100 protein-coding genes, 1 tRNA gene and 1 pseudogene (2 of these 102 running past the window's edge) are annotated in these 113513 nt (G+C 66.0%); 47 read left to right on the top strand and 55 right to left on the bottom strand.

Annotated features, from left to right (window positions below; genetic code table 11):
* The 4 genes from HCU76_RS01265 to HCU76_RS01250 all read left to right on the top strand — a co-directional run.
* A protein-coding gene (locus HCU76_RS01265) for an L-threonylcarbamoyladenylate synthase (RefSeq protein ID WP_213955334.1) crosses the window boundary here: on the top strand, positions 1 to 124 show its end. 512 nt of this gene lie to the left of the window's left edge; 124 of the gene's 636 nt are visible here — the last part of the coding sequence; the start codon falls outside the window, past its left edge; it ends in the stop codon at positions 122 to 124.
* Positions 125 to 137: 13 nt separating this feature from the next.
* On the top strand, positions 138 to 809 hold the full coding sequence (locus tag HCU76_RS01260; protein ID WP_213955333.1) for a site-2 protease family protein: 672 nt from the start codon (positions 138 to 140) through the stop codon (positions 807 to 809).
* Positions 810 to 816: 7 nt separating this feature from the next.
* Positions 817 to 2151 carry a tryptophan--tRNA ligase gene (locus HCU76_RS01255; protein ID WP_213955332.1) on the top strand — a complete coding sequence of 445 codons (1335 nt, stop codon included), beginning with the start codon at positions 817 to 819 and terminating at the stop codon, positions 2149 to 2151.
* A gap of 74 nt (positions 2152 to 2225) precedes the next feature.
* Positions 2226 to 2837 (top strand): response regulator transcription factor, encoded by a 612-nt coding sequence (locus tag HCU76_RS01250; protein ID WP_213955331.1) that lies wholly within the window; start codon positions 2226 to 2228, stop codon positions 2835 to 2837.
* 219 nt (positions 2838 to 3056) lie between these two features.
* Here HCU76_RS01250 and HCU76_RS01245 read toward each other — a convergent pair whose 3' ends face one another.
* Positions 3057 to 4493: a HAMP domain-containing sensor histidine kinase gene (locus HCU76_RS01245; RefSeq protein WP_213955330.1), complete on the bottom strand. Its 1437-nt coding sequence runs from the start codon at positions 4491 to 4493 to the stop codon at positions 3057 to 3059.
* Between the two features lie 497 nt (positions 4494 to 4990).
* Here HCU76_RS01245 and HCU76_RS01240 point away from each other — a divergent pair, with 497 nt between their 5' ends.
* The 6 genes from HCU76_RS01240 to HCU76_RS01215 are packed head-to-tail and all read left to right on the top strand — an operon-like array spanning position 4991 to position 10186.
* A complete protein-coding gene (locus tag HCU76_RS01240) occupies positions 4991 to 5725 on the top strand; it encodes a c-type cytochrome (protein ID WP_213955329.1) in 735 nt (244 codons plus the stop codon).
* Complete coding sequence (locus HCU76_RS01235; protein ID WP_213955328.1) at positions 5722 to 7011, top strand: cytochrome c; 1290 nt, start codon at positions 5722 to 5724, stop codon at positions 7009 to 7011. Before HCU76_RS01240 ends, HCU76_RS01235 begins: the two co-directional genes overlap by 4 nt.
* A 14-nt stretch (positions 7012 to 7025) precedes the next feature.
* Positions 7026 to 7193, top strand: coding sequence for a hypothetical protein (locus HCU76_RS01230; RefSeq protein ID WP_213955327.1), 168 nt, complete (start codon positions 7026 to 7028; stop codon positions 7191 to 7193).
* 5 nt (positions 7194 to 7198) lie between these two features.
* Positions 7199 to 7762, top strand: coding sequence for a cytochrome C oxidase subunit II (locus tag HCU76_RS01225; protein ID WP_345944679.1), 564 nt, complete (start codon positions 7199 to 7201; stop codon positions 7760 to 7762).
* Positions 7763 to 7769: 7 nt separating this feature from the next.
* Positions 7770 to 9368, top strand: coding sequence for a cbb3-type cytochrome c oxidase subunit I (locus HCU76_RS01220; RefSeq protein WP_213955475.1), 1599 nt, complete (start codon positions 7770 to 7772; stop codon positions 9366 to 9368).
* The gene (locus tag HCU76_RS01215) at positions 9365 to 10186 is read left to right on the top strand and encodes a cytochrome c (RefSeq protein WP_256353904.1); all 822 of its coding nucleotides are present in this window, start codon (positions 9365 to 9367) and stop codon (positions 10184 to 10186) included. The genes HCU76_RS01220 and HCU76_RS01215 overlap by 4 nt, the downstream gene beginning before the upstream one ends.
* An 88-nt stretch (positions 10187 to 10274) precedes the next feature.
* Here the strand turns inward: HCU76_RS01215 and HCU76_RS01210 are convergent, their stop codons facing one another.
* The 10 genes from HCU76_RS01210 to HCU76_RS01165 all read right to left on the bottom strand — a co-directional run bounded on the left by HCU76_RS01210 (position 10275) and on the right by HCU76_RS01165 (position 20029).
* Complete coding sequence (locus HCU76_RS01210) at positions 10275 to 10865, bottom strand: NADPH-dependent FMN reductase (RefSeq protein WP_213955326.1); 591 nt, start codon at positions 10863 to 10865, stop codon at positions 10275 to 10277.
* Positions 10866 to 10870: 5 nt separating this feature from the next.
* On the bottom strand, positions 10871 to 12325 hold the full coding sequence (locus tag HCU76_RS01205; protein WP_256353903.1) for a coniferyl aldehyde dehydrogenase: 1455 nt from the start codon (positions 12323 to 12325) through the stop codon (positions 10871 to 10873).
* 185 nt (positions 12326 to 12510) lie between these two features.
* Positions 12511 to 13914, bottom strand: a complete 1404-nt coding sequence (locus HCU76_RS01200; protein WP_218508483.1) for an MATE family efflux transporter — start codon at positions 13912 to 13914, stop codon at positions 12511 to 12513.
* Entirely contained in the window at positions 13911 to 14489 is a 579-nt protein-coding gene (locus HCU76_RS01195; protein WP_218508208.1) for a 6,7-dimethyl-8-ribityllumazine synthase, read from the bottom strand. The genes HCU76_RS01200 and HCU76_RS01195 overlap by 4 nt, the downstream gene beginning before the upstream one ends.
* Positions 14490 to 14593: 104 nt before the next feature.
* The gene (locus tag HCU76_RS01190; RefSeq protein WP_213955323.1) at positions 14594 to 15064 is read right to left on the bottom strand and encodes a GFA family protein; all 471 of its coding nucleotides are present in this window, start codon (positions 15062 to 15064) and stop codon (positions 14594 to 14596) included.
* 5 nt (positions 15065 to 15069) lie between these two features.
* On the bottom strand, positions 15070 to 15414 hold the full coding sequence (locus HCU76_RS01185) for an AMP-binding protein (protein WP_213955322.1): 345 nt from the start codon (positions 15412 to 15414) through the stop codon (positions 15070 to 15072).
* A 26-nt stretch (positions 15415 to 15440) separates the two neighbouring features.
* Positions 15441 to 16421, bottom strand: a complete 981-nt coding sequence (locus tag HCU76_RS01180) for a tripartite tricarboxylate transporter substrate binding protein (protein ID WP_218508207.1) — start codon at positions 16419 to 16421, stop codon at positions 15441 to 15443.
* 39 nt (positions 16422 to 16460) lie between these two features.
* Positions 16461 to 17879 carry an MFS transporter gene (locus HCU76_RS01175; protein WP_213955320.1) on the bottom strand — a complete coding sequence of 473 codons (1419 nt, stop codon included), beginning with the start codon at positions 17877 to 17879 and terminating at the stop codon, positions 16461 to 16463.
* Positions 17880 to 17913: 34 nt separating this feature from the next.
* Positions 17914 to 18918: a flavin reductase gene (locus HCU76_RS01170; RefSeq protein WP_218508206.1), complete on the bottom strand. Its 1005-nt coding sequence runs from the start codon at positions 18916 to 18918 to the stop codon at positions 17914 to 17916.
* A gap of 37 nt (positions 18919 to 18955) precedes the next feature.
* The gene (locus HCU76_RS01165) at positions 18956 to 20029 is read right to left on the bottom strand and encodes an LLM class flavin-dependent oxidoreductase (protein ID WP_213955318.1); all 1074 of its coding nucleotides are present in this window, start codon (positions 20027 to 20029) and stop codon (positions 18956 to 18958) included.
* 85 nt (positions 20030 to 20114) lie between these two features.
* On the opposite strand from HCU76_RS01165, the gene HCU76_RS01160 reads away from it, so the two are divergent.
* The 3 genes from HCU76_RS01160 to HCU76_RS01150 all read left to right on the top strand — a co-directional run bounded on the left by HCU76_RS01160 (position 20115) and on the right by HCU76_RS01150 (position 23397).
* Positions 20115 to 21035, top strand: coding sequence for a LysR family transcriptional regulator (locus HCU76_RS01160; protein WP_213955317.1), 921 nt, complete (start codon positions 20115 to 20117; stop codon positions 21033 to 21035).
* A 238-nt stretch (positions 21036 to 21273) separates the two neighbouring features.
* The gene (locus tag HCU76_RS01155) at positions 21274 to 21627 is read left to right on the top strand and encodes a hypothetical protein (RefSeq protein WP_213955316.1); all 354 of its coding nucleotides are present in this window, start codon (positions 21274 to 21276) and stop codon (positions 21625 to 21627) included.
* A 174-nt stretch (positions 21628 to 21801) separates the two neighbouring features.
* Complete coding sequence (locus HCU76_RS01150; RefSeq protein ID WP_213955315.1) at positions 21802 to 23397, top strand: hypothetical protein; 1596 nt, start codon at positions 21802 to 21804, stop codon at positions 23395 to 23397.
* Positions 23398 to 23709: 312 nt separating this feature from the next.
* On the opposite strand, the gene HCU76_RS01145 is transcribed toward HCU76_RS01150, so the two are convergent.
* A tRNA-Ser gene (locus HCU76_RS01145) sits at positions 23710 to 23799 on the bottom strand.
* Positions 23800 to 23850: 51 nt separating this feature from the next.
* Complete coding sequence (serS, locus tag HCU76_RS01140) at positions 23851 to 25182, bottom strand: serine--tRNA ligase (protein WP_213955314.1); 1332 nt, start codon at positions 25180 to 25182, stop codon at positions 23851 to 23853.
* Between the two features lie 147 nt (positions 25183 to 25329).
* On the opposite strand from serS, the gene HCU76_RS01135 reads away from it, so the two are divergent.
* On the top strand, positions 25330 to 25746 hold the full coding sequence (locus tag HCU76_RS01135) for a VOC family protein (RefSeq protein WP_213955313.1): 417 nt from the start codon (positions 25330 to 25332) through the stop codon (positions 25744 to 25746).
* A gap of 145 nt (positions 25747 to 25891) precedes the next feature.
* Here the strand turns inward: HCU76_RS01135 and HCU76_RS01130 are convergent, their stop codons facing one another.
* The 3 genes from HCU76_RS01130 to HCU76_RS01120 are packed head-to-tail and all read right to left on the bottom strand — an operon-like array spanning position 25892 to position 28280.
* A complete protein-coding gene (locus tag HCU76_RS01130; RefSeq protein ID WP_256353943.1) occupies positions 25892 to 26806 on the bottom strand; it encodes a threonine/serine dehydratase in 915 nt (304 codons plus the stop codon).
* A gap of 53 nt (positions 26807 to 26859) precedes the next feature.
* Positions 26860 to 27840: a 4-hydroxy-3-methylbut-2-enyl diphosphate reductase gene (gene ispH / locus HCU76_RS01125; RefSeq protein WP_213955312.1), complete on the bottom strand. Its 981-nt coding sequence runs from the start codon at positions 27838 to 27840 to the stop codon at positions 26860 to 26862.
* Positions 27837 to 28280 carry an FKBP-type peptidyl-prolyl cis-trans isomerase gene (locus HCU76_RS01120; protein WP_213955472.1) on the bottom strand — a complete coding sequence of 148 codons (444 nt, stop codon included), beginning with the start codon at positions 28278 to 28280 and terminating at the stop codon, positions 27837 to 27839. The genes ispH and HCU76_RS01120 overlap by 4 nt, the downstream gene beginning before the upstream one ends.
* 79 nt (positions 28281 to 28359) lie before the next feature.
* On the opposite strand from HCU76_RS01120, the gene radC reads away from it, so the two are divergent.
* Together radC and HCU76_RS01110 are read left to right on the top strand one after the other, a co-directional pair.
* Entirely contained in the window at positions 28360 to 29037 is a 678-nt protein-coding gene (gene radC, locus HCU76_RS01115; protein WP_213955311.1) for a DNA repair protein RadC, read from the top strand.
* 54 nt (positions 29038 to 29091) lie between these two features.
* On the top strand, positions 29092 to 29751 hold the full coding sequence (locus HCU76_RS01110; protein WP_213955310.1) for a Smr/MutS family protein: 660 nt from the start codon (positions 29092 to 29094) through the stop codon (positions 29749 to 29751).
* A 108-nt stretch (positions 29752 to 29859) separates the two neighbouring features.
* Here the strand turns inward: HCU76_RS01110 and HCU76_RS01105 are convergent, their stop codons facing one another.
* Positions 29860 to 31104, bottom strand: a complete 1245-nt coding sequence (locus HCU76_RS01105; RefSeq protein WP_213955309.1) for an NAD(P)/FAD-dependent oxidoreductase — start codon at positions 31102 to 31104, stop codon at positions 29860 to 29862.
* A 22-nt stretch (positions 31105 to 31126) separates the two neighbouring features.
* Complete coding sequence (locus HCU76_RS01100; protein WP_213955308.1) at positions 31127 to 31540, bottom strand: group II truncated hemoglobin; 414 nt, start codon at positions 31538 to 31540, stop codon at positions 31127 to 31129.
* 182 nt (positions 31541 to 31722) lie between these two features.
* Between HCU76_RS01100 and HCU76_RS01095 the strand changes: the two genes are divergently transcribed.
* From HCU76_RS01095 to HCU76_RS01065, 7 genes are all read left to right on the top strand, one after another.
* A complete protein-coding gene (locus tag HCU76_RS01095; RefSeq protein WP_213955307.1) occupies positions 31723 to 32550 on the top strand; it encodes an ABC transporter substrate-binding protein in 828 nt (275 codons plus the stop codon).
* A gap of 149 nt (positions 32551 to 32699) precedes the next feature.
* On the top strand, positions 32700 to 33395 hold the full coding sequence (locus tag HCU76_RS01090; protein ID WP_213955306.1) for an amino acid ABC transporter permease: 696 nt from the start codon (positions 32700 to 32702) through the stop codon (positions 33393 to 33395).
* Between the two features lie 25 nt (positions 33396 to 33420).
* Positions 33421 to 34131, top strand: coding sequence for an amino acid ABC transporter permease (locus HCU76_RS01085; protein WP_213955305.1), 711 nt, complete (start codon positions 33421 to 33423; stop codon positions 34129 to 34131).
* Positions 34128 to 34871 (top strand): amino acid ABC transporter ATP-binding protein, encoded by a 744-nt coding sequence (locus HCU76_RS01080; protein ID WP_213955304.1) that lies wholly within the window; start codon positions 34128 to 34130, stop codon positions 34869 to 34871. The genes HCU76_RS01085 and HCU76_RS01080 overlap by 4 nt, the downstream gene beginning before the upstream one ends.
* A gap of 163 nt (positions 34872 to 35034) precedes the next feature.
* Positions 35035 to 35670, top strand: coding sequence for a hypothetical protein (locus HCU76_RS01075; protein ID WP_213955303.1), 636 nt, complete (start codon positions 35035 to 35037; stop codon positions 35668 to 35670).
* Between the two features lie 126 nt (positions 35671 to 35796).
* Positions 35797 to 36795, top strand: coding sequence for an isopenicillin N synthase family dioxygenase (locus tag HCU76_RS01070; protein ID WP_371319734.1), 999 nt, complete (start codon positions 35797 to 35799; stop codon positions 36793 to 36795).
* A 75-nt stretch (positions 36796 to 36870) separates the two neighbouring features.
* Positions 36871 to 37779 carry a hypothetical protein gene (locus HCU76_RS01065; protein ID WP_213955301.1) on the top strand — a complete coding sequence of 303 codons (909 nt, stop codon included), beginning with the start codon at positions 36871 to 36873 and terminating at the stop codon, positions 37777 to 37779.
* Positions 37780 to 37812: 33 nt separating this feature from the next.
* Here HCU76_RS01065 and HCU76_RS01060 read toward each other — a convergent pair whose 3' ends face one another.
* From HCU76_RS01060 to HCU76_RS01015, 9 genes and pseudogenes are all read right to left on the bottom strand, one after another.
* Complete coding sequence (locus tag HCU76_RS01060; protein ID WP_213955300.1) at positions 37813 to 40329, bottom strand: ABC transporter permease; 2517 nt, start codon at positions 40327 to 40329, stop codon at positions 37813 to 37815.
* A 57-nt stretch (positions 40330 to 40386) separates the two neighbouring features.
* Positions 40387 to 41307: a formate dehydrogenase accessory sulfurtransferase FdhD gene (locus tag HCU76_RS01055; protein ID WP_371319733.1), complete on the bottom strand. Its 921-nt coding sequence runs from the start codon at positions 41305 to 41307 to the stop codon at positions 40387 to 40389.
* Between the two features lie 40 nt (positions 41308 to 41347).
* Entirely contained in the window at positions 41348 to 41725 is a 378-nt protein-coding gene (locus HCU76_RS01050) for a hypothetical protein (protein ID WP_213955299.1), read from the bottom strand.
* A gap of 241 nt (positions 41726 to 41966) precedes the next feature.
* Positions 41967 to 43049 (bottom strand): ABC transporter substrate-binding protein, encoded by a 1083-nt coding sequence (locus HCU76_RS01045; RefSeq protein ID WP_218508204.1) that lies wholly within the window; start codon positions 43047 to 43049, stop codon positions 41967 to 41969.
* 138 nt (positions 43050 to 43187) lie between these two features.
* A complete protein-coding gene (locus HCU76_RS01040; RefSeq protein WP_213955297.1) occupies positions 43188 to 44594 on the bottom strand; it encodes an MFS transporter in 1407 nt (468 codons plus the stop codon).
* A gap of 24 nt (positions 44595 to 44618) precedes the next feature.
* The gene (locus HCU76_RS01035) at positions 44619 to 46520 is read right to left on the bottom strand and encodes a bifunctional sugar phosphate isomerase/epimerase/4-hydroxyphenylpyruvate dioxygenase family protein (RefSeq protein WP_218508203.1); all 1902 of its coding nucleotides are present in this window, start codon (positions 46518 to 46520) and stop codon (positions 44619 to 44621) included.
* 225 nt (positions 46521 to 46745) lie between these two features.
* A complete protein-coding gene (locus HCU76_RS01030) occupies positions 46746 to 47459 on the bottom strand; it encodes a YebC/PmpR family DNA-binding transcriptional regulator (protein ID WP_218508202.1) in 714 nt (237 codons plus the stop codon).
* Between the two features lie 46 nt (positions 47460 to 47505).
* A pseudogene (locus HCU76_RS36445) lies at positions 47506 to 48087 on the bottom strand (DUF2817 domain-containing protein).
* A 241-nt stretch (positions 48088 to 48328) separates the two neighbouring features.
* The gene (locus tag HCU76_RS01015) at positions 48329 to 49285 is read right to left on the bottom strand and encodes a helix-turn-helix domain-containing protein (RefSeq protein ID WP_218508199.1); all 957 of its coding nucleotides are present in this window, start codon (positions 49283 to 49285) and stop codon (positions 48329 to 48331) included.
* Positions 49286 to 49462: 177 nt separating this feature from the next.
* Between HCU76_RS01015 and HCU76_RS01010 the strand changes: the two genes are divergently transcribed.
* Positions 49463 to 50476, top strand: a complete 1014-nt coding sequence (locus HCU76_RS01010) for a carbon-nitrogen hydrolase family protein (protein WP_213955293.1) — start codon at positions 49463 to 49465, stop codon at positions 50474 to 50476.
* Here the strand turns inward: HCU76_RS01010 and HCU76_RS01005 are convergent.
* From HCU76_RS01005 to apbC, 6 genes are all read right to left on the bottom strand, one after another.
* Positions 50473 to 50868, bottom strand: a complete 396-nt coding sequence (locus HCU76_RS01005; protein WP_213955292.1) for a hypothetical protein — start codon at positions 50866 to 50868, stop codon at positions 50473 to 50475. The two genes, HCU76_RS01010 and HCU76_RS01005, sit on opposite strands and share 4 nt — an antisense overlap.
* Before the next feature lie 132 nt (positions 50869 to 51000).
* A complete protein-coding gene (locus tag HCU76_RS01000) occupies positions 51001 to 51312 on the bottom strand; it encodes a Dabb family protein (RefSeq protein ID WP_213955291.1) in 312 nt (103 codons plus the stop codon).
* Positions 51309 to 54329 (bottom strand): formate dehydrogenase subunit alpha, encoded by a 3021-nt coding sequence (gene fdhF, locus HCU76_RS00995; RefSeq protein ID WP_218508198.1) that lies wholly within the window; start codon positions 54327 to 54329, stop codon positions 51309 to 51311. Before fdhF ends, HCU76_RS01000 begins: the two co-directional genes overlap by 4 nt.
* 37 nt (positions 54330 to 54366) lie before the next feature.
* The gene (locus tag HCU76_RS00990) at positions 54367 to 56199 is read right to left on the bottom strand and encodes an NADH-ubiquinone oxidoreductase-F iron-sulfur binding region domain-containing protein (RefSeq protein WP_213955289.1); all 1833 of its coding nucleotides are present in this window, start codon (positions 56197 to 56199) and stop codon (positions 54367 to 54369) included.
* A gap of 388 nt (positions 56200 to 56587) precedes the next feature.
* Entirely contained in the window at positions 56588 to 58234 is a 1647-nt protein-coding gene (locus HCU76_RS00985) for an OFA family MFS transporter (protein WP_256353942.1), read from the bottom strand.
* A 366-nt stretch (positions 58235 to 58600) separates the two neighbouring features.
* Positions 58601 to 59692, bottom strand: coding sequence for an iron-sulfur cluster carrier protein ApbC (apbC, locus tag HCU76_RS00980; RefSeq protein ID WP_218508197.1), 1092 nt, complete (start codon positions 59690 to 59692; stop codon positions 58601 to 58603).
* A 41-nt stretch (positions 59693 to 59733) separates the two neighbouring features.
* Between apbC and HCU76_RS00975 the strand changes: the two genes are divergently transcribed.
* Positions 59734 to 60975 (top strand): patatin-like phospholipase family protein, encoded by a 1242-nt coding sequence (locus HCU76_RS00975; RefSeq protein ID WP_218508196.1) that lies wholly within the window; start codon positions 59734 to 59736, stop codon positions 60973 to 60975.
* On the opposite strand, the gene HCU76_RS00970 is transcribed toward HCU76_RS00975, so the two are convergent.
* From HCU76_RS00970 to HCU76_RS00950, 5 genes are all read right to left on the bottom strand, one after another.
* Positions 60969 to 62336, bottom strand: a complete 1368-nt coding sequence (locus tag HCU76_RS00970) for a UDP-glucose/GDP-mannose dehydrogenase family protein (RefSeq protein WP_218508195.1) — start codon at positions 62334 to 62336, stop codon at positions 60969 to 60971. The genes HCU76_RS00975 and HCU76_RS00970 overlap by 7 nt on opposite strands.
* Before the next feature lie 300 nt (positions 62337 to 62636).
* Positions 62637 to 63218 carry a putative colanic acid biosynthesis acetyltransferase gene (locus tag HCU76_RS00965; protein WP_345944671.1) on the bottom strand — a complete coding sequence of 194 codons (582 nt, stop codon included), beginning with the start codon at positions 63216 to 63218 and terminating at the stop codon, positions 62637 to 62639.
* A 106-nt stretch (positions 63219 to 63324) separates the two neighbouring features.
* Positions 63325 to 64551 carry an AI-2E family transporter gene (locus tag HCU76_RS00960; RefSeq protein WP_213955284.1) on the bottom strand — a complete coding sequence of 409 codons (1227 nt, stop codon included), beginning with the start codon at positions 64549 to 64551 and terminating at the stop codon, positions 63325 to 63327.
* Complete coding sequence (locus tag HCU76_RS00955; protein ID WP_218508194.1) at positions 64548 to 65297, bottom strand: LytTR family DNA-binding domain-containing protein; 750 nt, start codon at positions 65295 to 65297, stop codon at positions 64548 to 64550. The genes HCU76_RS00960 and HCU76_RS00955 overlap by 4 nt, the downstream gene beginning before the upstream one ends.
* Before the next feature lie 14 nt (positions 65298 to 65311).
* Positions 65312 to 66400 (bottom strand): sensor histidine kinase, encoded by a 1089-nt coding sequence (locus HCU76_RS00950; protein ID WP_218508193.1) that lies wholly within the window; start codon positions 66398 to 66400, stop codon positions 65312 to 65314.
* Between the two features lie 46 nt (positions 66401 to 66446).
* Here HCU76_RS00950 and argH point away from each other — a divergent pair, with 46 nt between their 5' ends.
* Entirely contained in the window at positions 66447 to 67844 is a 1398-nt protein-coding gene (gene argH, locus HCU76_RS00945; RefSeq protein WP_218508192.1) for an argininosuccinate lyase, read from the top strand.
* A 398-nt stretch (positions 67845 to 68242) separates the two neighbouring features.
* Here the strand turns inward: argH and HCU76_RS00940 are convergent, their stop codons facing one another.
* The 4 genes from HCU76_RS00940 to HCU76_RS00925 all read right to left on the bottom strand — a co-directional run bounded on the left by HCU76_RS00940 (position 68243) and on the right by HCU76_RS00925 (position 72835).
* Positions 68243 to 68752, bottom strand: coding sequence for a hypothetical protein (locus HCU76_RS00940; RefSeq protein WP_213955280.1), 510 nt, complete (start codon positions 68750 to 68752; stop codon positions 68243 to 68245).
* A complete protein-coding gene (locus HCU76_RS00935; RefSeq protein WP_213955279.1) occupies positions 68745 to 70034 on the bottom strand; it encodes an AAA family ATPase in 1290 nt (429 codons plus the stop codon). Before HCU76_RS00935 ends, HCU76_RS00940 begins: the two co-directional genes overlap by 8 nt.
* Before the next feature lie 733 nt (positions 70035 to 70767).
* On the bottom strand, positions 70768 to 71751 hold the full coding sequence (locus HCU76_RS00930; RefSeq protein WP_218508191.1) for a flavin reductase: 984 nt from the start codon (positions 71749 to 71751) through the stop codon (positions 70768 to 70770).
* A 67-nt stretch (positions 71752 to 71818) separates the two neighbouring features.
* Positions 71819 to 72835 (bottom strand): LysR substrate-binding domain-containing protein, encoded by a 1017-nt coding sequence (locus tag HCU76_RS00925; RefSeq protein WP_213955277.1) that lies wholly within the window; start codon positions 72833 to 72835, stop codon positions 71819 to 71821.
* A gap of 79 nt (positions 72836 to 72914) precedes the next feature.
* Between HCU76_RS00925 and HCU76_RS00920 the strand changes: the two genes are divergently transcribed.
* From HCU76_RS00920 to HCU76_RS00905, 4 genes are all read left to right on the top strand, one after another.
* Entirely contained in the window at positions 72915 to 74318 is a 1404-nt protein-coding gene (locus tag HCU76_RS00920) for an acyclic terpene utilization AtuA family protein (protein ID WP_213955276.1), read from the top strand.
* Positions 74315 to 74626, top strand: coding sequence for a DUF4387 domain-containing protein (locus tag HCU76_RS00915; protein ID WP_213955275.1), 312 nt, complete (start codon positions 74315 to 74317; stop codon positions 74624 to 74626). Before HCU76_RS00920 ends, HCU76_RS00915 begins: the two co-directional genes overlap by 4 nt.
* A gap of 34 nt (positions 74627 to 74660) precedes the next feature.
* A complete protein-coding gene (locus tag HCU76_RS00910) occupies positions 74661 to 76079 on the top strand; it encodes an LLM class flavin-dependent oxidoreductase (RefSeq protein ID WP_218508190.1) in 1419 nt (472 codons plus the stop codon).
* Between the two features lie 235 nt (positions 76080 to 76314).
* Positions 76315 to 77280, top strand: coding sequence for a 3-hydroxyacyl-CoA dehydrogenase (locus HCU76_RS00905; protein WP_218508189.1), 966 nt, complete (start codon positions 76315 to 76317; stop codon positions 77278 to 77280).
* A gap of 40 nt (positions 77281 to 77320) precedes the next feature.
* Here the strand turns inward: HCU76_RS00905 and HCU76_RS00900 are convergent, their stop codons facing one another.
* The 3 genes from HCU76_RS00900 to hisD form a co-directional block, all read right to left on the bottom strand.
* Positions 77321 to 78286, bottom strand: coding sequence for a tripartite tricarboxylate transporter substrate binding protein (locus HCU76_RS00900; RefSeq protein ID WP_218508188.1), 966 nt, complete (start codon positions 78284 to 78286; stop codon positions 77321 to 77323).
* Between the two features lie 103 nt (positions 78287 to 78389).
* A complete protein-coding gene (locus tag HCU76_RS00895; RefSeq protein ID WP_218508187.1) occupies positions 78390 to 79157 on the bottom strand; it encodes an SDR family NAD(P)-dependent oxidoreductase in 768 nt (255 codons plus the stop codon).
* A gap of 5 nt (positions 79158 to 79162) precedes the next feature.
* Positions 79163 to 80485: a histidinol dehydrogenase gene (gene hisD, locus HCU76_RS00890; RefSeq protein ID WP_218508186.1), complete on the bottom strand. Its 1323-nt coding sequence runs from the start codon at positions 80483 to 80485 to the stop codon at positions 79163 to 79165.
* 221 nt (positions 80486 to 80706) lie between these two features.
* Here hisD and HCU76_RS00885 point away from each other — a divergent pair, with 221 nt between their 5' ends.
* The 6 genes from HCU76_RS00885 to HCU76_RS00860 are packed head-to-tail and all read left to right on the top strand — an operon-like array spanning position 80707 to position 86431.
* A complete protein-coding gene (locus HCU76_RS00885; RefSeq protein WP_218508185.1) occupies positions 80707 to 81462 on the top strand; it encodes an ABC transporter ATP-binding protein in 756 nt (251 codons plus the stop codon).
* The gene (locus HCU76_RS00880) at positions 81455 to 82183 is read left to right on the top strand and encodes an ABC transporter ATP-binding protein (RefSeq protein ID WP_218508184.1); all 729 of its coding nucleotides are present in this window, start codon (positions 81455 to 81457) and stop codon (positions 82181 to 82183) included. The genes HCU76_RS00885 and HCU76_RS00880 overlap by 8 nt, the downstream gene beginning before the upstream one ends.
* Positions 82184 to 82233: 50 nt before the next feature.
* Positions 82234 to 83457, top strand: a complete 1224-nt coding sequence (locus tag HCU76_RS00875; RefSeq protein WP_218508183.1) for an ABC transporter substrate-binding protein — start codon at positions 82234 to 82236, stop codon at positions 83455 to 83457.
* A gap of 12 nt (positions 83458 to 83469) precedes the next feature.
* Positions 83470 to 84354, top strand: a complete 885-nt coding sequence (locus tag HCU76_RS00870) for a branched-chain amino acid ABC transporter permease (RefSeq protein ID WP_218508182.1) — start codon at positions 83470 to 83472, stop codon at positions 84352 to 84354.
* A 55-nt stretch (positions 84355 to 84409) separates the two neighbouring features.
* Positions 84410 to 85369, top strand: a complete 960-nt coding sequence (locus HCU76_RS00865; RefSeq protein WP_256353939.1) for a branched-chain amino acid ABC transporter permease — start codon at positions 84410 to 84412, stop codon at positions 85367 to 85369.
* A gap of 9 nt (positions 85370 to 85378) precedes the next feature.
* Positions 85379 to 86431 (top strand): amidohydrolase, encoded by a 1053-nt coding sequence (locus HCU76_RS00860; RefSeq protein WP_218508181.1) that lies wholly within the window; start codon positions 85379 to 85381, stop codon positions 86429 to 86431.
* Between the two features lie 87 nt (positions 86432 to 86518).
* On the opposite strand, the gene HCU76_RS00855 is transcribed toward HCU76_RS00860, so the two are convergent.
* Positions 86519 to 87064: a DUF3455 domain-containing protein gene (locus HCU76_RS00855; protein WP_218508180.1), complete on the bottom strand. Its 546-nt coding sequence runs from the start codon at positions 87062 to 87064 to the stop codon at positions 86519 to 86521.
* Between the two features lie 188 nt (positions 87065 to 87252).
* Between HCU76_RS00855 and HCU76_RS00850 the strand changes: the two genes are divergently transcribed.
* Genes HCU76_RS00850 through HCU76_RS00840 form a run of 3 tightly spaced genes read left to right on the top strand, consistent with a single transcriptional unit; the run spans position 87253 to position 89362 of the window.
* Positions 87253 to 87828: a sigma-70 family RNA polymerase sigma factor gene (locus HCU76_RS00850; RefSeq protein WP_213955265.1), complete on the top strand. Its 576-nt coding sequence runs from the start codon at positions 87253 to 87255 to the stop codon at positions 87826 to 87828.
* Between the two features lie 13 nt (positions 87829 to 87841).
* The gene (locus tag HCU76_RS00845) at positions 87842 to 88594 is read left to right on the top strand and encodes an anti-sigma factor domain-containing protein (RefSeq protein WP_218508179.1); all 753 of its coding nucleotides are present in this window, start codon (positions 87842 to 87844) and stop codon (positions 88592 to 88594) included.
* A gap of 6 nt (positions 88595 to 88600) precedes the next feature.
* Positions 88601 to 89362: an SGNH/GDSL hydrolase family protein gene (locus tag HCU76_RS00840; RefSeq protein WP_371319732.1), complete on the top strand. Its 762-nt coding sequence runs from the start codon at positions 88601 to 88603 to the stop codon at positions 89360 to 89362.
* Positions 89363 to 89430: 68 nt separating this feature from the next.
* Here HCU76_RS00840 and opgC read toward each other — a convergent pair whose 3' ends face one another.
* Positions 89431 to 90546, bottom strand: coding sequence for an OpgC domain-containing protein (gene opgC, locus HCU76_RS00835; RefSeq protein ID WP_213955263.1), 1116 nt, complete (start codon positions 90544 to 90546; stop codon positions 89431 to 89433).
* Between the two features lie 132 nt (positions 90547 to 90678).
* Between opgC and HCU76_RS00830 the strand changes: the two genes are divergently transcribed.
* Together HCU76_RS00830 and HCU76_RS00825 are read left to right on the top strand one after the other, a co-directional pair.
* Positions 90679 to 91338 carry a response regulator gene (locus HCU76_RS00830; RefSeq protein ID WP_218508178.1) on the top strand — a complete coding sequence of 220 codons (660 nt, stop codon included), beginning with the start codon at positions 90679 to 90681 and terminating at the stop codon, positions 91336 to 91338.
* The gene (locus tag HCU76_RS00825) at positions 91338 to 92681 is read left to right on the top strand and encodes an ATP-binding protein (RefSeq protein WP_371319749.1); all 1344 of its coding nucleotides are present in this window, start codon (positions 91338 to 91340) and stop codon (positions 92679 to 92681) included. Before HCU76_RS00830 ends, HCU76_RS00825 begins: the two co-directional genes overlap by 1 nt.
* Before the next feature lie 12 nt (positions 92682 to 92693).
* On the opposite strand, the gene HCU76_RS00820 is transcribed toward HCU76_RS00825, so the two are convergent.
* Positions 92694 to 93479, bottom strand: coding sequence for a hypothetical protein (locus HCU76_RS00820; protein ID WP_218508176.1), 786 nt, complete (start codon positions 93477 to 93479; stop codon positions 92694 to 92696).
* Positions 93480 to 93664: 185 nt separating this feature from the next.
* Between HCU76_RS00820 and HCU76_RS00815 the strand changes: the two genes are divergently transcribed.
* From HCU76_RS00815 to HCU76_RS00805, 3 genes are all read left to right on the top strand, one after another.
* Positions 93665 to 95173, top strand: a complete 1509-nt coding sequence (locus HCU76_RS00815) for a DegQ family serine endoprotease (RefSeq protein WP_218508175.1) — start codon at positions 93665 to 93667, stop codon at positions 95171 to 95173.
* A 268-nt stretch (positions 95174 to 95441) separates the two neighbouring features.
* On the top strand, positions 95442 to 96905 hold the full coding sequence (locus HCU76_RS00810; RefSeq protein WP_218508174.1) for a rhomboid family intramembrane serine protease: 1464 nt from the start codon (positions 95442 to 95444) through the stop codon (positions 96903 to 96905).
* 99 nt (positions 96906 to 97004) lie between these two features.
* A complete protein-coding gene (locus tag HCU76_RS00805; protein ID WP_218508173.1) occupies positions 97005 to 98735 on the top strand; it encodes a dipeptidase in 1731 nt (576 codons plus the stop codon).
* 13 nt (positions 98736 to 98748) lie between these two features.
* On the opposite strand, the gene HCU76_RS00800 is transcribed toward HCU76_RS00805, so the two are convergent.
* From HCU76_RS00800 to HCU76_RS00780, 5 genes are all read right to left on the bottom strand, one after another.
* The gene (locus HCU76_RS00800) at positions 98749 to 99300 is read right to left on the bottom strand and encodes a hypothetical protein (protein WP_218508172.1); all 552 of its coding nucleotides are present in this window, start codon (positions 99298 to 99300) and stop codon (positions 98749 to 98751) included.
* A 105-nt stretch (positions 99301 to 99405) separates the two neighbouring features.
* Positions 99406 to 100257, bottom strand: coding sequence for a CoA ester lyase (locus HCU76_RS00795; protein WP_256353900.1), 852 nt, complete (start codon positions 100255 to 100257; stop codon positions 99406 to 99408).
* 126 nt (positions 100258 to 100383) lie between these two features.
* The gene (locus tag HCU76_RS00790; RefSeq protein WP_218508170.1) at positions 100384 to 101574 is read right to left on the bottom strand and encodes a CaiB/BaiF CoA-transferase family protein; all 1191 of its coding nucleotides are present in this window, start codon (positions 101572 to 101574) and stop codon (positions 100384 to 100386) included.
* A gap of 11 nt (positions 101575 to 101585) precedes the next feature.
* Positions 101586 to 102746 carry an acyl-CoA dehydrogenase family protein gene (locus HCU76_RS00785; RefSeq protein ID WP_218508169.1) on the bottom strand — a complete coding sequence of 387 codons (1161 nt, stop codon included), beginning with the start codon at positions 102744 to 102746 and terminating at the stop codon, positions 101586 to 101588.
* Positions 102747 to 102778: 32 nt separating this feature from the next.
* Positions 102779 to 103633 carry a MaoC family dehydratase N-terminal domain-containing protein gene (locus HCU76_RS00780; RefSeq protein ID WP_218508168.1) on the bottom strand — a complete coding sequence of 285 codons (855 nt, stop codon included), beginning with the start codon at positions 103631 to 103633 and terminating at the stop codon, positions 102779 to 102781.
* A 103-nt stretch (positions 103634 to 103736) separates the two neighbouring features.
* Here HCU76_RS00780 and HCU76_RS00775 point away from each other — a divergent pair, with 103 nt between their 5' ends.
* Complete coding sequence (locus tag HCU76_RS00775) at positions 103737 to 104666, top strand: LysR substrate-binding domain-containing protein (RefSeq protein WP_218508167.1); 930 nt, start codon at positions 103737 to 103739, stop codon at positions 104664 to 104666.
* Between the two features lie 25 nt (positions 104667 to 104691).
* Here HCU76_RS00775 and HCU76_RS00770 read toward each other — a convergent pair whose 3' ends face one another.
* Positions 104692 to 105603, bottom strand: a complete 912-nt coding sequence (locus tag HCU76_RS00770; RefSeq protein ID WP_218508166.1) for a protein NO VEIN domain-containing protein — start codon at positions 105601 to 105603, stop codon at positions 104692 to 104694.
* Positions 105604 to 105887: 284 nt separating this feature from the next.
* Entirely contained in the window at positions 105888 to 107195 is a 1308-nt protein-coding gene (locus tag HCU76_RS00765) for a hypothetical protein (RefSeq protein ID WP_218508165.1), read from the bottom strand.
* Positions 107196 to 107287: 92 nt separating this feature from the next.
* Here HCU76_RS00765 and HCU76_RS00760 point away from each other — a divergent pair, with 92 nt between their 5' ends.
* Positions 107288 to 113266, top strand: coding sequence for an alpha-2-macroglobulin (locus HCU76_RS00760; RefSeq protein ID WP_371319748.1), 5979 nt, complete (start codon positions 107288 to 107290; stop codon positions 113264 to 113266).
* 3 nt (positions 113267 to 113269) lie between these two features.
* Positions 113270 to 113513, top strand: the beginning of a protein-coding gene (locus HCU76_RS00755; RefSeq protein WP_213955249.1) for a hypothetical protein. Its footprint extends 455 nt past the window's final position; the window shows 244 of its 699 coding nt (coding positions 1–244); its start codon is at positions 113270 to 113272; its stop codon lies beyond the right edge, outside the window.

The raw sequence follows: 113513 nt of genomic DNA, 5'->3' as shown, positions 1-113513 counted from the left end.
CATCGACGCAGGCGCCTGTCCGTCCGAGCCCACCACCGTGGTCGACCTCACGCCCATGGGCGCGGGCGACGAGCCGGTGCTGGTGCGGCGCGGTCGCGGCCCCTTGGGCGTGCTGGGCCTCTGAGACAATCCCTCGGGTGGATATACCAAACCTGATTCAAACCGTCCTGATCTACGCCCTTCCGGTGTTGTTCGCGATCACGGTGCACGAGGCCGCGCATGGTTATGCAGCGCGCTATTTCGGCGACAACACGGCATGGGCCATGGGCCGCGTCACGCTGAACCCGCTCAAGCACATCGACCCCGTCGGCACCATCCTGATGCCGCTGATGCTTTACTTCGCCACCTCCGGCACCTTCCTGTTCGGATATGCCAAGCCGGTGCCCGTCAACTTCGGCGCGCTGCGCCATCCCAAGCGCGACATGGTCTGGGTCGCGCTCGCCGGGCCAGCCTCGAACTTCGTGCAGGCGCTCTTGTGGGGCATCCTGCTGATCGCACTGGCCGCCAGCGGCGTCCGGGAAGAATTCTTCGTGCGGATGGCGCAGGGCGGCGTGCTGGTCAACCTCGTGATGTGGGCCTTCAACCTGTTCCCGTTGCCGCCGCTCGATGGCGGCCGTGTGCTGGCCGGATTGCTGCCGCGCGGCCGTGCACAGTACTGGCTCGCCCGCATCGAACCCTACGGCTTCTTCATCGTGATGGGGCTGGTGCTCGCGGGGGTTGTCAGCACGTATTGGCTGAGCCCGCTCATCGATGTCGGCTATGCCGTCATTCGCACCGTGCTCAGCCCCCTGGTCTCATTGCTCAGATAGTTCCCCCATGGCGACGACTGCCCCTCCCTCCCCCCTGCGCGTTCTCACCGGCATCACCACCTCGGGCACGCCGCACCTCGGCAACTACGTCGGCTCGATCCGCCATTCGGTGCGGCAAAGCGTGGCGCCCGGCGTCGAGACCTTCTTCTTCCTCGCCGACTATCACGCGCTCATCAAGGTCAACGACCCGCCCCTGATCCAGCGCTCCACGCTGGAGATCGCCGCAAGCTGGCTGGCCTGCGGCCTCGATCCCGAGCGCGTCACCTTCTACCGCCAGTCCGACATCCCCGAGATCCCCGAGCTGACATGGTTTCTCACTTGCGTCACCGGCAAGGGCCTGCTCAACCGCGCGCATGCCTACAAGGCCTCGGTCGACAAGAACACCGCCAAGGGCGACGACCCCGATGCCGACGTCAGCGCGGGCCTGTTCATGTACCCGGTGCTGATGGGCGCCGACATCCTGATGTTCAACGCGCACCAGGTGCCGGTGGGCCGCGACCAGATCCAGCACATCGAGATGGCGCGCGACATGGGCCAGCATTTCAACCACCTCTACGGCGAGCACTTCACGCTGCCCGAGGCGCTCATCGACGATGCCGTCGCCACGCTGCCCGGCCTCGATGGCCGCAAGATGAGCAAGAGCTACGGCAACACGATCCCGCTGTTCGCGCCCCGCGCACAGTTGCAGAAGCAGATCGCCAGCATCGTGACCGATTCGCGCGCGCCCGGTGAGCCCAAGGACACCGAAGGCTCCGCGCTGTTCCAGATCTACCAGGCCTTTGCCGACGAGCACGAAACCGAGGCCTTGCGCAAGGCCTTTGCGGAGGGCATCGGCTGGGGCGATGCCAAGCAGCTGTTGTTCGAGCGCATCGACCGCGAGATCACGCCGATGCGCGAGCGCTACGAAGCCTTGATGAAGGACCCCGCGCGCATCGAGGCCACGCTGCTCGCGGGTGCGGCCAAGGCACGCGCCCTGTCGCAACCCTTCATGGGCCGGCTGCGTCATGCAGTGGGCTTGCGCAACCTGGGCGCCGGGCAGCAGGCCGCCGGCAAGGCCAAGTCCGCGAAGACGGCTGCGCTGCCCAGCTTCAAGCAGTACCGCGAAAGCGACGGCCGGTTCTATTTCAAGCTGCTGGACGCACGCGGCGAGCTGCTGCTGCAGAGCCTTGCATTCGCCACGCCGCAGGAAGCCGGCCAGGCCATCGGCCTGCTGCAGCGCCAACGCAGCGCCGCGTTGGCAGCGCTGGCCGACCGCCTGCCACGACTACCTCCGGAGCGCGTCGACACCGTCGTCGAAGCACTCGATGCCCTCGCCGCAGCAAGCGAAGATAAGAAGAAATAGCTCGTTTTTACGCGCACTTAAACGCCGTAATTGAGGTAGTTCACCAAGCATTGCCCACGTACACTTGACGCATCATGAGCATTTACGTAATCGACGACCACCCCCTGATGCGTGACGCTATCGTCATGGTGCTGCGGCGCCTGCGTCCGGCCGAAAACATTGTCGAGCTCGACCGGCTCGACAAGCTGGCCAACGCCGTCAAGCAGCACGGCAAACCCGACCTCTTCTGCCTCGACCTGAAACTGCCGGACATCACCGGCGTGTCCGGCGTGGTGTCGGTCAAGCAGCTCTATCCCGATGTGCCGATCGCCGTGTACTCCGCCTCGCCCGCGGCCGACATGGAAGAGGCCTGCATCGAGGCCGGCGCCGACATCTACATCGAGAAGTCAGCCGGCTCCAGCGAACTGGCCGCCGCGCTGCGCGGCCTGCTGATGGCCGATTCGGAAAGCGAAGAAAGCGCCGCGGCCAGCGCGAGCACCGGCAAACTGTCCAAGCGCCAGACCCAGTTGATCGCCATGCTCGACAAGGGCATGAGCAACCGCGAGATCGCCACCGAACTCGACATCAGCGAGCACACGGTCAAGGTCCACCTGTGGCGCCTGTTCCGCCGGTTGGGCGTGAAGAGCCGCACGCAGGCGCTGCATCACGCCCGCAGCCATGGCCTTCTTTCCTCCGGCGCCATCTAGGCTCTCCCCCCGGCTCCGCGCCACTGCGTGGCGCTTCTCCCGCCCCGCATGGGGGGACGAGCCTGCGGCCGCAACAACGCTGGCGGTCCTCTCGAGTCGATGCGGCTTCGCCATCTCGACTCAATCCCTGCGCGGGGGGCCGGGCACCGCCCGGTCCTTGGGGCCTCTCAATCCACCGAATACGCACACTGGCCTGGGCGCCTCACGGCACCCGGGCCATCACCCCACCGATCCTGAAATCCGTGTCTGCGCTTGCGATTCGTCGGCGTCGTGAAGAGCGACGCGGAAGACGCTGCCGCGGCCCAGTCTTGATCGCACGCTGATCGGATGGCCCAAGGCGTGCGACAGGCGCGCGACGATGGCCAGCCCCAGGCCGAACCCATCGGAGGTGCCGGCGTGATCAGCCACCTTGTAGAACTCCAGGAACACGTCGCGCAGGTGCTCGCGCGCGATGCCGATGCCCGTGTCCCACACCTCGATACGCACCCCCTCGGGCGTGGCGCGCGAAGCCAGCAGCACGCCACCCTCGGCCGTGTACTTGATCGCGTTGGCCAGCAGGTTGCCGATCATGCGCCGCACGCGGATCGGGTCGGTCAGCACGGCGCCGCCAGTGGAATGCACCCGGAAACGCAGTCCCTTGGACTCGGCCACCGGGCGATACTGCAATTCGAGGTCGTGCAGCAGTTGCGTGACGTCGACGCGCTCGATGTGCAGCCGCACCTGCCCGGAGTCGATGCGGGCCAGGTCGAACAGCGAGTCGAACAGGGCATTCACCGCATGCGTCGCGCGCACGATCTTCGGCGCGATCTCCTCGACCAGGTCCGGCTCGTTGCGCAGCCAGTCCGCATAGAGCGAAAGGGCCAGCACCGGCTGGCGCATGTCGTGCGCGGCGCTGGCAAGGAAGCGGTTCTTCATCGCGACGGCCGACACCGCGGCCTGCCGTTGCTGCGTCAGCGAGTTGATGAGGATGTGGTTGTGGAACAGCAGTTCGAAGCTGTTGCGCGAGGTCTCGTGGATGCGGCGGCCGGCACGCAGCAGCAACCACCAATGCAGGATCGGCAACAGCAGGAAGCCATAGCTGAAGTGCAGTTCGACGAAGCGCAGTTGCACCACGCGGAACACCAGCGCGGTCATCATCGTGATGAACAGCGTGTTCACGTAGCGATGCAACAGCGGCGGATGCAGGGCGAGCCCGTTCAACGGGAAGGTCGCGACACCGGCCACCATGAGCCAGCACATGAATTGGCTGACCACCGGGACGCGCTCGAAAAAAATCAGTATCGAGAGCCCCCAGGCAAATGCGCTGGCGCTCCACAGAAACCGGTAGCGATGAACGAAGCGCTCCTGCGATGCAGCATCCGTCTCGGCAAAGCGCAGCGCATAGAGCCGCTCGCCCCAGACGCGGCAGCCGGTCGCGGTGACGCCGATCATCAGCCAGCCAAGGAGTTGCCAGGTCGGAACATAGCCCCAGCACAGGCTGACCATCGCCGGCATCAACGCCGCGCCGAACAGGTGCGAACCGCGCGCCGAACGCATCAGGCTGCGGATCAGTTCGCCACGAACCCACGGCTCGGCCTCATCCGCCGTGGCGGGCGCCGGCGTCAGGCTGGCAAACGAGGAATTGCCGAGCCCGGCGAAGGTTGATCCTCCTCTCATGACGAAACCCTGTTCAATTCGGCACCCACAAAAAAGCCCCGACGAGGGGGCCCTTGGTAACGGCGCAACGACCCATCAATGCGATGGTTCCCTTGTGCAAATCGCGGAGCATTTGAGCCAGTTTAACGCTGCGACATCGTCTGCAACAAAGGCAAACAACTAGATTGGCTGGCGGTGTGCGAATTGGCCAGAGCGTCGTAAGGGGAAAGAATTCACTCTGGGGAGTGGCTGCGGCAAGCGGCTCTTGCACAGCGCCCGGCATGGGGCCGAGTCTGCCGCCGTCGGCGCGCAACATCGGGCCCATTCCATGAACACATGAACACGCCCCTTCTTCAATAGTCGATGGCCTTTCGGGCGGCGGACCGCATCCCCGCCCCCTCGACTCCGCCTCCTCACGGCGACCCAGCCTGTTTCAGCCCTTGAAGGCAATTGACGCCAGCTCGAGCCGCGTATAAGGTGGATCGTTGGTCTCTTACTCGCCACGGAGGTAAGACCGGATGCCCCCTTCCCCAGTGCTGGTGCGAAGCGTCAAGCTGCTGGCTGCGGCGTGTGCTCTGACCAGCGCGGGCATTGCCAATGCACAGGATTCGGCCATACCGGCCTTCAAGACCGTGGACTCCATGGAAGCACGCGTGCAGGGCTGCGTCACCTGCCACGGACAAAGCGGACAAGGCACCAGCAACGAGTACTTCCCTCGCATCGCGGGCAAGCCGGCCGCTTACCTCTACAACCAGTTGGTGGCGTTTCGCGATGGCAAGCGCGAGTACCCGCCCATGAATTACCTCGTGGCCTACCTGCCCGATGCGTATCTCAAGGAAATTGCAGCGTACTTCGCGAAGCAGCGCCCGGCCTTCGAGGCGAAACAGCAAAGCGCCGCGGGGCCCGATGTGCTGGCGCGCGGGTCGACGCTGGCGCTGGGTGGCGACCCGAGCAAACAGCTGCCGGCATGCATGACCTGCCATGGCGCCGCCTTCACGGGCATGGAGCCGGGCATCCCGGGTCTCGCCGGCCTGCGCACTTCATACATCGTGGCGCAACTGACGCGTTGGCGAACCGGCAATCGCCAGGCCGCGCAGCCGGACTGCATGAAGCGCATATCGGATCGACTCACCGAGGCCGACGTGCATGCGGTCGCGACCTGGCTCGCGGCGCAAGATCCGCCACGTGATGCCGTGCCGGCGCCGGCCAACTTCCAGGGCATGCCTCTTTCCTGCGGCAGCCAGAAGCCATGAGACGCGGCACTCGCATCATCCTGATCGCGGTGGTCGCCGTGGTGGTGATCGTCGCGGGCGCCTTTGCGCTTTTCATGCCCGGCTACCTGCCTGTGGTTCCCGGTGCAGTGGCCGCCGATCCGACCACGCAGACGATCAGGAAGGGTGAATACCTCGCGCGTGCAGGCGACTGCGTGGCCTGCCATTCCGACCCGGGTGGCAAGCAGTTTGCGGGGGGCCGCCCCATGCCCACGCCCTTCGGCAATCTCTACGCGCCCAACATCACCAGCGACGACGAGACCGGAATCGGCAAATGGACGGCAGACGACTTCTACCGCATGCTGCACAACGGCCTCTCGCGCGACGGCACCCTGCTCTACCCTGCGATGCCGTTTGCCTCGTACACCAAGGTCACGCGCGAGGACTCCGACGCCATCTATGCCTACCTGATGTCTGTGCCACCGGTGAACCAGAAGAACCGCCCGCACGAGTTGCGCTTTCCGTTCAACCAGCGCGACTTGCTGATCGGCTGGCGCACCCTGTACTTCAAGGAAGGCGAGTACATGGCCGACAAGAGCAAGTCGGTGCAATGGAACCGCGGCGCCTATCTGGTGGAAGGGCTCGGGCATTGCGCGATGTGCCATACCGCGATCAACAGGCTCGGCGGCTCGAAGACCTCGCAGGAGTTCGAGGGCGGCATGATCCCCAACCAGAACTGGTATGCGCCATCGCTCACGTCGAACCGCGAAGCGGGCCTGGGCAACTGGAGCATCAAGGAGATCAGCGAGCTGCTCCAGGTCGGCATCTCGCCCAGGGCCACCGTTTATGGGCCCATGGCCGAGGTGGTCTACAACAGCCTGCAATACCTGAACGATGCAGATGTCGAAGCGATGGCGGTCTACCTGAAGGAACTGCCGCAGCACGACACGGGTGCGCCGCCGCCCAGCAGCGCGCGACTCGTAGCCCCGGAAGTGATGGAGCTCGGTCGCAAGATCTACGCAAAGCAATGCTTCATGTGCCACGGCGAGGAAGGCAAGGGCAACGCACCGTCGTACCCGCCGCTCGCTGCCAACCAGTCGATCACGATGTCGTCGCCGGTGAACTCGATTCGCATGGTGTTGAACGGCGGCTATGCGCCCGGTACGAAGAAGAACCCGCAGCCGCACGGCATGCCACCCTTCTCCCACATCCTCAACGATGACGAGGTGGCGGCCGTGGTGACCTACATCCGCGTGGCGTGGGAAAACAGCGGCACGCCCGTGACGCCTGCGCAGGTCAGCGAGTTGCGCCCGCTCATTCCGGAATAGACGAGGCCCGCACGATGGCAACTGAAGACGTCGACCCCAGCGAAGACGAACGCGTCGAGGAGATCCTGCGGCGCGGACCAGCGGGCGCGTTTGCCGTGGCCGGGCTCGCCACCTTCATCGTCGTCGCGTTGTTCTTCATCTTCTACTTCCTCGTCTACCTGCCGAGAGGAGCCATCCAGTGACCTCGGTGAATGCCGGCGCGCCACATGCATCGGAGGCTGTCGCTGTCGAGGCGGAACGCCGCTGGGCCATCGTCGTCGTACTCATCATCGCGCTGTTGCTCGTGATGATCATCTTCACCGGACTGCACTGGGCATCGATGCCGCCTTCGCGAGTGGAGACCATCGACCCGCGCAAGCTTCACATCGAAGGCGAGTTCGTGGAGAACAACCTGGGCACCACGGTGGCTGCGGACGGCAAGGTCACGGTGCGCCTGATCGCGCAGCAGTATTCGTTCGAGCCGCAATGCCTGGTGGTGCCCGCTGGCGTGCCGGTGACCTTCCGCGCGACGAGCACCGATGCCATTCACGGATTCGTCATCGACAGGAGCAATGCCAACGTGATGCTGGTGCCAGGCTTCATCGCGACTTTCACGGCCACCTTCGACAAGACAGGCGAGCGGCTGATGCCCTGCCACGAATATTGCGGCACGGGCCACGAGGCGATGTGGGGGCGCGTGCGGGTGATGGCGGCCGACGAGTTCCTGGCCCGCGCCAAGGGCGGAGAGAGGATGAGCTGTGTTCCTCGCTAGACGACTCGTGCTCGCGCATTTCTGGGTCGCCTTCGCGGCCTTCGCGGTCGCCATCCTGCTCGGCGAATGGCAGATGTACGTGCGCAGTCCGCTGAGCGCGTGGGTCAGCGACCCGGAGTACTACTACCGCTCGGTGACCGGGCACGGCACGGTGATGGGCTACGTGTTGCCGACACTCGTTGCGATGGGCTTCGGCTATGCCATCGTCGAGCTCGCGCTGAAGCAGCCGCTGGTCGGTTTGCGCTGGGCATGGGCCGGCTTCTGGCTCGCCATCGTCGGCACCGTGATGGCGGCGACGCCGGTGGCGCTGGGCCGCGCGTCGGTGCTCTTCACCTTCTATCCGCCGATGATCGGCAGCCCGTTCTACTACCTGGGCGTCGTGCTGGTGGTCGTGGGTTCGTGGATCTGGGTCGCCCTCATGGCCGTCAACCTGAAGGCGTGGAAGTCGAAGAACCCGGGCAAGGCGGTGCCGCTGGCGATGTTCGGCAATGTCGCCGGCGCCTACCTGTGGGCATGGACTTCGGTAGGAGCCGCGGTCGAGATCCTGCTGCTGATCCTGCCGGCGGCGCTGGGCCTGAAGGACACCATCGATGCCGGCCTCGCCCGGGTGTTCTTCTCCTGGACGCTGCATGCCATCGTCTACTTCTGGCTCATGCCGGCCTACATCGCCTTCTACACGATCGTTCCGCGCGCCATCGGCGGGCGGCTCTACAGCGACACGATGGGCCGCGTCGCCTTCGTGTTGTTCCTCGTGTTCTCGATGCCCATCGGCATCCATCACCTGTTCGCCGATCCGCAGGTGGGCGCCGGGTTCAAGTTCCTGCATGCGGTCTTCACCGCGATGGTGGCGGTGCCGACCTTCCTGACGGTGTTCACCATCGTCGCGTCGGTCGAGATCGCGGCACGGCTGCGCGGCGGCAAGGGGCTCTTCGGATGGGTCAAGGCGCTGCCGTGGGGCAATCCGATGATGCTGGCCGTCACCTTCTCCTTCATCATGCTGGGGTTTGGCGGTGCGGGCGGCCTCATCAACATGAGCTACCAGCTCAACGAGACGATCCACAACACGCAATGGGTGACGGGGCACTTCCACCTCATCTTTGCGGGTGCCATCGTCATCATGTACTTCATGGTGGCCTACGACCTGTGGCCGCAACTCACGGGCTGCAAGGCGCTTCCGGATTCGCTGGTGAAAGCACAACTCTGGCTGTGGTTCGTCGGCATGATCGTCATGACCTTCCCGTGGCACTGGGTCGGCCTGCTCGGCATGCCGCGGCGCATGGCGTACTTCGACTTCTCCAATCCAGCACTCGCCGGGCAGGGATGGACGCTGGTGGCAGGAACCATCGGCGGCCTGATGCTGGTGGTGTCCGCGCTGCTCTTCGTCTACATCCTGGCGCGCGCAGGCAAGGGTGAAGCCGCGCCGGCGCCCTTCACCTTCAGCACGGCCGTCCACATGCCTGCAGCCACGCCGATCGCCTTGAACGGCTTCGGCCTCTGGGTGTCGCTGATGATCGCGCTGACCGTCGTGAACTACGGCTTTCCGATCGCGCAGCTGGCGATGCTGAAGGACACCTCGGTCCCCGCCGTTCCCATCGGGGGACGATGATGCAGCAACCTGGCCTGTACGCGTGGAGCAACCCCTGGTTTCGCCGGAGCGTGCTGGGCCTGGGCGCGTTGGCCGTGGTCACGCTGCTGGTGGGCTTTGTCTGGCTGCCTTCGGTGCAGGCGGATTTCTCGGCCAAGGGCATCTGGGACAGCATCTGCCGCGCCGCGGGCGTGCCGAACCAATGGGGCACCACCGCGACCCCACCGAAGGCGAGCGCAGGAACGACCACTGTCGTGCTGACGCGCGACATGACGCGCTCAGGCGCGGGCGATTCGGTCGGTCGCGGTGCCACCATCGCCGTCCAGCAATGCAGCATGTGCCATGGCGCACAAGGCATGAGCGAAGCCAACGCGCCGAACCTCGCTGGGCAGTATCCGGAAGTCGTCATCAAGCAGTTGCATGACTACAAGCATGGCGCGCGGTCCAGCGCGTTCATGCAGACCGTCGCGCAGAAACTCAGCGACCGCGACATCCAGGACATCGCCGCCTACTACGACTCCCTGCCCAAGGCGCGAGCCGCTCCGGTGCGGGCTGACGAACCCGATGCCCCCCCTCTCGTTCGCGTGGGCGACCCGCTGCGCAACATCGCTCCCTGCGTGGCCTGCCATGGCGGCATCGACCACAAGATCGGTGCGCCGTGGCTGGAGGGCATGCCGAAGGAATACCTGTCGAGCCAGTTGAAGAACTTCGCCTCGGATGCGCGGCGCAATGACAGCTTCGGCCAGATGCGCAACGTGGTGCGTCCGATGACTGCCGACGAAGTCAACAGCGTCGCGGAGTTCTATGCCCGGCGCGAACCTGCAGTGGGTGTTCGCTGACGGCATACCGCGGGCACGCTGCACGGCCATTCGGTCAATGCACCGGGAAGGATGGCCCGCCGTTCGGCCGGTCGAAGTCCAGGCAGGGTCAGCATGTCAGTGACAGCGCAGTGCGGGCTTCGGATGCGCCCGCGCCGGTGCTTGCCGCGGCAGGCGCAACGCCTTCGGTCGGAGCGGCGCGCAGGGACGCGCAGGCGCGCACCATCGGGCCCCAGCGCTCGGCATAGGCCTGGATGGCCAGGCCGTCCTCGAAGGCCGACTCCAGCAGGAACAGTCCCGGCGCCGGGCTGGTGGCGCCGAGTTCGACCAGGACCGGCTTGAGCAAGCGCTCGGACGCCGTGCCATGGTTCGCCCGCGCACCCAGCATCAGTGGAACGGCGACCACGCCCTGCAAGCCGGAGCCGCCATCGAACTGGTCCAGGAACAGCTTGAGCAAGCCGCTGTACGTGCCCCTGAAGGTCGGGCTCGCGAAGATCACCAGTTGCGAACGCGCCACCGTGTCGACGGCTGCTTGAACCTTCGGGTCCTTCCAGCCCAGCAACGCCGGCCCGAGTTCGGCGAGTTCGATCACCATGTCGGCCGCGCGGCCGGTGAGCGCCGTTGCAAGCATCTGCGCGGCGCGTGCGGTGCGCGAGCGCAGCTTGGGATTGCCGACGACGATCGTTGTATTGAGGGACATGGTCGTCATTTGTGCTGCGGGGCGTCCAGCGCCGGATCCGGCCGGCCCAGGAAGAACTTCAATGCCATGCGCTGGATGAAGTTGCCGTAGGGCGGGTAGAACAGGTCGATCGGGAAGAATCGATGGCGCTTGAACACCGTCTTGGCATGCGACAGCTCGCGGAAGCCCTCTTCCCCGTGGTAGTTGCCCATGCCCGAGTTGCCGGTGCCGCCGAAGGGCGCATCGTGGTTCACCACATGCCAGCCCCAGTCGTTGATTGCAACGCCGCCCGAATGGGTGCGGCGCAGCAGGTTGTCGCGTTCGGCGCTGTCGTGGCTGAAGCAGTACAGCGCCAGTGGACGTTCGCGTGCATTGATGATGGCGATGGCCTCTTCCATCGTGTCGTAGGGAACGACCGGCAACAGCGGGCCGAAGAGTTCTTCCTTCATCACGAGCATGTCGGGCGTGACCTTGGTGATGATCTGCAGCGGCAGCGTGCGGTCATCGCCGACGGGCGCTGGCCCGCACGATTCGATGTGGGCACCCTTGGAATGGGCGTCGTTCAGCAGCCGCTTGATGCGCGTGAATTGGCGCCAGTCGACGATGGAGGTCAGATCGGGGTTGCCAACCGCCTTGCCCTTGTAGAAGCCCTTGAACGTGCGCGCCACGGCCTCGACGAATTCGTCCATGCGCTCGCGCGGCACCAGCGCGTAATCCGGCGCCACGCAGATCTGGCCCGCATTGGTCGCCTTGCCGTGCGTGATGCGCCTGGCTGCATCGGCCACGGGATAGTTGCGCGTGACGAGCGCCGGCGACTTGCCGCCGAGTTCCAGCGTCACGGGCGTGAGGTTCGCGGCCGCCGTGCGCATCACGATCTTGCCGATGGCCGGCGAGCCGGTGAACACGATGTGGTTGAACGGCAGCGAGGTGAATACGTTGGGGTCGAGCAGTTCCTCGCCGACCACGGCCACCAGGTCTTCCGCAAAGATCTCCGCCAGCAGGGTCTTGAAGACCGCATTGGTGGCCGGCGTCGCTTCCGGCATCTTGATCATCACGCGGTTGCCCGCGGCCAGTGCGGCGATGGCTGGCCCCAGCGCCAGGTAGATCGGGAAGTTCCACGGGGTGATCACGCCGACAACGCCCTTGGGCTGGTACATCACCTTGACGCTGTTGGACAGGAACAGCAGTTCGGTGCTGCGGCGGCTGGGCTTCATCCAGCGCTTCACATGGGAGATGGCGTGGTTCAACTCCAGCATCGAACCCAGCAGGTCGAGCATCTTCGATTCGGCGTGTGCGCGCTGGCCGAAGTCACGGCACATGGCGTCAGCCAGCACGTCCTGGTAGCGCGACAACTGTTGCTTGAGTGCCTTGAGCCGGTCGAGCCGCTCAACCGCCGTGGGAAAAGGGGCTGCCTGGAAGGCGGTTTGCTGCGCGCCAAATATCTGCGCAACGCGCTCGTTGGCCGCCAGAGTCGATGCCAATTGAAATGGTGAGTTGTTCATTCTGATCGTCTTTGTGAATGTGCCGCGGTCCGTGCCGTGTCTCTCGGCCCTGTATTGCAACGCTTGCAATGCCATAATTAAAATGAACACTCCAGATTGATAGTATTCACAGAAAGAATGTGTTTCTCTCGAAGCAAGGCACGCGCTTCGCCTGTCTGCAGAGTTCAGCCTGACTGGATGCGCCGCATCAACGCAGTCGGAGTGCGCGGCCAGCCCGGGCGCCCAAACCACGCACCACCAGCCACCACGGCAGCGATGCCGAGGCCGTACACCACGAGCGCGGCGCCCTGCGCTACGAAGACATGGACGAGCTCGCCCCCCCAGCGCAACGCGAGCCAGCCTCCCACACCGGCCACAGCCAGGCGAGCGAGGTTTGCCATCACGGGCCAGAACAGGCGCCCCGATCCTTGCGAGGCGAAATGCAACACCTGCCCGAGGCCGAAGAGGCCGTACAAGGGCCCCACGGTGCGCAGGTATTCGGTGCCGGCCTCCAGCATGGCGGGGTCGTTTCCGAACAGCATCAGCCAGGGGCGCGGAAAGGTCGCCGCTGCGAGGCCGATCGCTTCGGTAATGGCGAAGCACATCAGAGCCCCGATCCACGCGGCATTGAGGGCGCGTTCCCGTTGACCTGCACCGATGCAAGTGCCGACGATGGCCAACAGCGGTGCGCCAAAGCCGAACACCAGCGGCACCAGCAAATACTCGAGGCGCGCGGCCGTGCCGTAGCCTGCGATAGCGCCGGGGCCGAAATGCCCCGCCAGTGCCGTCGCGATGCCGATGGACAGGTTGGTGGCCACCGTCGCGATCGCGCCGACCAGGCCTACGCGCAGGATGTCGCGAAACAGCGGCCAGCGGAGCCGCACGCCGGCAAACCGTGGCATGAGCAGGCTGCGCGGCGAACGCAAGTAGATCCAGAGCGCGACTGTCCCGCCGAGGTAGTAGAGAAGCAGTGCTACCGCTCCTCCGGCAATGCCCATGCCGGGAATCGGCCCCCAGCCAAAGATCAGCAAGGGCGACAGTGGAACCAGCACGGCTACGCCGACGACGGTCACGTTGGCCGGCACTGCCATGTTGCCAGTGCCGCGCAACACAGCGGCCAGCGAGTTGAAAAGCCACACCAGCACCGCGCCGGCGAAGACCCAGTTCGAGTAGACCAGCGCAGCATCGAGTGATGCGTCGGTGCCGCCCATCTGCGCGTACAGCCAGCGCCCGCCCAGCAGCAACGCCAACGTGAACGCCAGCCCGAAGCCGAGCGCAATCACCATTGCGTGGAACACGAGCGCATCGGCATCGTCCCGGCGTTTGGCGCCGAGCGCTCGCGCAATCGAGGACGCAATGCCACCGCCTATGGCACCGGCCGAAGTCATCTGCATCAGCATGACGATCGGAAATACCAGCGCCATCGCCGCCAGGGCGTCGGTACCAAGCTTGCCGACGAAGTACGTTTCGATGAGACCGGAGCAGGCCTGCGCGACCATCACCAGCACGTTGGGGGCGGCGAGAAGCAGGACAGTCGGCACGATGGGCGCTTCCAGAAGGAGGCGCGTGCGCGGATCGACGGCACTCACCGGGCGACCTCGACCAAGGCCGATCGCTGCATCGGATCGGTCTCGCACACCGGCAGCTCTGCCGGCGCAGCGGATCCAGGGTGCCGGTGACGCCTCAGTAACTCGATCGTCCTCGCACATGCCTGTGCAGCTTCTGTGCCTTTGACTGAGAAGTGACGGTGGAAGTATTTGCGATGCTCCACGTGCTCATGGAAATGGTGCGGCGTGAGCACGGCTGAGAGTACCGGCACATTCGTTTCCAACTGCACCGCCATCAACGCGTTGACCACCGTGCCAGCAACGAACTCGTGACGATAGATCCCGCCATCCACGACCAATGCACATCCCACAATGGCGGCATACCGTCCAGAAAGTGCCAGGCGTTTCGCAACGAGCGGGATCTCGAACGCTCCTGGCACGCCGATCACATCGATGCGAGCGCGGGCAATTCCTTGGCGCTCCGCCTCATCGAGGAACGCGTCGCGTGCCTGATTCACGATGTCAGCGTGCCATTGGGCTTCGATAAACGCGACACGCTCTTCGTGGCTGGCCATGCGTGGTGCGGAATCTTCAGGAAGATGGTTGATTTGGTTCATGAGTAGCGAATTCGTGGAAACGGTAGATGTCCCGGTGACACCGAGCGAATGGGGCGTGAGCTGGTTTGGACTGCTTGCCAGCGCGCGGGCAAGCAGTGCCGGCGTCAGCCAGAAAAGAGGCCGCGCAGCATCAGCCCGATCACGGCCAGCTGACTGCGCAGGTAGCCGCTGTAACGAGGCAGGCCGTCCTGCGCGTCGCGCACGCGGCGGTGATAGAACATGTGCAGCGAAGCGGGTGGCAGCGCCTGGATGTCGGCGTAGTTGGCGGTGGGCACGAAGGCCAGCTTTGCCGGTCCGGCCAGGCCGAACTCCAGCACCGGCTTGCCGCACGATGCGCAGGTGCCCCGCTCGATGTTGGGCGGGAGCTTGTGCTTCTTGTAGACGACCTGCGCGCCCTCTTCCACCTCGACGTCGCGGGCACGCAGCACCGTCACATCCGAGAAAGGCTTGCCCGTGTAGGCCTGGCAGATCGTGCAGTGGCAGATGAAGCGCGCAAAGGGACGTGTGTTCACGCGGAAGCGGCTCGCGCCGCAGCCGCAGGACGCCGCCAAGGGCCTGAATTGCGTATCGGCCATGAGGATCACTCCGACACCAGCACGTTGGCGTACTTCTGGCGAAGGTCCACCTTCTGGACTTTGCCGGTCGCGCCCATCGGCACGGCGCCACTTCCGGAGACCGCGAAGTAAGCCTCCAGATGGCGGTGGTTGTTCCAGGCCACAGTGGCGACGCGGGTGCCGCGCGCCATGCCCAGCGCAGCCAGGGCCTTGGCCAGACGGCGCGAGCGCGCGCCGAGATCGCGGTAGGTGTAGCGAAACAGCGGTCCGTGCGTTTCGCGCGAAACGATCTCCACGTCCGGGAACTGCTGCTCCGCGTGCTCGAGCAGGCTCGACAGCAGCAGGGGACGATCCATCATCAAACCAAACATTTTTTGTCTCCAAAGAATCAGATTGCTTACTGCGGTTCCAGCTTGGTCGACTTGAACACGCGCCGGTAGCGCTCGATTTCGCTGGTGTAGAACTTGTCCAGCTCAGCCTGCGACATGGCGCGGGGCGACTGGGCGCCCGTGTCCTGTGTGCCCGTGCGCACGGCTGGCAGCTGGATGACTTCGTTCATCGCCGTGTTGATCGTGGCAACCGCGGCATCGGGCGTCGCCTTGGGCACCAGCACGCCGAGCCACAGGTCATAGGTGAAGTCCGGCAGGAGCTTGTGCTGGCTCATCAGCGTCAGTTCCGGGAACATCGGATGCGGCTCTCGCGAGGTGATGCCCAGAGCCTTGACCTTGCCTTCCTTCAAGAGACCCAGCGTGGGGCCGGCCAGGGTCCAGAAGGCGATGTCGATCTGCCCGCCGACGATGTCGGTGAAGAACTGGCTGCCGCCCTTGTAGGGCACGTGCACCATGTTCAGGCCCGTGCTCTGCGCGAACTTCTCACCCACCACGTGGAACAGCGAACCCGTGCCAGAGCTGCCGTAGGACACGCTGGGCCGCTTCTTCGCCCACGCGATGAACTCGTCGATGTTGCTGGCGGGGATGTCCTTGTTGACCAGCAGCACCAGCGAGCTCGAGGCGACCACCCCGGCCAGTCGCAGGTCTTCGGGCTTGTGCTTGACGGCTGCCAGGCCCATCGGCGCGAGCACCAGGTCCATTGGCGTGCCGAGCAGTTCGTAGTGACCGTCAGCGGGCGCGGAAAGCACCTTCTGGACGCCCAACGCGCCGCTGGCGCCGCCGACGTTCTCGACAATCATCGTCTGGCCCAGGCGCTTCTGGTATCCGGGCTGGATGAGGCGAGCGAAGTAGTCGCCCGAGCCACCCGCGGGATAGGGAACGACCAGCGCAACGTTCTTGGACGGAAAGGTTTGCGCCGTGGCGGCCAGGGCGATCACGCCGCCCGCCAGCGCGACCGCGGCCGCCTCCAGGAATTTCATGACTCGCATGGTTTGTCCCTTTCGATTCGGTTGATTGATTGCCTTGCTTCAGCCCGGCACCGCACTGGTGGCCGTTGCGGATGCGGTGTCTTGTGGCTCGCGCGCCAAGCGCCACTGGGCCGCCTGCAACATCGAGCCTTCAAAGGAGCGGATGCCACTGCGAATAAGAAGGAGCGCCACCGAACCGGCGATGAGGAACACGATGAGCATTGATGTGCCGATCGCGTTGCGATCACCCAGCACGTAGTCGGTGATCAGGCCGATCGTGACCGGGCCGAGGCCTGCGCCCAGGAGGTTGAGTCCGCCGGTGTACATGGCAGCGACCTGGCCACGCATCGGCGCAGGGGTGATCTGCGCGACGATGGACGGGCCGACGCCGAACATGGAGAACGAGAAGAAGCAGGTGAAGCCCAGGAAGATGCCCGCAGCCAGCAACGTTGGCGCCAGAACCATGGCGCAGCCCGAAGACGTGATGCCCACGGCGCTCACCATCGCAACCCGCATGTAGCCGTGGGCAACGCCGCGCCGGATCCAGCGCTCACCCAGCCAGGAGGCCAAGAGCGTGCCGGCAGGTCCGACGACGAGCATCAGCACGCCCAGCAGCTTGCCGATCTCCTGGTAAGTCAAGCCGAAATGGCGCACGAAGTAGGTCGGCGCCCAGCCACCGAAGCCATACACGCACATGTTGAAGAAGCCGGCGCCCAGGATGAACGTGCCGATGGTGCGGCCATTCCTGGCGATGTATTGCATGACCTGCGACAGCGGGACGTCGATGGCCTTTGACGCCGGCTCCTGGCCGCCAGAGGGCCCCTTCTTCGCGACGCGCGGCTCGGGCACTGCCAGCATGAAGATTGCCACCACGACCCCCGGCAAACCCACCGCGATGAACGTCGCCTGCCACGGCTCGATGGCGCCCAGAAAAGGCAGCACCGGCCGGGACAGCGTGTACGCGCCGAGGATCAGGCCGCCTGCAAACAGGCCCACGCCGGAACCCACCGGCCCGGCGGCGCCAAAGACGCCCATGGCACGGCCGCGCTTGTCCGGCGTGAACAGGTCGGCCACCAGCGAGACCGTGCCCGGGATCAGCACGGCCTCACCCACCGCCACCGCAATGCGCGCGGCCAGCAGGTGCCAGTAGTCGTTGGCCAGGCCACTGGCGGCTGTCGCCAGGCTCCACACGGCAATGCCGATGGCGATGATCACGCGGCGGTTGCCCCGATCGATGAGCCGCGCGATCGGCAGGCCCATCACGCCATAGAAGGCCGCGAAGGTGAAGCCGTGGAGCAGGCCGATCAGCGTGTCGTTGACGCCCAGCGTCTTCTGGATCGGACCGACCAACAGGGTGAGGATCTGCCGGTCCATGATCGAGAAGATATAGGCGGCCAGGAGCACGACGACGGCGTACCACGCGCGCCCCGTACTGACCGTGGGCAGGCCTTCGCCGCCCCGGGTGATTGCTGCATGCATGTGTGCCTCTGCTTTGTCTGTTCTTGCCTGCAGCTCAGGCGCGAGCGGCCTGGACGTCGTCGCGCCAGATGTTGTTCTCGCGCCAGAAGTGCTCCTTGCGCCAGTGAACCGGCAGGCCATCCGAGGTGGAGCGGATCACGCGCTTGAGCAGCAACTTGAGCACCTGCGCCTCGCGGTAGTCGAGTTCGCCTTCCGCATCGGATTCGGCGGATTTGCCGAGCGCGAGCAGCTCGATGGCGTAGCTACGGCCCTCTTGCGTGAAGTGGACCGTGCGATCCTGGCCCTGGCCCTCGACGCGGATCAGTCCCTGATCCACAAGCGCCTGGATGTGGTCATCGCTCACCTCGTAGCCTGCAATGGCCACGAGTTGGGCCAGGTCATGGGCCGTGCGTCCATCGCCCATGCTCAAGACACTCAGGATGTTGTAGTCGACGTCGCGCAGGCCCTTGTCCTTCAGGTCCGCCTTGATCGGCATCAGGAGCTGGTAGTACGCACGCCCCAGCAGGTTTCCGAGCCAGTCGCCACCAAAGGTCGCGCTGACATCCGTTTCATCGGCTTTCTTGAGCAGCAAACCGTAGTTCCCTCCGTGAAAAATCAATGGCGGCCGGGCGAAGTGGTCGAAGTTGAGCACCTCGCCCACGAAGATCACGTGATCGCCGCCGTCGTACTGGTAGGCAATGCGGCACTCGAAGCGTGCCGAGCAACCGTCGAGCAGCGGCACCTCGCCGTGCCCGCGCGCCACTTTCGAACCGGCGAACTTGTCGGTGCCGCTCTTGGCGAAGCGGTTCGACACGGCTTCCTGGTCCGCGGCCAGGATGTGCACCGCGAAGTATTCCGTGCCGGCGAAGGCGGCGATGCTGGATGAATTCTTGCCGAGGCTCCACAGCACCATCGGCGGGTCCATGGACACCGAGTTGAAGCTGTTGGCGGTCAGGCCGTAGTCCTTGCCGTCGGCACCGCGCGTGGTCACGATGGTGACGCCGGTGGTGAACGAGCCGAGCGCCTTGCGAAACTGGGCCTTGTCGATCGTTGCAGTCATGTCTTGTCTCCTGTGTTGATGTAGTGGACCGGCCGCGTTACTTCATGAGCAGCGGCATGACCAGGCGGCCGAAACGCTCGGCCTCTTCGTGGTGGGGATAGCCGGACAGGCAGAAGCCCGAGCAGCCGACGTCGATGAATTCCTGCAGTTGCGCCGCAACCTGTTGCGGGTTGCCGACCACGGCCACGCCAGCGCCGGGGCGCACTTCGGTGATGCCGGTCCAGAGGTGCGGGGTCATCTTGCGGCCGACGGTGTTCGACAGTTCCTTCTGGCGTGCGTTGGCCACGGAAGAGATGGAGCTCGCGAGTGACGCCACCATGGCCTTGGCACTGGCGGTTTCGTTGGCACCTTCGATCAGGCGGTCCGCGGCTTCCCATGCCTCGGCCTCGGTCTCGCGGCAGATGACCTGCAGGCGCATCGCGAACCTGATTTCGTTCTCGCGGCCGTACTTCGCGGCGCGCTGGCGCATCAGCTTGATTTCCTCGCGGATCTTCTCCGGGTAGTCGCCCCAGAAGAGATGCACCGCGGAGTGCTGCGCGGAGATTTCAGCCGCCTGTTCCGAGCCACCGCCCAGGAAGAAAGGCGGGTGCGGTTGCTGCAGGATCTTCGGCACGATCTTCGGACCGTCGACCTGGTAGTAGTCGCCCTTGAACTGGACCCCTTCCTCCGTCCACAGGCGCTTCATGAGGCGAACCTCTTCCTCGAGCTGCGCGTAGCGTTGTTCCTTCGAGCCGAACTGGCCTTCGGCCAACGCATCCTTTTCGCTGAGTCCCGCAATGAGGTTGAGGTAGACGCGACCGTTGGACAACCGGTCCATCGCCGACACCATCTTGGCGTGCGCCACCGGATGGAAATAACCAGGCTTGATGGCGACCAGCGCCTTGATCTTCTTCGTGCGGGCCAGCATGTAGGTGGCCGTGATCCAGGCGTCCCAGCAGAACGGCGTGACGGGCACGAGCATGTAGTCGAAGCCGGCAGTTTCTGCCGCCTGCGAGACGCGCTCGAAGTGCTCGAGCGATTGGGGAATGCTCTGCGACGGGTCGCCGAACGCGCTCGTGTCGCCGAGTGTGGGCAGGAACCAGCCCATCGAAAGTTTGGGTGTGTTGGCCATGTATGTCTCCGTGTGGATGTCTGTTGAGGCCTCTATTGCACCGCCGGCAGAGTCATAAGTAAAATGAACTCTTTGGATGGAATGCATGCACAAATTGAATGTCGATAACTTCGACCTCAACCTGCTTGCCGTCTTCCTGAAGCTGTGGGAGACGCGCAGCGTCACGCGCGCGAGCGACAAGCTGGCCCTGAGCCAGCCCGCCATCAGCCATGCGCTGCGGCGCTTGCGCGATGCCCTCGGCGACGAGTTGTTCGTGGCCGGCAAGGAAGGGCTGGTGCCGACCGCGCGCGGCGAAGCACTGATCGGGCCCGTACGGCAGGCATTGGTTCAGATCGGACTGGCCCTGCAGGCCGGCGAGAGCTTCGTGCCTTCGCTGGCGCAGCGCGAATTCCGCATCGCCGGCGGAGACCTGGTGGAATTCGCGATCGCACCGCAGCTCATCGAGGAGATCGGGCGCGATGCGCCCGGCATCCTCATCAAGCTGGTGCCGGTGCCCGAGGGCGAACTGGGCTACCAGATGCTGGAGGCCGGCGAGGTCGACGTGGTGCTGGACGGCACCGCCGTGAAGGGCTCCGGCGTGCGCAACGAGGTGGCGGCCAACATCGGCCTGGTCACGCTGATCTGGAAGCGCGAACAACTGACGAAGAAGCGCTTTCCGATGGATCTGTACCTCAAGCGCCCGCACATCGTCATTCGCCAGCCGGAGCGGCGCGGCAGCGTGGTCGACCAGACGCTGGCGGAACAGAACCTGCGCCGCCCCATCGGCGCGGTGGTGCAGCACTTCATCGCGATGCCGGTGATCGCGGCGCGCACCGGCTACATCTGCAATCTGCCAAGCGGCATGGCACCGATTTTCGCGAAGGCCTTCGACCTCAGCCTGCACCAGCCGCCAATCGACTTCCCGCTCGCCCCGCTCTACATCGCCTGGCACAAGCGCTTCGAGGCGGATCAGGCGCTCACCTGGCTCCTGCAGAAGATCCGGCAGGCGGTCGCAACCGTCGCGTGAACGCGCTCGCACGGCACACGGGCCAACAAAGCAAAAACGCCCCGAAAGGGGCGTTTTTACTGGCTACCTGGAGGAGAGGGAGGCAGTCAGATCATGCCTCGCAGGCCGCATGAATGCTAGGTTTTGCACGTGCCGCCCGGTGTCGATACCAACGGATATACCAACGGCGCAGCGCGACTGATCGAGGCCGCGTTGACCCCCGATCTGTGTAACATCCAGTGCGTCCAGCCGAGCAGCGATGACACTCAAAGATCACTACCGTGCCAACGGCACCCTCACTGCCGATCAAATCGAATACCTTCTTGCAGTAAACGAGGTGGTCAAGGCGATCGACGCCCGCAAGCTCATCTTCCAAATGATCCCCTTGAGCGAGACGCCGCTCTACAAGGCCATTGACGGCTTGCGGAACCGGCTGAGGCGTCTCCACCAACTGGCGGACATGGCAGCCCAGCCCGAGTACGCTCTTGCGAGTGAAATCGTTGGCGCCTATGGCGACCTTGAGGACATCGCCAGCTTGGTCGCTAAGGCGATTGGGCGAATAGACGCCGACATATTGGACTTCGTACAGGCGCTGCCTCGCACCATCGAGTGATAGCTTGCACCGCACAACTTCGTGCCGGCCCCTCCCAGGGGCTGGGGGGCTGACGGGCACCCTGCCACCCCCTCAAGGTTCCGCTCTTAGTGGAGGAGCAATTTTGAAGTCCTCAGAAAATCCGCGGCGCCCCAACCTTGTATTGCACTTGATAAGCAAATTTGAAAGCACAGCATGCCCAAGATGGACAAATACCCCCCACTTCTTTTACCAGTTTCCATCGCAATTTTTGTTTGCCTTTTCATAAATCTTGTCATCTTCGCAATATTTCGTGAAATTAGACAGACGGACGAATTTCACGCATTATTGCATGAAATCGGCCCCCTGGGCGTTGCCATTTTTCAATCATTCATAACTGCGATACCCGTCTGTCTACCCTTATATGTGTGGTATCGTCAAAAACAAAAACGTGCTGCATATCCCAGATCGCAAGACACGCAGATGGCGTCCCCAATGACCCAGTCAAAGGTCGTTCTACACGCAGGGGCCCCAACCGTTGCTAAGAAGCTGATTTCAATTGATGCTGCCGCATCCGTGATAGCTGCAAAACCTATAGCGATGAAAACCAAGGACCCGTTGCCGAACGCTCCGACCATCGCAACCGAAATAAATGAATCACATGAAATCCCTGAAGAGGATTCTTGGGCGCAAGCACTTTCTGAATTTGAGAGTTCTGGGCGCCGGCCCGGTGTCTATGCACGCGCATTTGCTGAAGCTAGCGGCGACGAGGCCGCTGCGAAGGCGAAATACTTGAACATAAGAGCGCACGAACTCCACGCCAACCATCTGCAGTTGGAGGCTGCGAGGCAAGTTGAGGAAAAGCAGCGCGCAGCGGAAGAGCGGCGCAAGGTAGAAGAGAGCGAAAGTGATTTCCAGAAGCAACAAAGAGCGCGCGCTGCGATAGTCTGGGGAAGGTGCCCAATGTGCGATTGGTTCTTGCCACTTGGCACCACGTCCTGCCCGCACTGCGATGCCACGCTCGGTGCTGGCGCAGCCTGGGATGTCATTCCCATAAAAGTGGATCAACGACTTGGACTGATTGAGCAGGCACTGACAAAACGGAAACAAATAACACCACGTCAACTATCAGACATGGTCGCCATGGCCGAGACCGATTTCTCGATCGTTTCGCTGCCAATCAAAGGCGATAGCCTGTTGCATAAAGCTGCAGAATTCGGACTCGAGTCTGAAGTTCAACACCTCCTTGCCATCGGCGCTGATTCAACGGCTTCCAACGCACAAGGAAAGCGACCAAGCGACGTGACAGCGTCCGAGGCCATTAAAGGGCTCCTTGCTGCGGCACAGGAACAGGCAGAGCCCAAGAATGCAATCAAGCCAAGACAAGAGGCACTTCCAAAAATCGCCTGGGCCCTGTGTCCTAAGTGCCACTGGTTCACGCCCTGCAATGCTGCATCGTGCACTGAATGCAATACCAAATTCGAGACAAAGGAAGGATGGAAAGTCATACCCATCCCAGATGCACAAATTCTTGATCAACTTGAGGTCAAGCTCGAAAGCAACTCTTATGTCTCAAAACATCAACTTGCCGACATAGTTCGCATGGCAGAAGGCGACCACTCGATAGTAGCCCTCACGATAGGCGGCGATAGCTTGCTGCACAAGGCTGCCGAGTTGGGCCTTGTCCCTGAGGTCGAGCGGCTGCTTGCGCTCGGCGCCGATCCCTCTGCATTAAACGTCCAAGGCAAGCGCCCGCGACAGTTGACCACCTCCGAGGCCGTCAAAAGGCTCCTTGCTGCGGCCGATGGTTAGCACCGGCCGGACGACACAGGCTCGATCTGCACTCGCAGACTTCTGTGAGCATGGGACAGTTGTGCGTGATGTTGGACAGGTGAACAAGGCGAGCGGTCTAGTTTTCTTGCGCCCATGCCAACCGGCCATAAGTCAACCCGCTGCCATACCAACACACGGTAGACGCCATACCAACATTCATACCAGCGCGAAACCGTGGATTGACAACCAGCCATGCGGACCGATACGGACGCAAAAAAGCCCGCTACAGAGGGAACTGTGCGGGCTTTTCACGTTTTCGCGAGCCGATGCGGACCGTCGAAAACTCACTTCTGGAGGAGAGGGAGGGATTCGAACCCTCGGTACTATCGCTAGTACGCCTGATTTCGAGTCAGGTACATTCGACCACTCTGCCACCTCTCCGGTGTCTGTCGAGCCTCAGATTATAGCAGCCACTTTCGACCACCTTGCACGTCAGGCGCGAAGAACCGCGAGACCGCCCAGGTAGGGCTGCAGCGCGGCTGGCACGTTGACCGAGCCGTCTTCGTTCTGATGGTTCTCCAGCACCGCGACCAGCGTGCGGCCGACGGCCAGGCCGGAACCGTTGAGCGTGTGCACCAACTCGTTCTTGCCCTGGGCGTTCTTGAAGCGGGCCTGAAGGCGCCGCGCCTGGAAGGCTTCGCAGTTGGAGACCGAGCTGATCTCCCGATAGGTATCCTGCGCGGGCAGCCACACTTCGAGGTCGTAGGTCTTGGTCGAGCCGAAGCCCATGTCGCCGGTGCACAGCAGCATCACGCGGTAAGGCAGTTCGAGCGCCTGCAGCACCGCCTCGGCGTGCGTGGTCATTTCCTCCAGCGCGTCATAGCTCTTTTCCGGGTGCACGATCTGCACCATCTCGACCTTGTCGAACTGGTGCTGGCGGATCATGCCGCGCGTGTCGCGACCGGCGCTGCCGGCCTCGGAGCGGAAGCACGGCGTGTGCGCCGTGAGCTTGATCGGCAATGCGGACTCGGCCACCACCTCGTCGCGCACGAAGTTGGTCAGGGGCACTTCGGCCGTCGGGATCAGGTAGAGCGCCGAATGGTCAGGCGCCGGTTCGCCGTCCTGGCCGCCCTTCTTCGCCGCGAAGAGGTCGCCCTCGAACTTGGGCAGCTGGCCGGTGCCACGCAGCGTGTCAGCGTTGACGATATAGGGCACGTAGCACTCGGTGTAGCCGTGCTGCTGCGTCTGCAGGTCGACCATGAATTGGGCCAGCGCACGGTGCAGCCGCGCGATCGGCCCCTTCATCGCGATGAAGCGCGAACCGGAAAGCTTGACACCCATCGCGAAGTCCAGGCCGAGCGGCTCGCCAAGGTCGACGTGGTCCTTCGGCGCGAATGAGAGCGGCGTGGCCGAGGCGCCGGCGCCACCCTTGGGCGCCCAGCGACGCATCTCGACGTTGCCATGTTCGTCTTCGCCGAGCGGCACGCTGGCATGCGGCAGGTTCGGAACGGCCAGCAGCAGGGCTTGCAGTTCGGGCTGGATCGCGTCGAGGCGCTTCGATCCGGACTCCTGTTCGGCCTTGAGCGCGTTGACCTCGGCCATCAGCGCATCGACCGATTCACCCTTGGCCTTGAGCGGTCCGATCTGCTTGTTCAGCGCGTTGCGGCGAGCCTGGATTTCCTCGGTGCGGGTCTGCAAGACCTTGCGCTCGGCTTCGAGCGCGGTGAACGCCTCGACGTTGAGGTAGGGCTGGTCCTTCTTGCGGGTCTCAAGGCGCGCGACGGCCGAAGCCAGGTCCTTGCGTAACAGTGTGATATCGAGCATGACTCGATTTTAGGGAGCAATGGGGGTGCGAATACGGGAACGGCGCTCGGCTGTCCGCATTCCATTTCATACGACGGCTCAGGCGTACACGCGACTGAAGCGCACGGCCTTACCATCGACCTGCTACCAACTCACAGGGGACACCGCATGGACGCCTATCTCTCTTTCGACGGCAACTGCGCCGAGGCCTTCGATTTCTACGGCAAGTGCCTGGGCGGCAAGACGCTGTACAGCATGACCTTCGGCGAGAGCCCGATGGGCGAGCAGACGCCGGCCGACTACAAGGGCAAGATCATGCATGCGACCTTCGAGGCGCAGGGCCGCAAGATCATGGGCTCGGACATGCCGCCGGGTATGCCCTTCGAGGGCTACAAGGGCTTCACGCTGTCGGTGCAGTCCGACGACGTGGAGGCCGGACGCAAGATGTTCGACGCGCTGGCCGAAGGCGGCAAGGTCACGATGCCCTACGAGCCGACCTTCTGGGCGGCCAGCTTCGGCATGCTGGTCGACAAGTTCGGCGTGCCGTGGATGGTCAACGTCGAGCGTCCGGCGCCGAAGGGCTGAAAGAAGCCCGACACCGAAGCGCCTTCGACGCCTCCCCATCCGTCAAGGGGGTGCGACCAGCGTCCCGGCAGAGCCGGCTCCGCGGGCACCCGCGAAGGAGCTTCGGATTCCCGACACCCCATGAGGCCGGCAAGCCCGCAGTCGCTCAAGCCAGGCTGGCCGGATCGACGTTGGCGCCACAAATGACCAGGCACACCTTCTCGCCGGCGCGCGGCACGTAGGCGCAAGTCTGCAGCGCAGCCAGCGGCAGCGCGGCGGCCGGCTCGACGGCCAGTTTCAATTCTTTCCAGAGCCACAGTTGCGCGGCGCGAATCGGCTCATCGGGCAGCAGCAAGGCAGTGCGCACCTGGCGCTGCGTGATCTGCCAGGCGATGGCTCCGATGCGCCGTGCGCCGAGCGAATCGGCCGCGACGCCGCCCACTTCCACATCGACCGGCTTGCCGGCTTCGCGTGCACGGAACAACGTCGGCGCGCGTTCGGGCTCCAGCGCGATGACGCGGCTGCGTTGTTCGAACCACGCGGCCAGGCCGCCAATGAGTCCGCCGCCGCCCACGCTGACGAGCACGGAGTCGGGCAGGCCGCCCTGCTGCTCGATCTCGCGGCCCAGCGTGCCGGCGCCGGCGACGACCTCGGGCTGGTCGTAGGCATGCGTCAGCAGCGCGCCGGTCTCGCGCTGGCGCGCGAGGCAGGCGGCGAGCGCGTCGGCATATTCCTCGCCCACGACGACCACATCGGCGCCCAGGGCGCGCAGTCTGGCGCGCTTGGCCTCGGGCGAGTTGCCCGGGAGGAAGACTTCGCATCGCACGCCGAGCGCGCGGGCCGCGGCTGCCGTCGCGATGCCGGCGTTGCCGCCCGAGGCGACCACCACGCCGCTGGCCGGAATGTCATGGGCCAGCAACCTGTTCATCATGCCGCGCGCCTTGAAGCTGCCGCTGACCTGCTGGTGCTCCAGCTTGAGCCAGAACTCGACGCCTTCCGCGGCCTCCAGGCCGAGCACAGGCGCTTGCAGCTTCCACAGCGGCGTCTCCCGCAGGAATCGCGCGGCGCGCGCATCGCGCAGGCGCTGCGCGGCGGCGTCGACTTCGTCGCGCCAGCGGATGTCGGCAAGCGCGCTCAACCGAGGTGTCCCGGCAGCGGTGGGTCGAGCCGAAGGCCCTTGGGCAGCGGGAACTTGGTGGTCTCCTCGATGCCGCCCATCTTGCGCACCGACACGGCGCCGAAGGCCCGGATCCGTTCGATCACCTCGGTCACCAGCACCTCGGGCGCCGAGGCGCCAGCGGTCAGGCCGATGCGGGACTTGCCTTCGAACCATTCGGCCCTGAGTTCGGTCGCGTCGTCGACCATGTAGCTCTCGGTGCCCAGGCGCTGCGCCAGCTCGCGCAGGCGGTTGCTGTTGGAACTGGTCGGGCTGCCGACGACGATCACCAGGTCGACCTGGGGGCTCATGATCTTGACCGCGTCCTGCCGGTTCTGCGTGGCGTAGCAGATGTCCTGCTGCTTGGGCTCGCGCACCGCCGGAAAGCGCTCGCGCACGGCGGCGGCGATCTCGGCGGCGTCGTCCACGCTCAGCGTGGTCTGCGTGACCACGGCGAGCTTTTCGGTCTGGCCCGGCTGCACGCGGGCCACGTCGGCAACGTCTTCGACCAGGTGGATGCCGCTCGACAGCTGGCCCATCGTGCCCTCGACCTCGGGATGCCCCTTGTGGCCGATCATGATGAATTCGTAGCCTTCCTTCGCGAGCTTGGCCACCTCGACGTGGACCTTGGTGACGAGCGGACAGGTTGCATCGAAGACGTCGAAGCCGCGCTCGCGCGCCTCCTGCTGCACCGCCTTGCTCACGCCGTGCGCGCTGAAGACGAGCGTGGCGCCCGGCGGCACTTCGGCCAGGTCCTCGATGAAGATCGCGCCCTTGTCCTTGAGCGTGTTCACCACGAAGGTGTTGTGCACGATTTCGTGGCGCACGTAGATCGGCGCGCCGAACTTGGCGAGTGCGCGCTCGACGATCTCGATGGCGCGGTCCACGCCCGCGCAGAAGCCGCGCGGCTCCGCCAGCAGGACTTCATCCAGGGTTCTGGTGCCGGTCTGATTGCTCACAGCACGCCGATCAATTGCACTTCGAAGGTCACGGGCTGGCCTGCGAGCGGATGGTTGAAGTCGAACTGCACGGCCGTGTCGTTCGAGTCGATCACGGCGCCGGCATAGCTGCCCATGCCGTCGGGGGTGGGGAACTGGACCACGTCGCCGATGGCGTAGCGCTCGTCGGGGTCGCCCATTTGCGCCAGCAGGGACTTGGCGACCCACTGCTGCATCTCGGCGTTGCGCTCGCCGAAGGCCTCGCCGGCAGCGAGTTCGAAGGTGGCGTGCGTGCCCTCTTCCAGCCCGATCAGGCGCTGCTCCATCGCGGGCGACAACTCGCCGGTGCCCAGCGACAGCGTGGCGGCCTTGTCGGCGAAGGTGTTGATGATGTCGCCCGCCGGCCCGGCCAGCCGGTAGTGCAGAGTGAGGAACGAGCCGGGCGTGACGACGGCATGGATGGTGGGGGCGGACAAGGTGGGCGTCTCTGTAAACTGGACCCGGTATTTTAGGGAGTGGGGTCAAAGACCCCTGGAGAACATGACATTCAAGGATCTGCCGGCCGAAATGCGCCCGCGGGAAAAACTGATCGCGCGTGGCGCAGGCGCGCTGGGCGACGCCGAACTGCTCGCCTTGCTGCTGCGCACCGGCATCGCCGGCAAGAACGTGCTGCAGTTGTCGCAGGAATTGCTGGATCGCTTCGACGGCATCGCCGGGCTGCTCAATGCCAGCCTGGACGACCTGAAGAGCATCAAGGGACTCGGCGGCAGCGCGAAACGGGCCGAGCTCAGTGCGGTGCTGGAACTGGCGCGCCGCGGCTTGGCCGAGCAACTCAAGAAGCGCGCGGTGTTCGACTCGCCGGATGCGGTCAAGCACTACCTCCAGCTGCATTTGGGGTCGCGCACGCACGAGGTCTTCGCGGTGCTCTTCCTCGATGCGCAGCATCGGCTGATCGCGATGGAGGAGTTGTTCCGCGGCACGCTGACGCAGACCAGCGTCTATCCCCGCGAAGTCGTCATGCGCGCGCTGCACCAGCATGCCGCCGCCGTCGTGCTGGCGCACAACCATCCGAGCGGCTGCGCGGAGCCGTCGCGCGCGGACGAATTGCTGACGCAGACCCTGAAAGCCGCGCTGGCTCTCGTCGACGTGCGGGTGCTGGACCATGTGATCGTCGGCAAGGGCGTGTCGCTGTCGATGGCCGAGCGGGGCCTGGTGTAGGGAAGGGCCTGCGCTATCGAGCGCGCCCCGCGCCCGTCTCGTAGGATGGAGGCAATGGCCTCCAAATCCTCCAGCAGTCTCAAGGCGCTCTCCGACCTGAAGACGATCCAGCGTTCGCTGGCCGAGCAGCGTGAACGCGAAGCCGCCGAAGCGGCGTTGCGTGCCGCCGCCGAAAAGAAACGGCTCGCCGAAAACGACTTGTTCTCGCGCGCCATCGGCGCCACGCAGCCCCTGCGGCGCAAGGCCGCGGTACCGCTCGCACCCGAGCCGCCGGCGCCAATTCCCGTGCAGCACCAGCTCGACGAGCAGCGCGTGCTGCGCGAATCGATCAGCGACGACTTCGACGTGACGACCCTGCTCGACGTCGACGACGCGATGAGCTTTCGGCGGCCGGGCATCGGCACCGACGTGACGCGCAAGCTGCGCGCGGGCGAATGGTCGATCCAGCGCCAGGTGGACCTGCACGGCCTGCGCAGCGACGAGGCGCGCGAGGCGCTCGGCGCCTTCATTCGCACGGCCCACAAGGCGGGCGTGCGCTGCGTGCGAGTGGTGCATGGCAAGGGGCTGGGCTCGCCGGGCAAGCAGCCGGTGCTGAAGACCAAGACGCAGCGCTGGCTGATCCAGAAGAACGAGGTGCTGGCGTTCGTGCAGGCGAAGCCCGCGGAAGGTGGGGCGGGGGCGCTGGTGGTGTTGCTGGCGCCTGTGGGGAAGTAAGCCTTACCTCCAGGCTCCGCAGCGTTGCGCGGCGCGCCTCGCGCCCCTGCAAGACGCCCCCCCGCGCGCGTGCCGCGGTGCTCTGCCAGAAGAGGCGGGGCCGCGCCTTTACAGCAAGGACTTAAGAGGCACCGCCGCATCCGCCACCACCGCTGCGTCCGGATTCTTTCCGGCTTCCAGCAGCTTGCGACTCATCATGTGATCGACCGGCGCGTTGACCGTTTCGACGCACACCAACCGCCCGTCGACGTAGTGGAAAAGCGAGAACGCATTCGGATTCGCGCCCGGTCCGGGCCGGCGCGCCGTGGTCATGCCCGGCGTGCCCTCGGCCGGCATCAGCCCAGCCATCTGCAGGCGCAGGCCGAGCTGGTCGGACCAGAACCAGGGCAAGGCGTCGTGCGGTTTCGGCGCGCCGGTGAGCGTGGCGACGGCGGTGCGAGCCTGGTCGTTGGCGTTCTGCACGGACTCCAGGCGCAACGCGCGGCCGGCGCGGCGATCGGGAAAGCGGGTGCAGTCGCCGACGGCGAGCACCTTCGCGTCGCTGGTCTGCATGTGCGCGTCGACCACGATGCCGTCCGCGCATTCGATGCCGGCGGCTTGCGCCAGCGTGGTTTCGGGGACGGCGCCGATGCCAAGCAGCATCAGGTCGACCGGCTGCTTCCGGCCATCGACCTCGACCGAGACGAGGCGATGGCCGTCGATCTCGAAGGCGCCCACTGTCGCGCCGAGCACGATGTCGATGCCGGCTGCACGGTGGGTGGCGAGCACATGCGCCGACAACTCGGGCGACACGGCGCGGCCGAGCAGACGCGGCGCCACCTCGATCACGCGCACCGTCTTGCCGAGGGCCTTTGCGGTGGAAGCGACCTCCAGTCCGATGAAGCCGCCGCCGAGCACCGTCACGTCCTGCGCCTCGAGCAGCCGGGTGCGCAGGCGCAGCGCCTCGTCGGCGGCGCGCAGCGAAACGACGTTGTCGATCAGGCTGGTCGACAGGCCCGCAAGCTGGCGCGCCCGGGTGCCGGTGGCCAGCACCATGCGTTCATACGGCAGCACTGCACCGGAACGCAGCGAGACGGTCTGCGCCGCGCGATCGATCGACGTCGCCGCATCGCCAAGATGCAGCGTGATGCCTGCATCGCGGTACCAGTCGGTGGCCTTGTGCGGCTGCATCGCTTCTTCGGCGCTCTTGAGGAAGGTCTTGGACAACGGCGGCCGATGGTACGGCTCGCACGGCTCTTCGCAGACGAGGTGCACCCGCGCGCCCTGCCCCGCTTCCACGAGGCCGGCGCACAGTTGTGCGGCGGCATGTCCGCCGCCGATGATGACGATGTTGTTGTGGGTGTCTTGGCTCATGAGATGGGTCTTCAAGGTGTTGTCAGCGGTTGCGCATCCAGTCGGCGGTCTGGAAGAACGAATTGCGCAGGCGCTCGCGCAGCGCTTCGGGCACGCCGGTCTCGCCCATCGCCTGGTCCATGCAGGCCAGCCATTGGTCGCGTTCCTTGATGCCGATGCTGTGGCCGCCGATGCTCTGCGGCAGGTGGCGCGCGCGCAGCATCGGATGGCCGAAGCGGTCGGTGTAGTGCTGCGGGCCACCGAGCCAGCCGCACAGGAACCAGAACAGCCGCTGGCGCGCGTTGTCGAGCGTGGTGCCGTGCACGGCGCGCAGCTGCGCGTAGGCGGGTTCGAGGTCCATCAGGTCATAAAAGCGCTCGACCAGCGCATGGACCTTGCCTTCCCCGCCGATCCATTCGAACGGCGTTGCGAACGGGGGTTTGTCTTCAATCTGCATGGGCGGGAGTATCCCCCGACGCGCGCGGCCCGGAGGGCGGTCGGGAACTCCTGGCGTTGCAATCGCCGATGCCGGGTATCCAGTCGCATATGGATATGCAGACAGGCGATTTAGCAATCGGCGGTTTTGTTGCTATGGTTTCGCCCCCGGCTTTCATTTCCCAGCGGAGAGAGAACAACACCATGCGTCACAGCTTCATCGCAGCGGCGATCGCCGCTTCCACCTTCCTGCTCGGCAACGTCGCCCATGCCGACCAACTGGCCGACATCAAGAAAAAGGGCGAACTCGTCGTCGGCGTGCTCGGCACCGACGAGCCCGCGACCTTCGTCGACCCCAAGACGCGCCAGATCGTCGGCTACGAAGTCGACCTGGTCGATGCCATCGCGAAGAAGATCGGCGTGAAGCCGGTGCTCAAGCAGATCGCCGTGGCGGCGCGCATTCCTGAACTGCAGCAGGGCCATGTGGACCTGGTGGCCGCCGGCCTCACGCACAACAAGGAGCGCGAGGCTCAGATCGACTTCTCGCTCACCACCTTCGTCACCGGCCAGAAGGCCATCGTGAAGAAGGACAGCGGGATCACCGACGTGCCGCAGCTTGCGGGCAAGAAGGTGCTGACGATTCGCGGCGGCACGCAGGAGCCGAACATCCGCAAGGCCGTGCCCAACGTCGAGGTGGTGACCTTCGATACGAGCCAGCAGGCCTTCCAGGCGCTGCAGCAGGGCAAGGGCGTGGGCTATGTCGACGACGAAGCGGCGCTCTTGCGCAGCTATGCCAAGCTCGGCCCGCAAAAGGCGCAGTACGTGGTGCTCAAGCAGAACCTGAGCACCGAGTCGCTTGCCATCGGCATCAAGAAGGGCGAGGCCGGGCTCAAGGCAGTGGTGGACGACACGCTGCGCGAACTCGAGAAGTCGGGCGAGGCCCAGAAGATCTTCGTCAAGTGGTATGGCCCGGATACCGCCTCGGGTTTCCAGTCGCGCGACTTCAAGTTCGATACCGACAAGATCGAGTAGGCCTGTAACACCGCGCTCAGGTCGATCCCGCTTTGAGCGCCGCGGGGGCGGGCCGCAACGCGACCCGCCCCTTGCCTTTCGGGCGAGGCCGCGCGCCTGCGTACCATCATGTCCGCGCACGCGCCCTTCGACACGCCGCCGATATCCCGATGCCCCTGTTCGACTACTCCCTTCTGCTGACAGGCAAGTACCACGACATGCTGGTCGCGGGACTGTGGCTGTCGCTGCAGCTGCTGGTGGTCGCGCTGGCGCTGGCGCTGCCGATTGCGCTGGTCGTGGCGCTGCTGCGGCTGTCGCCGCTGGCGCCGCTGCGCTGGCTCGGCTTTGCCTACGTCGAGTCGATCCGCAACATACCGCTGCTCGCGCACATGCTGTTCTGGTACTTCGGCGCGCCCGAGCTGCTGCCTGAAGGCATCAAGCAAACGCTCTACGCCGGCCACATCGAGGCCTACAGCGCGGTGATCGCGCTGGCGCTGTACACGGCGGCCTTCATGGCGGAGGACATGCGCAGCGGCATCCGCGCGATCCCCGCGGTGCAGTTCGAGGCCGGGCGCGCGATGGGCTTCAGCTACCTGGCCACCATGCGCCGCGTGGTGCTGCCGCAGGCGCTGCGCGTGACCGTGCCGCCGCTGATCTCGCAGACGCTGAGCCTGTGGAAGAACACCTCCATCGCCACCGTTATCGGCGTGGCCGAACTGATGTACCAGGCGGGCCAGGTCGAAAGCGCGAGCTTTCGCAGCGCCGAATCCTTCGCGTTCGCGAGCGCGGCCTACCTCACGGTGTCGCTGGCCATCACGGGGCTCGCGACCTGGTACCACCATCGCTTTCCGGTGAGGACCATATGAACGCCGCAACTGGAGGCCCTCGCTGATGCTGGACGTCATTCGCGACTATTGGGTGTACTTCCTCATCGGGCAGTACCCCAACGGGCCGCTCGGCGGGCTGGTGCTCACGCTGCTGCTGGCCTCCTGCGGCCTAGTGCTGGCGTTGCCGCTGGGCATCGTGCTCGGGCTGGCGCGCGTGAGCCCGTGGCGCTGGGTGCGTTGGCCGGTAACCGGCCTCGTGTTCGTGGTGCGCGGCCTGCCGTTGTTGATGGTGATCTTCTGGGCCTACTTCTTCCTGCCCAGCGTGACCGGCATCAAGACCGACCAGTTCACCACGATGCTGATCGCGCTGGTAGTGTTCGATGCGGCCTATCTTGCGGAGATCGTGCGCGCCGGCATCCAGGGCCTGCCGCGTGGACAGATGGAAACGGCCCGCGCGCTGGGCCTGGGCTACGGCCGCGCGATGCGCCTCGTCGTGCTGCCGCAGGCGCTGCGCAGCATGCTGCCCTCGCTGGTGAACCAGTTCGTCTCGACGATCAAGGAGACCTCGCTGGGCTACATCATCGGCCTGGCCGAGGTGTCGTTCATCGCGACGCAGATCAACACGCAGGTGTTCACCAAGCCGGCGCAGATCTACCTGATCCTGGGCGGCACCTACTTCATCCTCTGCTTCGGCCTGTCGCGCTTCGCCTACTGGCTGGAACGCCGGCTCGCACGCCGCGGCGTCCCTACTGTCATCCGCAAGGTGCCCGCATGATCGAGCTTGAAAAAGTCAACAAGTGGTATGGCAGCTACCACGCCCTCGTCGACGTGACGGAGACCATCCGCAAGGGCGAGGTGGTCGTCGTGTGCGGGCCTTCGGGCTCGGGCAAGTCGACGCTGATCCGCACCCTCAATCGGCTGGAGCCGATCCAGTCGGGCCGCATCGTGCTGGACGGCCAGGACATCCACGCACGCGGGCTCGACGTGAATGCGTTCCGCTCGCGCATCGGCTTCGTGTTCCAGCAGTTCAACCTGTTCCCGCACCTCACGGTGCTGCAGAACTGCACCATGGCGCCGATGCAGTTGCGCGGCCTCGGCCGCAAAGAGGCCGAGGAGCGCGCGATGGCCTTGCTGCAGCGCGTAGGCCTCGCGAACAAGGCCAACGCCTGGCCGAGCGAACTGTCGGGCGGCCAGCAGCAGCGTGTGGCCATTGCGCGCGCGCTCGCGATGCAGCCGCCGCTGATGCTGTTCGACGAGCCCACCAGCGCGCTCGACCCCGAGATGGTCGGCGAGGTGCTGCTGGTGATGCGCGACCTCACGCGCGACGGCATGACCATGGTCTGCGTGACGCACGAGATGGGCTTTGCGCGCGAGGTGGCCGACCGCGTGCTCTTCATGGACGAAGGCCGCGTGCTCGAACGCGCCACGCCCGACGACTTCTTCAACCGCCCGCAGCACCCGCGTGCGCAACAATTCCTCTCCGACATCCGCTCGCCCTTTGCGCGCGATGCATGACCAGCCCTGTATTCTTGTGAGTGCTTTCTCATCCGCTCGCACCGAAGCGGTGTCTTAAGCGGAGTGCGCATTTCGTGTGACGACGACCTCACTTTGTTCCGGTCGAATCCCTCAGTCCTCGATTCACTAAAATCCAGGCCACAAATAACCAGGGAGTTCTCGAATGAAGACAAGCGTCGCCGCAATAGCGGCAATCTCGGTTCTGTTCGTTACCGCATGCGGCGACAAGAAAGCAGCCAGTAAGGAAAACTTCAAAACGGCCATTCAAGCCTATTTCGACTCCAAGCCGGGCGCCTGCGTCGGCTTGCCGGACAAACAGATGCCGTTCAAGGTCGAGAGCGGCGGCTTCCGCGTCAGTCGAATTGATCAAGCTGACGCACTTGTCGAAGCGGGCTTGCTTAGTAAACGCGAAACCGAGGTTCCCTCCACGGGCTATTTCGGCCCCAACAAGATGGTTCCCGGCGTTGAATACAGCCTTACCGACGAAGGGGCGAAGCAAGTCGTCAAGAGCGCCGGCAGCGACTTCGACAAGCGGGATGGTTTCTGCGCAGGCAAGTACCAAGTGGTCGAAGTCATCAATTTCACCGATCCCGCAGAAGCTTACGGACAAAAGCTTTCGCAGGCCAACTATCGGTACAAAGTTGAAAGCCCGCCCGCTTGGGCAAAGCTGCCAAGGATGCAGGCGGTATTTCCCCAACTGGCGAAAGACATGAAAGACGATCCCGCCGACAAGGCCGTACTTGTCTCGACAAGCGAAGGCTGGCTGCACGAGCGAGTGTTTAAGGGCAAAGGCAACTGACATCGCTGCCTGCAGCAGGCGCCGAATCGCCGGGACGCAAGAGTCAGATCGCATTGGGTGGCGTCTTCCGTGGGATCGCAACTCCCCCATCGCCACACGCCTGCGACATCGAACGGAATGCACATCGTGACCTACGAATTACCCATCATCGACATCTCGGCCCTTTTAGAGCCCGGCGACGCCCGCCAAGCCGTCGCCGCACAGATCCGCCAGGCCTGCCGCGCGCACGGCTTCTTCTACGTGACGGGTCACGGCGTCGATGCGGCACTGGTGCAGCGGCTCGAAGACCTCAGCCACCGGTTCTTCGAACTGCCCGAGGACACCAAGATGCAATGGCGCATGGCGCTGGGCGGGCGCGCCTGGCGCGGCTTCTTCCCGCTCGGCGGCGAGCTGACATCCGGACGGCCTGACTGGAAGGAAGGCCTCTACCTGGGCACCGAGCTGGCCGTCACGCACCCGCTGGTGCAGGCGAAGACGCCAGTGCACGGACCCAACCTCTTCCCCGACGTGCCGGACTTCCGCGAGACCATCCTCGACTACCTGGCTGCAGTCACGCAGCTGGGCCACACGTTGATGGAAGGCATCGCGCTGAGCCTGGACTTGCCGGCCTCGTACTTCGCCGAACGCTACACCTCTGACCCGCTGATCCTGTTCCGCATCTTCAACTACCCGACGCAGGCCGTGCCACAAGGGATGGACGTGCAATGGGGCGTGGGCGAACACACGGACTACGGCCTGCTGACGATCCTGCACCAGGACCATATCGGTGGCCTCGCCGTGCACACGCCCGCCGGCTGGATCGATGCGCCGCCGATCAAGGGTTCCTTCGTCTGCAACATCGGCGACATGCTCGACCGCATGACCGGCGGGCTCTACAAGTCGACGCCGCACCGCGTGAAGCGCAACACCTCGGGCCATGACCGCCTGTCGTTTCCGCTGTTCTTCGACCCGAACTTCGAGGCGCGCGTGCAGCGCATCGAGGGACTCGCCGGTGCGGACGCGCGCGACGACAGCACCGAGCGCTGGGACCGCGCCAACGTGCATGCCTTCAACGGGCGCTACGGCGACTACCTGCTCGACAAGGTGTCGAAAGTGTTCCCGCAGTTGCGCGACGAAGTTCTTTGAATCGAACCGCAAGCCGCCGGCGAGGCGGCATCTCGGTTGGTATGCTGCCTTCGCCTCACGCACTTGGGAGCTACCTTGACGACAACTTGCGGGATCTTCGGATTCGAGTTCACCCAGCCGTTTACGGCCGCCGGCCTGACCTTCACGCCGTTGTACTCGCACCCTCCCGTCGCGACGCAGGTTGCCCGCGACCCGGACGCCCACCACTTGACTGGCACCGTGCACGGGCTGAACCTCGCGGCCGACCAAGTCATCTATCGGCTGGAAGCAGTGCTCTCGTTCATCGAGCATCTCGACGTGCGCCTGAGCGAGCCGACCGCCGACGAAGCAGCGCTCACCGATCCGCGATCGCATTTCGACCAGGTCCAGCGTCATGGTCGCCGCCACAACGGCGGTGGCGCGGTGATCAACCCCGACTGGTTCGCGCCCCATCAGAGGGCCCGACACGACTTCATCCAGCGCGCGATGGACCGGCTCGCCGACGACGCGTTCTGCGAGGCAACCAAATTCCGGCTGCTCTTCATCAAGGCATCGGAGACCTTCCGCCAGCGCCAGCCGTTCATGGAGGTGACGTACTTCCTGCTGTACTCGGGTCTTGAGGCGTACGCGCGAAAGGTGCAGAACCACGTTGGCTCCAATGCCGTCAAGCCTATCGTTGCCATGCTCAAGGCGCACGGGTTCGACGTCTGCGCCCACGACCAGAAGAACCATGCACGGTCGATGACCACCTACTGGGGAATCCGAAACGCCATCTTTCACAACGGCGAGTTGGCGGGGACGGTTCGGGTGGACAATGTTCACGCGACGCTCCCGAGTGAGGAGTACCTCTATCACTTACAGATGCTCGTCTGCCTGACGATCATGAAGGCCATCGGGTTCGAGGACGCGCACCGGAATTGGGACTGCTGGATCGACTACAAGCCACACGGAAACCTGGGTCAGTTCCCCAGCGAGCTTGAGGCTCTGCTCGCCGCACATGGCTAGCCAACAATCGCCGTCTTCAAGATGTGTCCCTGACTACTCCGCCGCGCGCCTCAAGGTGTCTACCACCGGCCGCCGCAGCACCTCCCGCAAGCCCCACCAGCCCGCCGCCAGCGCCAGCACCGCCCCCGCCAGCGAGCCGAAGATGGGCACCCACGGCGACGCGGTCCAGGTGAACTCGAACACGTAGCGGGCCAGCGCCCAGCCGATCACCGACGCGACGATGCTGGCCAGGAAGCCGGCCAGCAATCCCACGCCCGCCAGTTCGGCACGCTGTACCTGCCGCAACAAGCTCGCACGCGCGCCGACGGCACGCATCACCGCGAACTCGCGCGCACGCTCCTCGCGCGTGGCGGTAACCGCAGCGAACAGCACCACCAGCCCCGCCGCGAGCGTGAAGCCGAACAGGAACTCGACCGCGCGAACCACCTGGTCGAGAACGCGCTGCACCTGCACGATGGTCGCGCTCATGTCGACGTTGGTGACGTTCGGGTAGGCCCGCACCAGCGCGTTGTCGAAGCCCTTGGTCTCTGGCGCGCGGAACGCACCCATGTAGGTGACCGGCACATCGGCGAGCGTAGCCACCGTGTACATCACGAAGAAGTTGGCATGCAGCGAGCCCCAGTCGACCTTGCGCAGCGAGGTGATGCGCGCCTCGCTCGGGATGCCGCCGATGTCGAAGCGCAGCTTGTCGCCGAGCTTCAGGCCGAGCGTCTCGGAAAGGCCTTCCTCCACGCTCACTTCGCCGGGCGCATCCGGCGTCCACCTGCCCGCCGTGATGCTGTTGTGCGGCGGCGCCTCGGCGCTGTTGCTGAGGTTGAACTCGCGGTCGACCAGGCGCTTGGCGCGGTCTTCGGTGTAGTCGTCGGGCGACACGGGCTTGTCGTTGATGGCCACCAGGCGGCCGCGAATCATCGGATACCAGTCGAACTTCCGGACGCCGGCATCGCGCAGGGATTTCTGGAAGTCGTTGCTCTGTTCGGGCATCACGTTGATCACGAACCGGTTGGGCGCATCCGGCGGCGTGGCGCGGCGCCAGCTCGCGACAAGGTCGGTGCGCAGCAGCACCAGCAGGACCAGCGCGAGCAGGCCCACCGCCAGCGCACTGACCTGCACCACCGCATACACCGGTCGCGCCGAGATCTGGCGCGTGGCCAGCACCAGCCAGCGCGGCGCGGTGCTCTCGTTGACGCTGCGCCGCAGGACCTTGACCGCAAGCCAGCTCAACAATGCGAACACCGCCACCGCCCCGGCAAAGCCGCCGACGGCGATCAGCCCGAGCTTGATGTCGCTGCTGGCCGCGATGAGCAATGCCGCGAAGCCGAGCACGCCAATGCCGAGCACCGTGACCGACGCCGGCTTGAGGCCGCCCACGTCGCGCCGGATCACGCGCAGCGGAGGCACCCTCGCCAGTTGCAGCACCGGCGGCAAGCCGAAGGCGAACAGCAGCGTCAACCCCATGCCGAGCCCGAATCCGACCGGCCACAACGTCGCCGCAGGCAAGGCCGTCTCGACCAGCCCGGCCAGCAGCACGACGAACGCATAGTGGATGCCGAAGCCCGCCGCCACGCCCAACGAACTGGCCACGAGCCCGACGACGGCGAACTCGAAGGCATAGGCGCCGGCGATGGTGCGCTGGCTCTGGCCCAGCACGCGCAGCATGGCGCAGTCGTCGAGGTGGCTGGCGGCGAATCCACGCGCGGCCAGCGCGACCGCGACGGCGCTGAGCAGCGCCGCGAGCAAGGCGACGAGGTTCAGGAATTTCTCCGCCCGGTCGAGCGTCTGGCGCATCTCGGGGCGCCCGCTTTCGAAAGACTCCAGGCGAATGCCGCGCAGCTCGCCCTTCTTGATGCCGGCGTCGACCTCGTCGCTGAACTGCTTGACGGCGCGCGCCTCGCCGGCCACTGCGAAACGATAGCTCACGCGGCTGGCCGGCTGCACGAGGCCGGTGCGCGCGACGTCGGCCTGGTTGAGCATCACGCGCGGCGCAAAGCTCATGAAGCCCGCGCCGCGGTCGGGTTCGAGCGTGATGATGCGGGCGATGCGCAAGTCCGTATCGCCGAGCAACACGCGGTCGCCGATCTTCAGCGCCAGCGATTCGAGCAGAGACGCATCGACCCATGCCTCGCCCGGCGCCGGCACGTCGCGCGTGGGCGCGCCGGGTGCGTCGGGCGTGGTCGCCGTCTGCACGCTGCCGCGCAGCGGATAGCCGGTGGTCACGGCCTTGAGCGCGACGAGCTTGGTGGCGCCGCCCTGTGCGTCGTCGGCGCGCGCCATGGTCGGAAAGCCATAGCTGCCGGTGGACTGCAGGCCCAGCGCATGCGCGCGCGCGATGAAGGCCTGGGGCGTCGGGTTGTCGCTGGCCAGCACGGCATCGCCGCCCAGCAACTGGCGGGCGTCGCGCTGCAATCCGCCCTTCAAGCGGTCCGCGAAGAAGCCGACCGCCGTGAGCGCCGCGACCGCCAGCAGCACGGCAACGATGAGCAGGCGCAACTCGCCGGCGCGCAGGTCGCGCCACAGCGTGCGCCAACCGAGGCGAAGGGATGCATTCATGCGCGACACCATAGCCGACCTACGGCGCCCCGACGAAACCCGGGCTTTCGAAGGCCTTTATTCGCGAGATGGCGCGTGTGGCGGCGCGTGCGACGGCCCGGCCAGTTCCGGTTGCAGCACCAGCCGCCCTTCCCCCGCGTAGCAAAGAAAGCGCCGGTTCGTCGCCCGCCCGATCGCGCAGAGCCCAACGCGCTGCGCCACCTCGTGCCCCATCTGCGTGATGCCGCTGCGCGAGACCACGATAGGTACGCCCATCTGCGCCGACTTGATGACCATCTCGCTGGTGAGCCGCCCGGTCGTGTAGAACACGCGGCCACGCGCGAGCGCGGCGGCCGGCTGCATGGCGATCCAGCCGGCGATGGTGTCGATGGCGTTGTGCCGGCCCACGTCCTCGACGAAGCATTGCATCGCCACGCCCTCATCAGGCTCCAGCGTGAACAGCGCGCAGCCATGCACCGAGCCGGCCGACTTGTACGTGCTCTCCTGGAGCCGGATCGCGTTGACCAGCGCATAGAGCTGCGCCTGCGTGAAGCGCGTGTCGGGCAGCTTCAGGGCGTCGATGCCGGCCATGAGGTCACCGAACACACTGCCTTGCCCGCAGCCGGTGGTCACGACCTTCTTCGCGGTGCGCTCCTCGATGCGATCGATGCCGGCGTGCGTCCGGACGGCCGCCGCGTTCACCTCCCAGTCGACCGTGATCGATTCGACATCGGACGCCGACTCGATCAGCCGCTGGTTGAGCAGGTAACCCAGCACCAGCAGTTCCGGCTGCGCGCCGAGGGTCATCAGCGTGACGAGTTCACGACGATCCACGTACACGGTGAGGTCGCGCTCGGCGGGGATGGAGACGGTGCCGCGCTCGCCGTGCTCGTCGATGACGGCCACCTCGCGCGTGAGCGGTGCAAGTGCGGTGGTCAGGCGGGGCAAGGGCTGCGCACGGAGGGGAATTGCTTCGGGCATGGCATCGGGCATGGACATGCCGGGCACGATAGCCCAAAAGCAATGCACCAGCCGGAGCTCAACTCACCTTCAGGCAGTCGCGCTGGGTGACCGAGAAATCGACCTGCTGATCACCCACCATGTAGAGGTGCCTGAACGTGACGCCGCGCGCCAGCAGCGCGCGCACATTGGGCGTGTTGCAGTTCTTGGCGGTGATGCGGCTTCGCAGCGCGGAGGAATCCACCCCACCGGGACGGATGTAGTGATAGGTGGCGACCCGCGAGCGCGACTCGTATTCGGCACCGATCAACGTGGCCTGGTCTCCCATTCGGATTGGCACCTGTTGCAGCACCCGCTGCACGCCGCTCTTCATGCCGGCTTCGAGTTCGGTGTCGCTCATGGTCGAGAGGCGGGACCGTTCGTCCGCGGCGGTGGCCGGTGCGCCGAGCGCCAGCAAGGCGAGTGCAAGTGCGATGTGCCGCAGGTGACAGCGATGGGTTGATGGGCGCATATGAAACGAAACTATGACTTTCGTATTCATCTGCGTCAACGAGCGATCGGCATACGCCGGATGGCTGGGGAAGGATGGAATGGCGAAATGAAGGCTGCTCGAAGCCTCGCCGGCCAGCTGCCGGGTCGCAGGTCGGGCCGCGATGTACGGTGCTTCTCGAAGAACTCGCGGCCGATGCTCGACGCGCCTACGAATCGATCAGCTTTTCCGCCTGCAACACCAGTTCCTGCGGGATCTTCAGTCCCAGCGCACCGGCGGTCTTGCGGTTGATGATCAGGTCGAATTTCGAGGGTTGCTCGATCGGCATGTCGGCCGGCCGCGCGCCCTTGAACACCTTGTCGACGTACTTTGCCAACTGCCGAAAGGTGTTGAAGGAATCGATGCCGTAGCTCATCAAGCCGCCGTCCCGCACGTTCTCGGGCAGGCCGAACATCGACGGCATGCGGTGCGCCAGGGCGAGCGCGGCGATCTGTTTTCCCGCGCTCCAGAGGAAGGCATCCGGCGAAACCGAAACGGCATCGGCCTGCTGTTGCGCCAGCGCGAGGAAGGCGCCGGGAAGCTCATCCGGCGTACTCGCGGTGGCAAAGAGAAGGCGCAGGTCCAGTTGCTCTGCGACGGGTTGCATCGTCGAGTGCACGCTCGGGTAGTTCGGGTTGGCCGGGTTCGACAGGACTCCGAGGCGCTTCAACCCCGGCACCATCTGCTTGAACAACTGGATCCGCTTGCCAGTCAGGTCGGCGGTGGAATTGGAGAGCCCGGTCATGTTGTGGCCGGGATGCGAAAGGCTGTCCGCGAAGCCTGAGCGCACCGGATCGGAAACGCTCTCGAAGACGATGGGAATGACGCTGGTCGCCCGCTGAGCCGCCAGGGCACCGTTGGTCGTGGAGGTCTCGATCAGGTCGACCTTGAGCGCGACCAGTTCCTCGGCGAGGCCCGGCAGACGCTCGACCTTTCCATCGGCATAGCGATCGACAAGCACATAGTCACGGCCCCTGGTGTAGCCGAGGTCTTGCATCGCCTCAAACAACACGTCGCCATAGGGCTTGCTTTGCGCGGAGGTGTAAGGGCTGAGGGTGCCCAGGGTCCGGGGCGCGCGTTGCGCGTGAACCCATGAAGACGCGGGCCATCCCAGTGACATGCCGACGAGCACATTACGACGATTGACCACGATGCCTCCTTCGAGCCGGTCGACGCGGCGCCGTGTGATGGCGCGCTTCGTCCAACATGTGAAGACCAACGCTCCCTGGGCAGTCATCTTACGGTCGCTCATGGCTTGCGGCCGACCCCGTGTACAAGCCGATTCTTTTCCACGAAAAAGGGCCGGTGTTGTGCACCGGCCCAGATCGCGTCTATTTGATTCGGGCCGGTCTCGATCCCATTTGCCCGCGCTATCTATGGATAGCCTTGATCAGGCCGAAGCAGGCTGCAACTTGCCTTCAGCCAGCGTCTGCTCACGCAGGCGGTCATATTCGGCCTTGGGCACCGGCACCGCATTCGGGTCGCCGAGGTCCTTCATCTGCACCCGATAGGTTTCACGGGCAGTCCAGGCCGCGATGGCCGCGACGACGCAGATGGCCAGGGTGATGGTGCCGATCATGACCGGGATGTTGGTCGCACCGGGAGGCGCCACGGCGACGAACAGGGCCGGCAACAGCGCAGTGACGAGCGTGCCGAGATTCTGCGAGATGGCCATGCCGGAGACACGGGTGCGGGTCGGGAACATCTCGGGGTAGAAGCTCGGGAAGATCGCGTTGTAGCCCTGGTAGACCACGCCCCACATCAGCAGCGAGAAGACGATGGCCATCGGCACGCTGTGGATGCTGATCGCATACAGGTAGCCGAAGGACAGCAGGCCCGCACCGATCGCACCGGCGATGATGGGAATGCGGCGGCCGATCTTGTCGGAGAGGTTGCCCACGAAGGGAATCACCAGCACCGCGACGATGTTGCCCATGACGGGAATCCACAGGTAGAGGTCTTTCTCGAAGTTGATGCCGTAGCCCGGCTGCACCGCGTAGGCCGCACCGAAGATGGTGGTGACGACGGGAATCACGTTCATCAGCGAGCAGCACATCACGCGCAGCATGTCGCGCCAGCTTTCCTTGACGGCCTGGATCACGGGCGCCTTCTGCACCTCGCCGCCGGCATCGACATCGACGAACGCGGGCGTCTCGTCGACTTCCTTGCGGATGATGTAGCCCGCGACGATCACGACGAAGCTCAGCAGGAACGGAATGCGCCAGCCCCAGCTGTTGAAGGCATCCTTGTCCATGTAGTGCGCGAGCGGAAGGAACACGGCGGCGGCGAGGATCTGGCCGGCCTGCACGCCCTGCAGCGTGAAACTGGCGAAGAAGCCGCGGCGGCCGAAGGGCGCGTGCTCCAGGATCATCGAGCTCGCGCCCGAGATCTCACCGGCGACCGCGAAGCCCTGGATCAGGCGCAGCGCGACGAGCAGCGCGGGCGCCCACAGGCCGACCTGGTCATAGGTCGGCAGCAGCCCGACCGCGATGGTCGAGAAGCCCATCAGGAACATGCACATGATCAGCACGTTCTTGCGGCCATGCGTGTCGCCCCAGTGGCCGAGCACGAAGGCGCCGATAGGGCGTGCGACATAGCCCACGCCATACGTCGCGAGCGACGCGATGATGGCGATCTGCGGGTCGCCCTTCGGGAAGAAGATCTGCGGGAAGATCAATGCCGCCGCGGTGGCGTAGATGAAGAAGTCGTAGTACTCCAGCGCCGAGCCGATCCAGCCGCTGGCCGTGGCTTTCTTCGACTGGTGCCTGCCTTGCGGCTCGTGATCCAGAGTTGTCATGGGTAGTCTCCTGTTGAAATGGGGTTACTGCTGCTGCGCCTGTGATGCCATGCGTGCGGGCGCGTTGCTGGCGCCATAGGCGTCGTAGGCATCGATTCGCTGCACCACCTCGAAGAACAGGCCGTTCTCGAAGCTTTCGGTATAGATGTGGAGGTAGGCGCCGGCGGCCGAGCGGTCGTACAGCACGCCGGCCGCGCGCATGTTCGCGAGCAGCGTAGGGTCGATGTCCATGCGAGTGGGCAGGTCGTCGTAGTAGTTGTCGGAGATCGGCACGAAGCGCAGGCCCTTGCCGCGCAGGCTGGCCACGGTCTCGAAGATGTCGGTGCAGTCCAGCGCGATGTGATGCACCGCGCCGCCGCCGGTGCGGCTCAGCGTCTGTGCGGTGCGGGTGCGCTGGCTCGTCGACACGTTGAGCACCAGGCGCACGCTGCGGTCGGCATTGGCCACGCCGCGGCTGCGGATCAGGCCGAAGGGGTCGGCCAGCTCCAGGCTCTCGCCGGTTTCGAGGCCCAGCACCGCGCGCGAGAACAGCACCCAGGTGTCGAGCTGGTCGAGTTGCAGGCCCAGCGCGACGTGGTCGATGCGCTGCAGGCCGGCGCCGGGCACGGCCGAGCTGTCGTCGAGGATGAAGTCGGCTTCGTACAGGCCGGTGTCGCCGAGCGACGACGAGACGAAGTGGACCAGGTTGCCGCCGGGCGCGATCATCGCGGGCACATGCAGCTCGTTCGGCCCGACCGGGCTGTCATGGCGCTGCGAAAGCATCGCGCTGGTGCGCTCGACGGCCGCCGCAGGATCGGCGCAACGAAGGCCGAGCGCGCATACCGAGGTGCCGTGCAGGTCGAAGCGAGCGCGCGCAAACGATCCCGGTTGCGCGTTGACGATCATGTAGATGTCGCCTTGCCGATAGAGCACCACCGCCTTGGAACGGTGGCGCCCAACGCGCCGGAAGCCCAACTGCTCCAGCATCGTGCCCAGCGTCACGGCCGAAGTTTCGTCGGCGGCGAATTCGAGGAACGCGTAGCCCGACAGCTTCGGCGCGGCCGGCGGGTTGAACAGCTCGACCTGGTTCAGCGCACGTTGCGCCTTGCCGTCGGTCGTCGATGCCTTCACGAGCCGGTCCCGCGTCTGGCTTTCGAGGTACAGCAGCGAACGCATCGCATCGACCGCGGTGCGCTTGTTCGGCGTCTCGCGGAACACGTCGTTGAAGATCTCCAGCGACAGCGGCCCGGTGTAGCCGGCGAGCAGCGTCTTCTCCAGGAAGCTCACCATGTCGAACTCGCCCTGCCCCGGGAAGGACCGGTGATGCCGCGCCCACTGCAGCACGTCCATGGCCAGCAACGGCGCATCGGCCATCTGCAGGAAGAAGATCTTGTCGCCGGGAATGTCGACGATGCCGGCCGGATCGTCCTTCAGCGAATAGGTGTGGAAGCTGTCCAGGATCAAGCCGAGGTTCGGATGATCCGCGCGCTTCACGATGTCCCAGGCCTGGCCGTAGAGCGAGGTCGCCTTGCCCCAGGCCAGCGCTTCGAAGCCGACGCGCAGGTTGCGCTGCTTCGCGCGCTCGGCCAGTTCGTGCAGTTGCTCCGCGGCCAGCGTCGGGTCGTTGATGACCAGCGGCGAGGTGTTGGAGCAGCACAGCACCAGTTCCGCACCCATCGCCTGCATCACGTCGAACTTGCGCTCGGCGCGGTCCAGGTTGCGCTTGTGCTGCGCCGCGGGCATGCCTTCGAAATCACGGAAGGGCTGGTAGAGGTCGATGCCCAGGCCCAGGTCTTCGGTGATCTTGCGGAGGTCGGCGGCGGCGCCGTTGAAATTGATGAAGTCGTTCTCGAACAACTCGATGCCGTCGAACCCGGCGGCAGCGATGGCTTCGAGCTTCTGGCGCAGCGTTCCGCTGAGCGATACGGTGGCGACGGATCTGCGCATGATCTCAGTCCTTGCGGCCGAAGCCGCGCTCCGCGATTGCCGCGCCGCCGCCAAACGCACCGGCTGGGCCGGTGAGTGCTGCGCAATTTGTCTCTTTTGTGTTCATGGGGGGTACTGTGAAACCAGCAGTCACCGTTCACAATCTCCCCGAACTACTCATCGATCGATCATCGATCGTCCTCGATCACTATTCGCGCCGATTAGGGGTTAGCCCCTACCCATGCCTCACGAGCCAAGTCCGACAAAGACGTTCTGCACGTCGTCGTTCGAATCGATCGCGGCCAGGAAGCTCTCCACTTCCTCCAGGTCCGCGGCGCTGAGGCTGGCCGGATCGATGGGGTTCTTCGGCTTGTAGCCCAGCTTGGCTGTCAACACGGTGAAGCCTTGCGCCGGCAGCGCGCGGCTCACGATGTCGAGGTCCGCATGTTCGGTGATGAACAGCGTGACGCCATCGTCGCTGGCCGGCTCGAAGTCCTGCGCGCCGGCCTCGATGGCGGCCACCTCCGGGTCCGCGCCGGGCTGCGCGGGCTCGGCCTCGATCATGCCGACGTGGTCGAAGTCCCAGGCCACGGAACCGGACGACCCCAACTGGCCTTTGCGGAACAGCACCCGCATCTCCGGCGCGGTACGGTTCACGTTGTCGGTCAGGCATTCGACCATCACCGGCACGCGGTGCGGCGCGAAGCCTTCGTACATCACATGCTCGAAGTGCACCGAATCGGCCCCGGTGCCCGAGCCTTTCTTGATGGCCCGGTCGATGGTGTCCTTGGGCATCGACACCTTGCGCGCCTGCTCCAGCACCAGCCGCAGGCGCGAGTTTCCTGCCGGGTCGGCCCCGGCACGCGCCGCGACCATGATGTCCTTGGCCAGGCGGCTGAACAGCCGGCCCTTGGCATTGGCGGCAATTTCCTTGCCCTTTGCTTTCCACTGTGCGCCCATGTCGTGTTCCTCATCGAAGGCCTTGAACGGGGCACACACGATGGCCCTAATGCCCCCGCGCGCCCACGCGTGACAACCCGTAGACCGCCTGAAGTATCGCCCCGCGCGACTGGCCCAGGGTGAGGCCCATCCAGCCTTCTTCCTCGCAGCAGAAGGCAGCGCGGATCTCGTCGCGCAGTGCTTGCTGTTGGGATTCGGGCGCATCGGGATGGCGGCGCAGCCACATATCGGCGCGCAGCATTTGCAGCATGTCGATCAAGGGCACGGTGCCGAACTCGATCGCGATGGCGGCGGTCTAGGCATGCGGGCAGGCAGAGCGCAGCGTGTCGGGCGCCCGCCCCCAGGCATGTGTCGCCGCCGCCGCGCCTTCGCCCGGACAGGTGACATCGGCGCCTCACCAGGCCCGTGCGCGCTGCAGTTCATCGGCGCCGGCCTTGCCGATGCAGATCTTCTCCCCGTGCCCAAAGGACCCCAGGCCCGCGTGAAAGTCGATCCAGCCGATGCGCTGGCAGCCCGCGCCGAATTGCGTGAAGACGCTTTGCAGCACCTGCGCGCTCCAGGCCTTGCGCCGTCCGCCGAAGCACATGCCGTCGGCATGGGTGTACTGCCCGGCCGTCACGAGTTTCATGCCTGCCAGCCCCGGTCAGGGATGGGCCGCGGAGATCTCTGGGGTTGGCCTGCGGTGGCGTGGCACCGGGGCGCAGAGGCGCTGGGCACGGCGTGCGGATGGGCTCATGTTGTTGTCTCCCTCTGCTTTTTGTATGCACCGAATGCGGAGCCACCGACATTCGGGTCTTCTGGCGTGTGCTTTTTCATTATGTTGGAAGGTCGACGACATCGGCAAGCAGGAGCGTCCGCAGCAGCAGGACTCACCCCTTCTGCCGCCACTCCCGGGGCGAACAGCCAAAGCGCTCGCGAAACGCCCGGCTGAAATGCGCCGCATCGTTGAAGCCCCTGCCGTAGGCGATCTCCGCCACGGGCCGTCCCGCCAGTCGTGGTTCCAGCAGATCGCGCCTGCAGGCCTCCAGGCGGCGCTCCCAAAGGTACTGCGCGGCCGTCATCGGCTCGTTGCGGAAGAGCCGGTGGATGTGCCCGGCCGACATGCCCAGCCCGGCCGCCAAGCTACCTATCGAAAGCGTCGGGTCCGCCAGTCGCTCGTCGATGGATCGCTTGACGCGCGCCAGCTGCCAGGCGGTGAGTTGGCTCAGTCCGCGCGTGCGCGCCGCAGGCAAGGTCTGCAGGCCGGCCACGAGGATGCTCTGCACGCCGTGGGCGACCGCGAAGGCCGATGCCGGCTGCAGCGTATCGATGTCCTCGCGCAAGGTGCGGATCATGCTCATCATCAGGTGGCCCGCACCTTCGCGGCCCGAGACGGTCGTCGCGGTCAGCTTCTCGGTGTCGCGCAACGCGCTGCGCAATTGCTGGCCCGGCACCTTGAGCACGACCTGCTCGAAGTCGGCATCGAAGACCAGTTCGTACGGTCGCGTGGTGTCGTAGATGGCGAAGTCACCGACCTGCAGCAGCGCATCGCGGCCGTCCTGGCGCACGATGCCCGTGCCGCGCGCCTGGAAGGCGGCGAGGAAATAGTCGTCCGTCGAGCGCGCGATGTGCGAGGGCGTGCGCGTGACGTGCTGCGCGCCCGATGAGACGACCGACACGTTCAGCCCCGGCAGGTCATGCTGCACGATGCGTCCGTCGAAGGCGCCCCGCTCGGGCCGCTTCACCGGATCGCAGCCCAGTTGCACGTAGACGTTGCAGATCATGTCGGTCCAGTAAGCCAGCCGCTGCGAACGCGGCACCACGTCGGTGCTGAGCAGGTGGTTCATGGAGAAGGCTCCAAGGTTGCGGTTGCGACGACACACCGGGACAAGAACGCTGCCAGTTTTGGACAAGGCGATTCGAGCCCGTCAATTTACGCTTGACGCAACCCGCATGCCACGGCGCCAACCCGCAGCGCTCCGCTTGCGGCGCCCGTTCCAACCAACCCGGAGATCGAGATCACCATGCCCAGCAAGACCCATCCCAAGCTTCGCGTCGCCGCCGTCCAGGCGGCCCCCGTATTCCTGGACCTGGACGCCACCATCGGCAAGACCATCGACCTCATGGGCCAGGCGGCGGCCCAGGGCGTCAAGCTGATCGCCTTCCCGGAAACCTGGATCCCCGGCTATCCGTGGTGGATCTGGCTCGATTCGCCGGCCTGGGGCATGCAGTTCGTGCAGCGCTACAACGACAACTCGCTGGTGCTCGGCTCGCCCGAGTTCGACCGCCTGCGCGACGCCGCACGCCGGCACAGGATCTGGGTCTCGACCGGCTTCAGCGAAAAGGCCGGCGGCAGTCTCTACATCGCACAGGCGCTCATCGACGACCAGGGCGACGTGGTGCAGACGCGCCGCAAGCTCAAGCCCACGCATGTGGAGCGCACTGTGTTCGGCGAAGGCGACGGCTCCGACCTGAGCGTGTGCGAGACGCCCATCGGCAACATCGGTTCGCTGTGCTGCTGGGAGCATCTGCAGCCGCTGAGCAAGTACGCGATGTATGCGCAGAACGAGCAGATCCACTGCGCCGCCTGGCCGAGCTTCTCGCTGTACCGCGGCGGCGCCTACGCACTCGGCGCAGAGGTCAACAACGCCGCCAGCCAGATCTACGCCGCCGAAGGGCAATGCTTCGTGATCGCGCCCTGCGCGACGGTCTCGCCCGCGATGAGCGAACTGCTGTGCACCGATCCGGGCAAGCAGCAGATGCTCCTGAAGGGCGGCGGCTTCGCGCGCATCTACGGCCCGGACGGCTCGCCGCTGGGCGCCAACCTGCCGGAAGACCAGGAGGGCCTGGTCATCGCCGACATCGACCTCGGCATGATCTCGCTGGCCAAGGCGGCCGGCGACCCGAGCGGCCACTATTCACGGCCCGATGTCACGCGCCTGCTGTTGAACAAGACCCGCCGGGAGCCCGTGGTCTACCAGCGCGCCGCCGAGCCGGAGTCCACCGGCTTCGAGACGCTCCACGCCGATGGCGTCTAGAAGTTCTGCGGCTTGAGTTCGCCGGCCTTGTTGGCCTTGGCGGCCGCGTCCCGGCGCGCCTTGCGGGCCGCAGCCTTGTCGCTCGCTGACACCTTCGGCTTCGCGGTGGGAACGGTCTCGATGCCTTCCGCAGGCAGCGGGTTCTTCGACGCCTCGGAGCCTTCAACCTTGCGCTCGGTCCTCGCAGCGGCCTTGTCGCCGGACGAAGACTTGGGCCTCGCGGCAGGGATGGGATCGATGCCCTCTGCCGGCAGCGGGTTCTTCGCCGCCTCGGCGCCCTCCTTCCTGCGCTCGGCCTTGGCGGCGGCCTTGTCGTCGGTGGTCTGCGCCTGGGCGCCCAGGGCCAGCAACTGGCTCGAAGCGATAGCAATGGAAAGGGCAAGCATCCTCATCTCGAACTCCTTGAAGTGAACATTGTTTGATACGCGCGGAATCGGCCATTGGATTGCACGCTACACGGCTATGTGCCCGAACCCGGCCGCTCAATGGCAACGAGGCGTTACAGCGGCGCGGCACGACGGCCATCAGGCCTCCTCGGGCTCGTCGCCCACCAGGTAGTCGATTTCCACGAAAGCTTCCACCTCGCGCTGCCACCGCTCGGTGAGGAACATGGTGTGCACGGGATGCGCGTCGTAGCGGTCGAAGGCGGCCTGGTCGGCGAAGTCCATGAGCAGGCCCCAGTCGAATTCACTCTTGGCGCTGACCTGCCGCACGCACTTGAAATTGCGCACATCCGGAATCGCCGGGCCGAGCTTCATGGCCCGCGCGAGGAAGTCTGCCTCGGCGATGGAGCCGTGTGGATGCTTGAGCCTGAAGAAAACGGTGTGCCGGATCATTGCGCCAGGATTTGTCTTGCCTCCCCGGTTCCTGTTCCGTAACCCGCCGCCGCCATGGGCATGCCGCCGCGCTGGATTCGCACTGCGCAGTACTTGAATTCCGGAATCTTTCCGAAGGGGTCGAGCGCGGCATTGGTCATGAGGTTGGCCGCGGCCTCATAGTAAGCGAAGGGCACGAAAACCGCACCCTGCGGCGTGCCGTCGTCGCGACGAATGTGGATGGCTACCTCGCCCCGGCGGGATGCGATGGTGATGACGTCGCCGGCTTCCAGCCCGAGCTTCGCCAGGTCGGCCTGGCACATCGAGGCCGTGGCCATCGGCTCCAGCGCGTCGAGCACGGTGGCGCGGCGCGTCATGCTGCCGGTGTGCCAGTGCTCGAGCTGGCGGCCGGTGATGAGCACGAAGGGGTAGTCGGCGTCGGGGCGTTCGTCGGCCGGGATGATGTCGGCCGGGACCAGCTTCACGCGGCCGGTAGCGGTCGGGAACTTCTCGATGAACACGGTGGGCTGGCCCGGGTCGTCTTCGGTCAGGCACGGATAGGTCACGCTGGACTCGCGCTGCAGCCGATCCCAGGTGATGCCCTTGATGGCCGCATGCATCGCCAGGCGCATCTCGTCGTAGACCGCGGCCACGCCGGATTCGACGCCTTCGTAGTTCCACTCCAGGCCCATGCGATGGGCGATCTCCTGGATGATCCAGAGGTCGGCCCTGGCATTGCCCGGCGGGTCCAGCGCACGCTTGCCGAGCTGCACCATGCGGTCGGTATTGCTCACCGTGCCGGTCTTCTCGGGCCATGCGCTCGCGGGCAGCACCACGTCGGCCAGCCAGGCGGTCTCGGTCATGAAGATGTCCTGCACGACGAGGTGTTCCAGGCTGGCCAGTGCGTGGCGCGCATGGTTCAGGTCCGGATCGCTCATCGCGGGGTTCTCGCCCATGATGTACATGCCGCGGATCTTGTGCGGATCGCTGTCGGGCGCAAGCGCCTTGTGCATGATCTCGACCACCGTGTAGCCGGGCTTCTCGTCGAGCTTCATGCCCCAGAAGTCCTCGAACCACGCATGCGCGTCGGCGTTGTCGACGCGCTGGTAATTGGGGAACATCATCGGGATCAGCCCCGCGTCGCTCGCGCCCTGCACGTTGTTCTGGCCGCGCAGCGGATGCAGGCCGGAACCCGGCTTGCCGATCTGGCCGGTGACCGTGACCAGCGCGATCAGGCAGCGTGCGTTGTCGGTGCCGTGGATGTGCTGGCTGATGCCCATGCCCCACAGCACCATCGCGCCCTTGGCGGTGGCAAAGGCGCGCGCGACTTCGCGCAGCGTCTCGGCCGGGATGCCGCAGATCGGCGCCATCGCCTCGGGGCTGTAGCCCTTCACGTTGTCGCGCAACGCCTCGTAGTTGCTGGCGCGGTTGCGGATGAATTCCTCGTCGACCAGCCCTTCGTCGATCACCGCATGGATCAGCGCGTTGAGCATGGCCACGTCGGTGTCGGCCTTGAACTGCAGCGTGCGCCAGGCATGCTTGCCGATGTCGGTGATGCGCGGGTCGGCCAGCACGATCTTCGCGCCGCGTTTGGCGGCGTTCTTCATCCAGGTGGCGGCCACCGGATGGTTGGCGGTCGGGTTGGAACCGATGACGAAGATCAGCTCGGCATGCTCTACGTCGTTGACCTGGTTGCTCACCGCGCCGGAGCCCACGCCTTCGAGCAGGGCCGCCACGCTGGAGGCATGGCACAGGCGCGTGCAGTGGTCGACGTTGTTGCTGCCGAAGCCGGTGCGCACCAGCTTCTGGAACAGGTAGGCCTCCTCGTTGCTGCCCTTGGCCGAGCCGAAACCGGCCAATGACTTCTTGCCGTGGGTGTCGCGCAAGCTCTTCAGCTTGCCGGCGGCGAGCGCCAGCGCCTCGTCCCAGGTGGCTTCGCGGAAGGTGTCGTGCCAGTCGCCGGGGCGCGGCGTGTCGCCGTAGGCCTTGGGCATGCCGGCCTTGCGGATCAGCGGCACGGTGAGGCGTTGCGGATGGTGCGCGTAGTCGAAGCCGAAGCGGCCCTTCACGCACAGGCGGCTGTGGTTGGCGGGTCCGTCGCGGCCGTCGACGCTGACAATCTTCTCGTCCTTGACGTTGTAGGTGATGAGGCAGCCGACGCCGCAGAACGGGCAGACCGAATCGACCTTGCGGTCGACGACCTGCGAGCCGATGTGGCTCTTGGGCATGAGCGCGCCGGTCGGGCAAGCCTGCACGCATTCGCCGCAGGCCACGCAGGTGCTGTCGCCCATCGGGTCGTCGAGGTCGAACACGATCTTGCTGTGCTCGCCGCGCATGGCATAGCCGATGACGTCGTTGACCTGCTCCTCGCGGCAGGCGCGCACGCAGCGGTTGCACTGGATGCAGGCGTCGAGGTTGACGGCCATGGCGGGGTGGGAGACGTCGGCCTTGGGCTGTTCGCGGCGCAGGGCCTTGAGCTGGGGGCGGACGGTGATGCCGAGGATGTCGGCCCAGGCGCTGAGTTCGCCGTGCTGGCCGATGGGCCGGCCCTCACCCCGGCCCTCTCCCGCAAGCGGGATAGGGAGATGACTTGCCCCCTCTCCTGCAAGCGGGTGAAGGAGTGGACTTACCCCCTCTCCCGCTTGCGGGAGAGGGTTGGGGTGAGGGCCGGCCCCCTTCAACACCCCTCCATCGTTCCACTTGCACCCCCCATCCGGCATGTCCGACAGCAGCATCTCCACCACCATCTTCTGACTTTTCACCGCGCGATCGCTGCAAGCCTGTACTTCCATCCCCGCCGTCACATTGCGGCAGCAGCTCGGCGCCAGCGTGCGTTCGCCCTTCAACTCGACGACACAGGCCCGGCAGTTGCCGTCCGGCCGCAGCCCTTCCTTGTAGCAAAGGTGCGGAATGTCGACGCCCGCGCGCTTGGCGGCGACCAGGATCGTGTCGCCTTCGAAGGCTTCAACGGTGCGTCCGTCGAGCGTGAACTCGATGACTTGCGGCAGCAACTCCGCGAGATGGGTCGGAGCGTTCATGATGTCCCCACGCTTGTCGCTTCGTGTCCGGCGGCGTTCATGCAATCTCCTGCGGAAAGTACTTCTGCACACAGCGGATCGGATTGGGCGCAGCTTGCCCGAGTCCGCAAATCGACGCATCCCCCATGACCTGCGCAAGGTCTTCCAGCGTGTCGTTGTCCCACGTGCGGGCCTGCATCAGGGCGGCGGCCTTGGCCGTGCCGACGCGGCAGGGCGTGCATTGGCCGCAGCTTTCATGCTCGAAGAAGCGCATCACGTTCAGGGCCGCATCGCGGGCACGGTCGTGCTGGCTCAGCACCATGACCGCGGCCGAGCCGATGAAGCAGCCATGCGGCTGCAGCGTATCGAAGTCCAGCGGGATATCGTTCATGCGCGCGGGCAGGATGCCGCCCGAGGCGCCGCCGGGCAGGTATGCATGCAGGGTGTGCCCGTCCAGCATGCCGCCGCAGTATTCGTCGATGAGTTCCTGCACTGTGATGCCAGCGGGTGCGAGCTTCACGCCGGGCAGCTTCACCCGACCGCTCACGCTGAAGGAGCGCAGGCCCTTGCGGCCATGGCGACCGAAGCCGGCAAACCATTGCGGGCCCCTCTGGACGATGTCGCGCACCCAGTAGAGCGTCTCGAAGTTGTGTTCCAGCGTGGGCCGGCCGAACAGTCCGACCTGCGCGATGTAGGGCGGGCGCATGCGCGGCTCGCCCCTCTTGCCCTCGATGCTTTCGATCATCGCGGACTCTTCGCCGCAGATGTACGCGCCGGCGCCGCGCCGCAATTCGATCGTCGGCAGGTGGCACGGCGGGTCGGCCTGCAACGCGGCCAGTTCCTGCTGGAGCAGGCGGCGGCAATCGTGGTATTCGTCGCGAAGGTAGATGTAGCAGGCTCCGATGCCGACAACCCGCGCCGCGATCAGCAAGCCTTCGAGGAAGCGATGCGGATCGCGCTCCAGGTAGGTGCGGTCCTTGAAGGTGCCGGGTTCGCCCTCGTCGATGTTGATCGCCATGAGCTTGGGTGCAGGCTGGTCGCGGACGATGCGCCACTTGCGCCCGGCCGGAAAACCCGCGCCGCCCAGGCCACGCAGGCCGGAATCTTCCATGGCCTTGACGATCGCCTCGGCATCCTGCTGCCCGCTGTCCAGCGCGGCAGCGAGGGCATAGCCGCCGTGGGCGCGGTAGGTAGCGTAGTCGGTGTGGGGCGGGATGGCGTCGATCGCTTGCGGCGGCGGTGAAACGCCCTGCTCCGCCAGCGCGGCCGGGTCGAAGTGGATCGCCGTTTTGGCGGGCCGGGCCGGCGCCGGTGTCGCGCCCTGGACGCGTTCCACCGCCAGCAGCACGGTGCTGGTCGTGGCCAGCGGCACCGCGCCCTGATCCACCAGCGCAGCGGGCGCCTGCTCGCAGCGCCCGATGCAAGGCACTGGAATCACGCGCACATCGCCATGCCCGGCGGCGCCCAGCAAACGCGGCAAACGCGTCAGCAGCTCACCCGCGCCGGCCAGCTCGCAGGACAGGCTGTCGCAGACCCGCACCGTCAGTCCGGGCGCCTGCTCGTCGCCGCGCAGCACTTCGAAGTGGTGATAGAAGGTCGCGACCTCGTAGACCTCGGCCATCGGGATCTTCATCTCGGCGGCCAGCGCCACCAGGTGGCTGTCGTGCAGGCCACGGTGCGCGTCGTTGAGGATGTGCAGGTACTCGATCAGCAGGTCGCGCGGGTGCCCGCCATCCGGCCGCGGCCCGATGAGTTCGCGCACGCGTTGCAGCGCGCCCTCCTCGGGCTGCCGGCCCTTGAGCTTGCTCTTGCGGCGGATGCGATCACGCAACTCGTCGGGCGTGGCGAGCGGGATCGCCCTGGGTTCTGCCTGGGTGGCTGGGTGTTGCATGTGCCTCGCCTTGCCAGCCACCATGGCCAGCGCTTGTCTCTCGGACCAGTCTATCCATCTATCGAGCTTCTGGACATCGCCGTTGCGGGGCGCACCCGGCAGACCCTTGTGGCGCTTGTCCAGACGCTACCTGGCGATTCCGTGTCGATGTGGCTCAGCCTGCTCGACTCGACCCGCAGGGCCGCGCCGGGCGCGTCCCTTCCCTCGGGGGCGGAAGGTGTGAAGATTCCGTAGCGAGGCCGTCAACGCCGGGTCGAGGCACGGAGCCGTACTCCAGCGCCGCGACAACGCAGTTGCGGCGCAGGCTGACAACTGCGCGCAGCGTCCGTCATGCCGGAGCCAACACCGCAGACCCGGGATTGGCGGCCGCGCAGGAATATTCGCACCTTCAGCTGAAGAACTTCGCGGCGCTGATCAAGGTGCGGTAGACGCCCCAGGCCAGCGGAATGCCGACCGCCGCCCAGGCCAGCAGCGTCACGAGCGGGCTGACGCTGCCCGTCGCACCGCTCAGGGCCGAGCCCGCTTCGGAGGCCGCAGCCCGCTCATGGGCCAGCCGCTTTTCATTGGCGAGTTCCGCATCGCTCATGAAGTGCTTGTCAGCCACCGGGCGCACCATCAGGTTGCAGATCAGGCCGATCACCAGCATGCCGACCAGGATGTACATGGTCTGGTTGTAGACCTGTTCGCGCGGGATGCCGAGGCCGAGCTGGTATTCGCGCATGTAGTTCACCACCACCGGCCCCAGGATGCCCGCCGTGGCCCAGGCCGTCAGCAGGCGGCCGTGGATCGCGCCCACCATCTGCGTGCCGAACAGGTCGGCCAGGTAGGCCGGCACCGTTGCGAAGCCGCCGCCGTACATCGACAGGATGATGCAGACCGCGCCGACGAACAGCAGCTTGCTGCCCGCCGCGGCCGATCCGGGGATGCTGGCGTAGAGGATGCCGCCGAGGATGAAGAAGATCGTGTAGGTCAGCTTGCGACCGAGCTTGTCCGACAGGCTGGCCCAGAAGAAGCGGCCGCCGATGTTGAACAGCGACAGCAGGGCCGCGAAGCCGCCTGCCACCGTCGCGATGGCCGCGAGTTGCGTCTTGTCGAGTTCACCGAATTTCTTCGCGACGCCGATCAGGTTGCCGCCGAACACTTCCTGCAGCATCGGCGAGGCCATGCCGATCACGCCGATGCCGGCGCTGACGTTCATGCAAAGCACCATCCACACCAGCCAGAACTGAGGAATGCCCCAGACCTTCGACACGTGCACGTGGCGCTGCGTGATCATGGCGTTGGTGTTCTGCGCCACCGGCGGCGTCCAGCCTTCCGGCTTCCAGCCCGTGGCCGGCACCCGGTAGCCGAAGGCGCCCCCGAGCATGAACACGAAGTAGATCAGCGCCATCGCCACGAAGGTCTGCATCACGCCGACGTCGGTGGGGGTGGAGAAGTACTTCATCAGGTCCACTGCCAGCGGCGAGCCGATCATCGCGCCGCCACCAAAGCCCATGATGGCCATGCCGGTCGCCATGCCGCGGCGGTCCGGGAACCACTTGATCAGCGTGCTCACTGGCGAGATGTAGCCCAGCCCCAGGCCGATGCCGCCGATCACGCCGGAGCCCAGGATCATCATCCAGAACTGGTGCGTGTGAATGCCCAGCGCCGAGATCAGCATCCCGCCGCACCAGCACACCGCCGACACCACGCCGGCCTTGCGCGGGCCGGCATGCTCGAGCCAGCCACCCCACAGCGCGGCCGCGCAACCGAGGAACACGAAGAACAGCGTGTACATCCAGCCCAGCGTGGCCACGTGCCAGTCGCAGCCCGTGGCGAACAGTTCCGCGAAGAAGCTCATGTCCTTCGGGCAGGCGGCGCCCGCGCCGGCCGCGGTGAGCTGCTTGGAAAGCGGCAGCCAGAACACGGAGAAGCCGTAGGCCATGCCGATGCACAAGTGGATCGCGAGCGCCGCCGGTGGCACAAGCCATCGGTTGAAGCCCGGGCCCGCGATGATGCGCGCCTTGTCCAGAAGGCCGGGCTCGCCGCCCGTCATGCCATTGCCGCGATCTCCTTCGAGAACGCCTGCGGAAGAACCTGCCATGTCGATACTCCTGTTGTCTTCAAGCCGCTGCTCGCAACGGCGCCGTGAAAGCATTCTTGTAACAGATTGTTTAAGAAAAGTTCACCACGAGACTCATTCAATAAACAAACGGGCAGGTGCGCAATAGGGTGTTGTAAGCAGACTCCCCAAGGCAATTCCACGCGCAGCGGCCCCGTTGCAGGGTGACCGCGAGCTGACGCGATCACGACCCGTGTGTTTCTGAAACAACACTTGTGTCGTGAAACTGGGCGGCGTTTTTGTCCCTCCCCGCCGCGAGCGTGGGACGGCGGGCCGGGCACCGCCTGCTCTTCGGGCCTCTCAGGTGTTCTTGCTGATCGTGATGGTCGGAAACTTCGCCGAGAAGTCCTTCGCCTTCTCCGCGATCCCCACCGCCACGCGCCGCGCGATGTCCTTGTAGATCGCGGCCACCGGGCCGTCCGGGTCAGCCGCCACCGTGGGCGTGCCGCTGTCGGCCTGCAGACGGATGCTGATGTCCAGCGGCAGCGCGCCGAGGTAGTCCATGTTGTATTGCGCGGCCATCTTCTTGCCACCTTCCGCGCCGAAGATGTGCTCCACATGGCCGCAGTTCGAGCAGACGTGCACGGCCATGTTCTCGACGATGCCGAGGATGGGCACGCCCACTTTCTCGAACATCTTGATGCCCTTCTTCGCGTCGAGCAGCGCGATGTCCTGCGGCGTCGTCACGATCACCGCGCCCGTCATCGGCACGCGCTGCGACAACGTGAGCTGGATGTCGCCGGTGCCGGGCGGCAGGTCGACGATGAGGTAGTCGAGGTCCTTCCAGTTGGTCTGGCGGAGCAACTGCTCCAGCGCCTGCGTGGCCATCGGGCCGCGCCAGATCATGGCTTCGTCCTGGTCGACCAGGAAGCCGATCGACATGACCTGCACGCCGTGGTTCTCCATCGGCATCATCGTCTTGCCGTCTTCGCTGGAAGGGCGGCCCTGGATGCCGAGCATCATCGGCAGGCTCGGTCCGTAGATGTCGGCGTCGAGCAGACCCACGCTGGCGCCCTCGGCCGCCAGCGCCAACGCCAGGTTGGCCGCGGTCGTGCTCTTGCCGACGCCGCCCTTGCCAGAAGCCACGGCGATGATGTTCTTCACACCGGGCAGCAATTGCACGCCCCGCTGGACCGCATGCGAAAGCACTCGCGTCTGGATGTTGACCGACACATTGCCCACGCCCGGCACGCTGCGCGCAGCGTCGACCAATGCCTTGCGCAGGGACGCATGCTGGCTGCGCGCCGGATAGCCCAGCTCCACGTCGAACGAGACGTCGCTCCCCTCGATCTGCAGGTTCTTCAGCGCGCGCGTGCTGACGAAATCCTTGCCCGTGTTCGGGTCCTGGACCGACTGCAGCGCCGCAGTCAGTTCCCCTTGCGTAAGTGCCATTGCTCAAACTCCTGAATGGCGGATAGTCTAGTGGCGCTCGTATGCCCTCTGAATCGCCCGCCCAAACAAGTGCCGCCGCGCCTATCCAACAACTTGCATCGCCCCCTTCCACCGGCCTGCTCATGACGGGCGGCGGCGCGCGCGCCGCCTACCAGGTCGGCGTGCTCCAGGGCATTGCCAGGATCCGCCGCAGCGCAGGCGCCAAGCAGGGGCCGAACCCCTTTCCGATCATCGCCGGCACCTCCGCCGGCGCCGTCAACGCAGCCGCCCTCGCCTGCGGCGCGGACGACTTCGACGTTGCGGTGCGCCGCATCGCGGAGGTCTGGCGCAACGTGCGGGCCGAGCAGGTCTACAAGGCCGACACGCTCGCGCTGCTGGGCAGCGGCGCGCGCTGGCGCCTGGTGCTGGGGCTCGGCCGCTTCGTCGCGACGGTGCTGCGCATCAAGCCGCGCTCCCTGCTCGACAACGCACCGCTGGCCGCATTGCTGAAACGCATGGTGCCGCTGGAGCGCCTGCCCGAATTGATGCGCGCAGGTCATTTGCAGGCGCTGGCCGTGACCGGGTCCAGCTACAGCTCGGGCGAGCACGTGACCTTCTACGAGTCGGCCACGCCGACGCAAGCCTGGGTGCGATCGCAGCGGCTCGCGATGCCCTGCACCATCTCGCACGAACACCTGCTGGCGTCATCGGCCATCCCCTTTGTGTTCCCGGCCGCGGCGCTGAAGATGCACAACCACGTCGAGTACTTCGGCGACGGCTCGATGCGGCAGACCGCCCCCATCTCGCCGACCATCCACCTCGGCGCCACACGCGTCCTCGTGATCGGCGCCGGCCGCATGACCGAGCCGCGCGAACAACTCCCACCCAACACCCTGACCGGCTACCCCTCGCTCGCGCAGATCGCGGGGCATGCCATGTCCAGCATCTTCCTGGACGCACTGGGCGTGGACGTCGAGCGCTTGCGCCGCATCAACAACACCCTGGCGCTGATTCCACCCGAGTTGCGCGCCCGGAGCGCGCTGCGCCCGCTCGAGCTGCTGGTGATCTCACCGTCAGAGCGCATCGACGCGATCGCCGCGCGCCACGCGGACGCCCTGCCCGGCCCGGTGAGACGATTGTTCGGCGGCCTGGGTGCCGGCGGCTCGCGCGACGTGAAGGGTTCAGCGCTTGCGAGCTACCTGCTGTTCGAGCCCGGCTTCACGCGCGAGCTGATGGCCTTGGGCCGCGCCGACACGCTGCGCCAGCGGCATGAAGTCCTGCGCTTCTTTGATTGGGCTCAGTAACTGTTGCGGCCGATGCCGAAATAGCTGACGCCCGCCTCCCGCATCGTCTCCGGCTCGTACAGATTGCGCCCGTCGAAGATCACCGGCGCCTTCATCACCGCCTTGAGCCGCTCCAGGTTGGGGCTGCGATACGCCTTCCACTCGGTCACGATGACCAGTGCGTCGGCACCTTCCAGCGCGGCCATCGGGTCGATCGCAAATTCGATCTGCTCGATGCAGGCGGGTGCGTCGGCAAAGTCCAGCGGCAGCACGCGTTTCATTTCGTGCACCGCCACCGGATCGTGCGCCACGATGCGCGCACCGGCGCGCGCCAGCGCACCCAGCAGCACCCGGCTGGGCGCCTCGCGCATGTCGTCGGTGTTGGGCTTGAAGGCCAGCCCCCAAACCGCGAAGGTCTTGCCGTGCAGGTCGTTGCCGAAGCGCTCGAGGATCTTGCGCACGAGGACGTGCTTCTGCGCGTCGTTGACCGCCTCGACCGACTCCAGCACCTGCAGCCGCTGCCCGTACTCGCCCGCGGAACGCATCAGTGCCTGCACGTCTTTCGGGAAGCAGCTGCCGCCATAGCCCGTGCCGGCATACAGGAAGCTGTAGCCGATGCGCGGGTCGGAGCCGATGCCCTGGCGCACCATCTCGATGTCGGCGCCCACCTTGTCGGCCAGGTTGGCCAGTTCGTTCATGAAGCTGATGCGTGTGGCCAGCATCGCGTTGGCCGCGTACTTGGTGAACTCGGCCGACTTCACGTTCATCACGCGCATGCGCTCGTGGTTGCGGTTGAAGGGCGCGTACAGCTTGCGCATGGCGGCGAGCGCGTCGCGGCCGTCCTCGTTGTCGTCCACGCCCAGCACGATGCGGTCGGGTCGCATGAAGTCCTCGACCGCCGCGCCTTCTTTCAGGAACTCCGGGTTGCTGACGACGGCAAAGCGCTGGTCGGCCAGGCCGCGCTTTTCCAGTTCTTCGCGGATGGCCGCGCCGACCCTTTCCGCGGTGCCCACGGGCACGGTCGACTTGTCGACGATGACCTTGAAGCCGTTCATGTGACGGCCGATGCTGCGCGCGGCGGCCAGCACGTATTTCAGGTCGGCGCTGCCGTCTTCGTCAGGTGGCGTACCGACCGCGATGAACTGCACGTCGCCATGCGCAACCGCGGCTTCGACGTCGGTCGAGAAGGTCAGGCGCTTGGCGGCCACGTTCGAATGCACGAGGTCGGCCAGGCCGGGCTCGTAGATGGGAATGCCGCCACTGTTGAGCGTCTGGATCTTGACCGGATCGAGGTCGAGGCAGAAGACGTGATTGCCGAGGTCGGCCAGGCACACGCCGGTGACGAGCCCGACATAGCCGGTGCCGATGATGGTGATGTTCATGAATGCAATGGTTGAGCGCAGGCAGCGCAACATGCATATTGTGAAACGCCTGCAACCTGCGTTACCGCGTAGGCAATGTTTTGGGGATCGACGCCGGCTGGGCCACCTGCGACCCGCCGATGCGCTTCCGGGTCGTCGCGAGCCTCGTGGGGCCAGATCTGGACTGCGGCCTCGTCTACATCGGGCGCCGAACGCATCGGCGCCAAATTCAGGCTTGAGAGGCCCCCAAGACCGGGCGGTGCCCGGCCCGCCCCCGCGGGGGATTCAGCCGGGATGGCGAAGCCACATCGACTCAAGAGATCAGGACTGCGCCGTCTCGTCGGCGAAGCGCCGCCGCTGGCGGATTGGCCGCGCCGGATTGCCCGAATACACAGTCCAGGGTTCCAGCTTGCCGAACACAACGGCGCGCGCACCGACCACCGCCCCTTCACCGATGCGCGCGCCCGGGCCGACGAAGGCCTCGGCCGCGACCCAGGCGTGGGCGCCGATGGTGATGGGCTTGGCCTCCAGCTGGAACAAGGGCGTGTCGAAGTCGTGGGTGCCGGCGCACAGGTGAGCGCCTTGCGAAACCAGCGCCTTGCGCCCGACGGTGATCGTGCCCATCGAATAGACGTTCACGCCGGGCCCGATGATCGCGCCCTCGTGCATTTCGAGATTGGCCGGATACCAGACCTTGGCGCTGCCGCGCACGTCGCTGCCGGGCGCCATCCTGGCCCCGAAGGCACGCAGCAGAAAGCGGCGCCAGGGGTGCAACTGGCGCGGCGTCCAGCCGGCGCCCAGTCGCCAGACCGGAATCCAGACCGCGCGCAGCAACCGGTTGCCAAGGGAGAAACTCGGGCCGCCGTTGGCGAGCCCCGATTTGCGGGCGTCAAGAATGGTCACGGGAAGGGAGGCCAGGAAGACCGGGTGTAGTTCGAAGGTTCAGGAAGGCCTATTGTTTGCGCAATCTCCTGCACGGCGCCAGCGACCAACCGGCATAGCCGAAGGGTCAGTCGCCAAGTATTTCGCCGAGCGGTTGCAAATCTTCGACCCGGTCGCACACCGCCTTCACGACCATCATGATCGGGATGCCGAGCAGCAGTCCCCACACGCCCCACAGCCAGCCCCAGAAGATCACGCCCACGAACACCGCCACGGCGTTCATGCTGCTGCTGCGGCTGGTGAGCCAAGGCGTCAGCAGGTTGCCGACCAGGGTGTGGATCACCAGCGAGATGCCGCCTACCAGCAATGCCATGTCGACCGTGTTGAACTGCATGAATGCGACCAGCGCCGACAGCGCCATCATGATGATCGAGCCGATGTACGGAATGAGATTGGTCACCGCGGCGATGATTCCCCACACGGCCGCGTTCTGCATGCCAAGGGCCCAGAACGACAGCCAGGTCGCCACGCCCACGATGGCACTGGTGAGGATCTGCACCAGCAGATAGCGCTCGATATGGCCGGTGATGTCGTCCAGCACATGCACGGTGATCTTCTTCTTTTGCAGGCTGGGCCCGGTGATCTTGACCAGCTTGCGGCGGAATGTGTCGCCCGAGGCGAGCGCAAAGAAGGTCAGGAAGGCCACCAGCGTGAGCTGCCCTGCCGCGCCCAGAATGCCCAGCGTGCCGGTCAACAGGTAGTCGCGCACATTGATCGCCGGCTTTTCGACCACGACCCGCGCTACGCCCCTCTGGGCCGCAGTCTTGGCCGAACTCTCGCTGGCGGCCTGCTCGAGCTGTGTCGCGGCCTGCTGCACGTTGTCGAGCGTGCCCGGGCGTACCGGGCCATGCGGGCGCACCGCCAGGCGCAGCTTCTGGGCGGCGACCGGGAGCGAATCCAGCAATTCACCCGCGCTGTCCGCCAGCGAATAGACCGTGGCGCCGAACGCGCCCCCGATGGCCAGCAACACCAGTCCGGCTCCCAAGGCTCGGTGCACATGCCAGCGCGCCAGCCGCTCGACCACAGGCGCCAGCGCATAGGTCAGCAGCAGGCTCAGCATGAGCGGGATGAACACGGCCGAAGCCCAGTGCAGCGTGAAAACCGTTGCCAGCACGACCAGCACGACCAGCGACGCGCTGCGAACGTCGACCGGCATGTGCAGCATGATCCGATCCTGCGCAGGCTCGATCGGCTCGACTGATTCGAGCGACTCGATGAGATTGGGCAAGGGCTCCTCTGCAGGATCCGCCTTCACGGACGGCCCGGGGCGCTCCGGCACCGGCAGTGCGCTCATCGCAAGTCCTTGAGCGCGTCGCGCACCACCGCCAGTTGCCGCCGCGACACCACCACCGGCTCGGCAATGCCGCGCAGCCGCAGCGCCCAGCCGTCGATGTCCTCGCCGTCGTCGTATTTCTCCAGCGCCCGCATCGCCGAGCGCGCGACCAGCGCATTGCGGTGGACGCGCACGAACCGGTCGGGGTAGCGCTCCTCGATCTCGGCCAGGCTGGCGTCATAGATGTGGCTGCGCGAGGGCGTGCGCACCGTGAGGTACTTGAACTCGGACTTGAGATACACGACCTCCGCCACCGGCACCCGTTCGGCCCGGCCGCGGTCCTGGATCAGGAACACCTCTTCGTTCGGGTCCGGCAGCGCGGCCCGCTTTTCCTTGAGGTAGCGCTCGGCTTTCTGCAGCGCCTGCTGCAGGCGCTCGGCGCGCACCGGCTTGGTAAGGTAATCGACCGCGTCCAGTTCGAAGGCGGTGACCGCGTGTCCCGCATGCGCCGTCACGAAGACGATGGCCGGCGCATCGGCCCGATTGCGCAACAGCCGCGCGAACTCGGTGCCATCGACGCCCGGCATGTGGATGTCGAGCAGCACGAGGTCGGTGGGCGACTCTTCGAGGCGCTGTTCCGCTTCCTTGGCCTGCGCGGCCTCGCCGATCACATCGGCGGCCGGCGCGTCGCATTCGGCCAGCAAGGTGCGCAGGCGCGAGCGCGCCAGCGGTTCATCATCGACGATCAAGGTACGCAACGCGCTCATCAATCAATTGCCCTTCATGACTTGGCCGGGATGTCTATTCGCACCCTGTAGCTCCCCTGATCCACGCCCGCTCGAAACTGCGCCTGCACATCGTGCAACAGCCGCAGCCGGTCGCGCACATTCGCCAGCGCGATGCCGTGGCCGCGCGGCAACGGTTCGTCGGCCCACCGCAATGGCGGCAGGCTGTTGATGACCTCGATCACCACCATGCCGCCGCGCCGCTCGGTCCGGATGCGCAGCGTGGCGCCCTCGGGGCTGGGCTCCACGCCATGCTTCACGGCGTTCTCCACCAGCGGCTGCAGCAGCAGCGGGGGCAGTTTCGCCCCGCTTGCGTTGGGGTCGATCTGCCAGTTGATGCGAAGGCGTTCGCCGAAGCGCACCTGCTCGATGGCAAGGTAGCGCTCGGCCAGGGCAATCTCGTCGGCCAGCGTCACGGCCTCGTTCGGGTCGGCCAGCGCGCGGCGGAAGAGTTCGGCCAGGTCTTCCAGCATGGTCTCGGCCTTGGCAGGCTCCTCGCGTACCAAGGCGATGGCGGAGTTGAGCGTATTGAAGAGGAAGTGCGGGCGAATGCGGGCCTGCAGTTCCTCGAGCCGCGCCGTGGTGGCCGCCGGCGTGCGGCCACGGGCGCGCAGGACCAGTACCGTGATCGCGACGCCCGCCAACAGGGTGCCGGCCAGGCCGCTCGCAAGCCACGGCGCCACCGGCAGCACGCCCGTCAGCCGCAGCAGCCCGCAGCCGTAAAGCGCCGACAGCGCACCCAGCAACAAGCCGATCGAATACTGGGCAAGCCGCGGCAAGCGGGCCAGCAGTTTCTTCAAGGAGCACGCCAGGATCAACCAGAGCAACGAGCCCGGCAAGGCCCCTCCGGTGATCGTTGCAAGCAACCCGAGCCATTCCTGCGGGCTCGTCGCCACGAACATGGCGCCCACCGCGACCACCGCCTCCACGAACAGCACCACCCGGAAAACCGTGCCCACCTGGCAGGCGTCGAACAGCACCACGCGCGGCACCGCGGGCGCGCGACTTTGCGGCGAAGACCCGCTCGAAGGGGCCGCCGTTGGGCTGGCCGAAGGTGCGGCCGATAAAATCGACAGGTTGCGCATCACTGATACATGGCGTGACAACCATTATTGCCTCCACCTGCCCGCCATGACCCAAAACCAACTCGACAAGAAATCCGAAGCCTGGTCCGCCCTGTTCTCCGAACCGATGAGCGACCTGGTCAAACGCTACACCTCCAGTGTCGGCTTTGACCAACGCCTTTGGCAGGCGGATATCGAGGGTTCGCTGGCGCATGCCGGCATGCTCGCCGCAAAGAAGATCATCAGCGCGCAGGACCACGCCGCAATCGAACGCGGGATGAAGCAGATTCGTGAAGAGATCGAAGCCGGCAAGTTCGAGTGGAAGCTGGACCTGGAAGACGTCCACCTCAACATCGAGGCGCGCCTGACCCAGCTGGTCGGCGATGCCGGTAAGCGCTTGCACACCGGCCGCAGCCGCAACGACCAGGTAGCAACCGACGTGCGCCTGTGGTTGCGCGGCGAGATCGACCTGATCACCGACCTGCTGGGCGACCTGCAGAAGGCGCTGGTCGACATCGCCGACAAGAACGTCGAAGTGATCCTGCCAGGCTTCACGCATCTGCAGGTGGCCCAGCCGGTGAGCTTCGGGCACCACATGCTGGCCTATGTCGAGATGTTCGCACGCGACGCCGAACGCATGGCCGACGTGCGCAAGCGCCTGAACCGCCTGCCGCTGGGCGCCGCGGCGCTGGCTGGCACGAGCTATCCGCTGGACCGCGAAATGGTCGCGAAGACACTGGGCATGGACGGCGTCTGCCAGAACAGCCTCGATGCGGTGAGCGACCGCGATTTCGCGATCGAATTCACCTCGGCCGCTTCGTTGGCCATGATCCACATCAGCCGCTTCAGCGAGGAACTGATCCTCTGGATGAGCCAGAACTTCAGCTTCATCCAGATCGCCGACCGCTTCACGACCGGCAGTTCGATCATGCCGCAGAAGAAGAATCCGGACGTGCCCGAACTGGCACGCGGCAAGACCGGTCGCGTGGTCGGTAACCTGATGGGCCTGATCACCTTGATGAAGGGCCAGCCGCTGGCCTACAACAAGGACAACCAGGAGGACAAGGAGCCGCTGTTCGACACGGTCGATACGCTGAAGGACACGCTGCGCATCTTTGCCGAGATGGTCGGCGGCATCACGGTCAAGCCCGAAGCGATGGAAAAGGCCGCGCTGCGCGGCTATGCCACAGCGACCGACTTGGCCGACTACATGGTGAAGAAGGGCCTGCCCTTCCGCGACGCGCACGAGGCCGTGGCGCATGCCGTGAAGGCCGCGATCTCGCACAACGTCGATTTGTCGGAACTGCCGCTGAAGGTGCTGCAGGAGTTCAATCCGAAGATCGAGAAGGACGTGTACGAGGTGCTGAGCCTGCGCGGCTCGCTGAATGCGCGCAACACGCTGGGTGGGACGGCGCCGGCGCAGGTGCGGGCGCAGATTGCGCGGCATCGTCAGCGGTTGGGGTAGTTCGCTTGTTGGTTGCAGGGGGCGATTTCGTTCCCACTGCGGAGAGCGCCCGGCATGCCAAGCGCGCTGGTCGCCTTCACTGTGCCGGCCCCTTCGGGGCTCCCCTGCGGTGCTCGTCATTCGCGGGGTCTGGCTCGAACTCGCTACGCTGCGCTCCGCTCAGACAATCGCCAGCCCTGATCCGCGAACGACTGTGCTCCTCGGCGGCACAGAGGCGGCGCCCATCGCGCTCGGCATACCGGGCTTAGTTGATCGAAGGTCGGTATGCCCCGCAACGCAAAGTCAACCGGCCGGCCAGTTCACTTTGCTCGAACGCGCGGCCGCTCGTCGGGACGAGAAATCGGTGATGGGCGATGACCCAAGGGAAACGGCAAGCGAGCCAGTGACGGCTACAGACCTCACACCCTCCGTCGGGGTTGCACGATCGGCTTGGTCGGCTCGTACGCCTTGAGTCCCTCGTCGGCAGTCAATATTTGCACATGAAAGCGAGCAGTTGCGTAGTACTCGGCAACGGCCTTGATAGTCGCGTCGCCGATGCTCATTGACGCGGCTGCAAGTGGTGGCCAATCGTTCGCGAGAGACCGAAGCGCATCTGTATCCCAAAGCACCGATTGTTCGCTGAATGCGGCCCACGGGCTTTTGGAATCCGCAGCTGCGGCAAGATGCTGGCCCAACTTGGACGCAAGCGCAAACCGGTCGCCAGTGCACTGGGCAATGTGGTTGCCAGTTTCGATCAAGGTCGCGATCGGCAGCACGAACGTACTTCCCTGTGCTTCTTCAGCCTTCAATAGAGCATCGATCCGTGCATGATCCCAAAGATCGGCAGCCGGACCTGCGGTGTCCTTTCCGGGTACCCGCAGCCAACAGCAGAGGACCGACGTATCCAATACCAGCACGCGGCTAGCCATTGCTGTTCTCTACCGACTCAGCAAAATCGAATGCCTGTTGAAATGATTTTTCAATCAGGCCCTTACTGGACAGGCGCCCGAGAGTTCCTTGAGCGAGAAGTTTCGGCAGCTGTTTAATGTCTTCCAGAAGAGTGAGTTCGCTGTTGCCGGTCCTTGCATCACGGTGAGCCACGGTGATGAACGCGACCATACTTGGCCCCATCGCATCAAGAAGAGCGGGATTGTGCGTGGTGGCTAGGACGTCGACCTTTCTTTGCGCTCCAACGGTCTTAAGCACGTCGAGCAGCATGTTCGCCCTTGACGGATGTAGGCCGTTGTCCACCTCTTCGATAACAAGTAGGCTACCTGCCGGGCGCGTCAGCAGCGCGGTCAGTATCGCCAGGAAACGCAACGTGCCGTCTGACATTCCACGGGCATCGACAGTCGGCGGCGCACCGTGCCCAATCCAGTTCTCTTCGCTGTACAACATTGCATCGGAATTAAACTTGCCGACGGTCTCCGCGTACACACGTTGAATGTCGCGTTCAGGGAGTTTGCTGGCGTAACGGGTCAGTACCTCTTCAATTTCTTGCTGCTTGGGTGCGGGCAGAGCGGCAATGACCCCCGCGATATTCTTGGCATCAGAGTCTAGTTTGTCTGCAAGCGGCGAGTACCCGCGCATATGGGAAGGGATCGGATCTAGGATGAATATCTCGCGCAGCGAACCCACCACTTCGCCAATCCCGTCCTGAATTTCCTGCCGAAGCTTTTGGCCGACCAATTGAAAAAGGAGCGGCTGGGTCCTACCTAGTTCGCGACGTGTGCCCTGCTTCTCGTTATAAAGACGAGCGACTATCGTAGGAGCAGACTCAGCGCACGGATCAGTGCGAAAGAGCTTAATGGTTCCCACAGCTGATCGTCGCCTGCCATCCTTACCTGGCCGATACCTCGTGCGGAATAGCTGCTCAGCAGCAACTTCGCAACGCGAATCGGCGATACGACATTCCAGTCGATAGTGATAGTCCGTCAATTCGTCAGCACGGCATACGGCGGAAAGGGCAAAGAGGGAGCCTGGTCGCCGCGCAGCCCACTCCACGCCACCCCGCAGGGCCGACAACGCCCCGTCTCCCTGTAGTGCAGACGTTAGCAATGCACCCCCAGCAATTCGATTCAGAAAGGCCAAGGCGTCTAGCGCGTTGGATTTCCCGCTGGCGTTAGTGCCAATGATCACCGTTAGTGGGTCAAGCTGAAGTTCTGAACGTTCGTAGCTCTTCCAGTCCTCAAGTTCAAGCTTCGTGATCATGGTATTTCGACTTAGTTTGCTCGTTCAGCAGGCCGCACGCCTTTATCGCAGAGCGCGAATGCCGATATCAACGGCTGGTGGATCAGGCAAGTCTACTTGGAGGCTCGCATTAACATGCAGCACAGCATGGCGTTGCACGGTGGTTGAACGCTTAGAACGACAAGAAGGGGCAAGTCGGAGAGCGGCGGGATATGTCAGACTTCCGATCGCCAGTCGTATCGAGAATGTCTTGTTGCGTTGCCTCTCTCAAAGGGGTCGCTTTAACTGGAGTTTTTGCGATCGGGACACGCCATCATCAGTTCAGGTTGTCGGTCGATGCGTGCGGCGAGGGACCGAATTGCTGTCCAGCAGCGTGCTCTCTGCCATGACCGATACGTTGCGCAGGCACCCTTCACCTGCTGCGCTCGAACGCTTCATTCCGTTGGCACGCGAAGGAGCAGTCATACATTGGATTTGTACGAACAAACACCCCTGGAGCCCGGCATGCGGTGCGCGCTGGGCGCCGCCTCTGTGCCGCCGAAGCGCGCAGCGTTTGGCGGATCAGGGCCACATGCTGTTTGAGCGAAGCGAGTTCATGTGGACCCCGCCGAACGCGAGCACTGCAGGGGAGCCGCGAAGCGGCCGGCACAGTGAAGCCGCCCGGTGCGCACCGCATGCCGGGCGGACTCCGAAGCGTGCGCGAACAGTCGCTTCAGGTACCCAGGTGGACGTTCCGACTGGACCGCCCCAGCGACTACGCGTCCACCGTGCTGAGCGCCATCGCCGCCGCCGCCCGCGACGAGGCCACCAATCCGAAGTATTCCGACATGGCTGCAGCAGCGCCATCCGCATCCCGCGCGCGCAGGCATGACAACACCTGCCAGCGCAATGGCGTCAGGGCCGGCAGATAGATGGTTGGCGCTTGCGAACGGGCGAGGTGCTCCGACACCGTGTACTCGAGGATGGTGGTCAGCGACTGCGCAACCACGGCCAGCATCTCGTTGTGCGCCGCCGTCGTCAGTTGCTTGAAGAAGGTGATGGCAGCCTCCGTTCGATGCACCATGTCGCCATCCGCGGCGTAGAGGTCCAGCGCACGAAGGTTCTGCTCGATGGCCTCGAAGTCCGCCGGCTGCGCGGCTTCGCAGGCCAGCCGAACCAGGCTGACATGCACGGCCGCACGCGCCTGCACCAGTTCCGCCTCTGAATCGTTGCTCTTGACCGCAAGCGCCCGCAGCGACTGAGCCAGCATCATGTAGGCGCCCTTGTAGAAGACCAGCGCATCCTCGTCGCTGCTCTGCTCGAAGTCCTGCACCTGGCCGATGAAGACGACGTGGTCCCCCGCCTCGTGCCGGGCGAACACGCTGCACTGGAAGTTGGCGATGCAATCGTCGAGCACCGGCGAGCCGCCCCAGCCCGCGGCGTAAGGCACGCCGTCGAACTTTTCGGCCATGGTCTTGCTGCTGCTCGCGAAACGACCGGACAAGCCGTCCTGCCGGTGCGACAGCACGTTGATCGTGAACTGCTCGGTCTGCCGGAAGATGTCGATCGACTTGCTGTTGTTGCGCAGGCTCCAGAGCACCAGCGGCGGGTCCAGCGAAACGGAGCTGAAGGAGTTGCAGGTCAGTCCGACGGGCTGGTCCTGCGCATCGGACGTGGTGATGACGGCGACGCCGGTCGGGAAGCAGCCGAGGGCGTGTCGGAAGCTCTTGGCGGTGGGGTCTTGTTGCGTTGTGCTCATGTCTTGTCTCCAGGGGATCGGTCCTGGAAAGTCTAGGAGCAGCCCCCGAAAGAGAAGCGCATAGCAGTTATCGCGGATCGGTCGCGGGCGGCTCCGATGGCGGCTTGCGAAGCTGCCAGACCTCGGTCTCCAGCAGGCGGTCGACGTCCTCGCGGATGTAGCGGAACAACTGCTTCATGGCCTTGGTCGCGGGCCGTTTGGTCGACATGGCCACCGACAGCACGCTGGGCACGGTCGGGTTGACGATGGGTCGCGCACCCAGCAAGCCTTGCGACACGTGGTACGACACCGAACCGAAGGGCAGGAAGGTGTACGCATAGCCTTCCTCGGCGAAGCGGATGAGGGAATGGATGCCCTCGACCTCCAACGCGATGTTCGGTTGCACCGAGATCAGCGCCGCCGCCGAATCGATCACGTCTCGCAGGCCGTGCAGGGGACTGGGCAGCACCAGCGGCAACTTCAAGGCCTCGGCCAGGTCGATGGGCTCGTCCGACTGCAGCGCGCCCTGCCCGGCGGCGCCGACCAGCATCAGCTCGTCCTCGAACAGCGTCTCCAGCGCCAGCTTGGCCCGCTTGGGCGCGTTGTAGACCACCGCCACATCGACCTGGCCGGTGATCAGCCATTCGAGGACGTAGCCGCTGATGGCGTCGCGCACGCGCAGCGACACCTCCGGGAAGTCCTGCCTGAAGCGCGCCACGAGCGGCACCAGCAGCGTCTCCGCCAGCATCGGCGGGATGCCCAGCACCACGCTGCCCGCAGTGGTCTTGCGCAAGGCCTGCATGTCGCGCACGGCGACGTCCGCGCGATCCACGATGTCGGTGGCCGAGCCGAGGAAGCGCTCCCCGGCCTCGGTCAGCGTGACCCCATGCCCGGTGCGGCGCAACAAGGGCAGCCCCAACTCCTCCTCCAGCAGTTGCAGTTGCCGGGTCAGCGCCGACTGCGTGACGCCGACAGAGACCGATGCCCGCGACAGGCTCTCGGCGGAGGCGATGGCGATGAAGTAGCGGAGTTGGCGCAGGTCCATTGCGGCCTTCGGGTGTTGGTCCTGGCCCGCATGGTAGGGCCTGCGGGCGATTTTCGGCATCGGACGCATACCTGTTATCCGTTGTCGCGCCCCACCCCATCGACAGATAGTTGCCGCTCCCATACAAGAACTTCGAGCCATGAACACAACGAGAGACACGAATTTACCGAAGGAAGTCCGACTGCTGTCGGTGACTTCCATCCTCGGCTACGGCTTCCCCGAATCCGCGTTGCAGGCCGGCATGGCCCGCGACCCCGACCTCATCGGCGCGGACGCCGGCAGCACCGATCCCGGTCCCTACTACCTCGGGGCAGGCAAGGCCTTCTGCTCACGCCTGTCCATCAAGCGGGACACCCGACTGATGCTGCTGGCGGCCGTTCCACGCGGCATCCCGGTATTGATCAGCACGGCGGGCGGCGCCGGTGGCGAACCGCACCTGCAGTTCATGGCCGAACTGGTGCGGGAAATCGCCCGCGAGGAAAAGCTCGACTTCAAGCTCGCGCTGATCCATGCCGAACAAGACCCCGGATTCATCAAGCGCCAACTGGCAGACGGCAAGGTGAAGTCCGCCTCCAAGCGCCCGCCGCTGACGGACGAACAGGTCGACCGCGCCGAGCGCATCGTGGGCCTGATGGGCCCAGAGCCCTACATCCGTGCGCTGGACGACGGCGCCCAGGTCATCCTGGCCGGGCGCAGCACCGACCCCGCCCCCTGGGCCGCCGGCGTGCTGCGCGGCGGCCTTCCGCCGGCCGTGGCCTGGTACGCCGGCAAGATGCTCGAATGCGGCGCCGAGCCGGCCGCGCCCAAGCGCGACGGCTGCCTGCTGGCACGCGTGTTCGAGGACCATGTGGACCTGGAGCCGACCAATCCTGAGCAGGCCTGCACCCGCCTGTCGGTGGCCAATTTCGCGCTGCACGAGAACCCCAGCGCGATCCACCACCACGAACCCGGCGGCATGCTGGACACCTCCGCCTGCAAGTTCGAGCAACTGACTGACCGCATCGTGCGGGTCAGCGGCATGCAATGGAAGCCAGCGGACGTCTACACCATCAAGATGGAAGGCGTCGAGCGTGTCGGCTATCGCGCCATCGCCATGTGCGCCACCCGCGATCCGGTGCTGATCCGCGACATCGACGACTACCTGGTGCGGGTGCGTGCGATCGTCGACGAGAAGACCCGCAACTTCGGCGTGCCCGAAGGCGGCTACAAGCTGGCGATCCGCTGCTACGGCCTCAACGGCGTGATGGGCGAGCGCGAGACGGTCACCACCACCACGGCTCATGAGCTCAGCTTCATTCTGGAGGCGATGGCGCCGACGCAGGAAGTGGCGAATGCGGTGATCGCCATCTCGCGCACCACCATCCTGCATGCCGACTTTCCGGGGCGCTTGTGCAAGGAAGGAAACATGGGCATCCCCTTCTCGCCGGCCGACGTGGAACTGGGCGCGTCCTACGAGTTCAGCGTCTATCACATCGTCGACGCGGAAGACCCCTACCACCTGTTCCCGATCGAACACGCCCACGTGAAAGGCATGCAAGCATGACCCGCATCCGAGACCTCGCCAGCGTCTGCAAGAGCAAGAACGCCGGCCCCTTCGAGCTGACCATCGACGTCATCTTCGGCTCCGACGAACTGTTCGAGCGGGTGCAGTCCACCGGCATCCTCAATGCCGCGCTGTTCGCCAGGCTCTACCGCGTGGAGGAGTCGCAGGTGCTGTTCATGCCCTATGCCCCGGCACGCGCCTTCAAGGCGACGCTGCCCCGTTTGATCCCGGCCGGCGCCTTCGGCGACAGCGACGTCTACGGCGCGCAGCAACACGCGCCGTTGCTCGAAGTCGACATCCCCGACTGAAGCGCCGCCCATCGACTACCAAGGAGACAACCCAATGACCCAAGACCGCAAGATCAGCCTCATCGGTTTCATGCAGGCGCAGAACTGTTCGACCTACCCCGGCAGTTGGCGCCATGTCGCCACCGACCCCGGCTACCTCACGCCCGAGTACTACCAGAACATCGCGCGCGTGCTGGAACAGGGCATGTTCGACATGGCTTTCTTCGACGACCGGCTGGCCATGCCCGACATCTACTCCGGCGACCATGCGCAGACGGTGGCGGCCGGCGTGCGTGCGATCAAGCTCGACCCGCTGGTGGTGCTGTCGGCCATGGCCGCGGTGACCACCCGGCTCGGCCTGGGCGCAACCTACTCCACCACCTACTACGAGCCGTACCACGTGGCCCGCACCTTCGCGACCTTCGACCTCATGAGCAAAGGACGCGCTGCATGGAACGTGGTCACTTCGCTCAACGATTCGGAAGCCGCCAACTTCGGCCACGCCGAGCACCTGGAACACGACCTGCGCTACGACCGCGCCGACGAGTTCCTGGAGACCACGCTGGGCCACTGGGACACCTGGCAGGAGGGCGCGCTGGTCAACGACAAGGAGACCGGCGAGTTCGCGCACCCCGACAAGGTCAAGCGCCTCGACCATCGCGGCGACTTCTTCAATTCGCGCGGGCCGTTCACCGTGCCGCGCTCGGTGCAAGGTCAGCCGGTGCTGATCCAGGCCGGGCAGAGCGGCCGCGGCCGCGCCTTCGCGGCGCGCTGGGGCGAGCTGATCTTCGTGGTCTATCCCAACCTGGCCATGGCCAGGAAGCAGTACGCCGAGATGAAGGGCGCCATCGCCGAGGCCGGCCGCGACCCGGCCAAGGTGCGCATCGCGACCGCCTGCCACGTGGTGGTCGGCGAGACCGACGAGATCGCCCGCAAGAAATTCGAGTACATCGACTCGCTGGCCCAACCCATCGACGGCCTGGCGCTGATCTGCGAAGTGCTCAACACCGACTTCGCCACCCGCGACATGGACGAGCCCTTCTCCGATGAGGACATGGCCGCCATCTCGGGCTGGCAGACCTTCCGCGACCGCGTCGTCACGCTGTCGGGCAAGAAGAATCCGTCGGTGCGCGACTTCGTGGACTTCTCCAAACGCGCCCGGGTGAACGAGTTCAACGTGTTCATCGGTTCGCCGAAGACGGTGGCCGACGAGATGGAGAAGTGGTTCACCGAAGGCGGTTGCGACGGCTTCGTGCTCTCGCCCACCCACATGCCCGGCAGCTACGAGGACTTCGTGCGCATGGTGGTGCCGGAGTTGCAGCGCCGTGGACTGGTCCGCACGGAATACGAGACGACCACGCTGCGCGGCCATCTCGGCCTGGAAGCGCCGAAAAGCGGCGACTGGAAGCGCCTCAGCGGGCCGGAATCGAAGGCGGCGGCGGACAAGGGTGTCAAGGCGGTTGCTGCCGCATGAAGTCGTGCGCCCCTGCCTTCCCGTAGAGCGGGGCGTCGAACGCCCAGCCGGCCAGGTCGCGACCTGGCCCCTCACGCCCCATCAACAGCCGCAACGCTTCGAGCGCTCGCGGCTGTTGGCGGGGCCTATTTTTTTACCGACAAGTCATGCACGGCCCCGCGGCTCAGCCGCATCAGGCCAGCCGCCATGACACTGTGCATGACTCGATAGAAACACCCCCCAGGAGCAAGACGACATGAAGGACATTCAACAACCCGGCGCCAGCAAAACGGTCGCCATCGTCGGCGCCGGTCTCGTTGGCGCAGGCTGGGCCGTGGTCTACGCCCGCGCCGGACTGAAGGTGAAGGTGTTCGACGCCAATCCCGAGATCACCCGCAAGTCGATTCCGCTCATCGAAGGGCAATTGGCCGGACTGCATCGCCACGGCCTGATCGAGGAAGAACCCGCCACGATCCTCTCGCGCATCACCACGGCATCGACGTTGGCCGAGGCCGTCGAAGGCGTCGCCTACGTGCAGGAGTCCGTGCTGGAACGCGTGGACGTGAAACGGCAACTGATGATCGACCTCGACGCGATCGCCTCGCCCGACCTGATCGTGGGCAGCTCCACTTCGGGCATCCCCGGATCGGCGTTTGCGCTGGGGCTGTCGCTCTCGCCGCGCATCCTGATCGTGCATCCGGTCAACCCGCCGTACCTGGTGCCGGTGGTCGAACTGGTGCCTTCGCCAGAGACCTCCGCTGCCACCGTCGAATTCGCCGAGGCGCTGATGAAGGCGGTGGGCCAGACGGTGGTGCATGTGCGCAAGGAGGTCGAGGGTTTCGTGTTGAATCGCCTCCAGGCCGTGCTGTTGCGCGAGGCCTGGGCGCTGGTCGCCGAAGGTGTTGCCAGCTGCGAGGACATCGACAAGACGGTGCGCGACGGCCTCGGTTGGCGCTGGTCCTTCATGGGCCCTTTCGAGACGATCGACCTGAATGCGCCGGGCGGCGTGGCCGACTACGCGGTGCGGCTGGGGCCGCTCTACCAGCGCATCGCAGCGTCACGCCAGCACGAACAGCCGTGGGACGAGGCCTTGATCAAGCAGGTGGAAACGCAGCGCCGCGTGCATCTTGGACATGGGGATCTGGAATCGCGCCGCGCCTGGCGCGATGAGCGCTTGATGGCCTTCGCCGCTGCGCGCCGCAGCACGCATCCGGAAGGTTGAGCGCCGCAGGATCCGCATTGAAAGCGGATCCTGCGAGTTCTCAGTTGGCGCTGATCTTTGCCTTCTTGACGATGGCATCCCAGCGCGTCAGGTCGGCCTTGATCTGGCCTGTGAACTGCTCGGATGTATTGCCCACGGGCTCCAGTCCGGCGGCAATGTAGCGGTCCCGGTAGGACGGCGTCTCGACCACGGTCTTGATGGCGCCCTGCAACTGGTCGACGATCTGCTTGGGCGTGCCCGCCGGCGCCAGGATGCCGAACCAAGAGTTGAGGTCGAAGCCCGGCACGCCGGATTCGCTGAAGGTGGGCACGTTCGGCAGCGCGGCGGCTCGCTTGGGGGCGGAAACGCCCAGCGCCTTCACCTTGCCCGACACCACGAAGGGATACGCGGTTGCCACCGCCGTGTAGACCATCTTGACGTGGTCGCCCATGACGGCCGTCATCGCCGGCGCGCCGCCCGCATAGGGAATGTGGCGCAGGTCGATGCCGTACTGGATGTTCATCATCTCGCCCGCCGCATGAGGCGTGCTGCCCACGCCCGTAGTGGCGTAGTCGAGATAGCCCGGCTTGGCCTTGGCGAGCGCGATCATCTCCTTCACGTCCTTCGCCGGCAGGTTGTTGTTGGCGACCAGCAGCAGCGTGGAATCGGCGATCTTGCTGACGGGCACGAAGTCCTTCAGCGTGTCGAAGCCGACGTTGGGATACACCGAGGGGTTGATGGTCAGGGTGCCGTCATAGCCCAGCAGCAGCGTGTAGCCGTCGGGCTTGGCGGCGGCCACCGCGCGCGTGCCGATGTTGCCGGCAGCGCCCGGGTGGTTCTCGACGATGATCGTGTACTTGAATTGCTGCGTCAGCCCCTCGGCCAGCCAACGCGCGGAGAGGTCCGCCGCACCGCCCGGCGAATACGGCACGATGAGCTTGATGGTCTTGTTCGGGTACGCCTGGCCGTGTGCCACCGTGGCGAGCAGGAGCATTGCCGAGGCAATGGCGGTCTTGAGGTTTTTCATGTCTTTGCTTGTCTCCGTTGGATGAGCGCCTGTGTGCGCTATCGCACACGCTTGAATGAGTATCTGCACTTGTCTGCAGTGGTGTGTCGATACCTGATATGCGTCAGGCCGCCGTCCACCCGCCGTCCAGCATCAGGGCGCTGCCGGTCATGAGGCTGGACGCATCGCTCGCCAGGAACACGATCGGACCCATGACCTCGTCGATCCGGCCAAGGCGACCGAGCGCGATCCGGTCGACCACGAAGCGGCGGAACGCGAGGTCCTCGAACATCGGCGCGGTGAGGGCCGTCTCGATGAAGGTTGGGCACAGCGTGTTGACTCGGATACCTGCCGGCCCCAGCTCCCACGCCAACGCCTTGCTCATGCCTTCGACCGCATGCTTGGTCGCACAGTACAGCGTTCGTCGCGGACTGCCCACATGGCCCATCTGCGAAGAGACGTTGATGACGGAGCCCGCCTGCCCCGCGGCCTGCAGCGAACGCGCGACTTCACGGGTCACGTAGAACGTGGCCTTCACGTTCAGCGCGAACACCGCGTCGATATCCTCGTCCTGCGTGTCGACGAGCAACTTCGGCCGGTTCATTCCCGCGTTATTGACGAGGACATGGAACGGCGGACGCGACCGGATTTCCCGGCCGACCGCGCTGGAATCGGTGACGTCGAGCACGATGAATTCGGCCTTGCCGCCGCCCGCGCGAATGGTGGCACAGCCAGCCTCCAGCTCGACCTGCGAGCGCGCCGCAAGCGTGACCTCCGCCCCCGCATGGGCCAGCGCCGCCGCAGCGGCCAGTCCCAGGCCCCGGCCCGCGCCGGTGACCAGCGCGCGCTTGCCCTCGAGCCGGAAGCCGCCGAACGTCGGCAAGGCCGGCATGGCTGTCATGCCGCCAGCGCCGGGACCGGTTCGTACCACGGCACCTCGGCACGCGTGCCATAGCGTCGCACGCGGATGTTGGCCTGCTCGCCATGGCCCGCGAAGTTCTCCATGTGGCACAGGCGCGAGCAGTATTCGCCGATGGTGGCGCTGGCCTCGTCGGTCACGACGCGCTGGAAGGTGCAGGTCTTCAGGAACTTGCCGACCCACAGGCCGCCCGTGTAGCGGGCCGCCTTGTTCGTGGGCAAGGTGTGGTTGGTGCCGATCACCTTGTCGCCGAAAGCGACGTTGGTGCGCGGGCCGAGGAACAACGCGCCGTAGTTGGTCATGTTGTTCAGGAAGTAGTCCGGGTCGCGGGTCATGACCTGCACGTGCTCCGACGCGATCTCGTCGGCCTTCTGCAGCATCTCCGCGTCGGTGTCGCACACGATGACCTCGCCGAAGTCGGCCCAGCTGCGTGCTGCAATCTCGGCGGTCGGCAGGATCTTCAGCTGGCGCTCGACTTCGGCCATGGTGGCGCGGGCCAGCGTTTCGCTCGTGGTCAGCAGCACGGCGGGCGTGGTCAGCCCGTGCTCCGCCTGGCCCAACAGGTCGACCGCGCAGAGTTCGCCGTCGACCGAGTCATCGGCAATCACCAGGGTCTCCGTCGGGCCTGCGAACAGGTCGATGCCGACCCGGCCGAAAAGCTGCCGCTTGGCCTCGGCCACGAACATGTTTCCCGGGCCGACCAGCATGTCGACCGGCGCGATGCTGGGCGTGCCGACGGCCATGGCGACGACCGCCTGCACGCCGCCGAGCACCAGGATCTCGTCGGCGCCCGCAAGGTGCATCGCTGCCACGATCGCCGGATGCGGTTCGCCGTGGAACGGCGGCGCCGTTGCCACCACGCGCTTTACGCCCGCGACCTTGGCGGTGAGCACGCTCATGTGGGCGGATGCGAGCAGCGGGTACTTGCCGCCCGGGATGTAGCAGCCGACCGCGTTGATCGGGATGTGGCGGTGACCGAGAAAGACACCGGGGCGGGTCTCGACTTCGACGTCGAGCATCGAGTTGCGCTGGATCTGCGCGAAGTTGCGCACCTGCATCTGAGCGAAGCGGATGTCCTCGAGTTCGCGTGCCGACAGGCTGTTGATCGCCTTCTCGATGTTCGCCTGCGACAGCCTGAAGTCGGCCGGATCCCAGTTGTCGAACTTCCTGCTGTACTCGCGCACGGCCTCGTCGCCGCGCGTCTCGATGTCGCGAATGATGGTCTCGACGGTGCCGCGGACCTTGGCGTCGTCGTCTGCGCGGGCCTGGACATCGCGTCCGCGCTTGAGGTAGCGAATCATGGGTATCTCCTTTTGGTTGATGGCCCCGATTGAACCGGCCATCACGCTGCGATTCGCGCATATCAGCTATCGGTTGCGAGCGACGTCAGGCGATTTCACACTTTCCCCACCAGCGCAAACCGGCTGGAGAACGAACGGAGACACACCCATGCGATACAGCCTGCCTGCAAGGCCCCAGCCCTGCTACTCGCGTCCGACAACAGTCGCCCTTCGCTAAAGCCATGGACGACCTGATCCTCGAGACGAAAGGACTGTCCAAGCAGTTCAAGGGATTCGCCGCCGTGAGCGACGTGGCCCTGCGCGTCAGGCGCGGCACGATCCACGCCGTCATCGGCCCGAACGGCGCCGGCAAGACCACGCTGTTCAACCTGCTGACGAAGTTCCTGCCACCCAGCAGCGGGACCATTCACTTCAACGGCAAGGACATCACGAACCACAACGCGGGCCAGATCGCACGCCAGGGCATCGTGCGCTCCTTCCAGATCTCGGCGGTGTTCCCCCAGCTGACGGTGCTCGAGAACGTGCGCGTCGCGCTGCAGCGCAAGGCCGGCCTGGCGACCCAGTTCTGGCGGTCCGAACGATGCCTGCGCAAGCTCGATGCGGCTGCGATACAACTGCTCGACGACGTGGACCTGGCCAGCTTTGCCGACGCCTCCACCGTCAACCTGGCCTACGGCCGCAAGCGCGCGCTGGAGATCGCCACCACCCTGGCGATGGACCCCGAACTGATGCTGCTCGACGAGCCGACCGCCGGGATGGGCCATGAGGACATCGACACCGTCACCGAACTGATCCGCAAGGTGGCGGCGAGCCGGACCATCGTGATGGTGGAACACAACCTGGGCGTGGTGTCGACGCTGTCGGACACCATCACCGTGATGCAGCGCGGCTCCGTGCTGGCCGAGGGGCCGTACGACGTGGTGTCGCGCAATCCGCAGGTCCTGGAAGCGTATGTGGGAGTCACGGAAGATGTCTAGGCCGACCTCACGGCAGGACGCCGCCGTCCCCCTGCTCATCCGCGGCCTGCATGCCTGGTACGGCGAATCGCATGTGCTGCACGGCGTCGACCTCGAAGTGCGCCGCGGCGAACTGGTCACGCTGCTGGGCCGCAACGGCGCCGGCCGATCCAGCACGCTGAAATCCATCATGGGCATGGTGGGCGAACGGCGCGGCTCCATCGTGGTCAACGGCACCGAGACCATCGCCATGGCGCCGCATCGCTTGGCCCCGCTGGGCGTGGGCTACTGCCCGGAAGAACGGGCCATCTTCGCGTCGCTGTCGACCGAGGAGAACCTGCTGCTGCCGCCGGTGCTGCAGGACGGCGGGATGAGCACGGCCGAGATCTACCAGATGTTCCCCAACCTGCTGGAGCGGCGCCACAGCCCCGGCACGCGACTGTCCGGCGGCGAGCAGCAGATGCTGGCGCTGGCACGCATCCTTCGGACCGGCGCCAACCTGCTGTTGCTCGACGAGATCACCGAGGGACTGGCGCCGGTCATCGTGCAGTCGCTCGGCCGCGTGCTTCGGTTGCTGAAGGAGCGCGGCTTCACGATCGTGCTGGTCGAGCAGAACTTCCGCTTTGCCGCCGGCCTGGCGGACCGGCACTACTTCATCGAGCACGGCCGCGTGAAGGCCGTGCTGGACAAGACCGAAGTGGCGCAGCGCGCCGATGAACTGCACCAGTGGCTGGGCGTTTGAGCCACCCGAATCCCTTGCGATCAACAAACCTAGACACGGAGACATCCCTCATGAATTCGAATCCCCTGCGTTCCCTCGCGATAGGCCTGACCGCTGCCTCCCTGGCCTGTGCGCTCCATGCGCAACCGGCATCGAAGGTGTCGGACGGCGTGGTGCGCATCGGCGTGCTCACCGACATGTCCGGCGTCTACTCGGACCTCGCCGGGCCGGGCTCCGTGACCGCGGCCCAGATGGCGGTGGAGGACTTCGGCGGCAAGGTGCTGGGCACGCCGGTCGAAGTGATCTCCGCCGACCACCAGAACAAGCCCGACCTGGCCGCCAACACGGCGCGCCAATGGTTCGACACACGGCAGGTCGATGCCATCTTCGACCTGGTCAGCTCGCCGATCTCGCTGGCCGTGATGGAGATTGCACGGCAGAAGAACAAGATCGCGTTCGTGAACGGGTCGGGCACCTCCCGCGTCACCAACGACAGCTGCAATGCAAACACCGTGCACACCTCGTGGGACAGCTACTCGCAGTCGTACAGCATGATCGACGCGATCGCCAAGCAGGGCGGCGACACATGGTTCTTCGTGACGCTCGACAACGCGGGCGGCCAGAGCGTCGAGAAGGATGGCATCGAAGCCGTCAAGGCCGCTGGCGGCAAGGTGGTCGGCAGCGTGCGCTTCCCGCTGAACACGCCGGACTTCTCGTCCTATGTGCTGCAGGCCCAGGCTTCCAAGGCCAAGGTGATCGGGCTCATCGCGTCGGGCGCGGACACCGTGAACGCGGTCAAGGCCATCAACGAATTCGGGCTGACGAAACAGCAGAAGGTCGCGGCCCTGGTGACCTTCCTGCCCGAGATCCACAGCCTGGGCCTGGACGCCGCGCAGGGCCTGATCCTGAACGAGGCCTTCTACTGGGACACCGATGCCGACACGCGCAAGTTCTCGGAACGCTTCTTCGCGAAGACCAGGAAGATGCCGGACTCCGTCCATGCGGGCGTCTATTCGTCGGTGACGAACTACCTGCGCTCGGTCCAGGCCGCCGGCACCGACGACACCGCCGCGGTCATGAAGAAGATGAAGGAGACGCCGCTGAACGACTTCTATGCGCGCAACGGTTCGGTTCGCGAAGACGGGCGCCTGATCTACGACATGCGGCTCGTCCAGGTCAAGAAGCCGTCCGAATCGAAGAAGCCCTGGGACTACTACAACGTGCTCGCCACCATCCCCGCGGCGCAGGCCTTCCAGCCGCTGTCGAAGAGCACCTGCGGCCTGGTCAAGAAGTAAGCGACACCCACCATGGACATCTTCGGCGTTCCTCACCAGGCCTTGCTGGGACAGGTGTTCATCGGGCTGGTCAACGGCTCGTTCTACGCCATCCTCAGCCTCGGCCTGGCCATCATCTTCGGCCTGCTCAACGTCGTGAACTTCGCCCATGGCGCGCTCTACATGATGGGTGCGCTGGTCACGTGGATGGGTCTGAACTACCTCGGGCTGAGCTACTGGTTGTCGCTGCTGGTCGCACCGCTCGTGGTCGGCTGCTTCGGCATCCTGTGCGAGCGGACCATGATCCGCCGCCTGCGCAAGCTCGACCCGATCTACGGCCTGTTGCTGACCTTCGGCATGGCGCAGGTCGTGCAGAGCTTGGCCAGCAACTCCTATGGCGTGACGGGCCTTGCCTACAGCCCGCCGGCGCTGCTGCAGGGCGCGACTGACGTCGGCTTCATGCGGCTGCCGAACTACCGGGCCTGGGTGGTCTTCGCATCGATGGCAGTGTGCCTCGCGACCTGGTACGGCATCGAGCGCACGCGGCTGGGCGCCTACCTGCGCGCCGGCACGGAGAACCCCGGCATGGTGCAGGCCTTCGGCATCAACCTGCCGCTCATCGTGACGATGACCTATGGCTTCGGCGCGGCCCTGGCCGCCTTCGCCGGCGTGCTGGCCGCGCCCGTGATGCAGGTCAGCCCGCTGATGGGCGCCGACATCGTCGTGGTGGTGTTCGCCGTGGTGGTGGTCGGCGGCATGGGATCGATCCTGGGGTCGATCGTGACCGGGCTCACGCTGGGCGTGGTCGAAGGCCTGACCCGCGTGTACTACCCGCCCGCATCGAATGTCGTGATCTTCGTGATCATGGCCGTGGTGCTGATGTTCCGACCCTCCGGCCTGTTCGGCCAGCAGAAGTGAGTGAATCGACGTGACCCTACCGACAACACCTGCCGTCCCGACGGGCGGCGCCCACCTGCGAACCCCGGTGCTGGTCGCGCTGCTGGTGCTGGGACTGCTCGCGCCGCTCGCGGTGTACCCGGTCTTCATGATGAAGATCTACTGCTTCGCGCTCTTCGCCATGGCCTTTAACCTGCTCTTCGGCTTTGCCGGCCTGATGTCGTTCGGACATGCGGCGTTCCTGGGCAGCGCCGCCTACGTGACCGGCTACGCGGTGAAGAGCCTCGGCTTCCCGCCCGAGCTTGGCATCCTCGCGGGCACCGCGGCCGCTGCGCTGCTCGGGCTGGTGGTCGGCCGGCTCGCCATCCGGCGCGAAGGCATCTATTTCTCGATGGTGACCCTGGCCCTCGCGCAGATGGTCTACTTCATCTGCGTGCAGGCGCCGTTCACCGGGGCCGAAGACGGCATGCAGGGCATCCCGCGCGGGCATCTGCTGGGCTTCATCGACCTGGACAACATGTTCGCGATGTACTACTTCGTGCTGGCGATCTTCCTGTTCGGCTTCTTCGCCGTATACCGCATCGTGCATTCGCCCTTCGGCCAGGTGCTCAAGGCGATTCGCGAGAACGAGCCCCGTGCCATCTCCCTGGGCTATGACGTGCAACGCTACAAGCTCGTGACCTTCGTCCTGTCGGCCGGGTTGGCGGGCCTGGCAGGCGCCACGAAGACGCTGGTGTTCCAGCTTGCGACCTTGACCGACGTGCACTGGGCGACCTCCGGAGAGGCCGTGCTGATGACACTGGTGGGCGGATTGGGCACGATCTTCGGCCCCTTCGTCGGTGCCGTGGTGGTGGTGTCCCTCGAGCACCACCTGGCCGGGCTGGGATCGTGGGTCACGCTCATCATGGGGCTCATCTTCATGGCCTGCGTGCTGATGTTCCGCGAAGGCATCGTGGGGACGTCGAAGGCGCTATGGCTCCGGCGCAGGCCGCTGCCGACCACACCCGCGGAAGCTACCCTCACGGCAGAGGCCTGATCGCGCGACATGGAAAAATTCGATCCCCAATACAAGAAGAGCAACTTCCCGCAGATCCGCCGGGAGTGGCTGGCGCTTCGCCAGGAGGTCGTGCTGCAGCCCGAGCAGCGCATCGTCGACGCTCACCACCACTTCTGGGACGAGGAGTCCGCGCCCTACCATGCGGACGACCTGATGGCCGACATCGCCACTGGCCACGCCGTCGAAGCGACGGTCCTGGTCGAAGGCAAGGCGCGCTACCGGGCCAGCGGTCCGGCGCACTTGCGGCCCGTCGGCGAAACCGAGTTTGCCGCGGCGCAGGCCGAGCGCGCAGCCGGCCGGGGCGTCTCCGTGTGCGCGGGCATCGTGGCATGGGCCGACCTGATGCTCGGCCCCAAAGTCGAGGAGGTGCTGGACGCCCATGCCGAGGCTGGCAAGGGCCGGTTTCGCGGCATTCGCAGCCGTGCCGCCTGGAGCGACGATGCCGCGCTCAGCGGACCCGCCGACGGGCCACCGCAAGGATTGCTGCTGGACCCCCTCTTCCAGCAAGGCGTCAAGGTCCTGGCCCGCCTGGGCCTGAGCCTGGACGTGTGGGTCTACCACACGCAACTGGCCGACGTGGCCCAGCTCGCGCGCGATTGCCCCGAGGTTCAGATCGTGCTGAATCACGTCGGTGGCCCCCTTGGAATCGGCCCTTTCAAGGGCCGGCGTGCAGAGGTGTTCGAGGTCTGGCGGGCGGGAATGGCGGAACTGGCGCGGCACGGCAACGTCGCCGTCAAGCTCGGCGGGCTGGGCATGCCCCGCACCGGCTTTCCTTTCGCCTCTGCCGAGACACCTGTGCCGTCGGAAGAGCTTGCGTCCGCATGGCGCCCCTATGTCGAAGCCTGCATCGATTCCTTCACGCCGGCGCGCTGCATGTTCGAAAGCAACTTCCCGGTGGACAAGGGCATGTGCAGCTACTCCGTGCTATGGAACGCCTTCAAGCGTCTGGCGGCCGGCTATTCGCCGGATGAACGCGATGCGCTTTTCCGCGGGACGGCCATGCGCGCCTACCAGCTCGACGCGAAACAGACCGCCGGGTGACGCATCGCTCGGAGGCCTCGGCCGGAGATCCATAAGCAGGCGAGGTCGTTCGGGTTTCGAACGAGCGGCAACCCGTCCGAACTGGCCCTACATCGCGCGATAGAAGATGTAGTCCGCCTGGTACTTCACCACCTGCTTCTCACCCATGTTGCCGCCCGCGCACGGCAGCGCCGGAGCCACGCCGCCCCGCGTGGCCACGCGCTGGATATAGCTCACGCCCTGCATCTTGCCGGTGCCCGTCGCCAGGTTGGCCTTCGCCAGTTGGTGAGGGATATTGCCCGTGCCATTGGGCGCCACGGCGACTTGCGTGGCGGTCACTTTCGAACCGTCCATGGCTTCCCACGTGGCCGGCGGCCCGTAGTACTTGCCGACCTGCGCGCCCATGCGATCCATCAGCTTCGCGTTCGGGCCGACGAACACCCATTCGTGCTGGCCGGGCATGTTCGCCTTCACGCGGCATTCGTAGGTGATGTCGCCGGCGCCGACGGTTTCCATCGCCACCGCGTGGCCGGCGGGCACCTTGACGGCATCGGGCAGCATGGCCTGGGAATACATCGCGGGCTTGGCGCCCATGCCGGCGCAGGCGGCGAGGCTGGCGGCGGCCACCAGAGGCAGGAGGGTGCGGAGTTGCATGATCGAGTCCTTCATGTTGAGAAAAGTGGTGACTGGCACGAGCGCGCCGCCGTTGTTTTGCGTCGTGTTCGCGGCCACCCATGTGAACTACGCACGCGCGAGGCAATCGGATTCACGGCCGCCTCTGAATCTGCAGGGGGATCAGGGCCGTATCCATGGCATGCGGCGCCATGCTCCACAATCCACCGATGACCCCTGCGAGCCCGGATGCCGAACTGATGGCACTGATCGACCGCGTCGGCCTGCACGACGAAGCGGCGCTGCGCCAGCTCTACGAGCGCGTGTCGCCGCGGCTGTTTGGCCTGGCCATGCGCGTGGTCCGCCAGCGCGAATGGGCAGAGGACGTGCTGCAGGAGACTTTCCTGACGATCTGGCGCGTGGCGGTCGATTACCGTGCCTCGCTGAGTCCGCCCATGGCCTGGATGGGTTTGATCGTGCGCAGCCGCGCGCTCGACATGCTGCGCAAGCGCACGGCCGACCGCAGCAAGGTCACCGACGAGTTCGACGAGACCATGGCCGAGACGATGGCCTCCGACGCGCCGACGCCGCAGGACCTGGCCGACGCCAGCGAGCAGGCCTGGGCCCTGCACCAATGCCTGGGCCAGCTCGAAGGGCGGCAGCGGGAGGTGGTGAGCCTGGCCTACCTGCGCGACCTCACGCACGGCGAGCTGGCCGAGCAACTCAAGCTGCCGCTGGGCACTGTCAAGACCTGGATCCGGCGCGGCCTCGAGAAGCTGCGCAACTGCATGGCGCGCATCGCGTGAACAAGGGCCGCACATGAACATCGCCGCCCATTCCGAACTGCTGGACTTGCTGGCCGCCAGCTACGCACTGGGCACGCTGCGCGGCGGCGCACGTCGCCGCTTCGAAACCATGGCGCGCGAGCAGGCGCCGGTGCGCGCCGCGGCGCTGATGTGGCAGAACCGGCTCGCCGGCATGGCCGAATTGCAGCCGTCAGTGGTGCCCGATGCCGCCGTGTGGACGCGCATCCGCAACGTGATCGAGGCGGAGCGGGAAAGCGAAGCCATCGCACGCCAGCGCGCCGCAGCACCGGCACCTTCCGCGCCCGCTGGCGGCTGGCTGCGCAGCCTCGCGCTGTGGCGCGGCGCCAGCCTGGCGGGCGCGCTCGCCACCATCATCGCGGTGGTCGCCGGCCTCGACTTGCAGCGGCAATTGCAGACCACGCCCGCGGTGCAGTACGTGGCCGTGCTGGCCGACGACAAGGCCACCGCATCGATGCTCGTGACCTTCGACCCGAAGCGCAACCAGCTGGTGCTGCAGCGGCTCGGCAGCTATCAACCCGGCGCGGACAAGTCCCTGCAGCTCTGGGCGCTGCCGCCCGGTGGTGCGCCGCGCTCGCTCGGCGTGCTGGGCGACGGGCCGGCCTTGAAGCTCACGGCCACCGAAGCCAACCTGCGCGCCATCCCGGCTCTGGCCATCAGCCTGGAGCCGCGCGGCGGCGTGCCGAGCGAGCGCGGTCCGACGGGGCCGGTGCTGTTCCATGGGCCGTTGATTGAAAAGACTCTCTGAGCGTCCGTGAACACAAGCATCTCCCGCATGTCGGCCGGCGCGCACTGCGCGCACTGCGCGCCCCGCGCAGTCCTGGTCGGACTGGCGCTGTGCGGCGCGTTGGCCGCGCAGCTTGTGCAGGCGCAGGAAGCGCCCGCCACAGCCACTGCCACGACTGCCGAAGCCTCGGCGCGCGCTCGCTGGCAAAGCGAGCTGTCGGCCTTCGCCCAAGCTGACCGCGAACACCCGCCAGCGGCCGATGGCGTGGTGTTCGTGGGCAGTTCCACGATCCGCTTCTGGACGCACCTGGCGGCCGACTTTCCCGCGCAGCCCGTGATCCTCAACCGCGGCTTCGGCGGTTCCACCATGGCCGACTGCAGCCTGCTGGCGCGCGAACTGGTGGTGCGCTACAAGCCGCGCCAGGTGGTGGTCTATGCGGGCGACAACGACTTGGCCGAAGGGCAATCGCCATTGCAGGTGATGACGAGCCTTGCGCGCTTCATGGCCGCCGTGCGCGCCGAGCTTCCGGGTGCGCGCTTCAGCTTCATCTCGGTCAAGCCGAGCCCCTCGCGCGCGACGCTGCTGCCGAAGATGCGCGAGACCAACGACATCGTGGCGGCGTACCTCCGAACCCAGGCCAACAGCGAATACATCGACACCTTCACGCCGATGCTCGGCGCCGACGGGCAACCGCGCGTGGAACTGTTTCGCGCCGACATGCTGCACATGAACGACGCCGGCTACCGCATCTGGCAGTCGGTGGTTGCGCCGTACCTGTTGCCACCCTGAATCCGGGAGCAGGCGGCGACTTCTGCGAACCCTTTGCGACTTCTGCGTTCGGCTGCCCGCTCGCATCTTCAGGAACTTCGCCGCTCCCACCAGAGCGTGACGCGCGCCACGGCGTACAGCCACGCGAACACCACGGCGATCAGCACCGCGTCCCCCCACGCCGGCCGGGCCAACTGGTTGCTGCCATAGAAAGCGAGCGTCAGCAGCACCGCCAGCAGGTGGGCACAGAACACCGGCAAGGAGGCCGAGCCCATCGCTTCGAGCGGGCGCAGCCAGCGTCGCGGCAAGCGCTCGATCAAGCCAGGGCCGAAGCGCACCGCGAGCACGCCGAGCGCCGCCAGGTTGATGACCCGGAACGGCCCGAGTTGCCACTTGTCGAACAGCAGGTTCATGGCCACGTCGCCGCCGTACGGCGCCTGCCCGTCGTCGCCGAAATGGCGCCACGCGAAGCAGTACACCGCCACCGCGATGGACGGCACGACCACCCACCACGGGAAGTGCAACGGCCGGGCGTCGTGCGCCTGGCGCCCCATGCCGATCCACAAGCCGGTGAACCAGACGAACTGCCAGGCGAAAGTGTTGAACGACCCCATTTCCTCGTAAGGCACCGACAACCCGAACTCCCTCACGGCGAGCCCGTAGGCCCACTCGCTGAGCCCGAACTGGGCCATCGCCCACAGCGCGACGCTCGCCAGCATCACGAGCGCCCAGCCATGCCGCAACGCGTAGCCCAGCACCCAGGGGCTCAACAGCATGAAGAAGATGTACATCGGCAGGATGTCGAGCAGCGGCGGCTCGTAGACCAGCAGCAGCCCGCTCAGGAAGGCGTCGCGTGGCTGGGCGAGGTAGTACGAGACGAGGTCGGTCACGGCCGGCTGGTCGAAGCGCACGCCCAGGCCGGCAATCACGGTGAACAGCAGCAACAGGGTCGCGGCCTGCGCCAGCCACACCTTCAACGCCCGCCGCGCAAAGGCCCATCGCATCGCAGCGATGCCCTGGCGCTGCGCAAGGCGGCTGTAGACAAGGCCCGACACGTAGGCCGACAGCAGCACGAATCCCTCGGCCGCCGAGACCCAGCCGAAAGGCTGCCCCAGCGGATCGGTCAGGCGCGACGGCAGGTGCGTGAGCGTCATCAGCACGAGCATCAGCCCGCGCAGGGCGTCGATTTCCCATTGACGCTTCATCGTGGTGGCAGGCTGGAAAGGGCGTGGGCGCCAGAGGCAAAACGAGCGATGCTACAGGCTTCGCGAGTCGATTCAGCCCGGCTTAAGCGGCGAAAGGACAATCGAGCCTCCCCTCCCACATTCCGGACCACCATGCGCCTGCTGCTCGTAGAAGACGACACCATGATCGGCGAGGCGCTGCTCGACCTGCTGCGCAGCGAGAACTATGCGGTCGACTGGGTGCGCGACGGCGAGATGGCCGACACCGCCCTGCGCGCCCACGCCTACGACCTGATGCTGCTGGACCTGGGCCTGCCGCGCCGCGACGGCATCGATGTGTTGCGCAGCCTGCGCGCGCGGCGCGACAGCGTGCCGGTGCTGATCGCCACGGCGCGCGATGCGGTCGGCGACCGCGTGGCCGGCCTCGACGCGGGCGCCGACGACTACGTGGTCAAGCCCTATGACATGACCGAGTTGCTGGCCCGCATCCGCGCATTGATCCGCCGCCGCGCCGGCCATGGCGAGCCGGTCTTCGCGCACAAGGGCGTGACGCTCAACCCTGCCACGAAAGTCGCCACACTCAACGGCCAACCGGTGACGCTCTCCGCGCGCGAATGGGCCGTGATCGAGCCGTTGATCGCGCGGCCCGGGGTGCTGCTGTCGCGTGCGCAACTGGAGGAAAAGCTCTACAGCTGGAAGGACGACATCAGCAGCAATGCCGTCGAGGTCTACATCCACGGCCTGCGCAAGAAGCTCGGCGCGGGGCTCATCCAGACCGTGCGCGGCCTCGGCTACATGGTGCCGCGCGAATGATGAACGCAACGCGCGGCGCCCATCACTCGCTGCGCGGTCGGCTGCTGCGCTTCGTGCTTGCGTCGATCCTGCTGGCCGGGCTCGGCCTGGGTATCACGACCTATCGCGGTGCGCTGCGCGATGCCGATGCGCTGTTCGACCTGCACCTGCAGCAGATGGCCCACACGCTGCGCGGCAGCACCGTGCTCGGCACCACGGCCGATGGCGACTACGGCGAGGAAGGCTACGACGTTTTCGTGCAGATATGGGGACCGGACGGCACGCAGGTGTTCCGGTCCGCCCGCGCCGCGCTGCCGCCGCAGGCCGTGCTGGGTTTTTCCGACGCGACCGTGGACGGCACGCGCTACCGCGTCTACTCGCTGCAGACCCCGTTGCAGACGGTGCAGATCGCGCAGGACATGGACGCGCGCCAGTCCCGCGCCAGGGGCCTGGCGCTGCGCGCGACGCTGCCGCTGGCGCTGATGGCGCCGTTGTTGATGCTGGCGGTCGGCTGGATCATCACGCGTTCGCTGGCGCCGGTGAAGCGCATGCAGCGCGAGGTCGCGGGCCGGGCCGACGATGACCTCTCGCCCCTGCCCGAGCAGGGCTTGCCCGACGAGGTGCGGCCGCTGGTGCGGGAGTTGAACCTGCTGTTCCGGCGCGTCAGCGGCGCCTTCGAAGCGCAGAAGAACTTCGTGGCCGACGCGGCGCATGAACTGCGCTCACCGCTCACCGCGCTCAAGCTGCAGGCCGAGTCGCTGCGCCGCGCCGGCGACGAGGCGAGCCGCGAGCAGGCCACGGTGCGCTTGCAGCAGGGCATCGACCGCTCGATCCGGCTCGTCGGCCAGTTGCTCGCGCTGGCACGGCAGGAGACCACGACGATGCCAGCCGATGACCCGCGCCAACCGGTCGACCTGGAGGCGCTGGTCGCCGAAGCCATCGCCGCCGTGCTGCCGCAAGCGCAGCAGCGCGACATCGACGTCGGACTGGCCGCATCGGTGCCCGCGCAGGTGAAGGGCCAGCCTGCCGCGCTGCACATCCTGCTCGGCAACCTGCTCGACAACGCGGTGAAGTACACGCCGGTGAACGGCCGCGTCGACGTGACCATCGCGTCGGAAGCCGATGGGACAACGGTGCTGCGCGTGGAAGACAGCGGCCCGGGCATTCCCGAAGCCGACCGCGACCGCGCCTTCGACCGCTTCTACCGCGCGGCCGGCGTCGAAGCCAGCGGCAGCGGATTGGGCCTGGCGATCGTGCAGGCGATTGCGCAGCGCCATGGCGCCACGGTGGAGCTTGCGAAGTCGGATCGGCTGGGCGGCTTGAAAGTGAGCGTGTCGTTTCCGGCGGCGGCGCCGGCCGCCTGAGGCCGCTTCCCGTCAGCCCAGCAGGAACTGGTCGAGCGGATCGCGCAGGCGATTCTTCGCGATCCGCTTGAAGCCCTTCGGCGTCGGGTGCAGTTCGTTGGCCCACCACTGCTCGTCGGTCGAGCCGGGAGCCTCCGGCAGTTCGCCCGCCGTCAGGACCGCGACGAGCGGTCCCAGCGCAGCCTCCTTCGTCAGTTCGACTTGCGCCAGGTGCAGCTTGTTCACCAGGCTCTTGAACACGTCGCGCCGCAGTTGCTCGGGCACCTGGGCGATGTCCATCGGCACCTTGAGCCATTTGCCGGGGCCGAAGAAACCCTGGCCTGTCGGCCATGCGTTGTCGTAGTTATGCATGACGACGGGTGCCGTCTTGTTGTGCGCACGGAAGCGCACGATGACCTCGCGGTACGCGTTCATGATGCCGGTGATCACTGCGTCGGGCTGAACGAGTGCGAAGCAATCTTTCACCGTGGTCGCGGCGCTGCAATTGGTGTTGAGCAAGCGCAGGAAGTCGTCCTGCCCCGCAACGTCGTTGCCGCCGCCGCTGAGCATCAGGACCTTGCAGCCGCGTGCGTACATGTCGAAGCCCAGGTTGATCGTCTTGCGCATGCCTTGCGACCACTCCGCTGCCTCGGCGCCATTGCGACCGATGACGACGAAGCTCTCCGACGCGAACAACGCGCCGATCTCGGTCGCGAGGTTGTCGATCGGGTACCACCACCATGAGTCCCCGATCATCAGGACCGAGCCGGGTGCGCCCGCCTGCAGGGCGGTGTGAACTCCCCAGAAGACGTTTGACATCGGGTCTACCTCCTCGCGTTGAATGTTTCTCGAATGCGTCGCAAGCCACTCTATCCATGGCCTGCGTGGTCCCCATCCCTCTTCGTGGGGAGGCAACACGCGCATGCGGGCAAGGCGTTCCGGTTAAGCCCCTTCTAAGCCAGCCTCCCCAACATTGCGTCATCCACTTCACAAGGACTGACCCCATGCGACTCGAATCCCTCACCCCTACCCGCCTGATGCTGGCACTCGTGACGGCGGGCGTCATCGGCGGCGCCAGCGTCTCGGCGCTCGAAGGGACCCACGCCATTGCGGCAACGCCACCGGTGGCCACGGCGACCACCACCACCGGCATTCCGGTGGCGTTGCCCGACTTCTCGCAGATCACCGCGCAGAACGGCCCGGCGGTGGTGAACATCAGCGTGGTCGGCACGCGCACCGCCGACGAAACGGCGAGCAGCGACGACGGCAACCCGTTTGCCGATGGCGATCCGTTCGGCGAGTTCTTCAAGCGCTTCGGCGTGCCGGGCATGCAGCAACCCGGCAGGCGCGGCCAGCATGGTGCGCCCTCGCAGCCCGAGGCCCAGACCGTGCGCGGCCAGGGCTCCGGCTTCATCGTGAGCGCGGACGGCATCATCCTGACCAACGCGCACGTCGTGAAGGGCGCGAAGGAAGTGACGGTCAAGCTCACCGACCGGCGCGAACTGAAGGCCAAGGTGCTGGGCGCCGACCCCAAGACCGACATCGCGGTGCTCAAGGTCGAGGCCAGGAACCTGCCGGTGGTCAAGCTCGGCAGTGTCGAGGACCTGAAGGTCGGCGAATGGGTTCTGGCCATCGGCTCGCCCTTCGGCTTCGAGAACACGGTGACGGCAGGCGTGGTGAGCGCCAAGGGCCGCTCGCTGCCGGATGACAGCGCGGTGCCCTTCATCCAGACCGATGCTGCGGTGAATCCCGGCAACTCGGGCGGGCCGCTGTTCAATGCGCGCGGCGAGGTCGTGGGCATCAACTCGCAGATCTACAGCCGCACCGGCGGCTACCAGGGCGTGTCCTTCGCGATCCCGATCGACCTGGCCAGCAAGATCGAGAAGCAGATCGCCGCGACGGGCAAGGTCGAGCACGCGCGGCTGGGCGTGTCGGTGCAGGAGGTCAACCAGACGCTGGCCGACTCCTTCAATCTCGACAAGCCTGAAGGCGCGCTGATCGCGAACGTCGAGAAGGGTGGGCCCGCGGACCAGGCCGGCCTGCAGACCGGGGACGTGATCCGCAAGGTCGACGGCAAGCCGATCGTCTCCTCGGGCGACCTGCCCGCGGTGATCAGCATGGCGACGCCGGGCTCGAAGGTGCAACTCGACATCTGGCGCAAGGGCAGCGCCGAGACGATCACGGCCAGGCTCGGCAATGCCAACGACAAGGCCGAGAAGGTCGCGAGCGCGAAGGATGCAGCCGACCAGGGCAAGCTGGGCCTGGCACTGCGCCCGTTGCAGCCGGACGAGCGGCGCGAAGCCGGGGTCGACAACGGCCTGGTGGTCGAGGCCGCGCGCGGACCGGCTGCCATGGCCGGCGTGCAGGCCGGCGACGTGCTGCTGGCGGTCAACGGCACGCCGGTGCGCAGCGTGGACCAGGTCAAGGACGTGATGAGCAAGTCGCCGAAGTCGGTGGCCTTGCTGGTGCAGCGCGGGGATGACAAGATCTTCGTGCCTGTGCGGATCGGCTGACGGCGGTTGCAGGGCGGTTGCAGGGGTGGGCCGAGGGGCGGCGGGTAGCCCCTTCCGCGAATGTCCCCCGGCCTGCGGCCTCCTCCTTTATTTCGCTGCAGGGGCTACCCGCCGCCCCTCGGCCTGGCACGGTCGGGCTTCATCGCGACACTCCAAGCGCCCCGGTATCCTCAGAGCCACCGGAACACGGCAAGACTGCCAAAAAACGCACGTCGCAGAACTGTCACAGATTGTTAGATAGCGGCGCGGTTTCGGCTACGCTCCTGCTGTGTTCTATGCAATCCCCCTCGAAAGCAAGCCGACCTGGCGCAACCCGCCATGGCTCACGCTGCTGTTGATCCTCGTCAACGTTGCGATCTTCTTCGGCCCGCAACGCACGGAGGAGAAAGCCGAGCAGCGCGCCACCGCCTACTACCTCTCCACACCGCTGGCCGACTGGGAGCTTCCGCCCTTCGTCACTCACCTGGAGCAGACCGGCAGCCGCTTCGCGAAGCAGGCGCGCGAGGTGTTGCGCCGCGGGAAACAGCGCGGCGAACTGGTGCAGTTGATGCACACGGAGCGCAAGTTCGAGACGCGGCTTCGCGCCGACAAGGTCATCCTCGCGGACGACCCGCGCCATGACGAATGGAAGGCCCTGCGTGCGGACTACGAACGCATGCTGCCCGCGCCCTTCACCGACCGCTGGTCACTGGATTTCGCCGATGGCGCGGCGCCGCAACCGCTCACCTGGCTGACATCGGCCTTCCTGCACGCCAGCGCCAGCCATCTCATCGGCAACATGGTGTTCCTGTTCCTGTTCGGCTTCACCGTCGAACTGGCGCTGGGCCGCGCCACCTACCTGGGCTTCTATGTGCTGGGCGCGCTGGGCGCCTCGGCCATGGCGATGTGGGCCTATGGCGGGCGCGGCGGCTACGGATTGGGCGCCTCGGGCGCGATCGCGGCCTTGATGGCGATGTATGCGCTGATCTACAAGCTGCGCCGCATCCGGTTCTTCTACCAGTTCTTCTTCTACTTCAACTACATCACCGCGCCGGCGCTGATCCTGCTGCCGATCTGGATGGTCAACGAGTTCGTGCAGCACGTCACCGGCCACACCGGCGTCGGCTACATGACCCACCTGGGTGGCTTGCTCACCGGCACGTTGTTGATGCTGCTGTGGCCTGCGGCGCGGCGCAGCAAGCCGGTGGTGGCGCCGGTGGCGCCGCCAGATCCGTTCCATGACCACGTCGAGCGTGCCACGCAGTTCAGCGCGCGGCTGCAGTTCGACCGCGCTGCCGTCGAATGGGCAGCCGCTGCCAGGCTGAGGCCGGAAGACCAGCCCACGCTGCGCGCGTTCTTCAACACCGCGCGCCTGCATCCTTCGAGCAACGCCTTCCACCGCGCGGCCAAGCAGATCTTTCGCTTGAAGGACGGCAGCGAGGCCGCGGTCGAATTCCAGCACGAGAGCTACAAGGTCTACCTCGACCAGGCCAAACCGTCGGTGCGGCTGAAACCGCGCGACATGGGCCGGCTGGCGACACGCTTTGCCCGCAGCGGACACATGGACGATGCGCGCCGGCTCTGCCAGGCGCTGTTGTCCAGTGCGCCGGATGACGGCGCGACCGTCGAGGCGCTGACCATGGTCGCCTCTTGCGAATGGCACGCCGGACAGCGCGAGCAGGCGCTGAACTGGCTGCCGCAATTGCAGAAGCTGGCGCCAGCCCATCCGGTGACCCGCATGCTCGTCGCTTGAGTGCGGCATTGGCCTGTTACAGGCCACCAAGGCAGGTGCGACGTGCGGCCCTGGTTCTGGATGCATCATTGCGACTAAAACATTCAGCGGAGCATCGTCATGAAGCAAATCGCCCTCCTCCCACTCGGCCTTGCGCTGGCGCTCGCGGCCTCGGCAACGATGGCCGACACGATCAAGAAGCCCGGGCTCGACAAGCTCGCCGCCTCGCAACAAGCCTCGCCTTCGACCGACTTCAACGCCTTCCTCGACGCTGCAGCCAAGGCCGACCCGGCACTCCAGCCGGCCGTCGACGCGTACCGCAAGAAGGCCCCGCTCGCCGGTGACGACCTCACCAACATCAGCCGGCTACTCGGGCTCTACAACCGGCTGCGCAACCACGACGCGGTGATCGCCGCCACCGCGCGCATGGTCGCGATCCCGACGGTGCGCGACGACAAGATCCCGCCGCACGAGAGCAAGGCCATCATCGAGTTCGGCACTCTGGTCGAAGGCATGGCCCGGGACTTCGGCCTGCAGTACCGCAACGTCGACAACCGCATCTTCGAAGTCAAGCTGCCGGCCAACACGGCTTCGGCCGGTGGCGAGTTCGGCATCCTCACGCACGCCGACGTGGTGCCGGTCGTGGCGAGCGAATGGGTGCTGGACGACGGCACGAAGCTCGACCCCTTCAAGCTCACGCGCGTGGGCGACTACCTCTATGGCCGCGGCAGCATCGACGACAAGGGCTCGATCGCGGCCGTGCTGTTCGCGATGAAGACGGTGAAGGAAAGCGGCCTGCCGCTGGATCGCACGATCCGCCTGATGATCGAGACGACCGAGGAAGGCGATGGCAGCGCGATGAAGTACTACCGCGCCAGGAACCCGCTGCCCGACTACAACATCGTGCTCGACAGCAAGTACCCGGCCGTGGTGGCCGAGAAGGGAACCGGTGCGTTGAAGGTGTTCTTCCCGGCCGAGCCCACCGACGGCACGACGACCACGATCGTTGCCATGGCCGGCGCGGCGATCGCCAACACGGTCCCGCAGACCGCGACCGCGAAGCTGAAGGGCGGCGACCTGGCGACCGTCGCCGCGAAACTGAACGCCGCCAAGGCCGCCTTCATCCAGAAATACGAAAGCCAGGGCGGCAAGTTCGCGATCGATGTCGCGCAGGGCGCCGACAGCGTGGACGTTAAGGTGACCGGTGTCTCCGCCCACGGCTCGCGTCCCGAGGAAGGTGTGAACCCGCTGCCGCGCCTGGCGTTGTTCCTGCAGGAGTCCGCCGTGCCGCTCGCCAACAACCACTACGCGAAGGCAGTGAAGTACCTGGTCGACCTCTACGGCACCGGCTACCTCGGCGAGAAGATGGGCCTCGGCTACAAGGACGACTTCATGGGACCCTTGACCTTCTCGCCCAACCTCATCCGCGAGAACGACGGCAAGCTCGAAGTCACGGCCAACGTGCGCATGCCGCGCGGGCGCACGCCCGAGGAACTCCAGAAGGCCGTCACCGCCAAGGTCGAAGCATGGGCCGCGTCCCATGCCACGAAGATCACCATCGACTACAACCAGGGCGACTGGATGGCGCGCGACCCCAAGGGTGCGTGGCTCTCCACGCTGCTCAACATCTTCGGCGACACCACCGGCCTCGAGGCCAATCCCGTGCCCACCGCCGGCAGCACCACGGCCAAGCTGATGCCCAACGCCATCAACTTCGGACCGGCGATGCCCGGCAAGAAATACACGGCGCACAACGCCAAGGAATTCAAGGAAGTGGCTGACCTGGACGCCGACATGCAGATGTTCACCGAGATGCTCGTGCGCATCGGGAACCTGGAGCAGATGCAGTAGGCGACGGCTCGGCTCATGCCTGGCCTGCGGGCTCCAGCAACCCGGGCAGTTCGCGCACCTGGCCGTCGCCGATGAACGCGCCGCCCACCAGCATCCGGAAAGCCGCATCGCGCTGGAACCTCGGCAATGCCAGGGCCGGCGCCAGGAACTCGATCTGCACGGGGTGCGACTTTCCGCGCCGCACGGTCTCGCCGGGGCGGACGAACCAGCGTGCGGAGAAGCCGTCGTTGCCGACGACGAGTGCGCAACGGTGCTCGCCGACTGCCACCGGCACGTCCTCGCTGGGCACCGATGCGGCGCGCAAGGTGAGATCGACCCGCGCATGCGCATGGAAGGTCTCGGGCCCGCCGAAGGTCTGCGGCTCGGGCGCGGGTGGACGGCGCATGCGGGCAATCAACCACCCGATGATGTTGCCGACGATCGGCAGCCACAGCAGCATCAGCAAGGTCCCGATGTCGCGCAGCATCGAGCCCTGCGCCGCGAACTGCCGCAGCAGTGCGCCTCCTACGGCCATGCACAGCAGGACGATCACGATCAGCTTGCGCCGGGACTGGATGGTTGTCATGCCGGGATCGTATAGCGCGCGGACTGGGCCTGGCCGGCGGTCTCGGTCAAGGCTCGGGCTGAACCGGGTCACCAACCTCGACAAGAGGAGCCGTCTCTCAGTTGATCAGGACTTGGCGCTACTGGTTGCGGCCCGCGCCATCGTGCGGTGCGCCTGCAGCACGACCGGCAGGTCCACCATGCGGCCATCGAGTTGCACGGCCGCGCCCTCTGCTGCGGCATCGGCGGCGATCACGCGGCGCGCCCATTCCAGTTCCTGCCCGGTCGGCACCAGCGCCTCGTGGAGCACGGCCACCTGGCGCGGGTGAATGCAGAGCTTGCCGCCGAATCCGTAGCGCAGTGCGCGCCGGGCATCGGCGCGCAGTCGGAGTTCGTCGTCGATCTGAACCGTCACGCCATCGATCGCGGGGGCGAGGCGGTTCAAGCGCGTGGCGATCGCGACCGCGAAGCGCAGCGGCGCCAGTTCGGTTTCCAGGTCGTCGCACTGGATGCCGGTATCGGCCATGAAGTCGATGTGCCCGATCGCGAGCCTCAACACGCCCGCCGCGGCGGCCAGCGAAGGGAGCGCGGCATAGCCTGCCGCACTCTCGACGATCGGCAACGTGGCGATGCCGTCCAGGCGCGCATGCACGCCCGCGAGCGCCTGGGGCGATTCGGCCTTGGGCACCATGACGGCGGCGGGCGCCGGGCTCAATCCCTTCAACCACGCCAGGTCGTCTTCACCCGCTGCCGTGTCGGATGGGTTGATGCGGACGACCCATGGCACGTCGCAGTCCTGCAGCAGCGCCCACTCGCGCCCGATGGCCGCGCGTGCCGACGTCTTGTCCGCGGCAGGTACGGCGTCCTCCAGGTCGAGGATGACGGCGTCGGCGCCGCTGCGTGCGGCCTTCTGGAAGCGCTCCGGCCGGTTGCCCGGCACGAACAGCAGGCTGCGCGCCCGGGCGCATCGTTGGGTCATGGCTTCCATCATCGATGCAGTGCGACTGTCGCTGGGAGTGCGGTCACGAGTGCGACCACGGGGCCAGCGGCGGTGCGGTGGCGCTGGAGTTGGAGGAAGGTGCGATTCATGGATGCCCCCTTTTCTTCAGATGGCTTTGGCGCTGCGCATCGTCTCGATCGCGTCCGCACCGAAGCCCAGCTCCGCGAGGATCGATGCGGTGTGTTGCCCGAGCGCGGGCACGGCATCCATGCGCGGCGAGAAGGCTTCGTTCCGGCCGGGCGGCAGCAGGGCAGGAACAGGGCCTGTCGGCGTCTCGACCTGGGTCCAGCGTCCGCGCGCCTGCAGCTGGGCATGGTTCCATACGTCCTGCATGTCGTTCATGTGTGCGTTGGCGATCTGCGCCTCGTCGAGGCGCGCGATCACCTGCTCGGCGCTGAGCGACGCAAAGGTCTCGACGATGATTGCCCGCAGTGCCTGCCTTGCCGCCGTGCGCTTCGAGTTCGATGCGAAGCGTTCGTCGGTTGCCAGTTCGGGCCGTTGCAGCGCGACGCGACAGAAGGCCTCCCATTCGCGCTCGTTCTGCAGGCCGAGCATCACGGTCTTGCCGTCGCCGGCCGGGAACGGGCCGTAGGGATAGATGGTCGCGTGCGCGGCACCGGCCCGTGGCGGCGGCGCCGCGCCGTCGAAGGCGTAGTACAGCGGGTAGCCCATCCACTCGACCATGCTTTCCAGCATCGAGACGTCGATGCGGCAGCCCTGGCCGGTTCGGCCACGCTGGATGAGTGCCGACAGGATGTTGGTGTAGGCGTACATGCCCGCCGCAATGTCGGCGATGGAACAGCCGGCTTTCGCGGGCTCGTCCGGCGAGCCGGTGATCGACAGGAAGCCCGACTCGCTCTGGATCAGCAGGTCGTAGGCCTTCTTGTCGCGGTACGGGCCCTTGTTCCGGGGGGCGTCGCCGTAGCCCGAGATGTCGCAGACGATGAGCCGCGGGTGCATCTCGCGCAAGTCTTCGTACGACAGGCCCAGGCGCGCCGCCGCGCCCGGAGCCAGGTTCTGCACCAGCACGTCCGCGCGTTCGATCAGCCTGGCCAGCACATCCTTGGCCTGCGGCTGCTTGACGTCGAGCGTGAGGCTTTCCTTGGAGCGGTTGGTCCAGACGAAGTGCGATGCCATGCCGCGCACGCGCTCGTCATAGGCGCGCGCGAAATCGCCGCTGCCGGGCCGCTCGACCTTGATGACGCGTGCGCCGAGGTCGGCCAGTTGCCGCGTGCAGAAGGGCGCCGCGATGGCGTGCTCCAGCGTGACGACGGTGATCCCGTCGAGGGGTCGCATGGTCGGGTTCATCAGAATGATCGCGGCAGGCCCAGCAGGTGCTCGGCCACGTACGAAAAGATCAGGTTGGTCGAGATCGGCGCGACCTGGTACAGGCGCGTCTCGCGGAACTTGCGCTCGATGTCGTATTCGTTGGCGAAGCCGAAGCCGCCGTGCGTCTGCATGCAGACGTTGGCCGCCTCCCACGAGGCCTTGGCAGCGAGGTACTTCGCCATGTTGGCTTGCGCGCCACAGGGCTGGTTGGCGTCGAACAGTTCGGCCGCCCTGAAGCGCATCAGGTTGGCCGCCTCGATCTCGATGAACGCGTCCGCGATCGGGAACTGCACGCCCTGGTTCTTGCCGATGGGCCGGTCGAACACGATGCGCTCGTTGGCGTACTTGGTGGCCCGGTCGATGAACCAGTAGCCGTCGCCGATGCACTCGGCCGCGATCAGCGTGCGCTCGGCATTGAGGCCGTCGAGGATGTACTTGAAGCCCTTGCCTTCCTCGCCGATGAGGTTCTCTTCCGGGATCTCGAGGTTGTCGAAGAACAGCTCGTTCGTCTCGTGGTTCACGAGGTTGGGAATGGGCCGCACGGTCATGCCGTTGCCGATGGCGTGCTTCAGGTCGACGATGAAGATCGACATGCCTTCGGACTTCTTCTTGACCTCGGCCAGCGGCGTGGTGCGCGCCAGCAGGATCATCAGGTCGGAGTGCTGCACGCGGGAGATCCAGACCTTCTGGCCGTTGACGACGTAGCGGCCGTCCTTCTTCACGGCGGTGGTCTTGATCTTGGTGGTGTCGGTGCCGGTGGTCGGCTCGGTGACGGCCATCGACTGGATGCGCAGCTTGCCCGCGGCGATGGGCGGCAGGTACTTGTCCTTCTGCGCCTTGCTGCCGTTGCGAAGCAGCGTGCCCATGTTGTACATCTGGCCGTGCACGGCGCCGGAGTTGCCGCCGCTGCGGTTGATCTCTTCCATGATCACGGTCGCGGCGGTGAGGCCCAGGCCCGTGCCGCCGTATTCCTCGGGGATCATGGCGGCGAGCCAGCCGGCTTCCATCAGGGCATCGACGAACTTCTCGGGGTAGGCCCGCTGCTCGTCGACCTTGCGGAAGTACTCGTCGGGGAACTGCGAGCACAGGTGGCGCACGGCATCGCGGATTTCCTGGTGCTCGTCGGCTTCGTTCAACATGAATCGTCTCCTTGAATGTTGTTCATCGATGTTCAGGCGAGGGTCGCGCTGGCTTCCATCGCCAGCGCGCCGTCGGTGTGCCGGGCCCAGAGCTGAACGGTGCGGCCGTCTTCGCTGCGGCGGCCGCAGACCTGGAAGGGCGTGAGGTCGAAGGTCGGCTTCACGGCCCGGAAGGTGAAGCGGGCTACCGTGGCATCGGGCAGGTTGCGGCGCAGCAGGTCGAGCAGCAGCGTCGCGATCAGCGGGCCATGCACGATGAGGCCCGGATAGCCCTCGACCTCGGTGACATAGCGGCGGTCGTAGTGGATGCGATGGCCGTTGAAGGTCAGGGCCGAATAGCGGAACAGCAGCACGTCGTCGGGCTGGATGGTGCGCACCCAATCGTGTTCGGCGGGCGCGGCCTGCACGGGCGGCACCGGATCGCTGGGTTGGGGGTTGTCGCGGTAGACGATGTCGTGCTCTTCGTGGATGGCCACGCCGTGCTCGTCGGAGATCTCGTGGTGCGCGCGCACGAACACCAGCGAGCCGCTGCGCCCTTCCTTGCCGCTCACATCGGCGATGCGTGAATCGCGCCGGATGCTGCTGCCCACCGCCAGCGGGCGCAGGAAGTCGATGCGGCTGCCCGCCCACATGCGGCGCGGCAATGGCACCGGTGGCAGGAAGCCGCCACGCCTAGGATGGCCGTCGACGCCGATCTCCGATTGCCGTTGCATCGGCAGGAAGTACAGCCAGTGCCAGCACGGCGGCACCAGGTCGCCCGCTCGCGGTGCCGCGTCGTCGCGGTCCAGCGTGGCGGAGAGCCCCTGCACCGGCGCCGCCGTGGCGATGTCGGTGCGTGATTCGGTGCGGCCGATCCAGTTGCGCAGGTGTTCGATGTCGATGGGCATTGGGGGGTCTCCGATGTGTTCTTGTCGCCGTCGATTCTGGTTGGCGCGGCGCTATTTGTGAAATACATTGTCGGCCTACGAGCTAGACGGAGAACACATAGCCATGGAACTGCGCCAGTTGCGCTACTTCGTCGGGGTTTGCGAGGCGGGCAGCCTGTTGCAGGCAGCCAGTCGGCTGCACGTGGCGCAGCCTGCGCTGGGGCAGCAGATCGCGGCGCTGGAGCATGAAGTCGGCGGCAAGCTGTTCGAACGCTCCAGCCGCGGCATGGCGCTGACCGAGGCCGGGCGCGTCTTCCTGGAGCATGCGCGGGTGGTGCTGGCGGACGTGGAGCGTGCGCGCCTGTCGGTGCGCGACGCCAACGCCGTGCCACGCGGCGACGTCGCCATCGGCCTGCCCACGACCATCGCGCTGCTGGTGACGGTGCCGCTGCTGAAGGCCTGCCGCGAGCGGCTGCCGCACGTGCGACTGAAGGTGGTCGAGGCTTACAGCGGCTTCCTGAGCGAATGGCTGCGAGGTGGACGGCTCGACCTGGCGATCCTCTTCGGCGATGCGTCGGAGCCCACGCTGGCCAAGCGCGCGCTGCTGGAAGAACGGCTGGCGCTGGTGACCCATGCCAATGGACCGCGTACCGCTGCGCGCATCTCGCTGGCCAAGGTAGCAGCCCATCCCCTGGTGCTGCCCGGCCGCGAGCACGGGCTGCGCCGCATCATCGACCAGGCGTGTGCTGCGGCATCGATCGAACTCGACGTGATCGCCGAGATCGAATCGCTGACCAGCGTGAAGAAGGCGGTCGAGGCGGGCATCGGCAGCACCATTCTTTCGATGTCTTCGGTCGCCGAAGAAGTGGCGGCCGGAAAGCTGCGCGCCGCCGCCATCACCGATGAAGGCATGACGCGGCGCGTGGTGTGTGCGACCAATTTCGCACGCCCTTCAACGCCGGCCGCCGCGGCGGTCATTGCGCTGGCGATGGAACTGATCCAGCAGATGGTGAAGTCCGGCGCATGGCCGGCGCGCTGGATCGAGAAGGCGTGAATCCTTCTGCCGGAGATGGGCCGGTCTACAGCTCCAGCCCGGGCGCCTTGTCGACCTCTTCGGGCTTGTATATCTTGTGCTGCGCCGCCGGCCCGATCGCATCCGTGACCACGACCATGCGCCAGGGATCGCCCTTCTTTGCGCAGGTTCGTTCCTCGTCCGTCAACTTGAACGTCTTCACCCCCGGGGCGGTGCCCTTCACCGCGAGCTTGAGCAAGGTCTTGCCCTTCTTGTCCGTCACTTCGATGTCGTAGCCCAGCTTCTGGCTGGTCACGTTCTCGGGCTTGTAGCCGTAGCCCGCGAAATGCTTCGTCAGATATTCGATCGCGGCCGCGTGCACCGATTCCGGGGTGATGTCGCCGGAGGGGACTGCCTGCACCGCGACGGGCGGAACACTGCCACGCGCCCGTGCGGCCTTCACTTCATCTTCGTTCGGCAGCCACCCGCGCGGGCCGCGCACCAGCACCGCCACCTTCTCGTCGGCATCCCACGCGGCTACATGCCATTCCTGCTCGTCCTGCACGCGCACCGACACCTTGGCGGCCTTGTCGGTCTCCAGGCCGGCGATGGCGACCCGATTGGTCTGCAGCACGGCCCGCACGCTGAGGCCCAGGTCCAATGAACGCTTGAGCAGTTGCAGCCGGTCCTTGGCGCGTTGCGATTGCAAGGCGGTCCGCTCGCCGCCGCCGCCCAGCCGGTGGTGCGTGTCCAGCGACTCCAGGTAGAACCAGCGCCCGCCGGCGCCGACGCTCACGAACTCGGCCCAGATCGTGATGATGACGTTGTCGCCCGATGCGAGCCAGGCCTGGTCGGACGCTTTCTCGCGCGCATCGAACACGCCCATCCTGGAGATGATGTCCACGGGCGTGCGTTTCTCGCCCGTCAGGCGCTTTTCATTGATGACCGCGATGACCGCGGGGTCGACTTCTTTGTCCATGGGGAATGACTGGCTTGAATGGGGGGACGCGGCCACGACAGCGGGCCGCCCGGACGCGTATTGTCGCGGGCCAGCGACGCTTTCCAACGTGACTCGCCGACTGTGGGCGCCGGGTGATGCCAGGGCACCCGCGGAGCCGGCTTTGCCGGGCCGCTGGGTGCGCGCCCTCGAGGGGCTGAGGGCCGCGGCTCCGAGCCTGCCTGCGCAGGCTTGGACGGCCGCAAGAGCAGCCGCCTCTGGCGGCCGCACGTGGCGCCGAAGGCGCATTCGGGGGTGGGCTTGTTTCAGCCAGCCAGGGTCGCGCCGCGCGTCGTTGGATCGTCGTCGCGCAGCAGCCAGCGCACCTCCTCGGTCTGCGGCGTCTTGGGGTAGCGCTTCTTCATGACATCGAGGATGGGCTTGGCCAGGTCGCGACGATCCAGGCCCTGGATGAGCACCCGCGCGGCCAGTTCGTAGGCATCCGGAATCGACGCATGCCCTGCGTAGCGCTTGTCGAAGCCCTTGAGCAAGGCCAGCGCGGCGCGCGCATCCCCGGCGCGCCATTGCAGTTGCGCGAAGCTCACCACGTTGCCGGGGTTCACGCAGAGGAAGTTCGGGTCCTTGGCAACGCAGGTCGCATGGACCGACATCGCCTCGGACTCGAACTTGCCGCGCATCAGCAACTCGATGAAGGTCTTGCCGTGCCGCAGCAGGTCCTCCGGCTTGCCGGCCACGGCCAGCACGCGGTGATAGCGGCGCTGCGCATACACATCGTCCTCGGCCACGCGCGCCGCGTCGTAGGCGATGCCGAGTGCGATGTCGGCCTCGCCGTGCTCGATCAGGTCGGCCACGTGGGCGTCGATGGCGCGTGCTTCCTCCGACGCGTCGCGCTCGGCCGGAGTGGCCCGCGACACGAAGCGCACATCGATGCCCAGCGCATCGTGGTACTGGTACATCGCATAGCCCAGCAGCGCCGCCATGGCCCAGCTGAAGTACACGATCGCGAAATTCACCAGCGGCAGCAGCATCCATGGCTTGACCAGCGGCGCCAGCATCGGCACCGCGATCTCCGTGCCGCCGCTCAGGAAGAACAGGAAGGCCCACAGCGCGAGGTAGGGCCAGCCCATCGCCCGCACCACGGCCCACCACTGCGCCGGGTTCAGCGCCTCGCCCACGCTGGCTGTCTGCGCCAGCACCACGACGATGGCTGGCAGCGCCAGCGAGGCCATGCCGTAGGCCGCGATCGCCAGGTTCTTCGACAGCATGCCGCAAGCGGCCGTCGCCGCGCCCATCACCAGCAGCACGGCGAACAGCTTCCACGGCAGCCCGACCAGGTCCGGATCGCCCTGCGCCGGAAAGTCGCGCGTGTGGAGGAAGCCTTGCGAGCTGAAGTGGATGACCGTGAAGGCGTAGCGGCTCGCCGCCAGCAGGATGCCGATCTCCACCAGAATGTCGACGAAGGGCAGCGGGATGACGAAGACAATCAGGCTCGACACCGCGAGGAGCGCCGCATACAGCAGCGGCTCCCATTGCAGAGGGAACAGGAAAAACCGGGGCAATCGCAACCAGAATGGCGTGATGGCGGCGTCGGCGCGCCCGCGCGTTGGAGTCATGGCACTGCGTCCTTTGGTACTCGTTCGCAAGTGTATCTATCTGTGAACCAGGCGTGCCAGTCCTTTGGTCGTTGAGGAGAGACCGTTTGAATATTCAGAAGAAGGTCGTGGCCGCCTGCGTGCTGGCCGGCGTCGCGTTCGGTGCCCAGGCGCTGCAGATCACAGGCGTCACGCCGCAAGGCGAGGTCGCCCGCGTGCGTCAGCTCGTCGCAAGGTTCGACCAGGCCGCCGTCAACTTCGGCGACCCCAAGGCGCCGGCGCCGCTGGCCCTGAGTTGCACCGAGGCGGCCGGCTCCAAGGGCACGGGCCGGTGGCTCAACGAGAAGCAGTGGGTCTACGACTTCGAGAACGACCTGGGCCCGGGCGTGCGCTGCACCGTCACCCGGGTCGCCGGCTTCAAGTCCGCCTCCGGCGCGGAGTTGACCGGTGCCGCAAGCTGGCAGTTCAACACCGGCGGGCCCTTCGTACGAAGCGTGCGGCCGGGCGGCGGCCGCATCGACGAGCAGCAGTTCTTCCTGCTCGAACTCAACGGCGCCGCCACCTCGCAGAGCCTGCTGGCCAACATGTGGTGCCAGGCCGAAGGCATCGGGGAGCGCATCCCGGTGGTTGCGCTGGCCGATGCCGACCGCGCCGCCCTGCTGCAATCGATGAGTGCCACCGAGCGCGCCGCCAAGGAGCCGCTGCGCTTTGCCACGGTGCGCTGCAACCGCACGCTGCCGCCATCGGCCAAGGTGCAACTCGTCTACGGTGCCGGCGTGGCCACGCCCTCGGGCGTGGCCAACAAGGTAGAGCGCCGCTTCGCCTTCCAGGTGCGCGAGCCCTTCGCGGTGTCATTCACCTGCGAGCGCGAAAACGCCCAGGCCGCATGCCTGCCGCTGCGGCCCATGACGCTCAACTTCAATTCGCCGGTGACGCGCGCCCTGGCCGCACAGATCGCGTTGAAGGGCGGCGGCAAGTCCGTCGCACCCAAGTTCGAAGACGAGGGGCAGGGCAACGCGGATGCGCTCGTCGACGCGGTGAGCTTCCCAGCGCCCTTCGCCGAGCAAACGCCCTTCACCATCGAACTGCCGGACGGCTTCAAGGACGCGTCGGACCGCGCCCCGGCATCCCCCGGCACCTTTCCGATGAAGGTGGCGACCGGCGCGATGCCACCGCTTGCCAAGTTCGCGGCCTCGCCCTTCGGCGTGGTCGAGCGCTTCGCCGAGCCGGGCGGCGTGGCCGTGATGCCGGTGACCGTGCGCAACGTGGAGCCTGCCCTCCGCCTGCAGGCGCTCACGCCGGGCAAGGTGAGCGACCTCAACCCGCAGACCGACGGCGAAATCATCGCGTGGTTCCGCAAGGTGCGCCGCTACGACAACAACTACACCGTCAACCGCAAGGTGGCCGCGCGCGATGTGAAGGGACCGCTGCCGAAGATCATCGACAAGGACGATACCGAGAGCGTCCAGACGCGCATGTTGTCTCTGCTCAACGGCCAGGCCGGCGTGAAGGCGCTGGACATGCCCAAGGCCGAAGGCGGCGACCCACGTCCGTTCGAAGTGGTCGGCATTCCGCTGACGCCCGGCTTCCATGTGCTGGAGATCGCGTCGCAGAAGCTCGGCGGCTCGCTGCTCGACGAACGCTACGGTGCCGACCGCACGATGTACGTGCGCACCAGCGCGCTGGCGACCAACCTGGCCGTGCATTTCAAGCTCGGCCGCGAGAACGCCGTGGCCTGGGTGACCACGCTCGACAAGGGCAAGCCGGTGGCCGGCGCGAAGGTGCGCGTGTCGGGCTGCGACGGCAAGGCGCTTGCCAGCGGCACCACCGATGCGAACGGCCTGGTCACGTTGAAAGACCTCTCGTCCGAAGCGCCGAAGTGCCCCGGCGACGGCGGCGAAGACGATGTCGACTACAGCGGCGGCGCCTATTTCGTCAGCGCCCGCGCGAAAGATGAAGGCGGCGCCGAAGACCTCGCCTTCACCTGGAGCGACTGGCAGCGCGGCATCGAGCCCTGGCGCTTCAACGTGCCGACCAGCCTCGACCCGGAGCCTGACCGCATCGCTCACACGGTATTCGATCGGACGCTGCTGCGCGCCGGCGAAACGGTGTCGATGAAGCACATCATCCGCACGCAGAACACAAGCGGCTTCGGCCTGCCCGAGAGCGCGCCCGACACCCTGGTGGTGACGCACACCGGCAGCGGCCAGCAGTTCACGCAAGCGTTGAACTGGCGCAAGACCGCGACTGGCGGGCAGAGCGCGGAGAACACCTTCGCCATCCCGCCCGCCGCCAAGCTCGGCGTGTACGAGGTAATGCTGCGCAACGGCAAGGACAAGCCGGAGGGCGGTGACTACGAAGACGGCCGCCGCAACAGCTACGACACCGGCAGCTTCCGCGTCGAGGAATTCCGCCTCCCCGTATTGGAAGGCCGGGTTGCGCCGACCGACAAGAACCCGCTCGTCGCAGTGACGTCGGTGCCCACGGATGTGCAGGTCAACTACGTGGCCGGCGGCGGCTCGGCCAACCTCCCAGTGCGCGTGTCGGCCCTCGCGCGCTCCAGGTCGATCAGCTTTGCCGACTATGAATTGTTCAGCTTTGCGCCACCGCAAAAGCAGGCCACCACCGGCACCAACGCCGACGAGGAAGCTGCTGCCTCCGACGACGCCCGCGTGGTCGCCGACAAGCTGCCCGTGACGCTGGACCGCAACGGCGCCGGCAAGGTCACGGTCGACAAGCTCCCGTTGTCGAAGGCGCCGCGCGAACTGCTGCTCGAAGCAAGCTACTCCGACCCGAACGGCGAGGTGCAGACCCTCCGCAGCACGCAGACGCTGTGGCCCGCCGCGGTCATCGCAGGCATCAAGACCGAGAGCTGGATCTCGACCGACAAGAAGCTCAAGTTCCAGGCACTCGCACTCGATCTCGCCGGCAAGCCGCTGGCCGACGTGCCCATCGACGTCAAGGCCACGGCCGTCATTACCACCAGCAGCCGCAAGCGCATGGTCGGCGGGTTCTACACCTACGACAACAAGACCGAGACCAAGGACCTCGGCAGCGTCTGCAAGGGCAAGAGCGACAGCCGCGGACTGCTGTTGTGCGACGCGTCGCTCAGCGAACCCGGCCGCGTCGAACTGGTCGTCAACGCCAGCGACAAGGAAGGCCGCAGCAGCCTCGCGGCCAACTCGGTCTACGTGACCAAACAGGGCGAACTCTGGTTCGGGGGCGAGGACAACGACCGCATCGACGTGCTGCCGGAGAAGAAGAGCTACCAGCCCGGCGAAGTCGCCCGCTTCCAGGTGCGCATGCCGTTCCGCTTCGCCACCGCGCTGGTGGCGGTGGAGCGCGAAGGCGTCATCGAGACGCACGTCGTGCAACTCAACGGGCAGGACCCGACCGTCACGCTGGAGGTCAAGCCCGAATGGGGGCCGAACGCCTACGTGAGCGTGATGGCGCTGCGCGGCCGGCTGCGCGAGGTGCCGTGGTACAGCTTCTTCACCTGGGGCTTCAAGTCGCCGCGCGAGTGGTGGACCGCCTACTGGTACGAAGGCCGCGAATACGTCGCGCCGACCGCGCTGGTCGACCTGAGCAAGCCGGCGTACCGGCTCGGCCTGGCGGAGATTCGCGTGGGCACCAAGGCGCACCAGATCGAGGTGAGCTTGGCCACCGACAAGCCGAGCTACCCGGTGCGCGGCAAGGCCGAGGTCACCATCACCGGCAAGCTGCCCGACGGCAAGCCCGCGGCCGGCGCTGAAGTGGCCGTGGCCGCGGTCGACCAGGCCTTGCTGGAACTGATGCCCAACACCAGTTGGAACCTGCTCGACGCGATGCTGCAGCGGCGCAGCTGGGGCGTGAGCACGTCGACCGCGCAGATGGAAATCGTCGGGCGCCGGCACTACGGCCGCAAGGCGGTGCCGGCCGGCGGCGGTGGCGGCAAGGGCCAGACGCGCGAGCTGCTGGAAACGCTGCTGCTGTGGAACCCGAAGATCGTGCTCGACGCCAACGGTCAGGCCAAGGTGACGGTGCCGCTGAACGATGCGCTGACGACTTTCAGGATCGTGGCCGTAGCCGACGCGGGCACCGGCCTCTTCGGCACCGGCCAGACCAGCATCCAGGCAACGCAGGACCTGCAGATCATCAGCGGCCTGCCGCCGCTGGTGCGAGAGGACGACCAGTTCCGCGCACAGGTCACGCTGCGCAACACGACGCAGAAGCCGATGAAGGTGATCACCACGCCGCGCGCCACCCTGATCACGCTGGAAGCGCAGACGGTCGACATCCCCGCCGGGGAATCGCGCGAGGCAGCGTGGAACGTGACGGCGCCCGCGCAGCTGGCGCAGACCCGCGCCGAAGCGATCCTGTGGGAGATCTCGGCGAAGGACACGCTGGCCGGTGCGGCGGATGCGCTGAAGGTGCGCCAGCGCATCGTGCCCGCCGTGCCGCTCACGGTGCAGCAGGCCACGCTGGTGCAGGTCGACGGCGCTTTCACGCTCGACGTCGCACCGCCCGCCGACGCACTGCCGGGCCGCGGCGGCCTGCGCCTGTCGCTGCAGCCCAGGCTCGCCGAAGGGCTGCCCGGCGTGCGCGACTGGTTCGCCAGCTACCCCTTCGCCTGCCTCGAACAGAAAACCAGCAAATCGGTCGGCCTGCGTGACACGAAGATGTGGCAGGGCGTGCTCGCGCAACTGCCGAGCTACCTGGACGGCGACGGCCTGGCGAGCTACTTCCCGCCGCGCGATGGCGAGAGCAATCGCGGCAGCGACACGCTCACGGCCTACCTGCTGGCGGCCACGAATGAGGCATCGGCCATCGACCCCGCCTTCGCGATCGCCGACGATGTGCGCGCGCCAATGGAGGCCGGCTTGATCGCCTTCGTCGAAGGCCGCATCCAGCGCGAGTTCTGGAGCCCGCGCAAGGACCTCGACGTGCGCAAGCTGTCCGCGCTCGAAGCCTTGTCGCGCTACGGCAAGGCGCAGGCCCGCATGCTCGGCAGCATCACCATCGCGCCCAACCAGTGGCCCACCAGCGCCGTGATCGACTGGCTGCAGATCCTGCAACGCGTGAAGGACGTGCCCAAGCGCGACGAGCGCATCGCGGAGGCCAACAACATCCTGAAAGCGCGCCTGAGCTACCAGGGCACCAAGCTGGTCTTCAGCACCGAGCAGGACGACTACTGGTGGTGGCTGATGACCAACGGCGACGTCAACACCGCGCGCCTGATGCTCGCCGTGATGGACGACCCCGAGTGGAAGGACGACATGGGCAAGCTGGCCAACGGCTTCATCGGGCGGCAGCAAGGCGGCGCCTGGCACACCACGACGGCCAACCTGTGGGGCGGCCTGGCGCTGGAGAAGTTCTCGAAGAAGTTCGAGGCCACGCCGGTCGCCGGCATCACCGCCGCGACGCTCGGCGCGATGAAGGCGCAAGTCGACTGGGGCAAGGTCGAGCGCATCCAGACCGGCGATGCCGGGGGCGCGCCGAACCAGACGTCGGCCTTCGGCGCGCCCGCGTCGCCGGGCAACCTGCGCAACAACAGCATGTTCATACCGTGGCCCAACCCGCCGACCACGCGCGATTCCCTGCAGGTCACGCAGACCGGCACGGGCAAGCCGTGGCTCACGATGCAGTCGGTGGCCGCCGTGCAATTGAAGGCGCCGTTCGCGGCCGGCTATGCGATCAAGAAGACCATCACGCCGGTCGAGCAAGCCACGTCGGGCCAGTACACGCGCGGCGATGTGCTGCGGGTGTCGCTGGAGGTGAACGCCAGCGCCGACATGACCTGGGTCGTCATCACCGACCCGATCCCGGGCGGCGCGACGATCCTCGGCGGCGGGCTGGGGCGGGACTCGCAGATTGCGACGCAGGGCGAGAAGAAGACCGGCGCTGGTTGGGCTGCTTTCGAGGAGCGATCCTTCGAGTCGTTCCGCAGCTACTACGAGTACCTGCCGAAGGGCGTGGTGAAGATGGAATACACGGTGCGGTTGAACAACGTCGGCGACTTCGCGCTGCCGCCTAGCCGGGTGGAGGCGATGTATGCGCCTGAGATGTTTGGGGAGGTGCCGAATGGGCGGGTGAAGGTGGAGGCCGGCAAGTGAGACTTGCACCTCAACGATCAGCTTTGCATCGTTGCGAATTCGGGGGCGATCTCCCCCGAGCCTGACGTCATGACCGTACGCTCCCTGCACAAGACTTCGGCGATCGTCATCGCGGCGTTTGCATGCCTGCATCTCGCGAATCATCTCGTCTCGCTTGCCGGCGTGCCCGCGCACATCGAGTTCATGAAAGCCGCGCGCGTCATCTACCGGCAGCCCGCGGTTGAAGTGCTCCTGCTGCTGTGCGTCG

Source organism: Variovorax sp. dw_308 (genome assembly GCF_019207085.1).
Taxonomy (GTDB): Bacteria; Pseudomonadota; Gammaproteobacteria; order Burkholderiales; family Burkholderiaceae_C; genus Variovorax.
This window is presented reverse-complemented; position numbering and strand designations above follow the sequence as displayed.

What these genes read in the sequence shown, in the direction of transcription:
- HCU76_RS00955 (WP_218508194.1), bottom strand. Translation starts at nt 65,297, where the DNA reads ATGAGCGCGTTGCGTACCTTGATCGTCGATGATGAACCGCTGGCGCGC.
- HCU76_RS00900 (WP_218508188.1), bottom strand. Translation starts at nt 78,286, where the DNA reads ATGAAAAACCTCAAGACCGCCATTGCCTCGGCAATGCTCCTGCTCGCC.
- HCU76_RS00970 (WP_218508195.1), bottom strand. Translation starts at nt 62,336, where the DNA reads ATGAACATCACCATCATCGGCACCGGCTATGTCGGGCTCGTCACCGGC.
- HCU76_RS00950 (WP_218508193.1), bottom strand. Translation starts at nt 66,400, where the DNA reads ATGCGCAACCTGTCGATTTTATCGGCCGCACCTTCGGCCAGCCCAACG.
- HCU76_RS01255 (WP_213955332.1), top strand. Translation starts at nt 817, where the DNA reads ATGGCGACGACTGCCCCTCCCTCCCCCCTGCGCGTTCTCACCGGCATC.
- HCU76_RS00845 (WP_218508179.1), top strand. Translation starts at nt 87,842, where the DNA reads ATGAACATCGCCGCCCATTCCGAACTGCTGGACTTGCTGGCCGCCAGC.
- HCU76_RS01150 (WP_213955315.1), top strand. Translation starts at nt 21,802, where the DNA reads ATGCCCAAGATGGACAAATACCCCCCACTTCTTTTACCAGTTTCCATC.
- HCU76_RS00815 (WP_218508175.1), top strand. Translation starts at nt 93,665, where the DNA reads ATGCGACTCGAATCCCTCACCCCTACCCGCCTGATGCTGGCACTCGTG.
- HCU76_RS01160 (WP_213955317.1), top strand. Translation starts at nt 20,115, where the DNA reads ATGCACAAATTGAATGTCGATAACTTCGACCTCAACCTGCTTGCCGTC.
- HCU76_RS01080 (WP_213955304.1), top strand. Translation starts at nt 34,128, where the DNA reads ATGATCGAGCTTGAAAAAGTCAACAAGTGGTATGGCAGCTACCACGCC.
- HCU76_RS00860 (WP_218508181.1), top strand. Translation starts at nt 85,379, where the DNA reads ATGGAAAAATTCGATCCCCAATACAAGAAGAGCAACTTCCCGCAGATC.
- opgC (WP_213955263.1), bottom strand. Translation starts at nt 90,546, where the DNA reads ATGAAGCGTCAATGGGAAATCGACGCCCTGCGCGGGCTGATGCTCGTG.
- HCU76_RS00775 (WP_218508167.1), top strand. Translation starts at nt 103,737, where the DNA reads ATGGAACTGCGCCAGTTGCGCTACTTCGTCGGGGTTTGCGAGGCGGGC.
- HCU76_RS01185 (WP_213955322.1), bottom strand. Translation starts at nt 15,414, where the DNA reads ATGTTTGGTTTGATGATGGATCGTCCCCTGCTGCTGTCGAGCCTGCTC.
- HCU76_RS01175 (WP_213955320.1), bottom strand. Translation starts at nt 17,879, where the DNA reads ATGCATGCAGCAATCACCCGGGGCGGCGAAGGCCTGCCCACGGTCAGT.
- HCU76_RS01100 (WP_213955308.1), bottom strand. Translation starts at nt 31,540, where the DNA reads ATGCAGATTGAAGACAAACCCCCGTTCGCAACGCCGTTCGAATGGATC.
- HCU76_RS01090 (WP_213955306.1), top strand. Translation starts at nt 32,700, where the DNA reads ATGCCCCTGTTCGACTACTCCCTTCTGCTGACAGGCAAGTACCACGAC.
- HCU76_RS00830 (WP_218508178.1), top strand. Translation starts at nt 90,679, where the DNA reads ATGCGCCTGCTGCTCGTAGAAGACGACACCATGATCGGCGAGGCGCTG.
- HCU76_RS01035 (WP_218508203.1), bottom strand. Translation starts at nt 46,520, where the DNA reads ATGCGCAGATCCGTCGCCACCGTATCGCTCAGCGGAACGCTGCGCCAG.
- fdhF (WP_218508198.1), bottom strand. Translation starts at nt 54,329, where the DNA reads ATGAACGCTCCGACCCATCTCGCGGAGTTGCTGCCGCAAGTCATCGAG.
- HCU76_RS01075 (WP_213955303.1), top strand. Translation starts at nt 35,035, where the DNA reads ATGAAGACAAGCGTCGCCGCAATAGCGGCAATCTCGGTTCTGTTCGTT.
- HCU76_RS01015 (WP_218508199.1), bottom strand. Translation starts at nt 49,285, where the DNA reads ATGAACCACCTGCTCAGCACCGACGTGGTGCCGCGTTCGCAGCGGCTG.
- HCU76_RS00800 (WP_218508172.1), bottom strand. Translation starts at nt 99,300, where the DNA reads ATGACAACCATCCAGTCCCGGCGCAAGCTGATCGTGATCGTCCTGCTG.
- HCU76_RS00855 (WP_218508180.1), bottom strand. Translation starts at nt 87,064, where the DNA reads ATGCAACTCCGCACCCTCCTGCCTCTGGTGGCCGCCGCCAGCCTCGCC.
- HCU76_RS01195 (WP_218508208.1), bottom strand. Translation starts at nt 14,489, where the DNA reads ATGAACCAAATCAACCATCTTCCTGAAGATTCCGCACCACGCATGGCC.
- HCU76_RS00780 (WP_218508168.1), bottom strand. Translation starts at nt 103,633, where the DNA reads ATGCCCATCGACATCGAACACCTGCGCAACTGGATCGGCCGCACCGAA.
- HCU76_RS00975 (WP_218508196.1), top strand. Translation starts at nt 59,734, where the DNA reads ATGCCCTCTGAATCGCCCGCCCAAACAAGTGCCGCCGCGCCTATCCAA.
- HCU76_RS00935 (WP_213955279.1), bottom strand. Translation starts at nt 70,034, where the DNA reads ATGATCACGAAGCTTGAACTTGAGGACTGGAAGAGCTACGAACGTTCA.
- HCU76_RS01215 (WP_256353904.1), top strand. Translation starts at nt 9,365, where the DNA reads ATGATGCAGCAACCTGGCCTGTACGCGTGGAGCAACCCCTGGTTTCGC.
- HCU76_RS00820 (WP_218508176.1), bottom strand. Translation starts at nt 93,479, where the DNA reads ATGTCAAACGTCTTCTGGGGAGTTCACACCGCCCTGCAGGCGGGCGCA.
- HCU76_RS00905 (WP_218508189.1), top strand. Translation starts at nt 76,315, where the DNA reads ATGAAGGACATTCAACAACCCGGCGCCAGCAAAACGGTCGCCATCGTC.
- HCU76_RS00920 (WP_213955276.1), top strand. Translation starts at nt 72,915, where the DNA reads ATGAACACAACGAGAGACACGAATTTACCGAAGGAAGTCCGACTGCTG.
- HCU76_RS00795 (WP_256353900.1), bottom strand. Translation starts at nt 100,257, where the DNA reads ATGACCCAACGATGCGCCCGGGCGCGCAGCCTGCTGTTCGTGCCGGGC.
- HCU76_RS01105 (WP_213955309.1), bottom strand. Translation starts at nt 31,104, where the DNA reads ATGAGCCAAGACACCCACAACAACATCGTCATCATCGGCGGCGGACAT.
- HCU76_RS00850 (WP_213955265.1), top strand. Translation starts at nt 87,253, where the DNA reads ATGACCCCTGCGAGCCCGGATGCCGAACTGATGGCACTGATCGACCGC.
- HCU76_RS00885 (WP_218508185.1), top strand. Translation starts at nt 80,707, where the DNA reads ATGGACGACCTGATCCTCGAGACGAAAGGACTGTCCAAGCAGTTCAAG.
- HCU76_RS01010 (WP_213955293.1), top strand. Translation starts at nt 49,463, where the DNA reads ATGCCCAGCAAGACCCATCCCAAGCTTCGCGTCGCCGCCGTCCAGGCG.
- HCU76_RS00960 (WP_213955284.1), bottom strand. Translation starts at nt 64,551, where the DNA reads ATGAGCGCACTGCCGGTGCCGGAGCGCCCCGGGCCGTCCGTGAAGGCG.
- HCU76_RS00825 (WP_371319749.1), top strand. Translation starts at nt 91,338, where the DNA reads ATGAACGCAACGCGCGGCGCCCATCACTCGCTGCGCGGTCGGCTGCTG.
- HCU76_RS00895 (WP_218508187.1), bottom strand. Translation starts at nt 79,157, where the DNA reads ATGCCGGCCTTGCCGACGTTCGGCGGCTTCCGGCTCGAGGGCAAGCGC.
- HCU76_RS01210 (WP_213955326.1), bottom strand. Translation starts at nt 10,865, where the DNA reads ATGTCCCTCAATACAACGATCGTCGTCGGCAATCCCAAGCTGCGCTCG.
- HCU76_RS01055 (WP_371319733.1), bottom strand. Translation starts at nt 41,307, where the DNA reads ATGTCCATGCCCGATGCCATGCCCGAAGCAATTCCCCTCCGTGCGCAG.
- HCU76_RS01190 (WP_213955323.1), bottom strand. Translation starts at nt 15,064, where the DNA reads ATGGCCGATACGCAATTCAGGCCCTTGGCGGCGTCCTGCGGCTGCGGC.
- HCU76_RS01165 (WP_213955318.1), bottom strand. Translation starts at nt 20,029, where the DNA reads ATGGCCAACACACCCAAACTTTCGATGGGCTGGTTCCTGCCCACACTC.
- HCU76_RS00790 (WP_218508170.1), bottom strand. Translation starts at nt 101,574, where the DNA reads ATGCGACCCCTCGACGGGATCACCGTCGTCACGCTGGAGCACGCCATC.
- HCU76_RS01245 (WP_213955330.1), bottom strand. Translation starts at nt 4,493, where the DNA reads ATGAGAGGAGGATCAACCTTCGCCGGGCTCGGCAATTCCTCGTTTGCC.
- HCU76_RS01110 (WP_213955310.1), top strand. Translation starts at nt 29,092, where the DNA reads ATGGCCTCCAAATCCTCCAGCAGTCTCAAGGCGCTCTCCGACCTGAAG.
- HCU76_RS00765 (WP_218508165.1), bottom strand. Translation starts at nt 107,195, where the DNA reads ATGACTCCAACGCGCGGGCGCGCCGACGCCGCCATCACGCCATTCTGG.
- HCU76_RS01155 (WP_213955316.1), top strand. Translation starts at nt 21,274, where the DNA reads ATGACACTCAAAGATCACTACCGTGCCAACGGCACCCTCACTGCCGAT.
- HCU76_RS00985 (WP_256353942.1), bottom strand. Translation starts at nt 58,234, where the DNA reads ATGACGGGCGGCGAGCCCGGCCTTCTGGACAAGGCGCGCATCATCGCG.
- hisD (WP_218508186.1), bottom strand. Translation starts at nt 80,485, where the DNA reads ATGATTCGCTACCTCAAGCGCGGACGCGATGTCCAGGCCCGCGCAGAC.
- HCU76_RS00940 (WP_213955280.1), bottom strand. Translation starts at nt 68,752, where the DNA reads ATGGCTAGCCGCGTGCTGGTATTGGATACGTCGGTCCTCTGCTGTTGG.
- HCU76_RS01060 (WP_213955300.1), bottom strand. Translation starts at nt 40,329, where the DNA reads ATGAATGCATCCCTTCGCCTCGGTTGGCGCACGCTGTGGCGCGACCTG.
- HCU76_RS00875 (WP_218508183.1), top strand. Translation starts at nt 82,234, where the DNA reads ATGAATTCGAATCCCCTGCGTTCCCTCGCGATAGGCCTGACCGCTGCC.
- HCU76_RS01135 (WP_213955313.1), top strand. Translation starts at nt 25,330, where the DNA reads ATGGACGCCTATCTCTCTTTCGACGGCAACTGCGCCGAGGCCTTCGAT.
- HCU76_RS01230 (WP_213955327.1), top strand. Translation starts at nt 7,026, where the DNA reads ATGGCAACTGAAGACGTCGACCCCAGCGAAGACGAACGCGTCGAGGAG.
- HCU76_RS01095 (WP_213955307.1), top strand. Translation starts at nt 31,723, where the DNA reads ATGCGTCACAGCTTCATCGCAGCGGCGATCGCCGCTTCCACCTTCCTG.
- HCU76_RS01180 (WP_218508207.1), bottom strand. Translation starts at nt 16,421, where the DNA reads ATGCGAGTCATGAAATTCCTGGAGGCGGCCGCGGTCGCGCTGGCGGGC.
- argH (WP_218508192.1), top strand. Translation starts at nt 66,447, where the DNA reads ATGACCCAAAACCAACTCGACAAGAAATCCGAAGCCTGGTCCGCCCTG.
- HCU76_RS00925 (WP_213955277.1), bottom strand. Translation starts at nt 72,835, where the DNA reads ATGCCGAAAATCGCCCGCAGGCCCTACCATGCGGGCCAGGACCAACAC.
- HCU76_RS00805 (WP_218508173.1), top strand. Translation starts at nt 97,005, where the DNA reads ATGAAGCAAATCGCCCTCCTCCCACTCGGCCTTGCGCTGGCGCTCGCG.
- HCU76_RS00870 (WP_218508182.1), top strand. Translation starts at nt 83,470, where the DNA reads ATGGACATCTTCGGCGTTCCTCACCAGGCCTTGCTGGGACAGGTGTTC.
- HCU76_RS01000 (WP_213955291.1), bottom strand. Translation starts at nt 51,312, where the DNA reads ATGATCCGGCACACCGTTTTCTTCAGGCTCAAGCATCCACACGGCTCC.
- serS (WP_213955314.1), bottom strand. Translation starts at nt 25,182, where the DNA reads ATGCTCGATATCACACTGTTACGCAAGGACCTGGCTTCGGCCGTCGCG.
- HCU76_RS01030 (WP_218508202.1), bottom strand. Translation starts at nt 47,459, where the DNA reads ATGGGCGCACAGTGGAAAGCAAAGGGCAAGGAAATTGCCGCCAATGCC.
- HCU76_RS00915 (WP_213955275.1), top strand. Translation starts at nt 74,315, where the DNA reads ATGACCCGCATCCGAGACCTCGCCAGCGTCTGCAAGAGCAAGAACGCC.
- HCU76_RS01085 (WP_213955305.1), top strand. Translation starts at nt 33,421, where the DNA reads ATGCTGGACGTCATTCGCGACTATTGGGTGTACTTCCTCATCGGGCAG.
- radC (WP_213955311.1), top strand. Translation starts at nt 28,360, where the DNA reads ATGACATTCAAGGATCTGCCGGCCGAAATGCGCCCGCGGGAAAAACTG.
- HCU76_RS00910 (WP_218508190.1), top strand. Translation starts at nt 74,661, where the DNA reads ATGACCCAAGACCGCAAGATCAGCCTCATCGGTTTCATGCAGGCGCAG.
- apbC (WP_218508197.1), bottom strand. Translation starts at nt 59,692, where the DNA reads ATGGCACTTACGCAAGGGGAACTGACTGCGGCGCTGCAGTCGGTCCAG.
- HCU76_RS00930 (WP_218508191.1), bottom strand. Translation starts at nt 71,751, where the DNA reads ATGAGCACAACGCAACAAGACCCCACCGCCAAGAGCTTCCGACACGCC.
- HCU76_RS01240 (WP_213955329.1), top strand. Translation starts at nt 4,991, where the DNA reads ATGCCCCCTTCCCCAGTGCTGGTGCGAAGCGTCAAGCTGCTGGCTGCG.
- HCU76_RS01250 (WP_213955331.1), top strand. Translation starts at nt 2,226, where the DNA reads ATGAGCATTTACGTAATCGACGACCACCCCCTGATGCGTGACGCTATC.
- HCU76_RS01005 (WP_213955292.1), bottom strand. Translation starts at nt 50,868, where the DNA reads ATGAGGATGCTTGCCCTTTCCATTGCTATCGCTTCGAGCCAGTTGCTG.
- HCU76_RS00880 (WP_218508184.1), top strand. Translation starts at nt 81,455, where the DNA reads ATGTCTAGGCCGACCTCACGGCAGGACGCCGCCGTCCCCCTGCTCATC.
- HCU76_RS01045 (WP_218508204.1), bottom strand. Translation starts at nt 43,049, where the DNA reads ATGAGCGACCGTAAGATGACTGCCCAGGGAGCGTTGGTCTTCACATGT.
- HCU76_RS01040 (WP_213955297.1), bottom strand. Translation starts at nt 44,594, where the DNA reads ATGACAACTCTGGATCACGAGCCGCAAGGCAGGCACCAGTCGAAGAAA.
- HCU76_RS00770 (WP_218508166.1), bottom strand. Translation starts at nt 105,603, where the DNA reads ATGGACAAAGAAGTCGACCCCGCGGTCATCGCGGTCATCAATGAAAAG.
- HCU76_RS00785 (WP_218508169.1), bottom strand. Translation starts at nt 102,746, where the DNA reads ATGTTGAACGAAGCCGACGAGCACCAGGAAATCCGCGATGCCGTGCGC.
- HCU76_RS01235 (WP_213955328.1), top strand. Translation starts at nt 5,722, where the DNA reads ATGAGACGCGGCACTCGCATCATCCTGATCGCGGTGGTCGCCGTGGTG.
- HCU76_RS00990 (WP_213955289.1), bottom strand. Translation starts at nt 56,199, where the DNA reads ATGCAACACCCAGCCACCCAGGCAGAACCCAGGGCGATCCCGCTCGCC.
- HCU76_RS01170 (WP_218508206.1), bottom strand. Translation starts at nt 18,918, where the DNA reads ATGACTGCAACGATCGACAAGGCCCAGTTTCGCAAGGCGCTCGGCTCG.